At 44.0% G+C, this 115,343-nt stretch carries 100 protein-coding genes, 1 tRNA gene and 1 pseudogene (2 of these 102 cut by a window edge); 33 read left to right on the top strand and 69 right to left on the bottom strand.

Going from position 1 to position 115,343, the window contains the following annotated elements:
* The 4 genes from grxD to B143_RS0100775 form a co-directional block, all read right to left on the bottom strand.
* On the bottom strand, positions 1-221 hold the 5' portion of the coding sequence (grxD, locus tag B143_RS0100790) for a Grx4 family monothiol glutaredoxin (protein ID WP_018121782.1). It extends 112 nt beyond the left edge of the window; only the first 221 of its 333 coding nucleotides appear in the window; the start codon lies at positions 219-221; its stop codon lies off the left edge, out of view.
* Positions 222-300: 79 nt separating this feature from the next.
* On the bottom strand, positions 301-1,572 hold the full coding sequence (locus tag B143_RS0100785; RefSeq protein ID WP_018121781.1) for a glutamate-5-semialdehyde dehydrogenase: 1,272 nt from the start codon (positions 1,570-1,572) through the stop codon (positions 301-303).
* Between the two features lie 58 nt (positions 1,573-1,630).
* Positions 1,631-2,026 carry a hypothetical protein gene (locus tag B143_RS0100780; protein WP_018121780.1) on the bottom strand — a complete coding sequence of 132 codons (396 nt, stop codon included), beginning with the start codon at positions 2,024-2,026 and terminating at the stop codon, positions 1,631-1,633.
* A 60-nt stretch (positions 2,027-2,086) separates the two neighbouring features.
* Positions 2,087-2,497: a YtxH domain-containing protein gene (locus B143_RS0100775; protein ID WP_018121779.1), complete on the bottom strand. Its 411-nt coding sequence runs from the start codon at positions 2,495-2,497 to the stop codon at positions 2,087-2,089.
* Between the two features lie 190 nt (positions 2,498-2,687).
* Between B143_RS0100775 and greB the strand changes: the two genes are divergently transcribed.
* The 3 genes from greB to B143_RS0100760 all read left to right on the top strand — a co-directional run bounded on the left by greB (position 2,688) and on the right by B143_RS0100760 (position 5,370).
* A complete protein-coding gene (gene greB, locus B143_RS0100770) occupies positions 2,688-3,173 on the top strand; it encodes a transcription elongation factor GreB (protein ID WP_018121778.1) in 486 nt (161 codons plus the stop codon).
* Positions 3,170-4,060, top strand: coding sequence for a LysR family transcriptional regulator (locus B143_RS0100765; protein ID WP_018121777.1), 891 nt, complete (start codon positions 3,170-3,172; stop codon positions 4,058-4,060). The genes greB and B143_RS0100765 overlap by 4 nt, the downstream gene beginning before the upstream one ends.
* Positions 4,061-4,131: 71 nt before the next feature.
* A complete protein-coding gene (locus B143_RS0100760) occupies positions 4,132-5,370 on the top strand; it encodes a D-amino acid dehydrogenase (protein ID WP_018121776.1) in 1,239 nt (412 codons plus the stop codon).
* Here B143_RS0100760 and B143_RS0100755 read toward each other — a convergent pair.
* The gene (locus tag B143_RS0100755) at positions 5,359-5,853 is read right to left on the bottom strand and encodes a MarR family winged helix-turn-helix transcriptional regulator (RefSeq protein ID WP_018121775.1); all 495 of its coding nucleotides are present in this window, start codon (positions 5,851-5,853) and stop codon (positions 5,359-5,361) included. The two genes, B143_RS0100760 and B143_RS0100755, sit on opposite strands and share 12 nt — an antisense overlap.
* Before the next feature lie 105 nt (positions 5,854-5,958).
* On the opposite strand from B143_RS0100755, the gene guaD reads away from it, so the two are divergent.
* The 3 genes from guaD (at position 5,959) to B143_RS0100735 (ending at position 10,339) form a co-directional block, all read left to right on the top strand.
* Positions 5,959-7,263 carry a guanine deaminase gene (gene guaD / locus B143_RS0100750; RefSeq protein ID WP_018121774.1) on the top strand — a complete coding sequence of 435 codons (1,305 nt, stop codon included), beginning with the start codon at positions 5,959-5,961 and terminating at the stop codon, positions 7,261-7,263.
* A 177-nt stretch (positions 7,264-7,440) separates the two neighbouring features.
* Positions 7,441-8,817 (top strand): glutamate decarboxylase, encoded by a 1,377-nt coding sequence (gene gad / locus B143_RS0100740; protein WP_018121772.1) that lies wholly within the window; start codon positions 7,441-7,443, stop codon positions 8,815-8,817.
* An 82-nt stretch (positions 8,818-8,899) separates the two neighbouring features.
* Positions 8,900-10,339, top strand: a complete 1,440-nt coding sequence (locus B143_RS0100735) for an amino acid permease (protein ID WP_018121771.1) — start codon at positions 8,900-8,902, stop codon at positions 10,337-10,339.
* A gap of 57 nt (positions 10,340-10,396) precedes the next feature.
* Here the strand turns inward: B143_RS0100735 and B143_RS0100730 are convergent, their stop codons facing one another.
* Entirely contained in the window at positions 10,397-15,229 is a 4,833-nt protein-coding gene (locus B143_RS0100730) for a BapA/Bap/LapF family prefix-like domain-containing protein (RefSeq protein WP_018121770.1), read from the bottom strand.
* 115 nt (positions 15,230-15,344) lie between these two features.
* On the bottom strand, positions 15,345-15,710 hold the full coding sequence (locus B143_RS0100725) for a hypothetical protein (RefSeq protein ID WP_246534867.1): 366 nt from the start codon (positions 15,708-15,710) through the stop codon (positions 15,345-15,347).
* Positions 15,711-16,033: 323 nt separating this feature from the next.
* Here B143_RS0100725 and B143_RS0100720 point away from each other — a divergent pair, with 323 nt between their 5' ends.
* A complete protein-coding gene (locus B143_RS0100720) occupies positions 16,034-16,375 on the top strand; it encodes a RidA family protein (protein ID WP_018121769.1) in 342 nt (113 codons plus the stop codon).
* A 112-nt stretch (positions 16,376-16,487) separates the two neighbouring features.
* Complete coding sequence (locus B143_RS0100715; RefSeq protein ID WP_026165650.1) at positions 16,488-17,957, top strand: SulP family inorganic anion transporter; 1,470 nt, start codon at positions 16,488-16,490, stop codon at positions 17,955-17,957.
* A gap of 46 nt (positions 17,958-18,003) precedes the next feature.
* Here the strand turns inward: B143_RS0100715 and B143_RS0100710 are convergent, their stop codons facing one another.
* The 6 genes from B143_RS0100710 to B143_RS0100685 all read right to left on the bottom strand — a co-directional run bounded on the left by B143_RS0100710 (position 18,004) and on the right by B143_RS0100685 (position 28,650).
* Positions 18,004-22,998, bottom strand: a complete 4,995-nt coding sequence (locus tag B143_RS0100710; protein ID WP_018121767.1) for an autotransporter outer membrane beta-barrel domain-containing protein — start codon at positions 22,996-22,998, stop codon at positions 18,004-18,006.
* 327 nt (positions 22,999-23,325) lie between these two features.
* A complete protein-coding gene (gene ychF / locus B143_RS0100705; RefSeq protein ID WP_018121766.1) occupies positions 23,326-24,417 on the bottom strand; it encodes a redox-regulated ATPase YchF in 1,092 nt (363 codons plus the stop codon).
* A gap of 17 nt (positions 24,418-24,434) precedes the next feature.
* Positions 24,435-25,001, bottom strand: a complete 567-nt coding sequence (pth, locus tag B143_RS0100700; RefSeq protein WP_018121765.1) for an aminoacyl-tRNA hydrolase — start codon at positions 24,999-25,001, stop codon at positions 24,435-24,437.
* A 6-nt stretch (positions 25,002-25,007) separates the two neighbouring features.
* On the bottom strand, positions 25,008-25,622 hold the full coding sequence (locus B143_RS0100695) for a 50S ribosomal protein L25/general stress protein Ctc (RefSeq protein ID WP_008316579.1): 615 nt from the start codon (positions 25,620-25,622) through the stop codon (positions 25,008-25,010).
* A gap of 79 nt (positions 25,623-25,701) precedes the next feature.
* On the bottom strand, positions 25,702-27,945 hold the full coding sequence (parC, locus tag B143_RS0100690) for a DNA topoisomerase IV subunit A (RefSeq protein WP_018121764.1): 2,244 nt from the start codon (positions 27,943-27,945) through the stop codon (positions 25,702-25,704).
* Positions 27,946-28,008: 63 nt separating this feature from the next.
* On the bottom strand, positions 28,009-28,650 hold the full coding sequence (locus B143_RS0100685) for a protein-L-isoaspartate O-methyltransferase family protein (RefSeq protein ID WP_018121763.1): 642 nt from the start codon (positions 28,648-28,650) through the stop codon (positions 28,009-28,011).
* Between the two features lie 154 nt (positions 28,651-28,804).
* On the opposite strand from B143_RS0100685, the gene glyA reads away from it, so the two are divergent.
* Complete coding sequence (gene glyA / locus B143_RS0100675) at positions 28,805-30,055, top strand: serine hydroxymethyltransferase (RefSeq protein WP_018121761.1); 1,251 nt, start codon at positions 28,805-28,807, stop codon at positions 30,053-30,055.
* Positions 30,056-30,117: 62 nt separating this feature from the next.
* Here the strand turns inward: glyA and B143_RS0100670 are convergent, their stop codons facing one another.
* A complete protein-coding gene (locus B143_RS0100670) occupies positions 30,118-30,402 on the bottom strand; it encodes a DUF2798 domain-containing protein (protein WP_018121760.1) in 285 nt (94 codons plus the stop codon).
* 172 nt (positions 30,403-30,574) lie between these two features.
* Here B143_RS0100670 and B143_RS0100665 point away from each other — a divergent pair, with 172 nt between their 5' ends.
* Positions 30,575-31,522, top strand: a complete 948-nt coding sequence (locus tag B143_RS0100665; RefSeq protein WP_008316573.1) for an AEC family transporter — start codon at positions 30,575-30,577, stop codon at positions 31,520-31,522.
* A gap of 46 nt (positions 31,523-31,568) precedes the next feature.
* Here the strand turns inward: B143_RS0100665 and carB are convergent, their stop codons facing one another.
* The 4 genes from carB to fabG all read right to left on the bottom strand — a co-directional run bounded on the left by carB (position 31,569) and on the right by fabG (position 37,757).
* On the bottom strand, positions 31,569-34,787 hold the full coding sequence (gene carB, locus B143_RS0100660; RefSeq protein WP_018121758.1) for a carbamoyl-phosphate synthase large subunit: 3,219 nt from the start codon (positions 34,785-34,787) through the stop codon (positions 31,569-31,571).
* A 15-nt stretch (positions 34,788-34,802) separates the two neighbouring features.
* Positions 34,803-35,927 carry a glutamine-hydrolyzing carbamoyl-phosphate synthase small subunit gene (gene carA / locus B143_RS0100655; protein ID WP_008316571.1) on the bottom strand — a complete coding sequence of 375 codons (1,125 nt, stop codon included), beginning with the start codon at positions 35,925-35,927 and terminating at the stop codon, positions 34,803-34,805.
* A gap of 221 nt (positions 35,928-36,148) precedes the next feature.
* Complete coding sequence (ygiD, locus tag B143_RS0100650; RefSeq protein ID WP_018121757.1) at positions 36,149-36,919, bottom strand: 4,5-DOPA-extradiol-dioxygenase; 771 nt, start codon at positions 36,917-36,919, stop codon at positions 36,149-36,151.
* An 82-nt stretch (positions 36,920-37,001) separates the two neighbouring features.
* Complete coding sequence (fabG, locus tag B143_RS0100645) at positions 37,002-37,757, bottom strand: 3-oxoacyl-ACP reductase FabG (protein WP_018121756.1); 756 nt, start codon at positions 37,755-37,757, stop codon at positions 37,002-37,004.
* 248 nt (positions 37,758-38,005) lie between these two features.
* Between fabG and B143_RS0100640 the strand changes: the two genes are divergently transcribed.
* The gene (locus B143_RS0100640) at positions 38,006-39,325 is read left to right on the top strand and encodes a toxin-antitoxin system YwqK family antitoxin (protein WP_018121755.1); all 1,320 of its coding nucleotides are present in this window, start codon (positions 38,006-38,008) and stop codon (positions 39,323-39,325) included.
* Between the two features lie 13 nt (positions 39,326-39,338).
* On the opposite strand, the gene rluA is transcribed toward B143_RS0100640, so the two are convergent.
* The 7 genes from rluA to B143_RS09990 all read right to left on the bottom strand — a co-directional run bounded on the left by rluA (position 39,339) and on the right by B143_RS09990 (position 46,464).
* A complete protein-coding gene (gene rluA / locus B143_RS0100635) occupies positions 39,339-39,998 on the bottom strand; it encodes a bifunctional tRNA pseudouridine(32) synthase/23S rRNA pseudouridine(746) synthase RluA (protein ID WP_018121754.1) in 660 nt (219 codons plus the stop codon).
* 8 nt (positions 39,999-40,006) lie between these two features.
* Positions 40,007-40,912 carry an EamA family transporter RarD gene (gene rarD / locus B143_RS0100630; protein ID WP_026165648.1) on the bottom strand — a complete coding sequence of 302 codons (906 nt, stop codon included), beginning with the start codon at positions 40,910-40,912 and terminating at the stop codon, positions 40,007-40,009.
* Between the two features lie 32 nt (positions 40,913-40,944).
* Positions 40,945-42,615: a Na+/H+ antiporter gene (locus B143_RS0100625; protein WP_026165647.1), complete on the bottom strand. Its 1,671-nt coding sequence runs from the start codon at positions 42,613-42,615 to the stop codon at positions 40,945-40,947.
* 206 nt (positions 42,616-42,821) lie between these two features.
* Positions 42,822-43,712 (bottom strand): hypothetical protein, encoded by an 891-nt coding sequence (locus B143_RS0100620; protein WP_018121752.1) that lies wholly within the window; start codon positions 43,710-43,712, stop codon positions 42,822-42,824.
* Positions 43,713-43,757: 45 nt separating this feature from the next.
* Positions 43,758-44,999, bottom strand: coding sequence for an aromatic amino acid transporter (locus B143_RS0100615; RefSeq protein WP_026165646.1), 1,242 nt, complete (start codon positions 44,997-44,999; stop codon positions 43,758-43,760).
* A gap of 88 nt (positions 45,000-45,087) precedes the next feature.
* Positions 45,088-45,969 (bottom strand): transglycosylase SLT domain-containing protein, encoded by an 882-nt coding sequence (locus B143_RS0100610; RefSeq protein ID WP_246534869.1) that lies wholly within the window; start codon positions 45,967-45,969, stop codon positions 45,088-45,090.
* A gap of 186 nt (positions 45,970-46,155) precedes the next feature.
* A complete protein-coding gene (locus B143_RS09990; RefSeq protein ID WP_248647490.1) occupies positions 46,156-46,464 on the bottom strand; it encodes a hypothetical protein in 309 nt (102 codons plus the stop codon).
* Between the two features lie 384 nt (positions 46,465-46,848).
* Between B143_RS09990 and aroQ the strand changes: the two genes are divergently transcribed.
* The 3 genes from aroQ to accC are packed head-to-tail and all read left to right on the top strand — an operon-like array spanning position 46,849 to position 49,166.
* Positions 46,849-47,319 (top strand): type II 3-dehydroquinate dehydratase, encoded by a 471-nt coding sequence (gene aroQ / locus B143_RS0100600; RefSeq protein ID WP_018121748.1) that lies wholly within the window; start codon positions 46,849-46,851, stop codon positions 47,317-47,319.
* A 17-nt stretch (positions 47,320-47,336) separates the two neighbouring features.
* Positions 47,337-47,804 carry an acetyl-CoA carboxylase biotin carboxyl carrier protein gene (accB, locus tag B143_RS0100595; protein WP_008316553.1) on the top strand — a complete coding sequence of 156 codons (468 nt, stop codon included), beginning with the start codon at positions 47,337-47,339 and terminating at the stop codon, positions 47,802-47,804.
* A 15-nt stretch (positions 47,805-47,819) separates the two neighbouring features.
* Positions 47,820-49,166 carry an acetyl-CoA carboxylase biotin carboxylase subunit gene (accC, locus tag B143_RS0100590; RefSeq protein ID WP_008316552.1) on the top strand — a complete coding sequence of 449 codons (1,347 nt, stop codon included), beginning with the start codon at positions 47,820-47,822 and terminating at the stop codon, positions 49,164-49,166.
* Positions 49,167-49,221: 55 nt separating this feature from the next.
* On the opposite strand, the gene B143_RS0100585 is transcribed toward accC, so the two are convergent.
* From B143_RS0100585 to sufU, 3 genes are all read right to left on the bottom strand, one after another.
* Positions 49,222-51,519, bottom strand: a complete 2,298-nt coding sequence (locus B143_RS0100585; protein ID WP_018121747.1) for a TonB-dependent hemoglobin/transferrin/lactoferrin family receptor — start codon at positions 51,517-51,519, stop codon at positions 49,222-49,224.
* A 156-nt stretch (positions 51,520-51,675) separates the two neighbouring features.
* Positions 51,676-52,062 (bottom strand): DUF59 domain-containing protein, encoded by a 387-nt coding sequence (locus tag B143_RS0100580; protein ID WP_008316548.1) that lies wholly within the window; start codon positions 52,060-52,062, stop codon positions 51,676-51,678.
* Between the two features lie 12 nt (positions 52,063-52,074).
* Complete coding sequence (sufU, locus tag B143_RS0100575) at positions 52,075-52,527, bottom strand: Fe-S cluster assembly sulfur transfer protein SufU (protein ID WP_026165645.1); 453 nt, start codon at positions 52,525-52,527, stop codon at positions 52,075-52,077.
* Between the two features lie 162 nt (positions 52,528-52,689).
* On the opposite strand from sufU, the gene accD reads away from it, so the two are divergent.
* From accD to gltS, 12 genes and pseudogenes are all read left to right on the top strand, one after another.
* Positions 52,690-53,601, top strand: coding sequence for an acetyl-CoA carboxylase, carboxyltransferase subunit beta (accD, locus tag B143_RS0100570; protein ID WP_026165644.1), 912 nt, complete (start codon positions 52,690-52,692; stop codon positions 53,599-53,601).
* Positions 53,591-54,868 carry a bifunctional tetrahydrofolate synthase/dihydrofolate synthase gene (folC, locus tag B143_RS0100565; protein ID WP_018121744.1) on the top strand — a complete coding sequence of 426 codons (1,278 nt, stop codon included), beginning with the start codon at positions 53,591-53,593 and terminating at the stop codon, positions 54,866-54,868. Before accD ends, folC begins: the two co-directional genes overlap by 11 nt.
* A 5-nt stretch (positions 54,869-54,873) precedes the next feature.
* The gene (locus B143_RS0100560) at positions 54,874-55,608 is read left to right on the top strand and encodes an SPOR domain-containing protein (protein WP_018121743.1); all 735 of its coding nucleotides are present in this window, start codon (positions 54,874-54,876) and stop codon (positions 55,606-55,608) included.
* A gap of 19 nt (positions 55,609-55,627) precedes the next feature.
* Complete coding sequence (locus tag B143_RS0100555; RefSeq protein WP_008316540.1) at positions 55,628-56,239, top strand: CvpA family protein; 612 nt, start codon at positions 55,628-55,630, stop codon at positions 56,237-56,239.
* A 14-nt stretch (positions 56,240-56,253) separates the two neighbouring features.
* Complete coding sequence (gene ubiG / locus B143_RS0100550) at positions 56,254-56,970, top strand: bifunctional 2-polyprenyl-6-hydroxyphenol methylase/3-demethylubiquinol 3-O-methyltransferase UbiG (protein WP_008316538.1); 717 nt, start codon at positions 56,254-56,256, stop codon at positions 56,968-56,970.
* A complete protein-coding gene (locus tag B143_RS0100545; RefSeq protein WP_018121742.1) occupies positions 56,967-57,689 on the top strand; it encodes an SDR family NAD(P)-dependent oxidoreductase in 723 nt (240 codons plus the stop codon). Before ubiG ends, B143_RS0100545 begins: the two co-directional genes overlap by 4 nt.
* Before the next feature lie 27 nt (positions 57,690-57,716).
* Entirely contained in the window at positions 57,717-59,072 is a 1,356-nt protein-coding gene (locus B143_RS0100540) for a M16 family metallopeptidase (protein WP_008316534.1), read from the top strand.
* A gap of 2 nt (positions 59,073-59,074) precedes the next feature.
* A complete protein-coding gene (locus B143_RS0100535; protein WP_018121741.1) occupies positions 59,075-60,391 on the top strand; it encodes a M16 family metallopeptidase in 1,317 nt (438 codons plus the stop codon).
* Positions 60,392-60,523: 132 nt separating this feature from the next.
* Positions 60,524-60,664 (top strand): annotated as a pseudogene (locus B143_RS10135) (helix-turn-helix domain-containing protein); the annotation flags it as partial.
* Positions 60,665-60,733: 69 nt separating this feature from the next.
* Positions 60,734-61,252, top strand: a complete 519-nt coding sequence (locus tag B143_RS09620; RefSeq protein ID WP_008316531.1) for an IclR family transcriptional regulator — start codon at positions 60,734-60,736, stop codon at positions 61,250-61,252.
* Between the two features lie 22 nt (positions 61,253-61,274).
* On the top strand, positions 61,275-62,210 hold the full coding sequence (hutG, locus tag B143_RS0100525) for a formimidoylglutamase (RefSeq protein ID WP_018121740.1): 936 nt from the start codon (positions 61,275-61,277) through the stop codon (positions 62,208-62,210).
* The gene (gene gltS / locus B143_RS0100520) at positions 62,207-63,415 is read left to right on the top strand and encodes a sodium/glutamate symporter (protein ID WP_018121739.1); all 1,209 of its coding nucleotides are present in this window, start codon (positions 62,207-62,209) and stop codon (positions 63,413-63,415) included. The genes hutG and gltS overlap by 4 nt, the downstream gene beginning before the upstream one ends.
* Positions 63,416-63,460: 45 nt before the next feature.
* Here the strand turns inward: gltS and B143_RS0100515 are convergent, their stop codons facing one another.
* From B143_RS0100515 to hfq, 6 genes are all read right to left on the bottom strand, one after another.
* Positions 63,461-64,063 (bottom strand): Smr/MutS family protein, encoded by a 603-nt coding sequence (locus B143_RS0100515; protein ID WP_018121738.1) that lies wholly within the window; start codon positions 64,061-64,063, stop codon positions 63,461-63,463.
* Positions 64,064-64,181: 118 nt separating this feature from the next.
* The gene (locus B143_RS0100510) at positions 64,182-65,480 is read right to left on the bottom strand and encodes an adenylosuccinate synthase (protein WP_008316525.1); all 1,299 of its coding nucleotides are present in this window, start codon (positions 65,478-65,480) and stop codon (positions 64,182-64,184) included.
* A gap of 70 nt (positions 65,481-65,550) precedes the next feature.
* Entirely contained in the window at positions 65,551-66,435 is an 885-nt protein-coding gene (gene hflC, locus B143_RS0100505) for a protease modulator HflC (protein WP_018121737.1), read from the bottom strand.
* An 18-nt stretch (positions 66,436-66,453) separates the two neighbouring features.
* Positions 66,454-67,731, bottom strand: coding sequence for an FtsH protease activity modulator HflK (gene hflK / locus B143_RS0100500; RefSeq protein WP_008316522.1), 1,278 nt, complete (start codon positions 67,729-67,731; stop codon positions 66,454-66,456).
* Between the two features lie 79 nt (positions 67,732-67,810).
* Positions 67,811-69,100, bottom strand: coding sequence for a ribosome rescue GTPase HflX (hflX, locus tag B143_RS0100495; RefSeq protein WP_026165642.1), 1,290 nt, complete (start codon positions 69,098-69,100; stop codon positions 67,811-67,813).
* Between the two features lie 55 nt (positions 69,101-69,155).
* On the bottom strand, positions 69,156-69,422 hold the full coding sequence (gene hfq / locus B143_RS0100490) for an RNA chaperone Hfq (RefSeq protein WP_008316518.1): 267 nt from the start codon (positions 69,420-69,422) through the stop codon (positions 69,156-69,158).
* Positions 69,423-70,001: 579 nt separating this feature from the next.
* On the opposite strand from hfq, the gene radA reads away from it, so the two are divergent.
* On the top strand, positions 70,002-71,381 hold the full coding sequence (gene radA, locus B143_RS0100485) for a DNA repair protein RadA (RefSeq protein ID WP_018121735.1): 1,380 nt from the start codon (positions 70,002-70,004) through the stop codon (positions 71,379-71,381).
* A 27-nt stretch (positions 71,382-71,408) separates the two neighbouring features.
* On the opposite strand, the gene mnmE is transcribed toward radA, so the two are convergent.
* The 13 genes from mnmE to B143_RS0100425 all read right to left on the bottom strand — a co-directional run bounded on the left by mnmE (position 71,409) and on the right by B143_RS0100425 (position 85,331).
* Positions 71,409-72,734, bottom strand: a complete 1,326-nt coding sequence (gene mnmE / locus B143_RS0100480; RefSeq protein ID WP_018121734.1) for a tRNA uridine-5-carboxymethylaminomethyl(34) synthesis GTPase MnmE — start codon at positions 72,732-72,734, stop codon at positions 71,409-71,411.
* Positions 72,735-72,821: 87 nt separating this feature from the next.
* A complete protein-coding gene (gene yidC / locus B143_RS0100475; protein ID WP_018121733.1) occupies positions 72,822-74,516 on the bottom strand; it encodes a membrane protein insertase YidC in 1,695 nt (564 codons plus the stop codon).
* Between the two features lie 37 nt (positions 74,517-74,553).
* Positions 74,554-74,763 (bottom strand): membrane protein insertion efficiency factor YidD, encoded by a 210-nt coding sequence (gene yidD, locus B143_RS0100470; protein WP_008316510.1) that lies wholly within the window; start codon positions 74,761-74,763, stop codon positions 74,554-74,556.
* The gene (rnpA, locus tag B143_RS0100465) at positions 74,760-75,107 is read right to left on the bottom strand and encodes a ribonuclease P protein component (protein ID WP_018121732.1); all 348 of its coding nucleotides are present in this window, start codon (positions 75,105-75,107) and stop codon (positions 74,760-74,762) included. Before rnpA ends, yidD begins: the two co-directional genes overlap by 4 nt.
* Before the next feature lie 62 nt (positions 75,108-75,169).
* Positions 75,170-75,304 carry a 50S ribosomal protein L34 gene (gene rpmH / locus B143_RS09825; protein WP_081600433.1) on the bottom strand — a complete coding sequence of 45 codons (135 nt, stop codon included), beginning with the start codon at positions 75,302-75,304 and terminating at the stop codon, positions 75,170-75,172.
* Positions 75,305-75,374: 70 nt separating this feature from the next.
* Positions 75,375-76,577 (bottom strand): methionine adenosyltransferase, encoded by a 1,203-nt coding sequence (gene metK / locus B143_RS0100460; protein ID WP_008316506.1) that lies wholly within the window; start codon positions 76,575-76,577, stop codon positions 75,375-75,377.
* 172 nt (positions 76,578-76,749) lie between these two features.
* Positions 76,750-78,432 carry a 2-isopropylmalate synthase gene (gene leuA, locus B143_RS0100455; RefSeq protein ID WP_008316504.1) on the bottom strand — a complete coding sequence of 561 codons (1,683 nt, stop codon included), beginning with the start codon at positions 78,430-78,432 and terminating at the stop codon, positions 76,750-76,752.
* 472 nt (positions 78,433-78,904) lie between these two features.
* Positions 78,905-80,206 (bottom strand): trigger factor, encoded by a 1,302-nt coding sequence (gene tig, locus B143_RS0100450; protein WP_018121731.1) that lies wholly within the window; start codon positions 80,204-80,206, stop codon positions 78,905-78,907.
* A gap of 64 nt (positions 80,207-80,270) precedes the next feature.
* Positions 80,271-80,353: transfer RNA gene (locus B143_RS0100445), tRNA-Leu, on the bottom strand.
* Between the two features lie 80 nt (positions 80,354-80,433).
* On the bottom strand, positions 80,434-81,315 hold the full coding sequence (folD, locus tag B143_RS0100440) for a bifunctional methylenetetrahydrofolate dehydrogenase/methenyltetrahydrofolate cyclohydrolase FolD (RefSeq protein ID WP_018121730.1): 882 nt from the start codon (positions 81,313-81,315) through the stop codon (positions 80,434-80,436).
* Positions 81,312-82,199 (bottom strand): RNase adapter RapZ, encoded by an 888-nt coding sequence (gene rapZ, locus B143_RS0100435; protein WP_018121729.1) that lies wholly within the window; start codon positions 82,197-82,199, stop codon positions 81,312-81,314. Before rapZ ends, folD begins: the two co-directional genes overlap by 4 nt.
* Before the next feature lie 94 nt (positions 82,200-82,293).
* The gene (tilS, locus tag B143_RS0100430; protein ID WP_018121728.1) at positions 82,294-83,586 is read right to left on the bottom strand and encodes a tRNA lysidine(34) synthetase TilS; all 1,293 of its coding nucleotides are present in this window, start codon (positions 83,584-83,586) and stop codon (positions 82,294-82,296) included.
* Entirely contained in the window at positions 83,583-85,331 is a 1,749-nt protein-coding gene (locus tag B143_RS0100425) for an autotransporter assembly complex protein TamA (RefSeq protein WP_038195600.1), read from the bottom strand. The genes tilS and B143_RS0100425 overlap by 4 nt, the downstream gene beginning before the upstream one ends.
* Before the next feature lie 99 nt (positions 85,332-85,430).
* Between B143_RS0100425 and B143_RS0100420 the strand changes: the two genes are divergently transcribed.
* From B143_RS0100420 to dnaA, 3 genes are all read left to right on the top strand, one after another.
* On the top strand, positions 85,431-86,210 hold the full coding sequence (locus tag B143_RS0100420; protein WP_008316495.1) for an ABC transporter ATP-binding protein: 780 nt from the start codon (positions 85,431-85,433) through the stop codon (positions 86,208-86,210).
* A gap of 42 nt (positions 86,211-86,252) precedes the next feature.
* Entirely contained in the window at positions 86,253-86,651 is a 399-nt protein-coding gene (locus B143_RS0100415; protein WP_018121726.1) for a type IV pilin protein, read from the top strand.
* A gap of 82 nt (positions 86,652-86,733) precedes the next feature.
* Positions 86,734-88,098 carry a chromosomal replication initiator protein DnaA gene (gene dnaA, locus B143_RS0100410; RefSeq protein WP_026165640.1) on the top strand — a complete coding sequence of 455 codons (1,365 nt, stop codon included), beginning with the start codon at positions 86,734-86,736 and terminating at the stop codon, positions 88,096-88,098.
* On the opposite strand, the gene B143_RS0100405 is transcribed toward dnaA, so the two are convergent.
* Both B143_RS0100405 and B143_RS0100400 read right to left on the bottom strand, forming a co-directional pair.
* Complete coding sequence (locus B143_RS0100405; RefSeq protein ID WP_018121724.1) at positions 88,099-90,069, bottom strand: ATP-dependent helicase; 1,971 nt, start codon at positions 90,067-90,069, stop codon at positions 88,099-88,101.
* Positions 90,070-90,072: 3 nt separating this feature from the next.
* Positions 90,073-91,047, bottom strand: coding sequence for a KpsF/GutQ family sugar-phosphate isomerase (locus B143_RS0100400; RefSeq protein ID WP_008316489.1), 975 nt, complete (start codon positions 91,045-91,047; stop codon positions 90,073-90,075).
* Between the two features lie 164 nt (positions 91,048-91,211).
* On the opposite strand from B143_RS0100400, the gene B143_RS0100395 reads away from it, so the two are divergent.
* Positions 91,212-91,661, top strand: a complete 450-nt coding sequence (locus B143_RS0100395; RefSeq protein WP_081601008.1) for a PAS domain-containing protein — start codon at positions 91,212-91,214, stop codon at positions 91,659-91,661.
* Positions 91,662-91,727: 66 nt separating this feature from the next.
* Here the strand turns inward: B143_RS0100395 and scpC are convergent, their stop codons facing one another.
* The 17 genes from scpC to B143_RS0100310 all read right to left on the bottom strand — a co-directional run bounded on the left by scpC (position 91,728) and on the right by B143_RS0100310 (position 110,798).
* A complete protein-coding gene (gene scpC / locus B143_RS0100390; protein WP_018121722.1) occupies positions 91,728-93,257 on the bottom strand; it encodes a succinyl-CoA:acetate CoA-transferase ScpC in 1,530 nt (509 codons plus the stop codon).
* Between the two features lie 83 nt (positions 93,258-93,340).
* Complete coding sequence (locus B143_RS0100385; protein WP_018121721.1) at positions 93,341-95,266, bottom strand: ATP-binding cassette domain-containing protein; 1,926 nt, start codon at positions 95,264-95,266, stop codon at positions 93,341-93,343.
* Positions 95,267-95,268: 2 nt separating this feature from the next.
* Positions 95,269-95,883, bottom strand: coding sequence for a TetR/AcrR family transcriptional regulator (locus B143_RS0100380; RefSeq protein ID WP_018121720.1), 615 nt, complete (start codon positions 95,881-95,883; stop codon positions 95,269-95,271).
* Position 95,884: 1 nt separating this feature from the next.
* Positions 95,885-97,135, bottom strand: coding sequence for an SPOR domain-containing protein (locus tag B143_RS0100375; protein ID WP_248647489.1), 1,251 nt, complete (start codon positions 97,133-97,135; stop codon positions 95,885-95,887).
* A 34-nt stretch (positions 97,136-97,169) separates the two neighbouring features.
* Complete coding sequence (gene aroB / locus B143_RS09615; protein WP_018121718.1) at positions 97,170-98,255, bottom strand: 3-dehydroquinate synthase; 1,086 nt, start codon at positions 98,253-98,255, stop codon at positions 97,170-97,172.
* Between the two features lie 3 nt (positions 98,256-98,258).
* Positions 98,259-98,819 carry a shikimate kinase gene (locus tag B143_RS0100365; protein ID WP_248647488.1) on the bottom strand — a complete coding sequence of 187 codons (561 nt, stop codon included), beginning with the start codon at positions 98,817-98,819 and terminating at the stop codon, positions 98,259-98,261.
* A gap of 45 nt (positions 98,820-98,864) precedes the next feature.
* Positions 98,865-100,958, bottom strand: coding sequence for a type IV pilus secretin PilQ (locus B143_RS0100360; protein WP_018121716.1), 2,094 nt, complete (start codon positions 100,956-100,958; stop codon positions 98,865-98,867).
* Positions 100,959-100,971: 13 nt separating this feature from the next.
* On the bottom strand, positions 100,972-101,565 hold the full coding sequence (locus tag B143_RS0100355; RefSeq protein WP_008316479.1) for a pilus assembly protein PilP: 594 nt from the start codon (positions 101,563-101,565) through the stop codon (positions 100,972-100,974).
* Positions 101,566-101,575: 10 nt separating this feature from the next.
* Complete coding sequence (locus tag B143_RS0100350) at positions 101,576-102,244, bottom strand: type IV pilus inner membrane component PilO (RefSeq protein ID WP_018121715.1); 669 nt, start codon at positions 102,242-102,244, stop codon at positions 101,576-101,578.
* Positions 102,241-102,804, bottom strand: coding sequence for a PilN domain-containing protein (locus B143_RS0100345; RefSeq protein WP_008316477.1), 564 nt, complete (start codon positions 102,802-102,804; stop codon positions 102,241-102,243). Before B143_RS0100345 ends, B143_RS0100350 begins: the two co-directional genes overlap by 4 nt.
* Before the next feature lies 1 nt (position 102,805).
* Entirely contained in the window at positions 102,806-103,843 is a 1,038-nt protein-coding gene (gene pilM / locus B143_RS0100340) for a type IV pilus assembly protein PilM (protein ID WP_008316475.1), read from the bottom strand.
* Between the two features lie 81 nt (positions 103,844-103,924).
* On the bottom strand, positions 103,925-105,823 hold the full coding sequence (parE, locus tag B143_RS0100335; protein ID WP_018121713.1) for a DNA topoisomerase IV subunit B: 1,899 nt from the start codon (positions 105,821-105,823) through the stop codon (positions 103,925-103,927).
* A 49-nt stretch (positions 105,824-105,872) separates the two neighbouring features.
* Positions 105,873-106,763, bottom strand: a complete 891-nt coding sequence (locus tag B143_RS0100330; protein ID WP_018121712.1) for a recombination-associated protein RdgC — start codon at positions 106,761-106,763, stop codon at positions 105,873-105,875.
* Entirely contained in the window at positions 106,763-107,437 is a 675-nt protein-coding gene (locus B143_RS0100325) for a phosphoglycolate phosphatase (protein WP_008316471.1), read from the bottom strand. Before B143_RS0100325 ends, B143_RS0100330 begins: the two co-directional genes overlap by 1 nt.
* A 9-nt stretch (positions 107,438-107,446) precedes the next feature.
* Positions 107,447-108,787: a 23S rRNA (uracil(1939)-C(5))-methyltransferase RlmD gene (gene rlmD, locus B143_RS0100320; RefSeq protein ID WP_018121711.1), complete on the bottom strand. Its 1,341-nt coding sequence runs from the start codon at positions 108,785-108,787 to the stop codon at positions 107,447-107,449.
* A gap of 45 nt (positions 108,788-108,832) precedes the next feature.
* Positions 108,833-109,330 carry a Cys-tRNA(Pro) deacylase gene (gene ybaK / locus B143_RS0100315; protein ID WP_026165639.1) on the bottom strand — a complete coding sequence of 166 codons (498 nt, stop codon included), beginning with the start codon at positions 109,328-109,330 and terminating at the stop codon, positions 108,833-108,835.
* An 85-nt stretch (positions 109,331-109,415) separates the two neighbouring features.
* Positions 109,416-110,798 (bottom strand): Do family serine endopeptidase, encoded by a 1,383-nt coding sequence (locus B143_RS0100310; protein WP_018121709.1) that lies wholly within the window; start codon positions 110,796-110,798, stop codon positions 109,416-109,418.
* A gap of 249 nt (positions 110,799-111,047) precedes the next feature.
* On the opposite strand from B143_RS0100310, the gene rpsU reads away from it, so the two are divergent.
* Complete coding sequence (gene rpsU, locus B143_RS0100300; protein WP_008316464.1) at positions 111,048-111,263, top strand: 30S ribosomal protein S21; 216 nt, start codon at positions 111,048-111,050, stop codon at positions 111,261-111,263.
* 120 nt (positions 111,264-111,383) lie between these two features.
* On the opposite strand, the gene B143_RS0100295 is transcribed toward rpsU, so the two are convergent.
* Positions 111,384-111,701, bottom strand: a complete 318-nt coding sequence (locus B143_RS0100295; protein WP_008316463.1) for a monooxygenase — start codon at positions 111,699-111,701, stop codon at positions 111,384-111,386.
* 152 nt (positions 111,702-111,853) lie between these two features.
* Between B143_RS0100295 and typA the strand changes: the two genes are divergently transcribed.
* Positions 111,854-113,677: a translational GTPase TypA gene (gene typA, locus B143_RS0100290; protein WP_008316462.1), complete on the top strand. Its 1,824-nt coding sequence runs from the start codon at positions 111,854-111,856 to the stop codon at positions 113,675-113,677.
* Between the two features lie 64 nt (positions 113,678-113,741).
* Here typA and B143_RS0100285 read toward each other — a convergent pair whose 3' ends face one another.
* Complete coding sequence (locus B143_RS0100285) at positions 113,742-114,872, bottom strand: calcium:proton antiporter (protein ID WP_051063860.1); 1,131 nt, start codon at positions 114,870-114,872, stop codon at positions 113,742-113,744.
* 163 nt (positions 114,873-115,035) lie between these two features.
* Positions 115,036-115,343, bottom strand: partial view of a single-stranded DNA-binding protein gene (gene ssb, locus B143_RS0100280; RefSeq protein ID WP_026165637.1) — the 3' portion only. The gene runs 253 nt beyond the window's last position; the window shows 308 of its 561 coding nt (coding positions 254-561); its start codon lies off the right edge, out of view — the gene reads right to left on this strand; it ends in the stop codon at positions 115,036-115,038.

Here is a 115,343-nt window from a genome sequence, read left to right as displayed (position 1 = left end):
TGTGGGAAAGTTGGCCAATCTTCATAAAATGGCAAGTAGTTATAAATATTTTCATCATCAAAAATATTCACGGCCGCAAATGGTAAGCCTGTGCTTGCCAATGCTTGTGCTGCACGGCTAGAGAAACCGCACATAGGGAACTGTGGTGTGCCTTTCATATAGATCACAACAGGGTTTTCCGTCACTTGTTGACGGATCAATTCTAAAGTTTGCTCTTTCATTGATTCACTCCTTCATGAATAAAAAAATCAGGCCATTCTACCATTTTATGCCCATCGATTCACTTTAAATCGCACCGAACTATGATCGGATTTCGCCATGCCCTAACACAACATATTTTTGCGAGGTCAAACCTTCTAAACCCACAGGACCGCGCGCATGGATTTTATCAGTGGAAATGCCAATTTCCGCCCCTAAACCAAACTCAAAACCATCACAAAAACGCGAAGAAGCATTGACCATCACGCACGCTGAATCCACCAAGCGTAAGAATGTGGTGGTGTGCGTATAATGCTCACTGATGATCACATCTGTATGATGCGAACCATAATGATTAATGTGCGTGATCGCCTCATCTAAATCTTTCACCACTTTAATGGAGACAATCGGGGCTAAATATTCCGTGCGCCAATCAATCTCTGTGGCATGTGTAACGTTAAAATCAGCAGATAAAATCTCATAAGATTGATCACATGCGCGCATTTCCACCATTTTTGTGGTAAAAATCGCCGCAATTTTCGGTAAAAATTCAGCAGCCACTTTCTCATGCACAAGAAGCGTTTCTAATGCATTGCATGGCGCATAACGCTGCGTTTTTGCGTTATCCACCACTTTCACTGCCAAATCGATGTTCGCAAATTCATCCACAAAAGTGTGACAAATGCCATCTAAATGCTTAATGACAGGAACAGTTGCTTGATCATTAATGCGCGCCACCAAAGAATTGCCACCGCGCGGAATGATCACATCGATATAATCTTTTGCCGTCACCATCAAATCCACGATGTTGCGATCTTTTGTGGCCACGATCTGTACAGAATGTTCAGACAATGCCGTTTGCGCCAATGCTTGGCTCAATAAAGTTGCCAAATATTGATTGGTATAAAAAGCATCGCTGCCGCCACGCAAAATCGCCGCATTGCCGGATTTTAAACACAACGCCGCCGCATCAATCGTCACATTTGGGCGCGACTCATAAATGATGCCAATCACGCCAAGTGGCACACGCATTTTACCCACCATAATGCCAGAAGGACGAGGTTTTACATCCGTCACTTCACCCACAGGATCAGGCAATGCGATCATGTCTAACACGCCGCTCGCCATGCTGCGAATGCGGGCATCATCCAGCAATAAACGATCAATGAAGGCTTCGGCTAAACCATTGGCACGTGCGGCATCGCAATCTTTTTGATTTTCCACCATGATTTGATCAATGTGGGCCATGATTTCATCGTGAATCAATTGTAGAGCGCGATTTTTCTCAGCGGTTGATGCGCGCAATAAATCACGGCTCGCGGCTCTCGCTTGCTGCCCCACTTGATCCCAATAGTTTTGTAATGTCTCTGCCATAATTTTTCCTTAAACGCTCTTATATATCATCAATGATCATGATATTAGCGTCTTTAGATTAATCGTACAATGGCAATTCTTCCCAACGGGTTAAGATGGCTTCATCCGGCTCGATCACCTGCTCGCTTAAAGTTTGGGCATACCACTCTAAGGAATCTAAAATATCCTCCCCACCTGAGGTGAGATTCAAAATCATCACCTGCGGCGAGCTCGACTCAATGATCAACCCGCAGCCGCCCATGTAATAACCGCGCTCACCATCTTGCGTTGCATTGATCTGTGCTAACCATGCATCAATGCGCTTTGGCATGTCTTGCGCGCTCGGATGAATCAATGTGATGCGTAATGTGCCACATTTTTCTAACTTTCGATTGTGTTTTGACCACAACCATTGATGACGCACCTGATAATCGCGTTGATAAAAAGTGGTGGTTTTTTGCTCGATTTTCGCCATTTTCTGCTCCATTAAAAAAAGCCCACATCTGCGGGCTTTTGTGATCCATTCGTGAAAGAATTATAGATCTTTTTGGATTTTAGCGTTGATGTCTTTTGATAAGTCTTTCGTGGCATCTTTAGTATCATCCCACGCATCTTTTGCTTTATCTTTCAATTCATCGGCTTTCTCAGATGTTTTTTCCTTGATCTCTTCAGCTTTATCGGCCGCTTTCTCTTTTAAATCTTCAGCTTTGTCACCGGTTGAATTTTTGATTTCATCGGCTTTTTTATCTGCAGATTGCTTCAATTCTTCGGCTTTATCGGCCGCTTTATCTGTCAATTCACCTGTTTTGTCTGCCACTTTATCTGCAGTTTCTTTGATGGCATTTTCAACTTTTGCACCTGTTGATTCAGCGAATGCCACAGAACCGCCCACTGCAGTTACCGTACCTAATACTGCTGTTAAAAGAATTTTATTAATATTATTCATAACTTTTACCCTCATTTAAATTAAATCGGTTCATGTAATATATAAATATTTTAATTAAGATTCAAACCTTAATTAATCACAGCTTCATCTTTAAAGTAGCACGCTTTTCTCAAAAACTTCAACTTTTATCGCTCTATTTTCTCAAAACGATCCCGTATAATGGATAAAATTTTCTCCTGAAGGAAGCACGATGAAAACCAATTTAGTCACCCGCGGTGGCTTTGAGATTTTACAAAAAGAGTTGCGTTTTTTGTGGTCACAAGAGCGCCCTGAAATCACCCAGAAAGTGGCTTGGGCAGCGAGCCTAGGCGACCGGTCAGAGAACGCGGATTATCAATATAATAAACGTAAATTGCGCGAAATTGACCGCCGCATTCACTATTTAACCAAGCGTTTAGAAGAGCTTCGCCCTGTGGATTATTCCCCTGAACAAGAGGGCAAAATCTACTTTGGTGCATCGGTGACGTTGAGTGATGAAAACGATGAAAATGATATCCTCACTTTTCGCATTGTCGGACCTGATGAGATTTATCATCAAAAAAACTACATCTCCATCGATTCCCCAATGGCGCGCGCCTGCCTTGGCAAAGAAGAGGGCGATGAGGTTAAAGTCAAAACTGAGCTCAGCCACAAAACGTGGATCATTGAATCCATTGATTATGGCAATGCCTCATGACCCTTCGCCATCTTGAGATTTTTTACGCCATCATGCTGTGCGGCTCTTTAACTAAAGCGGCACAAATGCTCTGCATCTCGCAGCCTGCGGCAAGTAAAGCTTTAAAACATGCCGAAGCGCGTTTAGGCTTTCGCCTTTTTGAACGCAAACAAAGTAAACTCATTCCCACGCAAGAGGCGCACATTCTCTTTGATCAAGCCCAATCCATTTATGGCGAACTCAATCAACTCAAAGAGCTGGCGCATAATCTTGCCAATCATCCACAAGGCCGATTATCCATCGGCTGCATCCCAAGTTTAGGCTTGAGCGTGGTGCCGCGCGTGACCGCGCAATTTGCCGTCAATCATCCCGCCATTGACATTGCCATCCGCACCGATCATACCGAAACGTTGATTGATCGCTTGATGAAATGCGACATCGACTTTGCCATAACTTTTCATCATGTGCCGACGCATAATCTCACGGCCATTCCATTGGTGAAAGTGCCCCTCGTCTATTTAGATGCCAAACCACAAAGCGCACCCATTCACATGGCAGACATTGAAGTGGAACGTTGGATTCATCCCGGCACGGACTCTTTAGCCCAACTCATTGCCCGCCATCGACAATTTCAGAATTCCCACATCAATGTGGAAACGTATTACATGGCGGCAGAGTTTGTTAAATTGGGTATGGGCTGCACCATCAGTGATATTTTTTCAGCAGAGCAAACCTTGCCGATTGACATGCTTTATCCCATCAATCCCGCCATGCATTTAGATCTCTGTTTATTGCATCGCTCGAATCTTGCCCTCTCAAGCGCCGCGCGCCATTATGCCCAAACGCTTAAAGAGTATCTAACCGCACAAATCCACACCCTTAACCAAAAGTTATACCTTAAGCAATAATAATCAATTGTTGCTGCGCCCTGAATCCGCTTTAATAGAATCAGAGGGGATTATAAGATTCTGGGGAAGATATGGAAAAGAGCATCACCATCATCGGCGGCGGCGTGATTGGCTTGTCATTGGCTTATGCGCTCATCAAAGATGGACAAAAAGTCATACTGTTAGATCAAGCCGATGGCATCGGCACCGGCGCAAGTTATGCCAATGGCGCACAATTGAGTTATCGTTATGTTACGCCCTTAGCGGATCAAGGCGTGATTTTACAAGGTTTAAAATGGCTTGGGCAAAGCGATTCCCCTCTCAATCTACGCATCAAACCCTCATTGACGCAATGGCAATGGCTGTGGCAATTTGCCCGCGCCTGTTCACGCAAAACCAACCAAATCAACGGTGCTCATATCTTAAGGTTATCGCTGCTGAGTCAATCGGTGCTCACCGATTGGCGCGAACAGGATGCGCTCGATGATTTTTGTTGGCAGCGTTCTGGCAAAATGATCATTCATCGCACACAAAAAGATTTTGATCAAGCGGCAGCAGGCATTGATCCGAAGTTTCAATCCATCCTCACACCTGATGAGATTGTGCAAAAAGAGCCTTCCCTTGCTCACATTCGTGATCAATTGTCTGGTGCCATTTATGCGCCGAATGATGAAACGGCCGATGCGTATCTCTATTGCCAAGCGCTTTTGAATAAACTCAATGCTTCCCCTAAATTCACCTTACACACTCAAACGTGTGTGGAAGATATTTTTCAACAAAAAGGCATGGTGACGCACATTGTCACCAATCATGGTTCTATGTCGGTGGATGAAGTGGTGGTTGCCGCTGGCAATGGCGCCCGTGAACTCATGACGCCCCTTGGCATTGAATTGCCGATTTATCCCCTAAAAGGCTACAGTTTAACGCTGCCTTTCCCAAAAGAAAGCAATTGCGTGCCCACCACAAGCGTCACCGATTATGGTCATAAAACCGTTTATGCCAAATTAGGCGATCGCTTACGCATTGCGGCGATGGTGGACATTGGCTATGGCAGCGACGTGCGGGACAATCGCATTCGTGCCCTTAAAAACATCGTCCAACAGACGTTCCCGAACCTTTATGGTGTGGAGAGTGCGGATGTTTGGGCGGGCTTACGGCCTTCGACGCCAAAAGGCCCGCCCATCATCGGTCAAACCCATTACCATAACTTATGGCTCAATGTGGGACATGGCAGCCTCGGCTTTACACTTGCTGCTGGCAGCGCCGCTGTCTTATCACAACTGATTGGGCACAAATCCTCCCCCATTGATTTAACGGGCTTAACCCTCTAATTTTTTGAGCCAATCGTGCAATAAAGTGGCCATTTGCCCTTGGGATGCACCCGATAAATGTGCCACAAGGGCATTTTCTAATGCCAAATGGCTTTGAACCGCGCGCGTGATTAAATCTTTGCCCGATGCAGTCAATGATACAATCACGCCGCGTTTATCATTCGCATCTGGCAAGCGCTCAATCCATCCGCGTTTTTCTAGGCGATTGATGCGATTGGACAATCCACCCGATGAGATCAAAATCACTGCTTGCAATTGGCTCGGCGTCAATTGATGGCTAGGATTTCTCAATAAAGCCGCGAGCACATCAAACTCTCCCACTTGTAAATCATATTGAGCTAAATTTTCATCCACTTGCCGATTGATGAGAGAGGCAAGCCGAACCACGCGCCCCACCACTTCTGTGCCATGTGTATTGAGGGTCGCATCATACTGCTGCCAATCCTCGATGATTGCACCAATCAAATCTGTTTTCTCTGCCATGTTTTACTCCTAAATTGGTTGCCATAGCATAAAGTATCTTTATCTAAAGACAAAATTGCGTTAAAGTATCTTCACATAAAGATACTTTTTAGACTTAGGAAGATTATGACCGCAACACCCTCTGCCATTCGTGGCGCCATGCTCACATTTCACAAAGACCCATTTTTTCATCCATTAGATGAGTGCTACACCTATGAATCTGATGCCATCATTGTGATGGATCAAGGCATCATTACCGCCGTTGGCAAAGCGTCTGAGTTATTGCCAACTTTGGGCGATATGCCCGTGACTCGTTATGAAAACAGCATCATCACCGCAGGATTCATTGACAGCCATGTCCATTACCCACAAACAGAGATCATCGCCTCTTATGGTGAGCAACTCATCGATTGGCTCAATGAATACACCTTCATTGCAGAGCAAAACTTTGCAGATAAAGCCCATGCGAAAGAAGTTGCAGAGATCTTTTTAAAAGAACAGCATCGAAATGGCGTGACGGCTTCAACAGTATTTTGCACGATTTTCCCTGAATCTGTGGATGCCATTTTTGAAGAGGCTGAAAAATACAACATGCGCATCATGGCTGGTAAAGTGTGTATGGATCGCAATGCACCGGCTGCGCTGTTAGATACGCCAGAAAAAGCCTATGATGAATCTAAAGCCCTCATTGAAAAATGGCATGGCAAAGGGCGTGCTGAATATGTGATCACGCCGCGCTTTGTGCCCACATCCACTCATGAACAATTGGAAATGGTGGGCAGTTTAGCCAAAGAATATCCAAGCACACTGATTCAATCCCATGTGTCAGAAAATTTGGGGGAAATCGAATGGGTCAAATCCCTCTTTCCCGATGCCATTGATTACACAGATGTGTATGATCGCTACGGTTTATTGAGGGAACGCGCCATTTATGGCCATGGCATCCATTTAACAGAGCGCGAAATGCATGTGTTGAGCGAGCATGGCGCTGCCGTTGCCCATTGCCCAACTTCTAATTTCTTTTTAGGCTCGGGCTGCTTCAATGTTCAGAGCGCGAAAGCGGCGCATCGACCCATGAAAGTGGGATTAGGCACAGATTTAGGTGCTGGCACCAGCTTCTCCATTTTACAAACCATGAATGAAGCCTATAAAGCGGCACAAATGAACAGCGCGCCCTATTCTTCTTTGCATGCGTTTTATTTAGCCACACGCGGCACGGCAGAGGCTTTGAGTTTAGCGGATAAAATTGGCAGCATTGCCGTTGGCATGGAAGCAGATTTAGCCATCATCAATCTTCACTCAACGCCCATCATCGAGTATCGCATGCGTTACGCAGACAGTTTAGAAGAAGCCCTTTTCATTCAAATGACATTAGGGGATGATCGCGCGATTGCTGACACTTACATTGCAGGACAAAAAGTCACACCTTAATGATTTTTAGATAATATTAATTTTTATCATTTTTTGATTAAAACATAATCATGAAATGAATATAAATCTTTGATATAGTAAATATAGTTCAATGATTCAGCGCATGAATCATTGAACGGCAGCATGAGCATTTCCGTTACAAAAGTCATACGACAAATCAATAAAGGAGTGTAATCAATGAGCGAAAAATTAGATATTTATGGTTTAGCTGCAGCGCGCGAAGGGTTATCAAACAACATCATTCGCGAACATGGGATTGATGGTGATTTAACCTACAATCTCATCAAAGATGAGCTGTTACTTGATGGCAACTCACGCCAGAACCTCTCCACTTTCTGCCAAACATGGATGGAAGATAATATTCATAAAATCATGGAAGATTGTATTGATAAAAATATGATCGACAAAGATGAATATCCGATGACGGCAGAAATCGAAAAACGCTGTGTGGAGATGATTGCCGATTTATGGCATTCACCTGAACCTGCGAAAACAGCGGGCTGCTCCACCACAGGTTCGAGTGAAGCTGCGATGCTTGGCGGACTTGCCATGAAGTTCAACTGGCGCAACAAACGCAAAGCGGAAGGCAAACCCTATGATAAACCGAACATCGTCACCGGTCCTGTGCAAGTGTGCTGGCAAAAATTTGCCCGCTACTTTGATGTCGAAATTCGTGAAGTGCCCATTGAAGCCACTCGTTTAGGGTTAGATGCAGACATTTTATCGCAATATGTGGATGAAAATACGATCGGTGTTGTGCCAACGCTTGGCGTCACATTCACATGCCATTATGAGCCCGTTGCAGAAATCTGTGCAGCTTTAGATAAAATTCAAGCCGAAAAAGGTTGGGACATTCCTGTGCACGTTGATGGTGCGTCCGGCGGTTTCATCGCACCATTTATAGAACCTGATTTAGTTTGGGACTTCCGCTTAGCACGCGTTAAATCTGTCAACGCTTCTGGCCATAAATTTGGCTTAGCGCCTTTAGGTGTGGGTTGGGTTGTGTGGCGCGAATGGAAAGACATGCCAGAAGATATGATTTTCTGGGTGAACTACCTTGGCGGCAATATGCCAACCTTTGCTTTGAACTTCTCTCGCCCGGGCGGTCAAATTGTGGCGCAATATTATCTCTTTAACCGTTTAGGTAAAGAGGGTTATCGCACCATTATGCAAAATCTTTATGGCGCGGCGCAGTACATTGGTAAAGAGATTGTGAAACTCGGCGACTTTGAAATCTTCTTTGATGGTGATCCGAAAAAAGGCATCCCTGCCATTTCTTGGACACAAAAAGCTGATTCGAAAAATTATAGCCTCTATGATCTCTCGGATCGCTTACGCATGCGCGGCTGGCAAGTGGCAGCTTACTCAATGCTGCCAAACATGCAAGAGACCGTCATCATGCGCTTAGTGCTGCGTCATGGCTTTAGTATGAACATGGCGGATATGTTCATCAATGATGTCAAACGCTCGCTTGAGTACTTTGAAAAACATCCCGTTGCCGTGACACAAACGGCCGGTGAAGCGAACGCACACTTCGATCATAGCGGTCGCTAATCACGCAATACGCTGAATCATAAAAAGCCCAAGTCATGCTTGGGCTCTTCCTTCATCATATTAAAAATAGATAGGATTCATTATGAGCATGCAACCTAAAAAAATGTCCGTTTGGACCCTTGCCATCATGACTGTTGCAGCTGTCTGTAGCTTGCGCGGTCTGCCTATGATGGCCAAAGAAGGCACTGAGATGTTCTTCTTCTTAGGCTTTTCCATTTTACTTTTCTTATTGCCTGCATCCTTAGTGGCGGCAGAGCTTGGCAGCGCATTCAGTCAGCAAAAAGGCGGCGTTTACACATGGGTGGGCGCAGCATTTGGTAACAAATGGGGTTTTACCGCCATTTGGCTGCAATGGATCCAAAACGTTGTCTGGTATCCATCTGTTTTAGCATTTGCGGCCGCCGCCCTTGCCTATTTAATTGGGCAACCTGATTTGGCAAACAGCGGCATTTATACCGGCTCTGTCATCATTGTGTTTTATTGGATCGCCACCTTCATCTCATTAAAAGGCTCGAACTTTGCCAGCAAAGTCACCTCCATTGGTACCATTGTGGGCACCATCTTACCGGGCGTATTGATCATTGTATTGGGGATTTTCTGGTACCTTGGCGACAATCCTAACCACATGTTTGATGTTACGAAAACTGCAACCGGCTCCATGGTGCATGCGCGCTTTATGCCACATTTAACTGATTTATCTTCTCTTGCCTTCTTAGGCGGCATTATTTTGCTCTTCGCAGGCGTTGAAGTGCATGCCGTGCACGCGAGCGACTTAGAAAATCCACGCACACAATTCCCACGTGCAATTTTCTTAGCTGCCATCATCATCTTATTGTTATTTGTGTTAGGCTCAGCCTCCTTAGCCATCATGATTCCGAATGAAGAGATTGATTTGAACCAAGGCTTAATGCAAGCATTTTTAATCTCACTCGACCACTTTAATCTCCATTGGTTGGTGGCACCTTTAGGCTTATTCATCGCCTTTGGGGCATTTGCGGGTGTGATGTCTTGGATCACAGGGCCAAGCCGTGGTTTATTGGAAACAGCACAAGAAGGTGAAATCCCACCTTTATTAGCCAAAACCAATAAAAATGGCGTGCAGCAAAATATTTTGCTCATCCAAGGTGGCATCGTCACCATTCTCTCATCCCTCTATTTCTTTATGGACAATGTGAGCGTGGCATTCTTCTTATTATCCGCAATGACGATCACCCTTTACTTAGTGATGTACATGCTCATGTATGCAACCGGCATCAAGCTTCGTTATACGCAGCCTGATCTACCGCGCGCCTATAAAGTACCCGGCGGGAAAATGGGCATGAACACGATTGCGGGCGTTGGCTTATTTGGCGTTTTATTTGCCTTTACGGTCTCCTTTGTACCGCCTAGCCAGTTACCCATTGGCAATCCAACTTTATATGTGGCATTGGTGACGTCAGGCTTTGTGATCTTCTGTGGTTTACCGCTCTTGATCCAAGCATTTAAAAAACCCTCTTGGAAACAAAATAAGCAAACCTCATAAATTGAGTGCATATAAAAAAACCCAATCCTAGGATTGGGTTTTTTCTTTGATCTTACCTTAACCGATCACGATTTGATGGTTGTTGAGTAACTCTTCTAATGAAATCTCTGTGGGTTGATTGGTCAATAATAACAACTCTTCTTGCTGATAATGATCATCCACACCATCACGATCAACACTGAGAGTCACGGTTTGATCTTCTGCATTATGCTGCAAACTGAAGTATTGCGAAATGTTCGGAAGATTTTCAACCGTTAAATCATCCTGATGAATAAGACCATTAAAGAAGTCTTCGGAGAACTCAATTTTACTAGATTCTGAAGATTCCTCAGATTGATTAATGGCAAAGTTAATCACTTTTTCAAGTGAATGACCGCCCGTATTGTTATCTTCTAACAACTCAATCTTCGTCACATGTGCATCCGATGTATGATCTTCCTCTGACTCATCTATTGCCATCATGCGTGCTGCCACAGGCGGATTCACCGTCACAGTAAACTCATTGGTCACAGATTTTGCATCGCCATTGCCTTGTTCGGTGGCCGTCACTGTCATGGTAACGGGTAATTGACCGGTTGCAATGCCTTGTGGTAAATCAAGGGATAGATCTTTAAAATCTGTCACATTAGCCCCACCGTTCACTGTAATCGTACCATGTGAATCGGCAGTTGCTTCACTTGTCACAGCGCCACCATCTTTATCAACGCTGGTATAGATCAGTTTTGTCCCTTCAACCAATCCCGTCAATTTTAATGAGAGTGTTTCAGAACCATCACGGTCAGTAAGAGATGCCACAATGTCCGTCAATTCTACATCATCATTTTCAGAGCCTGTATAACCAAATGATACACCGTAGAAGCCTTTACCATCTTTACCCGTCATCTCTTCGGCTAAATGAACATCTTTACCCAACTCACCTTTAATGGCTTCAACGCTTGGGAAGTATTTAACATCTGTACCATCTGCTTCAGTGACTTTGAAGTTGTAGTTGCCTTTATCATCTTGGTTATAAATATACAAATTAAATGTATAAAAGCCAGATTCTTTCACTGTAAAAGTTTCTGTTGTCATACTTGGAAGGCCTTGCCAACTTACAAACTTACTAGATGTATTATCACCAATAATGATCAACCCATTATCATCTGCAGATCCGGTATATTTATAATCTTTACCCGCTTCTAAGTAAATATAGCCATTCATATATACAGCACTAGATGCTGGAAGCCCCCATCCATGTTCAGATTCTCTCCAACCCTCTGACTTCATCTCATTGGTTAATTCACCTTCAGGTCTTTGATGTTCAAACAGTGCATTGATGCCATTGACGAGTACCTTAGGATTAATCCCTGAACCCTTTGTCTGTGCATCATCAAAATCGTACAATTGACCACCAATTTCTTTATAACCTGCAATATTATTCCAGGTATATTTATTAAGGCTCAATTCACCCACATCAAAATTCATTTCTGTTTTTAAGACAGGGGCATCCGCCACAGGAGTCACAATAATCTTTTGTTCTGCAATGGTGCTATTACCATAGCTGTCCGTTACTTTGACTGAGAAGGTCACTTCGCCAGAGAAATTGTTTTCTGGTGTGAAGATAAAATGCCCATCATTATATTCATCCATCACGACAGAACCCTTTGAAGGATCTAGCGTATCCTCAAGAACCTCATATTTTAAGCTGTAGCCCTTGATACGGTCATCTTCTGGATCAGTTGCTTTCACTTGAAAAAATCTGCTAGCACCACTGTCTTCCTCAACAGTCTGTGTTTGAGTCGTCACTCTCGGTGCTGCATTGACGGTTGCATTACCCATTGCACCACTTGACTGATTACCTGCCTTATCCGTCACAGATGCTGTGATTGTATAAGTTTTTCCATCCGTCAAATCTTGTGTGGCTTCTTTTGGTAAATCAATAGACCACTTGCCATCTTTACCCACAGTTGTGGTGTAACTTTTACCTTCCACCAAAATAGTCACTGTGTTACCTTCTTCAGCCCCTTTTGTTGAACCCTTCACAGTAAAGCCATCTTTTTTCTCAAGCTGCGTAATGACCTGATCACCCGCAATGCTCTCAATCGTGATTTCAGGCGCGGTCACATCAATGTTCACTGTGAATTTAGGTGATGCCTCACTCATGACATCAGAATCTTTATCATAAGTGGCAGCTTGCAATGAAGCTTCACCTTCTGCAAAACGACCACTGGTCAAGATTTTCGCAAGATCTTTAGATTGCGTTGTCCAACGATATGTATCTTGTTCACCTTCCACCGGTACCAATTGATCTGCAGGAATTTTAATGAACTGACTTGGGTTATTGTGAACAAAAATACGCACCTCATCCACCATGGATTTTTGATACGCATTCAACACCACAGTACCACTGATTTGACCTTGTGGATCATCACTGTGCCCACCATTGGCGATCACTTGAACCTTGCCATCAGGATTGTTCTGATGATCTAAATATTGATCAATCACCGGAATTGGTAACGTCACTGTCGTTGGATCAATGTCAATGTCATTATTGACGCCAATGTTGCCGGCTTGATCTTTCACATAGACTTTAAATGGCTGATTTGGATCAAGATTTTCAACAGGCACACTGATGGATAAATACGGTTTACCATCCACAGCCGGCTCACCCACTTTTCCGGTTGCAATCTTCACATTGCCTTCTTGATCTGTATATTTGACCATCACTTCATCACCCGTCTTCGCACTGTGTTCTTCTTTCGGGTTGCTACTGATCAAAGCGGTGACTTTACCATCTTCATGTTTCACATAGGTTGCTTCTGGCGCAACAGTATCCACCACAAAGGTGTATTTTTCAGACACATCACCGACTTTACCCGTTGTCGGATCAACTGCACGCACTTGAAGATAGATGTCGTCATTACGGAGCTGATCTGCCCACCATGTTTTTTGTAAACCATCGGTGAGATCTTGCTCGCTCAATGACCATTTGCCATCTTTAACCGCCACTTCAAAGTACTGTGGATAACCTAATGAATCCATTTCCGCATCTGTGCCAGCTGCTTGTTTATTGACATACACACGAACTTTCTCAATACCTTGTGATGCAGTCCCTGTAATTTCACCGAGTGAATCATTGGTATAGATTGTATATGCGCCTTGATCACTCTCTACATTTGTTGGATCTTTCAAAGACGATGTGGTGGCAGATACCACAACATTTTCACCATCATCATTGATGGAAACTTTCACTTCATAAGGCTTACCTTCACTGTCTTTCACCGTAAAGATTTCTGTTAAAGGTCCTTTAGAATCGATCAGTGCTTTAGAAGTTTCTTCACCTGAGTTTAAGGTATACGTCCATTTGCCAGAAGTGTCTAAGGTAAACGCTCCATGATCGCCGGCGATTGTTTCACCGACCATTGTTTTAGAGGTGTTACTTGCTAAGTTTGGATCAATTTCGCTAGAAATCGTCACTGTTTTAGACACTTCACCTTCAGTTACAACTGTGTTAAGCACATTTTCAATATTATCGCCATAACCCGTGACAACAGCTGTTGGCGCATCAATGGTGTACTCTACCGCTTCGGCTGATTTTTCATTACCTGCAATGTCCTTAACCGCTGCAGAAACAGAACCTTCCAATAATTTAGCGGCTTGTTCTGGCGTCATTTGTGCAGTCCATGAACCATCTTCTTCAACCGTTGCTTCAACCGTTACAGGCTGACCATCGACTGTTTTATCAAAGGTAACTGCAACAATTTGACCTGCTTCTACGCCCGTCGTTGTACCTTTAACTTCAAAGCCCTCTTTGCCTTCTTCGCCCCAAGTCACTTTTTCATCTGTCGCCACTTGTGTGATTTCAATCGTAGGGATGACTAAATCAAGTCCGGGCGTCTCTTCACTTGAATGACCTGGTAATTCTGTATCGGCATGAATGGTATCACCTTGACGGTCAACAGTCTGAGCTTCCACCGTCACTTTAGAGCCATCGACAATGCCATCTTCCCGCGTCAAATGATAAGTGTATTGACCTTTTGACGAACCATCCGGACGATCTAACTCTACATCACGCTCAATGGTCACAGGATTACCATCTTTATCTGTCCCTGTGATCGTTAACTTCACAGGACCTTTTTCAACATTATCTGTTGTGCCCGTGATGGTGCCTTTTGGCGTAATCTCTGTGGTGATTTTACTAACATTTGAGACCTTGACCGTAATCGTCGCCGTCGATGATAATTTGTCACTACTACTATCCGTAGCCGTCACTTCTAATTTGTGCAGTGGCGCTTTACCATGATCAAGCATTTTGCCATCAGCTAATTTGATAATGCCGGTGCTAGGATCAATGACAAACAAGCCATCTTCATTGCCTTTAGTGATGGTATACGTAAGCTTATCTCCATCTACATCTACATCTACATCTTCATCTTTACCTGTTGATGCATCATGAACGATAGAATCTTTAACACCTTGTTTCACTGTTACTTCAGCATCTTCAATATTAGGCGCATCGTTCACAGGATTGACAGCCACAGGCACGTGATTTTTAGGCGCAGAAGCCGCCCCACCATTGTGATTATTATCACCACCGCCGCCACTTGCTAAAGCTAAACCGCCCGCAACGCCCGCGCCACCTAATAAAAGCGGCAACCATGGAATGCCATTGTCATCTTTAAACAGCACATCTGATGTTTCATCTTCATGCGCCACAAAGAAATTCACAATGACAATGGTTTTCCCATTTTTTAATTTTAAAATTAAGTCGTTGCCGTCTTGTACAAACTCAGCAACATCCGAACGATATAACTGTGTATGAACCTTCGACGCTGTCTCTAAAACGATTCGTGAACCGCTAACAGTCGATTGATCCAATGATTTTTTATCCACAACAATAACAGATGACATTGATTTAAAACCCCTAGTTTGCCCGCACGCTCATTCATGGATGAGGTGTCAGTCATAGTCATAATAATTAGATTAAAGCGCTTCGCGCGTGTCCTTTAAGTGATGATTCAGTTGTTTATTTTTTATTCACAATCATCGGGTGGCCGTGGCCATCGAGTGACAATAAGAAGACTCGATTTTTATCTGCCTGAATGTTCACATCGAATGTTGCTGTGCCTGTGCAATTGCTGGCCGTTAACGTGTAATGATCAGGTTTTAAATAGTAAGTGGCATGATCGTTCGCTGCAAAGCGGCCGACATTAGTATCATTGATTGAAAAAATGATCGGGCAATTTGGCTGTACCTTGTGATCTCGTGAGACTTCAACATGTTGAGCACTTTGATCAAGTGCATCCTGATAAGGATGGTTCTTTTTCACTGAATCCGTTGCAGCACAACCCGCTAAACCTGCAACCATCAAGGCAATCATTAAATTTTTCATGGGACGATTTAAGTTCACTAACTTTTAGTTTTGTTGAAAAGTGTAAAATATAATCAAATTATGTATTCTAGTCAATGATATTGTTATCTTTATTGCACATTAATCATTACTGTTATATGAAACGCTGAGCATTTCCTTACCGTTGTATAGTGTAGGACACATCTTTCTTTTTTGTTGCTATCACAAAATTACTTTTATTAAAATTTTTATTCTTCCTAAATTTCAATTGGTTAACCTATGTCAAAAAATCATATTTTTTCTCACAATGTGCTGATGACATTTCATGCAAAATCTGTGGCATACTGAACTTTTTGGAGGAAATCATGATCAAACGTTTTAACATCGGCCCAAGAATGTGTGACGCAGCAATTTATAATCAAACGCTTTATTACACCTCAGTGCCTTTAGTCGATGACAATTGCGCCCATGCTCAAATGACAAGCATTCTCAAAGACATTGATGATGTGTTAGCAAAAAATGGCAGTGAGAAAAGTAAAATTTTGGATGTCACCATTTTCCTTGTGAATCCTGATGACTTTGATGAGATGAATCGCGCATGGGATGAATGGGTTGATGCTCAAAATCCACCCGTACGTTGTACTGTTCAAGCAGGACTCATGCGCCCTGAATGGAAAATGGAAGTCAAAGTGATTGCAGCGGTATAGTTGTTAAAATCTGCTGAATTTTCAAGACATAAACCTAAAAACTTTTATGAAATCAATGATATTTCCCGTATCATACGCCCTTTCATATTCGCAGTTTTTAGGTTTTTTAATGATCACTTCTTCCATTTACCAACAATGGTTCTCCAATACACGTAAAGATTTACTCTCAGGATTGGTGGTGGCACTTGCCTTGATCCCTGAGGCCATCGCCTTTTCCATCATCGCGGGTGTTGATCCAAAAGTGGGCTTATACGCCTCGTTTTCCATGGCTGTTGTGATTGCATTTGCAGGTGGCCGCCCTGCGATGATCTCCGCTGCAACAGGTGCGATGGCACTGTTAATGATTACACTTGTTAAATCTCATGGCTTAGACTATCTATTAGCCGCAACACTACTCACAGGTGTTTTACAAATCTTAGCCGGTTACTTAAAACTCGGCGCGTTGATGCGCTTTGTGCCCACTTCTGTTGTGATCGGCTTTGTCAATGCCTTAGCCATCCTCATTTTTATGGCACAATTGCCAGAATTGACGAATGTCACTTGGCATGTTTATGCTTTAGTGGCTGCAGGACTTACCATCATTTATCTATTCCCTTATGTGCCGATGCTTGGCCAGTGGCTGCCATCCCCATTGGTGTGCATTGTGGGTTTGACGCTCTTTACATACCTCATACCGCTTGATCTGCGCACTGTGGGTGATATGGGCGAATTGCCGGACACTTTACCCATCTTTTTTCTGCCAGACATTCCATGGAATCTTGAAACCCTCCGCATCATCTTCCCTTATGCGTTGGCCATGATGATTGTAGGGCTCTTAGAATCGATGATGACGGCCGCGATTGTCGATGAACTTACCGACACCACTAGTGATAAAAACCGAGAATGTAAAGGCCAAGGCTTGGCCAATATTGTCACAGGCTGCATGGGTGGCATGGCTGGCTGTGCAATGATTGGTCAATCAATGATCAATGTACGTTCAGGCGGACGTACGCGCCTATCAACACTGTGTGCAGGGTTATTTTTAATCCTCATGGTGGTGTTTTTATCCGACTGGATCAAAAGCATACCCATGGCCGCTTTGGTCGCTGTGATGGTGATGGTATCAATCAGCACCTTTAGCTGGGACTCCATCCGTGACCTGCCTAAAACACCGCTGCTGAGTAATTTAGTGATGCTCACCACTGTTGGGGTTGTGATCTATACACATAATTTAGCGTTTGGCGTCATCTCGGGCGTGATTTTAGCGATGATCTTTTTTGCCTATCAAGTGGAAAAAAGCCTCACCATTACCCATGTCGTATCAGAAGATGGTCGCACGTGCCGCTATGCAGTAACAGGACAAATGTTTTTCAGTGCTGCTGAAAAAATGCAGCAATCCTTTGACTTTAAAGCACCGATTGACCATGTCATCATCGATGTGCACAATGCACACCTTTGGGATGTCAGTGCGCTACAAGCTTTGGATAAAATCATCCATAAATTCTTACGCGAACACGTGAGTGTACGCATTGAAGGACTCAATCCTGAGTCAGTGGTTTTGATGCAAAAATTCAGTGATCATGATCCAACCATTTTTGCCTAAACATTAAAAAAGCCCTTAGCTACCTAAGGGCTTTTTGCTTGATGACTTAAAACTCATAACGATAACCAATATTGAGCTGTTTCTGATTAAAGCGTTGACCTTTGTTATAGTTCACATTGAAATAAACGTTGTGCTGTTGACCAATTTTCGCATTGATCCCCACTTCATATTGCCACCAATGACCTTTCATCGAATATGACTCACGGCTGTGGTTGAGCATAAAGTCCCCATCGTTTGAGAACTCTTTTAAGTATGATGCTCGAGCATACACATTCACTGGGTTTTCAGATTTAAACTGATAACCAAGCTCAGCCCCCACGCGCCCTAACCAAGAATCACGGCTTTTCACTTTCACATTTAAGCCATTACTCGCTTTATATGTGCCGCTGCCAAAGTGCGTATAGGTCAATTGCGCTTGCGGTGTGACATAGAAGTTTTGATCACCCTCTAAATAAAAACGCTGACCCACTTCTGCTGATACACCATATAAATTCAAAGATGAATGACCACTGACATTCGCACCTGCACTGTCTTTCACCCCAAATTTACTGCGCATATGGCCATATTTTAAGACGGTGTCCACATAAAAGTTTTGATCCGTCATATACGTTGCATACAAATATGCATTGTAGTTTTTCAAGGTGCCGTCACCATCGCGATCCAGGGTTTGCACCTCGCCTTTTGCCAAGTAGTTTGCCACTTTATGGAAATCTTGATCACCATGCAAATAACTCACAGCGCCCCCAAAGTAAACGCGAGAATGCTCTAAATTCACCTGGTAATCCGCACCTAATTGCATTGAGTAATACTTCATGTTAAAACCTGACAATAAACCATTGCCGAAAGAATCTAACTTACCGCCATAAGCGCGCCCCCAAAGCCCAACGTGATGTTGTCCTTCTCGAAGCTCACCCATCCGATGTAACAATGTTTGCGTATCCACAAAGTTTGCTAAATAAGTGCTGACAATACTGTTAGCCGCAGCATCTGCCGTCGAAGATAATACCGGTCGATTCGGTCCCACAGGTTTACCCGGATCAACTGGCGGTGGCACATTTTGATCAAGTGCATACAGCTCCCAATCTTTACCTTCATTGATTTGGCGCAGCCCAAATTGATAACCGCCTTGTTCAACGGCATGAGACAAGATAAACTGTCCCGCTTGCCCACCGCTGTCAGTGGTGACCACAGTTAAGCGATCATTCACCGTCACATCAGAAGCCGCATTGTTTTGCACATCTAAAGATTGTTGTGCCGCTGCATCTAATTGACCAACAGATAAAAGATCACCTTTTTGCTGGCCAATGTCCGTATGCATTAAAATACTGCCTTGCCCAGCTAAAGTATCAGCGTGCACCACCACAAAATCTTCAAAAGGTCGCGTGGTGTCACTTTCACCATTGAGTGAATGAAAGCCATTAATAATGACCATGCCATCATTGACCATATCCCCAACGGTTAAAAAGCCTTCTTCGCCTGTTTGATTGATCACAACCATTTGACTGTTTGAATCAATGCTAACGCCATCCACTGTCCGATCTGTCACTGTTGTGGCATTGACCGCCAACAAACCGCCATTGTTGATCGTTAAGTTTCCTGTGGATTGTGCACCTTCATGCAAATAACTGAGGCCGCCCTCGACAACTGTATTGGTGATGATGCCTTCTGCCGCAACCTCTTGTTGCCCATAGATGGTGGAATCTATGGCATGCCCCGTATTGCCTATATTTTGTGTGCCGCCTGCTGCAATCGTATTGCCCGTGGCCGTACCGTCATTCACATTTTGAATGCCACCATTGTTGACGGTGGTTACAGTGGCTTGACCACCAGCAGCTATGGTTTGTGTGCCGCCTGCTGCAATCGTATTGCCCGTGGCCGTACCGTCATTCACATTTTGAATGCCACCATTGTTGACGGTGGTTACAGTGGCTTGACCACCAGCAGTGATGGTTTGTATACCACCTTGTTCAATGGTATTGCTGTTTGCCATGCCGCCATTGATGTTTTGGGCACCTGACACCAAATTACTGTCCACAATGCCTTTTTCATTGACATTCTGTACGCCACCTGCTGAAACAGTATTATAACTGGCATGCCCATCATCAATATTCTGTGTGGCACCTTCATGAACCGTAGTATTCAATGCAGTGCCATTATCAGTCACATTTTGCATACCATCTTGATAAATAAAATTACCATCTGCTGTGCCGCCTTTAATATTTTGTGTACCTGAAATGGTGTTTTGCATCGCATGACCATCTTTTTCCACATTTTGAATGGCATCAAAATTGATCTGATTTTGATCCGCAGTTCCATTCACCACATTTTGTGTACCACCATCATGCACTGTTGTGTTGCTCGCATGACCACCTTGTGCCACGTTTTGTATGCCATCTTTATAAATGTTATTGTCATTTGCAGTACCGCCCGCAACATTTTGCGTCCCTGAAATCACATTCTGATTGGCCACACCATCTTGACCCACATTCTGTGTGCCCTCAAAATTGATCTGATTTTGATCCGCAGTTCCATTGATGATGTTTTGCGTACCGCCATCATGTACAGCCGTATTGCTTGCATGACCTTGATCTGTAACAGTCTGCATACCATCTCGATAAATATCATTTTTATTTGCCGTACCGCCTGAAACATTTTGCGTGCCAGAGACCACATTATTGTTTGCAGTACCTTGTGCATTCATATTTTGAACGCCGCCCACATCAATTTTATTGTCCGTCGCGGTACCACCCGCATTGACATTTTGCATGCCACCATTGTTAATGACATTCGTATTCGCCTGCCCGCCCTGAGAAACATTTTGCACACCGCCATTATACAATGTGTTGTTATTCGCAGTGCCGCCGGCAACATTTTGCGTGCCAGATATATTATTATCTTGCGCAATGCCTTGATGTTCAATGTTTTGTAAACCACCTGTATTGATTGTATTGGTGGTTGCAATGCCATCAATCACATGTTGCTCGCCGCCTTTTTCAACCATTGTTTGATTCGCTTGACCACCTTCGGTGATGATCTGCTTGCCGCCATCTTCAATGGTATTGTTGTTTGCCGTGCCGCCATTGACATTTTGTTGTCCAGAAATCGTATTATCCGTTGCAATACCATCTCGTACATTTTGTACGCCATTCTCTAACACCGTGGTTTGATTCGCTTTGCCGCCAGCAATGATGGTTTGCTCACCACCGCCTTCGATCATATTTTGATTGGCAGTACCGCCTGAAATGCTCTGAATCGCCCCATCTTGAATGGTATTATTGGTCGCGGTGCCATCGGCAACATCTTGCAAGCCGCCGGTTTTAACAGTGGTGTCATTCGCTTTACCGCCCGCAATGATGCTTTGACGGCCACCTGTTTCAATCGTATTTTGTGTTGCCGTGCCGCCACTGATGTTTTGAAGACCAAAAATCGTATTGTCATGGGCTGTACCATCGGCCACTTCTTGTTCGCCCTGTTTGGCAACGGTTGTATTTTCTGCGTGCCCACCTGCAATGATCCACTGTTTTCCGCCATCATCAATCGTATTATTGATGGCTTGCCCGCCGATCACTTGTTGCACACTTTCATTGCCAATGAAATTGTCCTCAGCAATGCTGTCATGAATCTCCTGAATCGCGCCATTGTAAGCCTTCGTATCTTTTGCATAAGCATTATTGAGCATTTGATGGGCACCATCGAGCGTTGTGTCAGACACTGATCCGCCTTTATCCACCATCTGGCGCGCAGAATCGGTTAAATAGGTTTGCTCTGCATGACCACCCTCATTGACAAACTGAATGCCGGTACCGCTCACATTGGTATTGCTTGCTTTACCACCTGAATTGACAATTTGGGCACCATGCTCAAACTCACCTTTACCGGTGCCGGTGACATTCGTGCCCGTCGCTTGCCCGCCATTGCTGATGATTTGAAAACCACCTTGATTAATCTCATTTGTAGTGGCCACCGCGCCCTCACCATTGATGATTTGATGACCGCCTGAAATGGTATTTTGTTCCGCTTGACCACCGGCATTAACATTTTGAACGCCGCCCTTTTCTACAGAGGTATTTTGTGCGGTGCCACCATTATTCACATTCTGTATCGCACCACTTTTGATGGTATTATCCGTTGCTGTGCCACTATTAATATTTTGGGTTGCGCCATCGTTGATGACATTATCTTTAGCCATGCCACCATTGACATTTTGCGCGCCATCTACAGTATTGTGTTGTGCCAAACCACCTTCAAATACATTTTGCCAGCCACTTTTTTCAATTGTCGTGTTGTTTGCTGTGCCATCTGCACGCACATCTTGCCATGAGTTGTCACCAATTGTGGTGTCATTGGCAACACCACCACTCACATTTTGCCCCGCCACATTCGATAAATGCGTACCGTTGGCCGTTCCGCCTTTAGTAATGGTTTGCCAACCTAAACCGGTGACTTCAGAATCATTGGCCACGCCGCCATCTCCAATGAGCTGACGGCCATCATTTCTCACTGTCGTATGGTTAGCGATGCCATAAACATCCTGATGACTATTGTCCAACAAAGTTTGGTTGGCAACCCCATCTTTTTGAATTGTTTGGCGACTGAGGTCATACAGCTCTGCATTGTCCGCACGTCCGCCAGCCTCAATGAACTGTTGACCCACATTTTCAAGACGCGTATTGGTTGCAAGCCCATCTTGACCAATCGTTTGTGTGCCATGATAAATGGCTGATTGTCCATTGCCGAGCACGAGCATACCATTGGCCACAGCACCATCTGTAATGGTTTGCTTGCCGCCATTTTCAATCGTTCCATGCATTGAACTTGAGCCGGCTCCCGTCACTGTTTGCTGACCAAGACCCGTCACAATGCTGTGTTCAGCTTGCCCTCCTTGCTCGATGGTTTGAGGTCCATCAATGGTTTCACCACTTGAGATTTGCCCTGCGCCTACTGTTGGCATATATGCCAATGCCATGGGTTGTAAGCTCGATGCAATCAATATGGAAGATAAAGCAAAACAGAGTTTAGTTTGTCGAAAGTTGGTTTTCATAGGTCGTCATCCATGGTCAATGTTGATCAATTGTGTGCCTCGGCCCATTATATTAAACTTTATTTTCTTAAACTTACATTATTTTACTTAATAAAAAGCAAAATGATTATGATCAAATAAAATAGAAATGGCCTGCAGATTTACAACATAATTGATTGAATTTATAGATTAATCATGCATATATTGCTGTCTGATATTTTTAACAAATATTAACAGCTGTAGATATATCAGGATTTTCGCCCACGAATCATTAATAATTTCTATCAATTCACCCATTTCAGGCATAAAAAAACCGACCTTGTCGGTCGGCTTTTGATGTGAATTTGATTATACGTTGAATCTAAAGTGCATCACATCGCCATCTTGCACGATGTACTCTTTACCTTCTAAACGCATTTTACCTTTCTCTTTCGCGCCTGCCTCACCTTTGTACGTGACGTAATCATCATATGCGATCACTTCTGCACGAATGAAGCCTTTTTCAAAGTCCGTGTGAATCACGCCTGCGGCTTGTGGCGCTGTTGAACCTTTTTTGATGGTCCATGCACGCACTTCTTTCACGCCTGCTGTGAAGTAAGTTTCTAAATTCAGCAATGAGTAACCTGCGCGAATCACGCGGTTTAAACCAGGCTCTTCAAAGCCCATTTCCGCTAAGAAATCTGCCTTATCTTCATCTTCGAGTTCAGCAATGTCAGATTCGATTGCAGCACAAATTGGCACCACAAATGCACCTTCTGCGGCGGCATATGCTTCTACTTTGTCTAATAATGGATTGTTTTCAAAACCATCTTCATTGACGTTGGCAATGTACATAACAGGTTTGATGGTTAAAAATTGAAGATCGCGCACCAATAATTTTTCTTCATCATCTAACTGAATGGAACGAACGCTTTTGCCTTCATCTAACACAGGGATGATTTTTTTGAGCACCGCCACTTGCGCTTGTGCTTCTTTGTTACCACTTTTAGCCACTTTTTCAACACGATGTAAAAAGCGTTCAGCAGAGGCTAAATCGGCCAATGCCAATTCAGTGTTGATCACTTCGATGTCATCAATCGGGTCAATTTTACCGGACACATGGATGATGTCATCATTTTCAAAGCAACGCACCACATGTGCAATGGCATCGGTTTCACGGATGTTCGCTAAAAACTGATTGCCTAAACCTTCACCTTGCGATGCACCTTTCACTAAACCCGCGATGTCCACAAAATCCACAAATGTTTGTTGCACACGCTCAGGATTGACAATGTCCACAAGCGGTTGAATGCGCGTATCTGGCACCAACACACGACCCACATTTGGCTCAATTGTACAAAACGGGTAGTTTGCCGCATCAATGCCTGCATTTGTCAATGCGTTGAAAAGCGTTGATTTACCAACGTTCGGAAGCCCTACAATACCACACTGAATTGCCATAAATAATTCCTTTAAAGTTACTTCTTACGATGTAATTCGTTCATGACGGGTTCAAAATCACCTGCCACCATCGCAGATAAATGGCGTCTTGCCTCCCAAATGGCATCTTCCATCAATTTCTGATCCGCGCCCGATGCTTTTTTAAGCACATAATTTGCCACAAGCTTTGCATCCCCAGGATGCCCAACGCCAATGCGCAAACGGTTAAAATTATTCGAGCCTAGAAAAGAAATGATGCTTTTTAAGCCATTGTGGCCACCATGTCCACCCCCTTGTTTGAGCTTCACAGCCCCCGGCGGTAGATCTAATTCATCATGCACCACTAAAATCTCTTCTGGCAGAATTTTATAAAAATGGGCCAGCGCCAAAACGGACTCACCGCTTTTATTCATAAAAGTTTCTGGCTTCAAAAGATAGACTTTGCGGCCATCTTGCACCATCTCACCCACCAAGCCCTTAAATTTACTTTGATAGGACAATGGTGTCGATGCGATCTCATCAATAAACCAAAAACCCGCATTGTGGCGGGTTTCTGTATATTCGGGCCCAGGATTACCTAGGCCAACGATTAATTTCAATGTCATAGACAATTATGCTTCTTCTGTTGCCTCAGCAGCATCCGTTGCTTCTTCAGCGTCGTCAGCGATGCGTGGCGCTAAGATACCAGCAACTTGATCTTCAGCTGGCGTTAAGATTTCAACACCTGCTGGCGCTTTAACGTCAGCAACAGTGATGTGTGCACCCACAGCTAAATCAATGATGTCGATTTCGATTGCGTGTGGTAAATCTTTAGGTAAACATTCAACTTCAATCGCTGTTAATGCGTGAGTTAAAACGCCGCCGGCTTTAACGCCTGCTGCATCTTCTGCATTTAACAATACAACTGGAACCATTGATTTCAATTTTTCGCCCGCTTTAACGCGTAAGAAATCTAAGTGAGCCAATAAAGGTTTGTATGGGTGACGTTGAACATCACGTAAAATTGCGCTTTCTGGTTTGCCATCGATTTCTACAGTCACGATGCTTGAGTAAACGTCTTCGTTACGGAAAACTGTCAATGCTTCGTTGTGGTTTAATACAATGCTTACAGCTTCTTGGCCAGCACCGTAAACAACCGCAGGAATCAACCCTTCACGACGTAGGCGGCGGCTCGCTCCTTTCCCCATGTCTTGGCGAAGAGATGCTTTAAAAATGAAATCACTCATTGTGAACTCCGATAATAGTTTGAAATAAAAAGTTTTTGACCGCGACCAGTCAAAAACATAAGCGCCACATTATAGCAATTTAATCGATATGCGCAATCTCTAATCGCGTAATTTTGCTCCCTTTTTTCACCTCTTTGCCGCGTTTTCCGCGCTCATCGATGAATTGTGCCCAGTCTTCTGGCTTTAATGTCATCTTCGCACGGCCAAAATGTAAAGTTAAAGTGTCATTGCGCCCAAGCATTTGTAAATCAAGCATTTGATCTTCGCCATTTTTAAACGCCGCCCCAGGAATCCCGATGATCTGATTGCCTTTACCTTTGGCTAAAACAGGCAACGCTTCAATCTCTGTGATCAACAAACGCCCTTTGTCTGTATAGGCCACCATGTAAGGTTTTGTCGCTTTATCCACTTTCATCGGGGCAAACATGCTCGCATCGCCTAAATTCACAATGGCTTTACCTGCTTTTTGACGGCTCAATAGCTCTGTATAATCCACCACAAAGCCATAACCGCTGTTTGCTGCCAATAAATATTGGCTATCCTCTTGATCACAAATGATCTGATTGATCACCGTATCGGCAGACAATGTAAAGCGCCCACTCAAGGCTTCACCCATCGTACGCGCTGATGGCAACGTATGCGCCGCTAAACTGTAAGCGCGCCCCGTTTGATCAAAAAAGACCGCTTGCTGATTATTGCGCCCAAAGGCTGAACAGAGGTATTGATCACCGGTGCGATAATTCATCTGTTTTGGATCAATCTCTTGCCCTTTCGCTGAACGCACCCAGCCCATTTTTGACAAAATGATCGTAATCGGATCACTTGACACCAACTCAAGCTCATCAATCGCCGCTGCTTGTGCACGGGTCACAATCTTCGTTCTGCGCACATCGCCATACGCTTTTTGATCTTCTTTGATCTCTTGCTTAATGAGCGCCATCAATTTTTTAGGCTCATTGAGTAAGGTTTGTAACTCTTGTTGCTGCTTTAAGAGCTCATCTTCTTCTGCTTGTAGCTTCATCTCTTCAAGCTTGGCTAAATGACGCAATTTTGTCTCTAAAATCGCATTCGCTTGAATCTCTGACAATTTAAACTGCTCAATCAATACAGCTTTGGGCTCTTCTTCAAAGCGGATGATGCGAATCACTTCATCAAGGTTCAAATATGCAATCATCAACGCTTCTAAAATGTGCAAACGCGCTTCCACTTTATTGAGCTGATGCTGCAAACGGCGCGTCACAGTATCGGTTCTAAAGGCGATCCATTCTGTCAAAATTTTCGCTAAGCTTTTCACTTCAGGGCGATCATTTAGGCCAATCATATTGAGATTCACGCGGATGGATTTTTCTAAATCTGTCGTGGCAAATAAATGATCCATCACGCGATCACATTCCACACGATTTGAGCGTGGAATCAACACAATGCGCACAGGATGCTCATAATCAGACTCATCGCGAATGTCATCGATCATTGGCAATTTTTTCGCTTGAATTTGCTGCGCGATGTCCACTTGAATCTTTTCACCGGAAACTTGATACGGCAATTCTGTGATGACAATGTTGCCCTCTTCCATCACATATTTGGCACGCAAGCGAATGGAACCTGTGCCTTGTGTGTAAATCTTTAATAACTCAGCTTTGCTATTGACGATCTCGCCGCCCGTTGGAAAATCTGGCGCAGGTACATATTGCATCAACGCTTCTAATGATAAATCTGGCTGATCAATGAGCGCGCATACAGCATTGGCCACTTCAGTTAAGTTATGAGGTGGAATGTCTGTCGCCATCCCGACGGCAATCCCTGTCCCGCCATTTAATAAAATGTTGGGCAAACGCGCAGGTAAACGCACAGGTTCATTGAGTGAACCATCAAAGTTTGGCTGCCAATCCACTGTGGCTTCATTGGTCTCTTTGAGCAAAACATCCGCGTATTTAGAGAGTTTTGACTCAGTGTAACGCATCGCAGCAAACGATTTAGGATTGTCCAATGAACCAAAGTTCCCTTGCCCATCCACCAATGGATAACGGTATGAGAAAGGCTGTGCCATCAAGACCAAAGCTTCATAACAAGCGCTGTCGCCGTGCGGATGATATTTACCGATCACATCCCCCACGGTGCGCGCTGATTTCTTGTGCTTTGACACTGCACTCAATCCGAGCTCGCTCATGGCATAAATAATGCGGCGCTGCACCGGCTTTAATCCATCACCCACATGCGGAAGCGCTCGATCCTTGATCACATACATCGAATAGTTCAAATAAGCTTCTTCTGCAAACTCCGCCATGGAGCGCACTTCAAAATTTTGTTGCGTAAATTGAGTCATAATTTTTTTCAGAAAATAGAAATCCCATCCTGTCAGACAAGATGGGATAAAAGTGAAGTTTAATTAAAATACAAATTGTGGTTGATCTTCAAATCCATGAAGACGTTCTAATTCCACTTCAAACAATGAATCCTCGCGGATTTGATCCAATTGATTTTGGAACACAACGCCGCTCGTCACTGTTTGATCCTGCATGCCCACAAATGCGAGCAAGCGACCGCCCGCGGTTAAACCTTCGATCCATGCATTTGGCACATTTAACACTGAACCCGTTAAAATGATCACATCAAAGCTCGCCTTTTCAAGGGCAAAGGTTTTCACATCAGCGGTCACATATTCAACATTATGAATGTTTAAAGAAGCGGCGGCTTGTTGGGCTTTTTGTGTATAAGCATCGTTAATGTCAATGCTCGTCACATGTTCACCAAGTGTCGCGGCTAAGGCGGCTAAAAATCCGCTGCCTGTGCCAACGACGAGAACTTTATCTGTGGGTTCAATGTTCACTTCTTGAAGAATGCGCCCTTCTAACGCAGGAAACAGCATCAAATCATCGCCGCCTAATGGCAATCTTGCTTCTGAAAATGCAAGCGGCTTTAATGCCTCTGCCACGAACTCATCACGGTTAACTTCATCAAATGCATTGAGCACTCGTTGATTTAAGACATTCCATGGACGGATTTGCTGCTCTATCATATTCAAACGCATATGATCTCTATTTTCCATAGTCATAATTACGCATTCCTCATTAATGGATCAAATAATCTAATTGTTCTTAAAATGGCGTTAGCTGTTGAAGGAAAAGTTTTTACACTCTACAATAACTACGCCTTTGCTTGGGTTATTCTATAGGAAAATCATCATGTTTGAAAATCTCGCGTTACACTCTTTTGATCCTGAACTCTTTGAAGCTGTTGAAAAGGAAGGACAACGTCAGGAAGATCACGTTGAATTGATCGCTTCTGAGAACTATTGTTCCCCACTTGTGATGGAACTTCAAGGCTCTAAACTCACCAACAAATATGCCGAAGGCTATCCTAACAAGCGTTATTATGGCGGTTGTGAATATGTGGACATCGTTGAAAGCTTAGCCATTGAACGCGCAAAAACATTATTTGGCGCAGACTACGCAAACGTACAACCACATTCCGGCTCACAAGCAAACGGCGCAGTTTACCTTGCATTGGTTCAACCTGGTGACACAGTTCTTGGCATGAGCCTTGATCACGGTGGTCACTTAACCCATGGTGCAAAAGTTAACTTCTCTGGTCGTACGTACAACGCGGTACAATACGGCGTCGATGAAAATGGTCTCATCGATTATGATGAAGTGGAAAAATTAGCCATCGAACATCAACCAAAAATGATCGTGGCAGGTTTCTCTGCTTACTCTCAAATCTTAGATTTCAAACGTTTCCGCGAAATCGCTGACAAAGTGGGCGCGTACTTATTTGTGGACATGGCGCACGTTGCCGGTTTAGTGGCGGCAGGTTTATATCCAAATCCTATGGAATATGCAGACGTTGTCACCACCACCACACACAAAACATTGCGTGGTCCTCGTGGCGGCATCATCTTGGCAAAAGCAAATCCTGACATCGAGAAAAAATTGAACTCAGCGATTTTCCCAGGCATCCAAGGCGGCCCTTTAATGCATGTGATCGCAGCAAAAGCGGTGGCATTGTTAGAAGCGGCGCAACCTGAATTTGTAGAATATCAAAAGCAAGTGTTGAAAAATGCTAAAGCGATGGTGCGTGTGTTCCAATCTCGTGGCTTTGACATCGTGTCAAATGGCACAGAAGATCACTTATTCTTAGTGGATTTAGTCAAACACGGCATCACAGGAAAAGCAGCAGATGCTGCCCTTGGCAAAGCAAACATCACTGTGAATAAAAACACCGTGCCCAATGACCCACAATCACCTTTTGTGACCTCAGGCATTCGTGTCGGTGCGCCAGCGATCACAACCCGCGGCTTTAAAGAAGCAGAATCTGAATTGCTCGCAAACTGGATGTGTGATGTGTTAGAAAACATCGATGATGAAGCGCTTGCAGCGCGCGTTGCGGACAATGTGACAGCGCTTTGTCGTAAATTCCCTGTGTACGCAAAATAATCGCCAACACTTTAACATATGATTTAAAAAGCCCTGTTTAACAGGGTTTTTTCATGCTTTGATCATTTTACCTGTGGCGGTAATTTCACCAACTTCATCGCCAATTTACGTGCTAAAGGCAGCACCACTAAAATGGTGGGAAAAGCGATCATCCATGAAAACATCCACACACTCACCCACGGGCTAAAGACATGGAGGCCGAGTCCTAAACTTCTGACCATACTCACAAACGAGATGACGCCGCTCATGATGAAGGAGACCATAAACGGAATGACCACCACCAATGCTTTCATCGGGAGTTTTGGCACGCCAAAAATCAAAGTGTCTTTAGATGCGTTGTTCGCCATAATTTGAACCTACAGAGTGTAAAGATGATAATTTAACACAGCGTAACTTATTGCTCAATCGTCCTGCCTCGCCCTCTGAAAATATCCCTCGCAAAAAGCCCCATGCATCTAAAAACTAGTGCTATAGTATTCTCTCATAACCATAAATCATAATTTTTGCGCGAGTTGTCCAATGATTTTCTTCACCACCCTCACTTCCGTTTCCGTCATGGCTGCGATGATGATCGTCGGCGTATTGCTGCGCCGTGCCTACGGTTTAACCCTTGAATCCCAGCGCTTAGTTGTGGCACTGATTGTCAATGTTGGCTTACCTTCGATTGTACTGTCGAGCGTGTTTAACTTTGAGCTTGATGCCACGATGATGAAGCAGATCCTCACCATTTTTGTGCTCTCTGTCATCATCAATGCCGGCGGAATTATTTTGGCGCGCTTTTTAGCGAAAAAATATCTTAAAACTGCCGAAAAGCAAGCGAATGAACTGGCCATCGCCGCCACACTTGGCAACACGGCTTTTATTGGCATTCCACTTTGCTATGTATTGTTAGGGGCGCAAGGCGCCTTGCTTGCAGCGATCTTTGATGCAGGGTTAGATTTTGTGATCTGGACATTGTGCATCTATTTATTACAACGCGATAAAGGCTTTCGCTTACGCAATTTAGCGGCGATGATCAACATTCCATTGCTCGCCATTGTCATTGGCTTAACGCTTGGCGCATTACAATTTGAAGCCCACGATGGTTTAAAGCAATTGACCAAAGCGTTAGCAGGGTTAGCAAGCCCGATTGGCATGATCTACATTGGCATGTTGATCCCTGACTTATGGAAAATGATCCGTGACATTGATGTCAAGCGCGTCACTTATGGCGTCATCTTCAAAATCCTGCTGTTTCCACTCTTAGCCTTTGGCTTCATTCTACTCTTACCAATTGATGACATTGTCATTAAAGTGCTCCTCATTCAAGTGACGATGCCAACCTTTACCTTAGCCTCCGTACTCTTTCAGCGCTATGGCGCAGATGTGAATTTTGGCACTGCAATGACTTTGATCTCTGTGATGGCATCTTTAATCACCATTCCATGCATGCTCTATTTACTCCATTTGATTGGCTTAAATTTCTAGCATAAAAAAAGCTCCGCAATGCGGAGCTTTTTGTTAAGTCAATGACTTATTTTTTGCTTTTAGCAATGTGATCATGCAACTCTTGCACTGAGTACACATCCATCATGAACATACTTTTCACGCCTTCACTCACTGCTTCACCACCCGCTAATGTGGTGTATAAAGGAATGCGTTGATTCAATGCACTGCGGCGGATGGAGTGGCTGTCTTTCACTGCTTGCGCATCACTCACCACAGTATTGACAACCACAGCGATTTCACCATTTTTGATGTAATCGATGATATGCGGACGACCTTCTGCCACTTTATGAATGGTTTGTACAAAGAAACCTTTATCCGTTAAGTATTGCGCTGTGCCGCGCGTTGCGCACAAACCGTAACCCTGTTCTTGGAAATTGCGTGCCATGGTTTCTAAATAAGGTTTATCGGCATCACGCACAGAGATGAAGACTTTACCCACTTTCGGTACACGTTCACCCGCACCTAATTGCGCTTTTAAGTAAGCTTCAGAGAAGGTTTTACCCACGCCCATCACTTCACCCGTTGAACGCATTTCTGGCCCAAGGATGACGTCTACGCCTGGGAACTTCATGAATGGGAACACTGCTTCCTTCACAGAGTAATAATCAGGAATCACTTCTGTGGTGAAGTTTTGTTCTGCTAAAGAAATGCCCGCCATTGCGCGCGCTGCAATTTTCGCTAAAGGCACGCTCGTAGCTTTACTCACAAATGGCACCGTACGCGATGCGCGAGGATTGACCTCTAACACATACACCACATCATCTTGCACGGCAAATTGCACATTCATCAAGCCCACAACATTCAATGCTTTGGCCATCGCTTTGGTTTGACGGCGAATTTCATCTTGAATCTCTGCACTCAATGAATAAGGTGGCAATGAACAACCTGAGTCACCTGAGTGAACACCCGCTTGTTCCACGTGCTGCATGATGCCGCCAATCACAACTTCTTGGCCATCAGACACACAGTCCACATCCACTTCAATGGCATGATTTAAGAAGAAATCCAACAATACAGGGCTGTCTTCAGACACTTGTACCGCTTCATTCATATACGTGCGCAATTCATCATCTGAATGCACCACTTGCATTGCACGGCCACCTAAGACATAAGATGGGCGCACAACGAGCGGATAACCCACTTCGTTTGCCAACACAATGGCTTCTTCTTCATTGCGCGCAGTGCGGTTTTCTGGCTGACGCAAACCTAAATCATGCAATACTTTTTGGAAACGTTCACGATCTTCTGCCGCATCAATGCTGTCTGCAGATGTTCCGATGATGTTCACACCATTTTCCACCAAAGCATTGGCCAATTTCAATGGTGTTTGACCACCATAATGCACGATCACGCCATAAGGTTGTTCAACACGCACGATTTCTAACACATCTTCTAACGTCAATGGTTCGAAATATAAACGATCTGAGGTGTCAAAGTCTGTGGACACGGTTTCAGGGTTACAGTTCACCATGATGGTTTCAAAACCAGATTCACGCAACGCTAAAGAAGCATGCACACAGCAATAGTCAAATTCAATCCCTTGACCAATGCGGTTTGGGCCACCGCCAAGGATCATAATTTTTTTCTTATCCGTTGGGCGCGCTTCACACTCTTCTTCATACGTTGAGTATAAGTAGGCTGTGTCTGTGTCAAACTCAGCTGCGCACGTATCAACGCGCTTATACACAGGATGCAATTTAAGGGCAAAACGTGCATCACGCACTGCTTTTTCAGAAACATTCAACAATTGAGATAAACGTTTGTCTGAAAAGCCTTTACGCTTCAAGCGACGCATGGTGGCAAAATCTAAATCTGCCAATGTACCCGCTGCAACTTTAGCTTCTTCTTGCATTAAATCTTCAATTTGCATCAAGAACCAAGGATCGATGGCACACACGTCAAAGATCTCTTCTTTGCTCATGCCAATGCGGAATGCATCTGCCACATATAAAATACGTTCAGGACCTGGGTTCACCAACTCACGCAAAATCACAGATTTATCTGTCGTGCGTGGGTTAAAGCCACATAGACCTGTTTCTAAGCCGCGCAATGCTTTTTGCATGGATTCTTGTAATGTGCGACCCATCGCCATCACTTCACCCACAGATTTCATTTGCGTGGTTAAGCGATCATCCGCCGCTGGGAATTTTTCAAACGCAAAGCGTGGAATTTTGGTCACAACATAGTCAATGGAAGGCTCAAAAGATGCCGGTGTACGGCCACCTGTGATGTCATTGCTCAACTCATTTAATGTATAACCGACTGCCAATTTAGCAGCCACTTTCGCAATTGGGAAACCTGTGGCTTTTGATGCCAATGCAGATGAACGTGATACACGTGGGTTCATCTCAATAACGATCAATTCACCATTGGCAGGATTCACGGAGAACTGAACGTTCGAGCCGCCAGTATCCACACCAATTTCACGCAATACTGCTAAGCTTGCATTACGCATGATTTGATACTCTTTGTCCGTCAATGTTTGCGCAGGCGCAACGGTGATGGAGTCGCCTGTATGTACGCCCATTGGGTCAAAGTTTTCAATCGAGCAGATGATGATGGCGTTGTCCGCTTTATCGCGCACCACTTCCATTTCGTACTCTTTCCAGCCCAAAACTGATTGCTCAATCAATAATTCATGTGTCGGTGATGCATCAAAGCCGCGCTCACAAATCGCTATGAACTCTTCTTTATTATAAGCAATACCGCCGCCTGAACCACCCATTGTGAAAGATGGACGAATCAATGTTGGGAAGCCCACTTTCGCCTGTGCAGACAATGCTTCATTCATGCTGTGACAAACATAAGATTCAGGGCATTTTAAGCCAATTTTTTCCATCGCTTCTTTAAAACGGCCACGATCTTCTGCTTTATCGATGGCATCTTCAGAAGCCCCGATCAATTCCACATTGTATTTTGCCAATACGCCATTGCGGCTTAAGTCTAAGGCGCAGTTTAATGCCGTTTGACCGCCCATGGTGGGTAAAATGGCATCCGGGCGTTCTTTGGCAATGATTTTTTCAACGGTTTGCCATAAAATGGGTTCGATATATGTCACATCTGCCATTTCAGGATCCGTCATGATGGTCGCTGGGTTTGAATTCACTAAAATGACGCGGTACCCTTCTTCACGTAACGCTTTACACGCTTGTGCACCTGAGTAGTCGAATTCACAAGCTTGACCGATCACAATCGGGCCAGCACCAATAATTAAAATGGATTTTAAATCTGTACGTTTTGGCATTTCTCTCTCCTCGGATTACTTTGCGCTCATGGCATCGATGAACTGGTCAAATAGGTAGGCCACATCATTTGGGCCCGCGCTCGCTTCAGGGTGTCCTTGGAATGAATATGCCACTTGATCTTTCAGACTGATGCCTTGGATGGATTGATCAAATAAAGAACGGTGCGTCACTTCAACACCTTCAGGCAAGCTTGCTTCATTCAATTGGAAACCATGATTTTGACTCGTAATCATGACTTTTCCTGTGGATAATTCTTGGACAGGATGGTTGGCACCATGATGACCAAACAACATTTTTTCTGTTTGTGCGCCTAAAGCTAAACCCAATAATTGATGACCTAAACAGATGCCAAAAATTGGTTTTTTCGCCGCCAAAATCTCTTGAATCGCTTTGATGGCATAATCACAAGGTTCAGGATCGCCAGGGCCGTTGGATAAAAATACACCATCTGGATTCATTGCTAACACTTCACTTGCGGGCGTTGTGGCTGGCACCACCGTTAAACGGCAACCGCGCTCTGCAAGCATACGCAAAATATTGCGTTTGACACCAAAGTCATACGCCACCACATGATATGGCTGTTTGATGTCTGTGTGGAAAGATTCACCTAAGCGCCATTCGCCTTCGGTCCATTCATAGGCTGCATCACAAGTGACTTCTTTTGCCAAATCAAGGCCAGCCATTGAACCAAAATCTTGCGCTGCTTTTTGTGCCGCTGCAATGTCAGGATTGTGACCGGTGACAATGCAACCGGCTTGTGCACCCTTCTCACGCAATCGGCGTGTTAAGCGGCGCGTATCAATGTCAGCAATCGCCACAACATTGTGACGCTTTAAATAATCTTCTAAGCTTTCAGTATTGCGAAAGTTACTCGCTAAAAGTGGTAAATCGCGAATGATCAAACCAGCAGCATGCACTGAATCAGATTCCTCATCCTCACGATTCGTCCCTGTATTCCCGATGTGCGGATAAGTTAATGTGATCATCTGTTTTGTGTAAGATGGGTCGGTTAAAATTTCTTGGTAGCCTGTCATTGAAGTATTGAACACCACTTCGCCGACTGTTTGACCCTCTGAGCCAATGGCCGTGCCGTGAAACGTGCTGCCATCTGCTAAAACCAATAGTGCTGGTATCGTCATTGTTGAATTCCTATCTCATGTGTTACATCATTTTTTTTGGGCAAAAAAAAACACGCCACTCTCAAACGAGGAGAGATTTACGTGCTTTGTGACATAGCTTCTCATGCCATAGAAGCGACTTATGATAACGAGGGATGGCGCTTTATACAAACACTTTTTTAACAAAAATCAAATAAAGTGATAAAAGTCACCAAAAAACAAGCGGCTATGGCATAAAAAAATCATTTTGTACTGCGCCAGACAAAACTGGTCATCGTTAATGTCTCTAATGCTATGTCTTGATTGAAAATTTCTAAGTCATCGGTCGCATCGGTTGCGCCAAGGGCGGATAAAAATGGATAGAAATGATCCGGCGTTGGCGCGGCTAAATGAAAATCAGGATGCGTGGCTTCTAGGGCTAAAATGCCCTCAATGTCACGCTGTTTAGTCAATTCCACCACTTGATCATCAAAATCTTTCACCCACGGACGCGATTGCATCTGCCTAATTTTATAGAGATTATGCACAATGTTACCTGAGCCAATGATCAAAATCTTTTGTGATCTGAGCACCTTTAAACGTTCACCTAGCGCATAATGGGCAGCACTTTTTTGATGAGCATCAATACTCACTTGCAACACAGGAATGTCCGCCTGTGGCAACAAATGACACAACACACCATAATTACCATGATCATACCCCCATTGATCACTCAATTGTGCCATCGGCAATACATTCGCCGTTGCATCTCGAATATTAAGGTCATTCACAGCAGGATAAATGTAGTCATAAATCTCTTTTGGAAAGCCGCGCATGTCATAAATCATTTTTGGCTGAGGTTCCTTGGTGACTTTTGTGCCTTCTGTATACCAGTGGGCAGAGAGCATCACAACGCCTGCAATGTCCGTTAATGTCTCCCCAAGGGCACGCCAATTGCGTGTCCATGCGTTGTTTTCAATGATGTTCATCGGGCTACCGTGGCCGATGAATAAAACTGGGGTTAAATGACTCATAAACACTCCAAAGAAAAAAAGACCAATAATCATAAATCATTGGTCGAAGGAAGGATTCATCATTGTCAAAGTGTCTAAATATTTACAACAATGCCTCAGGTGATTCAGGCAGAATTTGACCGCCATCCACAATGATCGTTTGTCCTGTGATGAACTTTGCCTCTTTTGAGGCTAAAAACGCCGCAGCATATCCGATGTCTTTTGGTTCACCTAATGTGTGTGTCGGAATTGTCGCTTTCATTTGATTGAGGTAGGTTTCGCCTTGGGCGGCTAAACCTTCCGTTAAAATGTTGCCCGGCATCACGGCATTGACGGTAATGCCAAAGCGCGCATATTCAAGGGCTGCGCTTCGCATAAAGCCTAATTGTGCCGCTTTTGATGCGCCATAATGGCTCCAACCCGGAAAACCTGTGATTGCACCTGTAATTGATGAAGTGATCACCACACGCCCATATTGCTGTTTTTCCATCGCTTTTAATGCACGCTGCACCACAAAGAACATCCCTTTGACATTCACAGATTGCATCAAATCCCAATCTTGCTCTGTCATTTCATCTAAGGTTGCTTGTGGGAAAATTCCAGTATTTGAACAGACGATGTCAATGCGACCATGTTTCTTTAAAATCTCATCAAAACATTGATGCACCGCTTGTTGATCCGTCACATCCATTTTAATGAATTCGCCATGAATGATAGCAGCACTCTCAACTCCTGCGACTTCATCAATGTCCGCGATGATGACATGTGCACCCGCTTGCGATAATGCCTCGCTGATGCCTTTACCAATACCTTTTGCGCCGCCTGTGACCAGCGCGATTTGACCTGTTAATGCAAACATCATCGCCTCCTCATTATTTTATGATTAACCTTTGATATTAGAGGAAAAACAAAACATTCTCAAAGGGTGAGAGAAAATTTCTGCGAAAAATCAAATTGAACAAGGATATTCTATCATTTAAAGGCTAGTCCATTGTCTTTACTGAAAAAATGTGCACACATGGCCGAGAAATTTTGCCACTATGAAATCTTCGCCATTTTGCGGTAAACTGCATGAACAAACATTATGAATAACCGATAGGAATGATTATGACATATAAGAAAACGGCTTTATCCATTGCATCTCTGCTTATTTTAGGCACATTTTCCTACGCACAACAAACGCCCACAGAATTAGAACCGAATGGCATCATCGCCTATTTTGCTGAAGATGGCACATTATTACCAAGCCGCGAAGGCAGTGAATATTATCGTCACTTTAAAGATGTCGTCAGCGGCTGTTATTTGGTGCAAGATTTTTATAGCCAAAATGACCAAAAACAAACCGATCCCATCTGCTTTATGGACCCAGGCGAATTGCAATCTTGGTTCCCACAAAGCCTATATGGCCCCCTAACCTTCTGGCATAAAGATGGCACAAAAGCGCAATCCGGTTATAGCCAACAAGATGGCGGTGGCAATGGCACATGGACCACATGGGATCAAGATGGCAATGCTTCTGATTATGAATTACAAAATGGTGAGTTGATCGTCAGTTATTTTGATGAAAATGGCAACCGCCAACCAAATGCCGTGGATGGCGGCACATTCCGCACGATTCTCTCTTATGATGAATCCTCGGACAGCTTTTTAGTGGCAGATTATTTCACAGACACCCGCACCCGCCAAATGGATCCTGTGGTGATTGCGCGTGACGATTTATTGCGCTGGAACATCGAGAACCGTGAAGGCACGTATGTTTATTACAACGAAGCCCAAGAGATCACCGCACAAGAAGAGTATGCCAATGGCAAGCTCAATGGCACTGTGACTTTCTGGTATCAAGATACAGGATTGCCTGCGCAAAAAATGGAAGAGATCAACTTTAAAGAGGGTCAACAAGAAGGCTTATATGTGAGCTGGTATCCAAACGGTTATCCACAATATCGCATCAACTTTACCGACATGGGCATTGACAGTGTTGCATGCTGGGATGAAAACTTTGTGGCAGGCACAGAAGATGAATGTATGGCGCGCTTAACTGGCACCGCCGAAGCCGCTGAAGTGGAAGCGAATGCCAATGATGAGATCAATGATGATTTAGATGTTGAGATCATCATTCCATCTGATCAAGTGGTCACGCCAACTGTTGAAGATCAAAGCGATTTAGAAGATGCCATCACACCTGATGCCACTGTCCTTTTCCCACATGATGAGGATAATCGCGTTTTGATTGATGATGCGGATGAAGCTTTTGAACCTGCCGTAGAAGCAACAGAAGCTGCGCCTGCCATTTCAGATGAAGATGAAGCGGCGGCAATTGAAGCCGTAGAAGAAGCCGATGATGTCCAAATCCCCAATCAGCCAGAACCTGAAACAGAAGGCAAACGCATTTTGCGCTCCCTTAATAATATTTTAGAAGCGCTCTAACTCACCATTCTGATTAAGCAAAAGGCGGCGGCGCAACAAATCGCTGCCTTTTTTGTGTGATCGGATGGGTGAATGCCAATTCTGCGGCATGTAAATGCAGGCGATTTTGCCCTTTTAATGCAGATGGATGGGCATAAAAACGATCCCCTAAAATGGGATGCCCAAGGGATTGCATGTGCACGCGCAATTGATGGGATCGCCCCGTCACCGGAATGAGCTCCACTAAGCTATTGCCATCGATGTCTTCATTCAACACTCGATAATGGGTCAATGCATCTTTCCCGCGTTCAAAACAGACCATTTGCTTTGGTCGATTCGGCCAATCACAAATGAGCGGCAAATCAATGCTGCCCGTCTTCTCTTCAAAAATACCATACACTTTGGCAATGTAGGTTTTCTCTGTTTCTCGCTCGCGAAATTGGCGTTTTAATTCCCGCTCGCTCTCTTTATGCAGCGCCACCACCATTAAGCCACTTGTGGCCAAATCTAAGCGGTGCACAGTTTCAGCTTCCGGAAATTCCCATTGCACGCGCGTTAAAATACTGTCCCAAAGCTCTGCGGGCTTGCCTGGCACACTCAATAAATCATGCGGTTTATTGACCACCATAATGTCGCGATCTTGATATAACACCACAAGCCAAGGATCAATGGCAGGGTCATAATAATAATCCATAAAACTCTCTAAACAGCTTTGAGTAAGCGCTGCTGCGCTTGATAACGTTGATATTCTGACACAATGAAGATGCCAACGGCCACCCACACAATCATAAAACCGATTAAACGCATGATGCTCATCGATTCGCCAAAAAAGAGCAAACCATTGATGAGTTGTAGCGTTGGGGAGGCAAATTGCACAATGCCCACTAAAGACAACGGGATTTTTTTCGCGCCTTCTGCAAACAATAACAGTGGAATGGTGGTGACTGCCCCTGATAAAATCAGCAGCGTCATGGGCAGGGCTGACAATTCAAAAAAGACAATGTGATCATTGATCATCGAATAGATCAAATAACTCACGGCAAATGGCAACATGAAAAACGTTTCAAAGGCGATGCCTGTTAACGCCCTCACAGGATATTTCTTTTTCAGTAGCCCATAAAAGCCAAAGGAGCTCGCTAAGATCAGCGCCACAAATGGCACCGTGCGGCTTTCAATAGTGATCCAAACAATCCCCATGATGGCAATCACGATCGCAAAAAAATGGGCGCGCGATAAACGCTCTTTTAAGATGATGCGCCCAAGTAAAATGCTAAAAATTGGCGTAATGAAATAGCCTAAACTGGCATCAATCACGCGATCATGCGTGATCGCCCAAAGATAACTGAGCCAATTAAAAAAGAGCAGCTGAGATGTGATAAACAGCATCAACACAAGCTTACGCTCTGTTAATACCGTCAGCACGCCACGCCACTCTTTTAATAATGTCGTGATCAACACCACAAAGATCACCGACCACACAATGCGCTCACTCATCAATTGCGTTGAGCTCATCATCCTCAGTGAATACCAATATAACGGGAAATTGCCCCACATGATGTAACACAGCAATGTATAGACAATGCCCTTTTTGTATTCACTTTGATTCACAGCTTAACCTAATTGCAGTTACGAGCGAAATTCTATTGCTGTTCGCGACCAGCCAATATTGTCTCCAATAAGTCTAAATCATAACGCAATTTATTCGCTGTTTCTTCACTAATTTTACGCGTGGTTTTAAGGCGCGTTAATTCTGCCCGCTCTGCACGAATCGCCGCAAGACGAAAGCGCAACTCAACTGAATCATAATATTCTGTTTCTGCATCCGTAATGCCAAGGGATTGGCGAATGTCTCGCGCCACATGGTTGTGAATGTCAGAGATGTGCTGCGGATCCACTTTGATTTCATTGTTGCTGATCAAGCGAGTTTCCAGCGTTTGTAAACTCGACAAGGCCACTTGTTGCATGGAAGCTTTTGCGATCTTGATTTCATGGTCAAGCTCATCATCGTCTGCGGAAAAGCCTTTTAATAAAATCGGTAAAATCACAATCGCCACAATCAAGGAGATCAGGATCACACCAATGGCTATGAAGATCACTTGATAACGTGCTGGCACAGAAATGATGGTGGGCGATGTACTGATGTACAACGGAATCGACAATGCTGCCGCTAATGTCACCGCACCGCGCACGCCTGCAAACGTCATGATCACCAATTCACGCACGCTCAAATCTTCAAAGCCCCATTTCTTGTTCTTGCGCCAAAAAAAGACTTTCTTTAAATGCTTCATGGCCAATAACCATAAAAAACGCACCAACATCAACATGCCATACACGATGAAAATGTCAGACACTAAACTCACAAAGTTTGTATCGCTGTCTGTGGTGATGCGCTCGATGGAATATTCAACAATGCCAGGAATTTGCAAACCAAGCATCAAGAACACAATGCCGTTTAATAAGTACTCTAACACCGACCAAATGCTGTTCGCTTGAAAGCGCATCTCGATGGACACGTCACTCATGGTATTGCTATACGTCACCGTCATCCCGGCCACAACCGCAGCTAAAATGCCTGATGCACCGATGTGCTCAGCCACGGCATACACTAAAAATGGTAACAGCAATAAAAAGATCATTTGAATGGCGGTTTCATCGCCCTGTAAACGGCTCAATGCACGCACTAAACGCACATATACCCATGTCACCACAAGGCCAATCAACACACCGCCACCAGCCATTAATAGGAAGTTGACGCCCATTTCGGCATAATCTGTGGTGGTTTTAAACACCATCGTGCCCATAATGATGGCCACTGCATATTTTAAAGAAACCAGCGCAGAGGCATCATTAAGGAGCGCTTCCCCTTCTAAAATCTTATTCATTTTTTTAGGTAAACGCCCTTTACCCACAATGCCTGACAATGCCACCGCATCGGTTGGGGATAAAACGGCAGCAAGGGCAAAGGCCACAGCTAATGGCACCTCTGGCATCAATTTCGGGATGAATAAGCCTAAACCTAACACCGTCACAAACACTAAAAAGAGCGCCAAACTCATGATCTCCCAACGAGATTGCATGAACTCATAAAATGGCATCCGACGACCATCAGCAAAGATCAGCGGCGGAATGAACAGAAACAGAAACAGATCCGGATCAAATTCCACATGTAAACCAAAAGATGGAAAGGCAATCGCCGCCCCAATGATGATTTGCAACACAGGCAGTGGTAATTTGATGGGTAAGAGTCGTCGGATCACATCCGAGAGCGACACCATGGTGATCAGTATTAATATTGTGTAAAAAATTTTCATCTGTCGTCGGTTCTTTTCGCTTTACTTGATTGTCAGAATGTAAAGATTGCCAAGGCAATTTTACGACTTATCCTTTCAGTATAAGATATGCATACCCTTTATGATGAACTATCGTTGGTGAAAAATTAAGCATTTTTTAAAAAATTAATCTAAAAATGAAAAAAGCCACAACTTATGCGTGGCTTTTTTAACGAAAATAAACGGTTTTATTTCACTTTTTCTAACACGCTCTCTAACGTTTGTGTGGTGAGGAAAAACTGCGGTTCAGTCACAATGAATTCAGAGAATAAAATCCCATGATCCGTTAACAGTAATTTTAAACGCTTCATGGTTTGATCATAATGGACAAAGTCATCATGATTGCCTTTAAAAACTTCAAGGAACGTGGCTTCATCTGGCACCACAAATACAACTTCCTCGCCATCCCATAACAGCAAATGGCCGCTGCCTAACACTTGGAACGTTGGACCCATCTCAAAAATGATGTGCTTCATCACTTCCCATAAAGGTTCAAGGTTGATTTGAATGAGTTGCGTGGCATAAAAACTGCTGATGTCACTCAATGTCACCATGTGCATATGTGCAACTTCACAATGCAATGCTGTTTCCATCAAAGGTTTTAAAACTTCCGTTATGATCCCTTGTTGAGAAAGATTGGTTTCAATCTCGCTCACCAATGCTTGATTGGCCTCATTTTTTGGCAATACCAATAACGCAGGGAAAATGTATAAAGGATCAGGCGATTCTGTGTCTCGATTAAAAGCCCCCACAGAAAACTTGCCATCAACGGCTGTAATCGTCACAATTGAAGGTTTAAACTGCTTGGCACGAAATTGGATTTTCGACACTTCTGTCATTTCATGATAGATCGGAAAGCGCGGGCGCATGATTTGTGACACTTGATAACCTGCGCCCACTAACACCATGCCCACTTCCGACAACGCAGGATAAAGCTGCACTAAAGCGGCGCTCACCTTGCGACTCATCTCTTCAGCCTCGGCTTTCGTTAAATATGTCTTAAACTCTGGGCTTAAATCTGACAATTGCAACATCACGCCAAAGTCTAAATACATCAATTCCGGTTGTGGGGTGTTCATGATTCTATCCTTTCACAAAAATATCCAAAAATTTATTCGTCTGTCTTATTGAATGAAAAAGTTCAGCGCTTTAATTTGGAACACTTCCACCAATAAATGAGACACCGCAGCAATGATACCGTATCCGATCACAATATAGGGCATCCATTTTCCACCAAATGCTTTAAAGGCAGATTTCTCACCGCTTGCCGCTTGCTTTTTACGATGGGCAAGCACGGTCATACCCGGAATGATTACCGACCAAATCGCCGCAAATAAACCGGCAAAACCGATGGCAATGACAAAGCCATTGGGCAAACTCATGCCCAAAATGGTTGGGGGTACAAACGTAATCACGGCTGTTTTTGCGCGACCTAAATGGGAATCGTCAAAATTACATAAGTCAGCAATGTAATCAAACAAGCCTAAACCTGCCCCTAAAAATGATGTCACCACCGCAAAGAAGGCAAAGAAATCGAGCATGTTACGGAAAAATGCTGTGAGCTGAACTGAATCAAATAGCCACAATAATTTATCGCCTGTGATGTGTTGAAATGAGGCGCGATCCACATTGCCCATGATGCCAAGCATCCATACGGCGTAGAAAATCAATGTGAGCCACATACCAATCATTAATGCCGCACGGATTTTTTTACCGCCTTCACGGCCATAATATTTCACAAAGCTTGGAACGCTCGCATGGAAGCAAAAGGAGGTTAAGAAGAATGGTAAACTGGCAAAGGCATAGATGGCGTAATTGTGCTCGCCCGTGGGTTCAAAGAGTTTTGTGGCAGAAACAGAACTTAACAAACCACTTAAGGCTGCAAACAATGTGATGAACATGGCCAACATCAATACCGTGGAAATGCGATCCACTGCTTTTGCGCCCCACCATACGAGGACAGATAACACAGCAGCGAAGATTAAGCCAGCCAAAGGCTTTGGCAGATCCACATCTAAATTCACTGCCAATGCATTTTTAATGACAGAACCTGAACCATCGACATACGCATACAATAATATATAGAGGACAAACGCCACAGAAAAACCATTGATGACACTTGCAAAGTGCCCAAGGTTATTTTTCACCAAGGTATGAAAGCTTGAGCCTTCAGGATAGCTCAAATTGACTTCTAAAATCTCTTCTGCGGAGTTTTGCATAAAAAAGGTGGTGATCAGCATGATAAAAATGGTCCATGTGAACCACATGCCCGCAGAGACGATGGGCAAGGTGAGCATCCCTGCGCCAATCATCGTCCCTGCTGCGATCATCGCACCGCCTATTACCGATGGTTGTCCTGTTTTCATAATCAAATTCTCATCTTATATTTTGCACAAAATACTCATTGTACCCATCCATTAAGAGAAGACAATATAAGATTCAAAGATGCATGGATTATGATTGCTTACGGCTTCCGTAGACGATGTATTGATCACGCTCCTTTGAGGAGAGACCTTTTAAATGCTTCAATTCATTTTCCGGGATCATGATGGAGCGCACACTGTTTTTATGCTTCACATTTGGATTATAAAATTCAATGACTTCCATTGAGATGTCTGAATCGCGAATGATCTTTTTCATTTTCTCAGAGTTTTCCACGCGCACACGCACCAAGTTTGGAATTTCACTGTGGCTCACGGCAGCTAAACGCTCACGATCGGCAATCACTTCAGACAATGCGAGCACTTTAGGAATGTACGCGCGCGTCACCTCTGGCAGGTCAATGTGCCAATAATCGGCTTTTTTACCTTTTTGACGATTCGCTTGAATGCTGCGCTTCACGCGCCCTTCCCCGGCATTATAAGCGGCGATGGTCAACAACCAATCCCCATCAAACATCTTATTTAAGTACTGCAAATAATCGAGTGCCGCTTTTGTGGAGAGCTCCGGATTAAAACGCCCATCATAATTTTTATGGACATCAATGCCAAAGTGCTCAGCGGTCACTTTACCAAACTGCCACAGCCCAACATAACGGCCATTGTTTGACGCACCTGGCTGATAACCACTTTCCACCAATGGAATCATGGCCAATTCAGCAGGCATTTTGCGGCGCTTTAATTCTTCAAAGATATAGCGCATGATCACCAAGCGATCTTCATCTAAATGATTAAAAATGCGGGGATCTTTTTGAAAGCTTTTGACGTATTTTTGAACTTCTTTATGCGTGACTTCGTCACTCAATTGACGATGCTTGGCAAAATCGGCAATCAAATGTTGTTCTTTTTTCAAGTGGCTGACTGTTTTTGCCGCAGGGTTCGCACATGCGTTGACCATGACTGTACACCACATCAGCACGGCAACGCTGAGGATGTGTTTGAAACTTTTTCTATTAAATTCAAACATCTAACTGAATGCCTATTTATTTAAAGTGCGCAATTTTAGCACAGCAACAAAAAAAGTCGCTAAAAAAATGCGCAAATTTCGCAATTCCGTCAGAAATGAAGGCGCGATGTAGTGGACTCATTCAGGGCTTTTTAAAAGCATCGCCCAGCGCACAATCCCTAAAACACAGTAGCCGATCACAAAAGGATAATGACAAATGGAGAGAAGGGAGATCGTTGGCGTATGCACCATCGTCACATCATAGATCATCACCACACAATAAATATAATGGCTCAATAACAGCATGCCCGCTAAAGAGAGCCAAATCATATGATCCCCGGTCACTTTTAGCACAACGAATGCCATACAATAAAAGAGCATCATTAAAATCACTGTTGCGGCTAAAAATTTCACCAAACCGAGAGATGTAATGTGATGATGTGTCATGCCGTTACTTGCAAAAAAATAGCCGATGCCAAATGAGATCAAGAGGATCAATCCACCTGTGCTCAATAATATCCCCAGCTTTTGATGTATATTCAGTGCGCGTTCCATCACTTTTGATCTCAATTTTCGGACATTGTTTGCTAAGTTTTTAGTCAATTTATCGTAAAAAAGTTCAGCATCCCTTCGCACATAATATACAATTTCATGGAAGGTATGAGCTTTTTTGAAAAAAATAATCAAGATTGCGCGCAATTATTCAATATCCTTTAAAACCCCGTCAAAAAGGTCACATTTTGTCATTTAGCCAAATTTCACTTAATTTTTGAAAAGTTCACGCGATATACGTATAATTGCAATATTTTTACGTGACTAATATGAGGCACTATGTCCACAAACGAGCATTCTAAGGTACTGTTAATCAATGGCCCTAATCTCAATATGATTGGAACGAGAGAGCCTCAGATCTATGGTTACACAACCCTGCCTGAACTCGAAACACAATTGACACACAAGGCCGGTGAATTACAGCTTGCATTGTCATGCTTTCAGTCTAATATTGAAGGCGAAATCATCAACCAAATTCACAAAGCAAAGTCTGAGAACATTGATGTCATCTTAATCAACCCGGGCGCGTATACGCACACAAGCATTGCCATCCGTGATGCCTTTTTGAGCGTAGACATTCCATTCATCGAAATTCACATTTCGAATGTCTTTGCAAGGGAGCCATTTAGACACCATTCATATTTGTCAGACATTGCCTCAGGAATTCTGGTGGGACATGGACTTTTTGGCTATGAGCTTGCGCTCTATCGCGCTAAAAACATTGTTTCATCAAGATCATCGAAAACTTAGTAGGAGAATAAAAACTCATGGATATTCGTAAGATTAAAAACTTGATTGACCTTGTTGATGAATCAACGATTTCTGAAATCGAAATCATCGAAGGTGAAGGTTCAATCCGCATCAGCCGTAATTCTCAAGGTGCTGCGGTTGCTCAAGTTGCCCCAGTTGCTCAACCTGCATACAACCCAATGCAACAAATCGTTGCCACAACAGCGGCACCAGCTGCGCCTGTTGCTGCAGAAAAAGCAGAATTGCCAGAAGGTAAAGTGATCCGTTCTCCAATGGTCGGTACCTTCTACCGCGCTGCGTCTCCAACCTCTAGCGTATTTACAGACGTTGGCCAAACTGTGAATGTTGGCGATACCGTGTGCATCGTTGAAGCGATGAAAATGTTTAATCAGATCGAAGCAGAAATTTCTGGAAAAGTTGTATCGATCCTTGTTCAAAATGGTGAGCCAGTCGAATTCGATCAACCGCTCTTCATTCTTGAATAAGATAAGGACCACTCCATGATTAAAAAAGTTTTAATCGCAAACCGTGGTGAAATTGCACTGCGCATTTTGCGAGCATGTAAAGAGAAGAATATCAGCACTGTTGCTGTGTATTCAACCGCTGACAGAGACTTAAAACACGTACTTTTAGCCGATGATTCCATCTGTATCGGGCCACCTCAATCATTTTCAAGCTATTTGAACATGCCTCAGCTCATTGCAGCTGCGGAATTGACAGATGCAGATGCCATCCATCCTGGTTATGGCTTTTTGGCTGAAAATGCTGACTTTGCAGAGCGCGTTGAAGAGTCTGGCTTTATTTTCATCGGCCCACGCGCTGAAACCATCCGTTTAATGGGTGATAAAGTTTCTGCGAAAAAAGCGATGATCGAAGCGGGCGTTCCTTGTGTTCCAGGCTCTCCTGGCGCATTAACGGATGACGCGAATGCGAACCTAAAATTAGGGGAAGAGATCGGTTATCCTGTCATCATCAAAGCCTCAGGCGGCGGCGGTGGTCGTGGGATGCGTGTTGTGCATAAAGCAGAAGATTTATTGTCATCAATCGAGCTCACTAAAGCAGAAGCCAGCGCAGCATTTGGCAATCCTATGGTTTACATGGAAAAATTCCTTGAAAAACCACGTCATGTTGAAATTCAAGTCTTATCCGATGAACACGGCAATGCCGTATTCTTAGGTGAACGTGACTGTTCTATGCAACGTCGTCACCAAAAAGTGATCGAAGAAGCGTTAGCCCCTGGCATCACAGATGAAGAGCGTGCTCGCATCGGTGAATCATGCGTGAACGCATGTAAGCGCATCGGTTACCGTGGTGCAGGTACATTTGAATTCTTGTATGAGAATGGTGAATTCTACTTCATCGAAATGAATACACGCATCCAAGTGGAACATCCTGTGACTGAATTGATTACAGGCATTGATCTTGTGCGCGCACAAATCGACATCGCTGATGGCAAACCGCTTAAATTCACACAAGAAGACATCACCTATACAGGTCATGCCATTGAGTGTCGCATCAACGCAGAAGATCCTAAAACATTCTTGCCATCGCCTGGCACCATCACAACATTCGTGCCACCAGGTGGCCCTGGCATTCGTGTGGATACCCACATTTATGCAGGTTATAAGGTTCCGCCTTATTACGATTCAATGGTGGGTAAAATCATTGCACACGGCCCAACGCGTGAAATCGCGATTGCGCGCCTACGCAATGCTTTACAAGAAACTGTGATCGAAGGCATCAAGACGAACATTCCATTGCACCTTAAGATCTTAAATGATCCGAACTTCATCAAAGGTGGTACGGACATTCACTATCTTGAAAAAATGTTAAAAGCAGAAGATTAATTTTTGCAAATAAAAAGCCCTGATGTTTCAGGGCTTTTTTCATATATTCATATCATTAAAACTGATAACTAATGCTCAAGCGCACATCTAAGCCTGGCGCTTTGACACTATCATTCAAATAAGGCGCATAGCTTTTATTAAAAAGATTATCAACCGTTAGATTGATATTGGGCGCATAACGATCATCTGGCGTATAACTCATAAATAAACCATGTACAGAATAACCTGGCGTTAATTGATAACTGAGTACGCCAGCTTTTGCATCAATCGTTGATGGTGTTCTTGTCTGCTTACGCACAAATTGACTTTGCCATCCCATGCTAAAATGATACTGCGGTACATGGAAACCAATGGTTGCGGTTAATTCACGCGGCGGAATATCTCTTAGCCATGTTTTTTGTTCATACCATACATCGCGAGGCGAACCTCGACGCTGTCCTTTCATTAAACTTGCCGCTAAACCGCCAAAGACATATGTACTTTCATACTTTGCTTCCAGCTCTAAGCCTTTAATGGTATAACCGCGGCCATTATGAAATGCACTCATGGGTTTACCACAACCGCCACTATTGCCAGTTGCATGGTGACTTTCACAATAAATCGCCCCAATTTTACGAATCACTTCATGATTCACTCGATTATGAAATGCAGTGGCACGAATAAAAAGCTGATCATCTTCCGTCAAAAGATCTGAGAAATTACCCATCACACCAAAACGCAGTGCAATCAATTTTTCCTTATTCAAATCGCGGCTTGTACCATTGGGCCCTGAAATGCCTTTCCCTTGCACAGTGTATTGCTCATCAATATTAGGGGCTTGCCAACTGCGTGAATAATCCACAAAAGCTGCAAATTGATCAATCGGCTGCCAATACAAGGCAATGCGTGGAGAAAATCCTTGATACGTCACCGAACGATAATCATGACCATCCTTTGCATTGGTTGAGGTATAACCTGCGACATTACCGAAGCTTTGATTTTTCACATGATCATAGCGCAAAGAAGGCGTCAATGTGAATTGCCCCAACTGAATTTCATCCATCACATAAGCACTGATGACGGTTTGACGACCAGCTGGCAAAAAGGGCGGCGTGAAATATCCATGATTAAATTCAGGCTTACCATACGATCCTTGATCATAAAACATTGTGGCATTTTGTTGTTTACGCAAATATTGCAAACCCACTGTAATGGTTTGTGTCACAACACCGGTTTCTATGATGCTTTGATTTTTAATGTGCAAACTTGTATTGCGATATGCCGTCCAATTCTCTTTACCTAAAGTTGACAATGATGCTGAAGGCTTTTTTTGCCCAGGTTGCGGCTTAATTTTTTGATCATGCTGCTTTGTCTCTGAATGGGTGAGATCCACCGTTAAATTCACCCAAGGATTCTCCGAAGGTGCATATTCAAAATTCGCACTGTAACTGCGATCTTGCTGCTCACGATAGAAAATACGACGCTTCCACTCATAATCATCCATGGAATTCACATTGATTGTATTGCCGCCCATCGCAGCAAACGGCATCCACCCCTTATAACGTGTATTATTTAAACTCAAGGTCAATCGGCTTTCTTCACCAAGATAAAGATTACTTTTGACCAAATAACTGTATTGATCAATCGCCGATCCTCGATATCGCTCATGATCTGCTAACCGCACATCTTTTGACAATGTTTTAGAAAAATAGATCAAACCATCCATGGTATTGGCATGATTTTTACCATAAACTGCCGCCGCATAATTGCGTTGATTATTATTGGTGTGATAACCCGTTTTGAGCATCGCACCCACAGATTGCCCTTCTCGTAAGAAATCTGTGGCATCTTTTGTGGTCATGCGCACACTGCCACCAAAGCCGCCATTGCCAATGCTCGGATCAAATCCACCTTTTTGCACATCCACAGCTTTAATCAGATCAGGATCCACATACAAAGTGCCTTGACGATATTTATCAAACGTCTTTAACGCACCATCCACCATAATGGGCACAGACTTACTCTCATTCATCCCCCAAATATTGATGGTTTGTCCACCAGGGCGAGGACTGCCGGACATGCCAACCCCTGGGATTTTATCCAAAACCGTTGCCATATTCGTTGCTTGAATGATGTTCATCTGTGTTTGATTGATGGTGCCTTGCCCCACTTCACTTTGTGACAAGACAGGATTCATGCCTAAAATGCCTTGATTCTCCCCTACATAAACCACAACGCCACTGAGATCAATGGCATTGTCTGTAGAGTCATCGGATTTTAAATTTTCTTGAGTCTGTGCAAATGCACTGTGAATGAGGAGCGTAGACAATGCGAATGCAATACGCGTTGATGGAAACTGCTTAGGGTGTAACATGAATGCCTCTTAATTACATACAACGACTTAATCGAACAAGATGAGATAATATTGATAACAATTCTCATTTGCAAACTAATTTCAATATTTGTTCTTTTTTCATACAAAACAATAAAAAAAGCCCCAAAACAGGGGCTTTTGGTGTCACCATAAAATTTAGAGCATATTCAACTCTAACTTCGCACGCAATGACATGCGCTCAGGGGTCCAGAAGGGTTCCCACACTAAATCCACATGGCAATCATCAATCCCTGGGGTTGCCATCACAGCATTTTGCACCCATTCTGGCATTGAGCCAGCCACCGGGCAACCGGGTGCGGTTAATGTCATGTCAATTTTAATTTTAAAGTGATCTTCTGTCGTATCTAAAAACTCAATCACATAAATCAACCCAAGCTCGTAGATGTCCACAGGAATTTCTGGGTCATACACACGCTTTAAGTTATTGATGATCTCTTCAACCACCGCTTCACTCGCTTCGGTTTTTTCAACGCCTTCAGCATAATAGATGACTGCGTCGTTTGGGGATTTCTCTTCACTCATGCTCAATCCTTCTTACTCTGTTTTCACAGGTTCTTCATTTTCTGTGAGGGCTGCATGCAAGGCATGCCATGCCAATGTGGCACATTTAACGCGGGCAGGATATTTTTTCACACCTGTTAAAATTGCTAAACGTCCAAGCTCACTCGTATCTACGTCTTCATCTGTCGTGACCGCATCATGGAAAACGTTGTATAACTTTTCCGCTTCTTCGATCGTTTTGCCTTTAACCGCTTCGGTCATCAATGAGCTTGATGCCGTAGAAATCGCGCAACCTTCCCCTTTAAAAGAGACATCCTGAATCACGCCATTGTCATCAACGGTTAAAAATACTTTGATTTGATCCCCGCACAATGGATTGTGACCACGCGCTGCATGTGTAGCCGGATCAATCACGCGAAAGTTACGAGGTTTTTTGTTATGATCAAGAATCACTTCTTGATACAATGCCTGCAAATCTGAATCCATCATTGTCGTCTCGCTCACCATATAGGACTAAAAGAGTTCACAATTATACGCCCTTTTTCATTCGCTCGCATTAAAATGCCATTAAATTGTGTTCTATTGAGTATTTAACGAGAATAATTTATCATTGCCAATCCACTTTCAAACTTATTAAAGGTGTATCCAATGAGTTCATGGTTCGAACGTCTTAATCCAATGCGCATCAAGAGTACCCATTCTAACAAGAAGGTACCTGAGGGCATCTGGAAAAACTGTAAAAGTTGTGATTCGATTCTCTATCAACAAGAGCTAGAACAAAACTTAAACGTTTGTCCGAAATGTAATCATCACATGAAAATCTCGGCAAGAAGTCGTCTCATCAACTTCTTAGACACTGATTCTACCCACGAAATTGGCGCAGAGTTAGAGCCCATCGATTTCTTAGGCTTTAAAGATGTAAAATCCTATAAAGTGCGCATCAACGATGCTCAAAAAACAACCGGCGAAAGAGATGCAATGATCGCAATGGGCGGTACATTGAAAAACATCCCAGTTGTGGCATGTGCTTTTGAATTTGACTTCATGGGTGCATCCATGGGTTCTGTGGTGGGCGAACGCTTTAAGCGCGCAGCTGATTTAGCCTTTGCAGAACGTAGACCTTTGATCGTCTTTGCAGCCAGTGGCGGCGCACGTATGCAAGAAGGTTTAACCTCTTTGATGCAAATGGCAAAAACCTCTGCCATCATCGGTAAAATGAATGATGAACACATTCCATTCATCTCCGTATTAACGCACCCAACTTATGGCGGCGTATCTGCAAGCTTTGCCATGCTTGGCGATGTGATCATCGCTGAACCTAAAGCCTACATTGGTTTTGCAGGTCCACGCGTCATCGAACAAACTGTGCGTGAAAAATTACCTGAAGGCTTCCAACAAAGTGAATTCTTATTGGAAAAAGGCGCGATCGATATGATCATTGACCGCCGTGAAATGCGCAATCAAATCGCCTCTTTATTGTCAAAAATGGGTAATTTACCTGAGCCATTTACCGAAACCTCTTTTGAAAAAGTGGACGAAAAAGACGAGAATGCCAAATAAAACTCTAAATGAGTGGTTAATTGAACTTGAAAAAATCCATCCATTAGCGATGGATTTTAAATTAGAACGCATCAAAAAAGTTTATCAAACCCTCAATGTGACGCCCATTGCGCCCTTCATCATCACGGTTGCAGGCACGAATGGCAAAGGTTCGACCACCAATACCATAGCTGCCATTTGTGAAGCTGCGGGCACAAGCTATGGCTTGTATACATCCCCACACATGCATCTCTTCAATGAGCGCATTGTCATCAATGGGCATGAAGCCACAGATGATGAGATCATTGAAGCGTTTGAAGCCATTCAAACGGCGCGCGGTGACATCACCCTCACCTACTTTGAATTTGCCACCTTAGCCGCTTTTTATCTCTTTAAAAAGCACCATGTGGCGATTGCCATTTTAGAGGTGGGTTTAGGGGGGCGTCTTGATGCTACAAACATTGTGGATGCCAATGTTGCTGTCATCACGCCCATTGACTTAGACCACACAAACCTTCTTGGCAATACCATCACAGAAATTGCCCATGAAAAAGCAGGCATCATTAAGGATCATAGCATTGTGATCACTGCTGAATCCGCACCGAATGTCTCGATTTTAAATCAAGCCGCTAAACAGCATGCCACTTTGATTGAAGCCGGCTGCGATTTTCATTATGCTGCGATCCATGACCATGCATGGCAATATCGCTTTAAAACACATACATTCACCTTGCCAATGCCGCGTCTTCAAGGCATGCATCAATTGCAAAATGCCGCCGCTGCCATCAGCGCACTGCTCCATAGCCCAATGGCGGATCAATTGACAGAATCTGTGATTGCCAAAGGCTTACAAAACACGCGTTTACAAGGCCGCTTTCAAAAAGTTGTGCATCAACATCGTGAATTTTATTTTGATGTGACGCACAATCCGCAAGGCGCTACTATTTTACATGCATTGCTTGCGCCCTTTAAAGCCCACAATCGCCCTGTGATTGCTGTCCTTGGCATGCTCAAAGATAAAGATGCTGCAAACCTTGCCCATGCTCTTAAAGATGATATTGATACATGGGTGCTGGCAGGTTTAGAGGGTGATCGCGGACAAAGTTCAGAGGCATTAAAAGCAAGAATCGCCCCCATTTTGTCAGAGACAACACAAATACATACTGCCCATTCTGTGGCGGATGCTTGTCAAATGGCGACAGAAATTCAGCAAAATGATGCTATAATTTTGGTGTTTGGATCATTCCACACAGTCAGCGAAGGATTGAATTGGATTAACCCGAGATAAAAACCATGAATAAAAAACTTCAACAACGCATTGTCGGCTGCATCGCACTCATCGCTTTAGGTCTTTGGATCATTCCAAATTTATTATCATCCGATGATTATCATGTGCCGGAAAATACCGCCGTCGAACAAGAAGATGACTTCTATGCAAGTACATATGATGAACCTGCAACCATCACACCACCTGTCGATGCGCGTCCTGTGTCGCCCTCTGTCCATGAACCCATCACAGAAAATATGTGGGAAGCGGTGACGGACAATCAGCCCTCACTGCCGATTGACAACAATGTGTCCATTGCAGAGCAATTGTTAGCACAAGCCAATCAACAGGGCAAAGCCGTGCAAGCCCCACAAGCACAATTGCAAAATAAACCGAATAAACAGCCGACGCAAAATCAGTCTAAGCCCAACAATAACGCAGCGAAACCTGCCAACACTAAACCCGCGCCGTTGCCTAAAATTGAGCTCATCGGCTCTGCACAAAGCCAAAACACCCAAAGTGCAAACGCTGCTCAGCCTAAATTCACATGGTATGTGCAAGTCGGTTCATACAGCAGTCGCGAAAATGCCACGCGTGTGATGAATGAATACAAGCGCCGCGGTTATGCCTCTGAAGTGGCGTTAATCTCTAAGCAATACAAAGTGCGCATTGGGCCCCTTAAAACCCAAGACAATGCCAAAAATGTACAAGCGGAATTAAAACGCCAAGGCGTGAACAGTTACATCATTCAAATTCAATAATCGAGTAAATTAGGACCTTATGAACTACATCGACATCGCCATCATTGGCATCATTGGATTATCGACCGTCATTGCATTTTTCAGAGGGCTCATCACCGAAGCCCTCTCTTTGCTTGTATGGATCGTTGCCTTTTGGGGCGCTGCCTACTTCTCTCAAGATGTGGCGGCGATGCTGCCGGATCAATTGCATTCCATCACAAAAGGCAAAATTGACTTAAATCCCACAGAAGGCTCGACAGAAGAGTTACTCGTCTCTATTTTAAGTTATGCCATCACCTTTTTAGGCATTCTATTTTTGGCCGGTCTTGTGAATTTAGGGATTTCTCTGCTCATTCGCTTTTTGAAAATCTCCTTCATTGATCGCATCTTAGGCATGGGCTTTGGCGTATTGCGTGGCTGGTTAATCGTGGCATTTTTAGGCCTATTTGCCATGAATGTGGGCTTAAACAGCATTCCGATGTGGCAAAAATCACAATTGACGCCATTTGTGGAATCAAGCGCAAACTTCATTGCTAAATTCCTCCCACAAAAATTCTTACAACAGATCAACATCAGTGAACTCTCTAAACTGTTGCAATCAGATTTACAAAGCCCTAAATCCACCCCTGCGCAACAGCACAATCAATCATAGTTAGGAGAATCGATATGGACAATGTCTCTCAAGATGAGATCAGCAAATTCAACCAACACGATTGGTGGACGCCCAATGGCAGCTTTCAAACGCTCCATGACATTAATCCCACGCGTTTTGAATTCATTACCGAGCATGCCAATTTACATGGCATCAAAGCCCTAGATGTCGGCTGCGGTGGCGGCATCATCGCCGAAGGTTTAGCAAAGCGCGGCGCAACCACCACAGCCGTTGATTTAGCCATCGGCGCATTAGAAGTGGCGCGCGAACATGCAAAAATCTCTGGCCTTGACATTGACTATCAACTCTCCACCGTTGAGGCATTGGCCGATTTACAACCAAACACTTATGATGTGGTCACGTGCCTTGAAATGCTTGAGCACGTCCCCGATCCACAATCGATTTTAGATGCGTGCAGCAAACTGTTAAAACCCGGTGGCAAACTCTTTTTATCCACCATCAACCGCACATTTAAAGCCAAGCAATTGGTGATTTTTGCAGCGGAAACGGTGCTAAAAATCGTACCGAAAGGCACGCATGAATTTGATAAATTCATCACGCCATTTGAGTTGTACACCTATTGTGAAAATGCTGGTTTAGCCGTCAAAGACAGCCGCGGCATGAGCTTTAACCCCTTCAATCGTGTGGCTTATTTAACAAAAGATTTGTCCATGAACTATCTGTTATATGCACAAAAGCCAACACTCGCTGCAAAAGAGGAAGAGAAATGAGTCGTTTAGCCAATAAAGTCATTTTAATCACCGGTTCTACAGGCATGGTGGGCCGCAACAGCGCATTGGCCTTAGCAAAAGAAGGCGCCACCGTTGTTCTGCTTGCCCGCGAGAAAAAGCAAAAGATCGTGGAAGATTTATATGATCAAATCGTGGCCGCCGGTTGCCCTGAACCTGCCATTTTGTACATGGATTTTGCTAAATGCAGCAATGATGATTACTATGCGCTCTATGAAACATTGGCGGCTGAATTTGGGAAACTCGATGGCATCGTGCACACTGCGGCCAATCTTGGGAACTTAACGCCCCTTGCCCACACCAATCCTGAAAAATGGTTATTGAGCATCAACACCACATTAAATACGCCTTTCTATTTAACGCAAGCCATGTTACCGTTGTTAAATAAAGCTGAACGTGGTTCGGTGATCTTTTTTGACCACGCTGAAGTGGCCGATGGCTCACAAGCTTACTGGGGCAGTTATGCCGTCGCAAAAGCTGGCTTAAATACGTTAATGAAACTCTTTGCCGGCGAGTTTGAATCCCAAGAAAAAATTCAATTCAACAGCATCGATCCTGTGTGCTTAAACTCAGCAATGCGTTACAGCGTCTCACCTTCTGGCAACCGTGATGCAAAAAAAGTGGCAGATGTCATCACACACATCATTGATTTAAATGATGATGCCCGCCCGTTCACCACAGGACAAACCTTCACCCTATAATTCACCTGACTGAATAAGGAGCGTGACATGGCATTTTTTAAAAAATTGGCTGCCATCACCACATTATCTGTGATGGCCATCAGCTACGGAAATAACGACATTACAACACAACCGACCCATGAATACACCCTAGACAATGGCTTAAAACTCATTGTGCGCGAAGATCACAGAGCCCCCGTTGCCATCACCATGGTGTGGTATAAAGTCGGCTCAGTTGATGAGCCACGCGGCAAAGGTGGCATCTCACACATGCTTGAACACATGATGTTCAAAGGCACGCCAACCCTTGGCCCAAATGAACACTCCACCATCGTGGCGAACTTAGGTGGGAAAGACAACGCCTTTACCTCTTACGATTACACGGCTTATTTTGAGATTTTGCCCAGCTGGGAATTAGAGACCAGTTTACGCTTAGAATCTGATCGCATGCACAATCTTGTGCTCAAAGAAGCAGACTTTGCACCAGAGCGTCAAGTGGTGGCAGAAGAGCGCCGCATGCGCACAGACAGCAATCCGCAAGCCCTCTTTTATGAAGCGTTTAATGCCACTGTTTGGACAACGAACGCTTATCGCAATCCCATCATTGGTTGGATGCCAGAAATTGAAAGCTGGACGTTGTCAGATTTACAAAGCTGGTACAATGAATTTTATCGCCCAAACAATGCAACCGTCGTGATTGTCGGGGATGTGGATCCTGAAAAAACCCATCAAATGGTTCAGCAATACTTTGGGGAGATTCCACGCGGCGCTAAAATCGTTCGAGAAAATAACTTTGAAGTGCCACAAAACGCCACAAAATACATTGACATGGCAGCGCCTGCAAATCTACCGGTGCTTTTTATGGCGTACAAAGTCCCAAGCATCAACAGCACTGAGCATAAAGAAGAAGCGTATGCCCTATTGCTCGCCTCAGAGATTTTAAGTGGCAGTACAACCGCGCGTTTACCGAAAAAACTGGTCAAAGAGACGCAGCAATCCCTCGATGCTTCAAGCTACTACAATGAAGGCGCGCGTTATGACACCACTTTCTTTTTAAGTGCGGTGCCTGCTGAAGGTGTGGCGTTAGAAACATTGGAAACTGAGCTCAAAGCCGCCATCAATGAACTGCAAACCACATTGGTCAGTGAAGAAGAACTCAAAAAAATCCTCACTGCCTATCGCACCGAGCAGATTTATGCCAAAGACTCCATCTATTCGCAAGCGATGGCCATTGGCGCAGCTGAAACCACCGGTGAAGGCTGGCAAAACCGTGACAATTTGGTGAGCTATTTAGAAAAAGTGACCCCTGAGCAAATTCAACAGGTGGCACAAAAATATCTCAATGACAGCAACTTAACCATTGGTCGTTTGCGTGCACATGCACCCGACAGTCAGGAGGAATAACCATGTTTAAACGCATCATCATGACTCTCACCTGCCTAGCGATCAGTACCACAGCAATGGCATCTGACATGAAATCAAAAATCAAAGAGTGGCGCACCGATGAAGGTGCCCGCGTTCTCTTCATCAATGCACCAGAAATCCCAATGGTGGACATCATCGTCTCCATGGATGCTGGCAGTTTTCGTGAAGGTGATCAACATGGCTTAGCCGCTATGACAGCCACAATGATGACTCTTGGCACAAAAGAGATGGATGAAAATGCCTTCTCTGAAGCGTTAGAAAACATCGGCAGCAGCATTTCTGCGGGTTCTAGCATTGCAACCACCACCATCAATATTCGCTCATTGACAGATGAAGCTGTGCTCAATCGCACCCTTGAATTATGGTCAGAGATGATGGCATCACCTCGCATGGATGGGGCGATCTTTGATCGTGAACGCGCCCAAGCCATCGATGCACAAAAAGCACGTTTAGACAATCAAAGCGCGATTGCAGGCGAGCTGTATCAATCCCTGCTCTTTCCAGATCAGTTGCAAGGCGTTACAAGCGAAATGCTTGAAGCCTCTTTAAAAGCCATGAAGATTGAAGATGTCAAAGCCTTCCGCGAGGCTTATTACCACGCCACCGATGCCAATATCGTGATCGTGGGCGCTTTGTCGGAACAAGAGGCTAAAGCCATCAGTACAGCATTGAGCGCACAACTTGGCAAAACTGACAAAACATTGAGCCCCATTCGCAATGATGCCAAAGCCGTTAAAGCACAAACGGTGCGTCAACCTTTCAATGGCCCACAAAGCCAAATCATGATGGGTCAAGTGAGCATTGATCGCTTCAATCCTGACTTTTTACCCTTAACGCTCGGCAATCATGTGTTAGGTGGCAGCGGATTAACATCCCTTTTGATGATGGACATCCGTGAAAAGCAAGGCTTAACCTACGGCATTTATAGCTATTTTAGCCCAACCTTGCTCCATGGTCCTTTCACCATTGGTCTGGCCACTAAAAATGAGAGCGTTGAACATGCCATTGAAGCCACCCTCAAAGAGACCAAAGCATTCATCGCCAATGGCCCAATGGATGCAGATTTAGAACGTGCGAAAAATAATTTAATTGGCAGCAGCATTTTGGCATTAAGCAGTAACCGTGGATTAGCCTCAGCGTTACTCACCATTGCCCAATATGATCTACCGCTAGATTATTATGACACCTATCCTGATCGCATCCGTGCCATCACGAAAGAAGAGATTCAAAAAGCATTTGAGAAACACATTCACCCCGATGACTTCACCATTGTGATTGTTGGCGGTGCTGCTGAGTAAGCAAAACTGAGCTGTTCACACAATCCCGCACCCTGCGGGATTTTTTATACCTAAAATAAATATTCTCACAAAATAAGAAAATTTTTTGTTTTCAAAAAAGATCATTGCTATTGTAATCCTAGGAGTGAGATTATGAAAAGCACTGATAGATTATTGAACATCCTGTCTTATATTGCCTCTTGCGGTAAACCCGTCTTCCCAAAGCACATATCACAGGCATTAAACATCCCGTTATCCTCGGTTTATAGGATTTTAAATATTCTCATAGAATGGGAATTTGTTACACCATCCCGAAAATATGGGGCCTATACTTTAGGTGCCCAAAGCTTAAAGGGACAACATTTGCATCAAACCTATTCCATCTTTAATGATGATGTTGATGCGGTGTTGCAAAACCTTTGTGATGTAACAGGGGAATCTGCGGGCATTGTGGTGGCAGATTACACAGAAACCATCTGCATTAAAATGGTGGAGAGTGAACAAGCGCTGCGCTGCTCATTTTTGCCCGGTCGCGTCAATCAATTAACATTAGGGGCAAGCGGTAAAACCTTGCTCGCTTTTAAAGAAGCAGCGATTGGCAATGCCATCATCGAACATGCCTACCCAAAAGATTGCCCAGAGAAAGAAACCCTCATCACGGATTTAGCACGCATCCGCGCCCAAGGCTATGGCCGTACAATGGGCGAGATTGATCCTGGGGTACTTGGCATCTCTGCCCCCATTTTCCGTCATCAGTCCGCCATTGCAGTGGTGACATTGATGGCCCCCTATTTCCGTGGCAGCGCCCATGAAACACAGTGGATTGAAGCCATTTTAGAAGCGAGCGCCGCCATTACCGCCTTAATTGGCCACGACCAATAAAAATTTAACCAAAGGAGTTTTCATGTCTGATCCATTTGTCTGGTCCGGACGCTTTGATGGCGATGATGTTTGCCATCGCCGCCTATTTCAAGTGATCAATCAATCCACTGCCCCACAATTTGGCTTACTCGGCTTTGAAAGTGATGAAGGCGTGCGCCGCAATCAAGGCCGATTAGGTGCAGCAGCGGCTCCTGATTTGATCCGAAAGCAAATGGCGAGTTTCCCTGTACATCAAGCATTTAGCCTCAAAGATTTTGGCAATGTCAGCGTTGAGCATCAAGATTTAGAAGCTGCCCAAGTTCAACTTGGGGAAAAAGTGACGATGTTGATGAATCAAGGCATCACGCCCATTGTGTTAGGCGGTGGCCACGAAACAGCTTATGGCAGCTTTCAAGGCATTTTTCACCATGTGGCACAGCAGCATCCGAATGAATCCATTGGCATCATCAATTTTGATGCGCACTTTGATTTAAGAGCCGCCGATGAAAACACCTCTGGCACGCCATTTTTAAATGCCGCTCACCTATGCCAAGCGCATGATCAACCCTTTCATTATCTTGTGCTTGGCATTGCAGCCCACGCCAATACACGCGCATTGTTTAATACGGCCGATCAGCTCAATGCCACATATGTGATGGATACAGATCTTGCAGACCTCAAGCAAACACTCAACACCCTCACCACATTTGTGAATACTGTGGATCACATTTACATCACCATTGATTTAGATGTGTTTTCAAACTTCATTGCCCCTGGCGTCAGTGCGCCTGCGGTGCGCGGCATCAGCGTTGCCACATTTGAAGCCTTATTCACTCACCTCATTGACAGCGGCAAAGTGCGCTTATTGGACATTGTAGAGTGCAATCCTAACTTTGACATTGATCAGCGCACCACGAAATTGGCCGCTTTCATCGCTTACCAATTCATTCAATACCACATTCAGAAGGAGCCTTCATGAACTTGCACCTTGACTCACTCAGTACGCTCTTTTTAACAGTTTTATGCCTGCTATTGGGTTTATTTTTAAAAAATCGCCTCTCATGGCTCCAAAAATTTTGTATTCCAGCGCCCGTGATTGGCGGTTTCATCGTCAGCATCGTAATCTGGATGCTCAGAAGTTTTGAGCTCGCAACATTCTCCTTTGACACCAGCATCCAAAGCTTTTTGATGGTGGCATTTTTCACCACCGTTGGGATTGATGGCAGCTTTCGCATCCTCAAAAGTGGCGGCAAATTGCTTCTGATTTACTTATGCATCTGTTGGTTTTTGGCGCTCTTTCAAAATACGTTTGGCGTTGGCATTGCCTTATCATTGGGGGCTGATCCGATTTTAGGCGTGATGGCTGGCGCAGTCTCATTAACCGGTGGACATGGTGGCGCAGCTGCCTTTGGTGGCATGGCAGAAGGTTTAGGACACTCATCGGCGGCTGTTGCTGCCATTGCCGCGGCAACTTTTGGTTTGATTGCTGGCAGCATTTTAGGTGGACCTGTGGCACGCTTTTTAATCAAACGTCACAACGTCAAAATCGAAGCCATTGATGATGCGCAAAACCTCCCGAATGAGCCGAAAACTTTAGCAAATGCCATTAAAGAAATTGATGTGACTGCCTTTTTGAAGGTACTCGCCATCATCCTTGGCATTATGGTGGTTGGGCGCATTGCCTCTGAGCAATTCACAACATGGACAGGCTTTTCTCTGCCGAGTTATGTGGGCGCAATGATCATTGCCATCGTGGTCCGTAACCTCAATGATTCTGTGCGCATCGTGAATTTGCATCAAAAATCCATTGATTTAATCTCAGGCGTATCGCTCGGTTTATTCTTAACAATGGCGATGATGTCCCTTAAAATCTGGGAATTGAGCGACATTGCGTTACCATTACTCATCATTTTATTGCTACAAGTGACCTTTATTGTGCTCTTTGCTGTTTTCTTTGTCTTCCGAGTGCTTGGCAAAAACTATGATGCAGCTGTCATGTGTGCAGGTTTAATGGGTCATGGTTTAGGCGCAACGCCAAATGCTATGGCAAACATGACGAGCGTGTGTGACCATTACAAAGTGATCTCCACTCGCGCATTGATGATTGTGCCGTTAAGTGGTGCAGTATTAATCGACATTGTGTCGATCCCTTATCACACCTATCTCATCAACTATTTCTCATAAATGTGTGAAGTAACCAATTGATCAAACCGCCTTCGGGCGGTTTTTTTATTCTTTCACCCAAGCTTTACGCTTTAATAAAAAAATAACCGCGCCATCATTATTGCGCTCTTCTGTATAAGCGAGCACTTCAGGATATTCATACAACCAGCGGCGCACATGATTTTTCAAAATCGGCGTAAAATTCTTAGACCCTAAACCGCTGCCATGGATGATGCGCCCACACACGCCCTTAGACTGCACATAATGGCAAAATTCCGTCAATAGCTCATCTAGCCCATCCATTTTATGACCATGCAGATCTAAGCTCTCTACAATGCGATAAGTGCGCTGCTGAAGCTTTTGCACATCACGGTTGCCCTGCCCATTTTTTGAGTGCTGAATGGGCGCGGCCTCATAGGTTTCACCAATATAGAAATAATCATATTCGATCTCTTCATAATGAGGACGCACACGCACTTTGCGCTTTGGCCTCAAAGTCAATGGATCAACGCGATCACTGTAAATGCGCTTCACATCTTTCATCACGCTTGCAAACTCTGGCTCAGGTGCCATGGGCTTTTGCACAGCCGCCGCCATCTTTGCCTTCAATTCATCGCGACGAATGACGGCTTTGACCTGTTTTAATTGTTTTTGATAATCCTTTGCCATGGTGACTCTTTTGAATGAACGGAAGGTTTTACCCTATCATTGACACTGCTGCGTTTCAACGCCTGACATAAAAAAAGGGCCCTTGGCCCTTTTCATTTAATCTTTGATGCAATGAATCTTACAATTCAGCAAATGGGTCGTTCAACACGATGGTTTCAGAACGATCTGGGCCTGTAGAAATCACATCCACGGGCGCATCAATCAATTGCTCAATGCGTTTGATGTAGTTTTGCGCGTTGATTGGCAACTCTTCAAACGTTTTCACGCCCACTGTGCTTTCAGACCAACCTGGATGAGATTCATAGATCGGTTCACAACGTGCAAAGCGATCGGCACCGTATGGAGGATAATCCAACGTTTCACCATCTAAATGGTAACCTGTACAGATTTTCACTTCTTCCATGCCATCGAGTACGTCTAATTTCGTTAAGCATAAACCAGAAATACTGTTCACTTCTACAGAGCGGCGCAATACAGGTGCATCAAACCAACCACAACGACGCGCACGGCCCGTCACTGAACCAAATTCATGGCCACGTTCTGCCAAGCCATAACCCACATCATCATGCAACTCTGTTGGGAATGGACCTGAACCGACACGTGTGGTGTAAGCTTTCACAATGCCCATCACGTAATCAAAGTATAAAGGACCGACGCCCGTACCGACAGCAGCGCCACCGGCTGATGTGTTGCTTGATGTCACAAATGGATAAGTACCGTGATCGATGTCTAAGAATGTGCCTTGAGCACCTTCATACATCACACTCTTACCTTCTTTGCGTAAATCATTCAACTCTTCAGAAACATCCGTCACCATTGGCAAAATGCGTGGTGCCAATGCCATGATTTCATTGTACACAGCATCCACACTCAATGGTTCTTTGCCAAAGTAGTTTTGCAATACAAAGTTGTGGAATTCCATCACTTGAACCAATTTTTCTTTAAAACGTTCAGGATAGAAAAGATCCGCCACACGAATCGCGCGACGTGCCACTTTATCTTCATACGTCGGACCAATGCCGCGACCTGTTGTACCGATTTTGTTCACGCCCAATTTTTCTTCGCGCGCAAGGTCAATGGCAATGTGATAAGGCATCACTAAAGGACAAGCTTCTGAGATTTTCAAACGCTTATCAACATCCACACCTTTAGACAATAATTCATCCATTTCGCTTAATAAAGCAACTGGCGACAACACAACACCGTTACCGATGTAACATGTGATGTGTGGACGTAAAATACCAGATGGAATCAAGCGTAAGACTGTTTTTTCACCATTGATCACCAATGTATGACCGGCATTGTGACCGCCTTGGAAACGCGCAACTGCCGTTGCTTTTTCCGTGAGAAGATCAACAATCTTACCTTTACCTTCATCACCCCATTGAGTGCCAACGACAATGACATTCTTACCCATTTGTTTTATTCCCCGATTTCAAATTTTGAATAAAAAAAAAAGAAATGCAATTCAATGATGTTTTCGCACGCTATTTAGGCTGAAAATATTTAAAGAATTCAGAATCCGTATCGAGAATTAAGATGTCGCCATCTTGCTTAATACTCTTCTGGTACACTTCTAAACTACGATTAAATTCGTAAAACTCAGGATTGGCCGAGAACGATTTTGCATAGACTTCTGCGGCAGTGGCATCGCCTTCACCGCGTAAAATTTCCGCTTTCTTATACGCATCGGCTAAACGAATTTCGCGCTCTTTATCGGCTTTGGCAACCTTTTCAACATATGTTGCTTCACCGCGGGCACGGAACTCTTTTGCCGCACGTTCGCGTTCACTGTTCATACGATCATAAACGCTTTGCTTCACATCTTCAGGCAACTCAACGCCTTTGATGCGCATGTCAACAATCGCAATTCCGTATTGCTCACCGGTTAAACGCACATTTTTTAAGATGTCATTTTGAATGATCGAACGCGTTGTATTCCCGCTGACTTCATCAATCCCTGCCACCACATCTTGTAAATTACGATTGGCAAATTCCGCACGATAATTGTCTTGCACCACAGGGCGCAATAAATTATTCAAACGCGCAGGATTACCTTGTACACGCTCATAGAAAACTTTTGGGTCTTCAACGCGCCATTGCACAAACGTATCAACGATGAGATTTTTCTTCTCAAGGGTTAAAAAGGGTTCAGGATCGGTGTCTAAGGTTTGTAAACGACGATCAAATTTTTTGATGGTATTGATGAATGGCACTTTAAAATGCAAACCTGGCCCGATGTTATTTTGTTGCACAACACCAAACTGTAAGCGAATGGCCGTTTCCCACTGTTTGACAATGTAAATGGAGTTCGCTAATAAGAACACTGCAATAACAGCGCCAATCACGATTTGTGTAATTCTCTGATTCATGTCTTGCCCTACTCTAAATTAACGACCATCTTGGCGACTGCGAATGTTCACAGCACGCTCTGGGGTGGTATTCACGCTCGTTGCCGACTGTTTTGGCAACATGGCTTGCGGTGCAGTTTTGTTTTGAGATTCGCGAATCGTTGTGGAATCAATGTCTAATTTAATGGTTTGTTGCTGACCATTGCTCAACAACTGATCTAACGGCAACACCATCAAATTATTGCTTTGTGTATTCATCAACACTTTATTGGTGGTTTGGAAAATGTTTTCCATCGCATCTAAATACAAGCGCTGACGCATGATCACAGGGGATTTAGCATACGCGGTATTTAATAACGTAAAGCGTGCCGCCTCACCTTCTGCTTTAGCCACAACACTTTGTTTATAACCTTCCGCTTGAGCCAATTCACGTTCAACTTCACCATTGATGCGTGCTAACACATCTGTGACATAAGTGTTCGCTTGGTTGATCATGCGCTGTTCATCTTCACGTGCTTTGATGGCATCTGTAAAGGCTGCTTGCACGGATTTTGGTGCTTGCGCATCCACTAAGTTCACATTGGTGATTTTTAAGCCCACGCCATAAGAATCGAGCACTTGTTGTGCTAAGGATTTAACCTCTGCCACCAATTGTGCGCGCCCTGACGTTAAAATGGCATCTAAACTGGTTTGACCCACACGTTCACGCAAAGCACTTTCCACCACATCGCGAAGCGTGCCATCAGGATTGCTAGAGGCAAACCAATAGGCCGCAGGATCTTGACGATCAATTTCATATTGCACTTCAACGCGCACATCCACGATCGCTTCATCTTTTGTGAGCATCATGGTCTCTTTATTTGTGCCAATTGTCGCGGAGAAACGGTTCTCAACGTTGATGATGCGGTGCTCACCAATTGGGGATGGGAAGCGCCAATGCATACCAGGACCTGTGACCGATTGCTCTTTACCTAAAAAAAGCACCACGGCATTGTTACCCGTATCCACGATATAAATGCCCGTGAGCATCCATAAAATGAACACCACAAATGCACCAAAGCCCATCACTTTGCCGCTTAAATTATTGGGCATTTTGCTAGGTGATCGAGGTGCTTGATTTGGCTGATTGCCATTCCCACCATTGTTTGAAGATTTACCAAACATTTTATTTTTTAAATCTTTCAATAAAACGTCTAAATCTGGCATATCCTCTTGCTTTGGTTTTTGATCTTGACCACGTGGCGGCTCGTTAGACCCCCCCGAATTTTGACCATTTTTAGGCTCATTCCAAGCCATTTCTACAGTACTCTCTTTCATCTTTCCCTTAAATTAAAGAATTTTTAGACAAAACTTGCCATACGCTACCAATTTTTGCCATAAATTGCACCTAAAATCTCTAGTTGAGGTATTTTTGGGCATCAACATCATGCTTTAACAAGCGGTCCCACTCAGCTTTATGCATCAATAATGCCATTTCAAATTCACCTTGTTCATTCACAGACTCATTTTTAACGGCATTTAATGCAAATAGCTTAGCACGTAATCGCCCTTGTGATGGCGGGAGAACAACATTTTTCGTCACATGTTGATCTTTAAAATAATCACCAATGGCATCTTTAAGGGCTTGAATCCCTAAATCTTTTTCTGCCGAAATCCACACAGCAGACGGCTGCTGTTCATCGTTATAAATGACATGCGGCTCGACATTTTCTAATAAATCAATTTTATTGTTCACTTGAATGCGCGGCACAGCTTCTGCACCAATGTCCACCAAGACATTCGCCACCTGCTCGCTTTTAAATTCGCGCTCAGGATCACCAGCATCGATCACTTCTAATAAGAGATCAGCATCGGCTGCACTTTGTAAAGTAGAATGGAATGCGGTGACAAGCTCATGGGGCAATTTAGAGATAAAACCCACCGTATCGATCAACACCACATCGCCAATGTTTTCTAAAAAGAGTGTGCGATGCTTAGGATCAAGCGTGGCAAAGAGCTTATCTTCCACATAAGTGCCCGCATCTGTTAAACGGTTAAATAGACTCGATTTACCCGCATTCGTATAACCGACAAGCGCCACAACTGGCACGCCTAAACGATTGCGCAGTGCTTGTCCTTGCTCGCGGGTTTGTTGGACTTTTTCTAATTTCTTTTTGAGCTGCTTAATGCGTAGCCCAATCATGCGTTTATCCATCTCAAGCTGAGATTCACCGGGACCACGCAGACCCACGCTACCGCCACGCAAACTGTCTAAATGCGTCCACATGCGCACCAAACGCGAGGAAATGTGCGTCAATTGCGCAAGCTCCACCTGAAGTTTACCTTCAAAGCTTTCTGCACGCTGTGCAAATATGTCAAGGATGAGTGCCGTACGATCGACCACACGGACTTTTAAGAAACGTTCTAGGTTACGATTTTGTGAAGGAGAGAGTTCATGATTAACGATGACAACATTCGCCTCAAGCGCATTGACAGCTTCTAAAACCTCTTCAACCTTTCCTAAACCTAAGAAGTATTTTTGATTCGGCGTTGCGAGCTTGCCTTTAATCAAGGTAAGCTCGCTCACGTCCGCAGCTTTGACCAGCTCTTGGAATTCTACAATTTCTTCTGCATGGGCATCTTGTGTCTGTAGACTCACAAGAACGGCTTGATCTCCACTTCGTGTCTGACTTTCGTTTTCGAACATTTATGTCTGTATGCCGGCTAAAAAGTCAATTCTAACACGAAATTCGCTTTGGCGATTAAATTGTGATTTCTGTTTCAACTTCTTCAGAAACGGCTTCATCACCATCGAAGCTCACACGAATGCTACGTGCAGGTACGATTGTAGAAATCGCATGCTTGTAGATCATTTGGCTAACGTTCGAGCGCAATAACACCACGAATTGGTCAAAAGATTCTACTTGACCTTGGAGTTTAATACCGTTGATCAAATAAATAGAGACTGGGATTTTTTCCTTACGGAGCACATTTAAAAATGGATCCTGGAGAGATTGAGATTTTGCCATTGTTATATCCTTCACTAATATTAATTAATTTTGAGAAATTTGTTACATCTTTATTGTACTGATTCGACTATCTCCACCTAGTGACCATTATATACATAAATACTTCCCTTGCGTAATAGAAACTATAAATGTCAATCATAAAGTCACCAAATACTGCTGAACCTAGAAAGATGTTGACCAAGTGATGTGCTTTTTAATTTACATCAAAACAACTAAAAGCATAGAATCTCTTCACCCGATGGTGTCAGACGCTACACTCTCAATCATACAACTTTGTCAACAGCCTTTCATTGTCATAAAACACAATGTTATCTACTTTTACAATGAAATAGAACACAGATAGATCCATAAACAGCTCGTTTATCGATCATTGGGCCTGCACACATTGAAAAAGCGACTTTTTCAACAGCTCTCCTTTTTCGTCAAGCTGTATTGTATTTTTAGATGAATATATTGGAATCAGTCTGTATTATATCCTTTTACGAGCAGGATATAGACCTTTTTTTGTACACATTCGTATATATATATGAAACGCTACGTTCTAAAAAAGGAACAGACTAAGGAATAAGTGCGATATTTATGAGCAAAACGAAAAAACAGTACGTTTGTCATGCTTGTGGCAACGTCACCCAAAAATGGGCCGGTCAGTGTCTTGAGTGCCTAGAATGGAACACCATTGAAGAGGCGATTGTGGAAAAATCACCGCCCACTTCCGCGCGTTTATCAGGCTATGCAGGCACCGCAGGCAGTGCTGCGATTCAAACCCTCAACAATATTCAAAAAGAGGAACATCAGCGCTATGATACAGGATTAACCGAGCTAAATCGAGTCCTTGGCGGTGGCTTGGTCACAGGTTCTGTGGTGCTCATTGGCGGTGATCCTGGCATTGGTAAATCCACCATTTTATTGCAAACAATGGTGCATTTCAGTCAGCATTATGATGTGCTGTATGTGACGGGTGAAGAGTCCCCAAGCCAAATTGCCTTGCGGGCAGAGCGCTTATCCTTGGCACAAAGTGAGCTTAAGATTCTTTCTGAAACATCTGTAGAAAAGATCATCGCCACGGCAGAAGCCCTCAAGCCAAAAATCATGGTCATTGACTCCATTCAAACCATTTTTACAGAGTTTCTCACCTCTGCACCCGGCAATGTGGCACAAGTCAGAGAGAGTGCTGCCCTACTCACTCGATATGCCAAACGCACCAATACTGCCATCTTCTTAGTGGGTCATGTCACCAAAGAAGGTGCAATCGCAGGCCCTCGCGTGTTAGAGCACATGGTGGACTCTGTTTTGTACTTTGAAGGTGAAGTTGGTTCGCGTTTTCGCGTCATGCGTGCCTATAAAAACCGCTTTGGTCCTGTCAATGAGCTTGGCATCTTCGCCATGACGGATAAAGGCTTACGTGAAGTGAGCAATCCTTCTGCCATCTTTTTATCGCGCCACGATGAGCCCAGTGCCGGCAGCGTCATCATGGTGACCAAAGAGGGGACGCGCCCGCTTTTGGTTGAGATTCAAGCATTGGTGGATCAATCCTTTGGCAACTATCCGCGCCGCGTAACATTGGGGATTGAGCAAGCCCGCTTAACCATGTTGCTTGCGGTATTGCACCGCCATGCCGGCATTGCCATGAATGATCAAGATGTGTACGTCAATGCTGTAGGTGGCGTCAAAGTGACAGAAACTGCCTCAGATTTAGCCGTCATTGCCGCAACTTATTCAAGCTTTCGCAATAAAGTGATTCCGGCGGATTTAGTGATTTTTGGCGAAGTGGGTTTATCCGGTGAAATTCGCCCGATTCCGCATGGTGAAGAGCGCTTAAAAGAAGCTTTTAAACATGGATTCACCAAAGCCATTTTACCGAAAGGCAATGCCCCAAGGAAAATTCCGGAAGGCTTAAAAGTGGTCTCTGTGACGAAATTATCTGAAGTGATTGATGCACTCAATGATTTTAGCGAATAAAAAAATCCCCGCCTCAGCGGGGATGCTTTATTTACCGATACAGAAACTTGAGAAAATTTCCCCGAGCAACTCATCTGTACTGAAACGCCCTGTGATGAGCCCAATGTCATCTTGGGCAAGGCGAATCTCTTCAGCCACCAAATCAATGCTGTGACCTGCCGTCAATAAACTTTTCGCCACGGCTAAATGCGCCAAACTCTCTTTTAACGCAATCAAATGGCGTTCACGTGCACTGAATAACCCTTGCGTCGGCTGAAACTGCACGATATTGACAATCGCATCTCTTAACAGATCAACACCTTGATTCTCTTTAGCAGAGAGCGCAATCACATTGCCTGTTTGTCCGGTGGCTTTGCCCGTTAAATCCACTTTATTGCGCACATGTAAAATCGGCACATTCAATGAGGACAATAAAGGATCTTCCTCAAGGGTTTGATCACGATCATCATGAATCCATAAAATCAAATCGGCTTTTTTCATGGCTTCACGCGTGCGGCGAATACCTTCTTGCTCGATCACATCTGTGGTTTCACGAAGCCCTGCTGTATCAATGATGTGAAGTGGCAAACCATGAATCACCACATGCTCTTTTAATGTGTCACGCGTTGTGCCGGCAATGTCCGTCACAATCGCGCTCTCTTCACCCGACAATGCGTTGAGAATGCTTGATTTACCGGCATTGGGTTTACCGGCTAACACAACCGTCACGCCATCGGTGAGTAACTTACCTTGATTGGCACTCGCCAATAACGCTTGAATGTCTCCTTCTACGGCATCAAGACGCTTTAACACATTGCCATCGGTGATAAAATCAATGTCCTCTTCACTGAAATCAATGGTGGCTTCTACATAGACACGTAAGTGAATCAATGCATCATTGATGGTGCTCGTTTTGGCAGAAAATTGCCCAGAGAGCGAATTCATCGCCGCTTTTGCCTGTGCTTCACTTTGGCTCATGATTAAATCGTGGATTGCTTCGGCTTGCACCAAATCCAATTTACCATTTAAAAAGGCACGCTCTGTGAATTCACCTGCTTTCGCAGGCTCTGCCCCAAGGGCATACACACGCTTTAATAGACGATTGAGCACCACTAAGCCGCCATGACCTTGAAGCTCCACACACTCTTCACCTGTAAAAGAATTCGGCCCTTTAAAGTAGATGACCAAGCCTTCATCCATCACTTCATCATTGTCATCATAAAATTGTGTAAATGTGGCATGACGCGGCACCAATGCCTCTTTTTTGGCAATGCGTGCGCCAATGGCGTGGCTCTCTGGCCCTGAAATGCGCACAATGCCCACACCACCAATCGAGGTGCCAGATGCAATGGCTGCAATGGTTGTCTCTTTCATGATTTCCTCTTAAATTTAATCTCGCGAAATAAAAAATCTCCTACAATGTCGCCATTATAGGAGATGATCATTCAATGCATTGAAAAATTATGACATTTTCTTTTGAGCAGCTTCAATGCGACGATTGATGAGCCACTGTTGCAAGATGGTCAATAAGTTGTTCACGATCCAGTATAAAACGATCCCTGCGGCAAACCACATGAACATGAAACCAAACACCAATGGCATGAATTTCATGATTTTAGCTTGCATTGGGTCTGGTGGCGGTGGGTTAAACATTTGTTGAACAAACATCGTTGCACACATGATGATCGGTAAAATGAAGTATGGGTCCATGATCGCTAAGTCATGAATCCATAAGATCCATGGCGCTTGGCGAAGCTGAACGCTCTCTTGCAACATCCAGAACAATGAGATGAAAATTGGAATCTGAATGAGCATCGGCCAACAGCCACCCATTGGGTTCACTTTCTCTTTACGATAAAGGGCAATGGTTTCTTGGCCAATCTTTTGTTTATCTGAGCCATAAAGCTCTTTGATGCGCTGCATCTCAGGTGCTAAATGACGCATTTTTGCCATCGAGCGGTAACCTTTTTCAGACAATGGATACAAGATCAATTTTGCGGTTAAGGTTAATAAAACAATTGCCCAACCCCAGTTGCCCACAATGCCATGGAAAAATTCAAGCACCCAAAGCATCAATGCAGAAATCGGGCTGAACCAACCATAGTCAAGGGTCAATTCTAATTTAGCATTCGCTTTCTCTTCTTGACCTTTGTCATTCACATAAGTGTATTCACCAGCATCCACTAAATTCTTTTTGATTTTAGGGCCTGAGTATAAACTGTTTTTAAACTCATAAGATGCATGTGCAGGCACCACAACAGGATCTTTAGACATTAAGCGGATCATCGCCATGTCGCCCGGTAATTTTGCCACTTCCACCACATGTGCATGAGTGTTTAATGCAAGCCATGCAGAGGTGAAGTATTGTTGAATCATCGCGCCCCAACCGGCTGTACCTTCTTGCTTAATGGCAGGTGCTTTTTCAATCAATTTATCAAACGGAACTTTTTTATAGCTCTCTTCACCCATCGAGAACACAGGACCCGTATAGCTTGATGCACCCATTAAATGGCCGCTGGCTTTCGGATCTTTTTGTAACAACTGCATGTAGTTGATGCCTTGCCATACATTGTCAGTGTTGTTGTCAATTTTTTGGGTAAAGCCGATGTCATAGCTACCACGTTTAAACTCGTAAGTTTTTGTCACCACGATGCCATTGGCATCTGTGTACGTTAACGGTACGATTAAAGTGTCTTGACCTTCTTCTAAAGTATAACTGTCCGCTTGTGCGCTAAATTCTGTGCTGTGTGGGAAAGAAGCTTGACCCGATGTGCTGATTAAACCTGTTTGACTCACAAAGCGACGCTTAGGATCCGATGACAACAAAGCAAATGGCACATCTTTTTGCTCTAAGCTTTCAGAGTATTTTAATAACTTAACATCTTCGATGTCTGCACCGGTTAAAGCGATATTAATGGAAAAAACGTCTGTGGTGACAGAGATTTTTTTAGAATTCGTCATCATGCCATCTGGCACATTTGCTGAATTCAATTGTGGCACAGAGCCATCGGTGGCTTGGCCATCGAGCATTTGTGTCACGACTTGTGCACTTTGAGCCTCAGGCGGCTTCGGTGCATTGGCAAATTGCCACTTACTGAAGAGCATAAAGGCCAACAGACCAAAAATGCCCCAGAGGATTAATCGATTATTTTGCATAGTAATATCTTTAACTCAAAATTTAACAAAGAAGATGCTACGGAACAGGATCTTTACCGCCATCACAAAACGGATGACAACGGATCAATCGCTTGAATGTTAGCCAACAGCCTTTGATTGCACCATATTTTTGAATGGCTTCGATGGAATAATTTGAACACGACGGTGTGAATCGGCATTGCTGCCCCACCCATGGACTCAAAATCAGTTGATACAACTTAATTAAACCAATTAAAATCGTCTTCACAACTTTTCTATCCGCCCCCAATGCTGTTTCAAAGATTGATGCAATAGTTGTCGATTATCTAAGGAAACGTTCCCTTTGACAAGCACAACAATATCAAACCCCGTCAATTTTTCTTGCTGCAAGCGAAAAGACTCACGCACAATGCGTTTTACAAGATTTCGGTCATGCGCCTTTTTAAGCTGCTTTTTTGCAATCGCAAGCCCTAAGCGCCCTTGCCCTTTTTCGGCCTGTGCCTTTGCGAGCACAGTAAAGTAGCGATCAGAGGATCGAAATGGATGATCAAATGTGCGACTGTAATCCGCTGGCGTCAATAAACGCTGCGCTCTGGTAAAACGATAATTCATGAATTTCCCGCTAGAATGTAAAAAGGCGCTTTTAACAGCGCCTTTTTAGCAATAATCAGTGATTATGCAGATAAACTTGCACGACCGCGAGCACGACGACGGTTTAAAACTTTACGACCGTTTTTAGTTGCCATACGTGCACGAAAACCGTGGTCACGTTTTCTCTTAATTACGCTTGGTTGAAATGTACGTTTCATATTGAACCCTTAAATGTTTTGTAACGCAAAAATAAACAAAAATTTTAGCTTTTTATACCAAAAAGTCAAGTTATAGTTTAGCTTCGCTTCGTAAAAGCTCTGCTTTATCCGTTTTTTCCCAACTAAATGCCGTAGCTTTAGTCTCGATATTATCAGCATTTTGATATGTGATTTCATACGGATCACGGCCAAAATGGCCATAAGCAGCGGTTGGTTGATAGATCGGATGCAATAAATCGAGCATCTTTGTGATCGCATAAGGGCGAAGATCAAAATGTGTGCGCACTAAACGCTCAATCTCAGCTTCAGGAATTTTATTGGTTCCAAAAGTTGTGATGGAGATTGATGTTGGCTCAGCCACACCAATTGCGTAAGACACTTGAATTTCGCACTTATCTGCAAGGCCTGCTGCCACGATGTTCTTCGCAACATAACGTCCTGCATATGCTGCTGAACGGTCAACTTTGGAAGGGTCTTTTCCTGAGAAAGCGCCCCCGCCATGGCGTGCCATACCACCATATGTATCCACAATGATCTTACGGCCAGTTAAACCGCAGTCGCCCACAGGTCCGCCAATGACGAAAATGCCTGTAGGATTGATGTGGAATTTGGTTTTGTCTGTGATCCATTCATTCGGAATCACTTGCTTGATGATGAGTTCCATCACCGCTTCTTTTAAATCTTTTAAGCTGACATCCGGATTGTGTTGTGTCGATAATACAATCGCATCAATGCCTTTGATGTTGCCTTCATCATCATATTCAAATGTGATTTGGCTTTTAGCATCCGGGCGAAGCCATGGCAATAGGCCAGATTTGCGTACTTCTGATTGGCGTTGCACTAAACGGTGTGCATAAGTAATTGGCGCTGGCATCAATACATCAGTTTCATTTGATGCATAACCAAACATTAAGCCTTGGTCGCCCGCACCTTGATCTTCAGGTTTCACGCGGTCAACACCTTGAGCAATGTCTACGCTTTGCTTACCAATGATGTTTAAAATTGCGCACGTTGAACCATCAAAACCCACGCTTGAAGAGTTATAACCAATGTCATTGATGACATTGCGCACTAAATCTTCTAAGTCCACCCACGCACTTGTGGAGATCTCACCTGCGATGATCGCTGCCCCAGTTTTCACCAAGGTTTCGCATGCCACACGTGCATGAGGATCTTTTTGAATGATGGCGTCTAATACGGCATCGGAAATTTGGTCGGCAATTTTATCTGGATGTCCTTCAGACACAGATTCTGACGTAAATAAATAGCTCATATTGAATTCTCTCAAAGTAAATGGTGCGTCCGAGGATGAAACAACCTAAGACAATACATCTATTGTACTCTTGTATCCGAAACGTGTTAACCACCGAATACAACCCATATAACAAAGCCCACCCGCATGGTGGACTTCGCTATTTTATCAGCTATCGAATAAGAATCTAGGATTATTTTACTTCAACCCAGCCTTTTGCAATGGCGCGGTTCAATGCAGAGATCACCGCATCAATGGATGCACGCGCAGTATTTGCATGAATCGCCACCCCAAATAAGGTGCGTGATTCCACTTGCATTTCCACAAATGCCACCGCCTCTGCTTTTGAACCTTGGCTGCGGGCGTGTTCATGATAACTCACCACATCCACATCAATCTTAAGGGTTTCATTTAATGCATTGACTAAAGCGGCAATCGGTCCATTGCCATGACCTTTGGCATGATATTGCTGCGTGGCAGTTGTGATCACAGCACTGATCTCTGTATTACCATTTTCATCTTCCACAATGCTGATGGGCTGACCAATCACTACATTGCCTTTCGTTAAATATTCACGGTTAAATAAATCAAAGATCATCGGCGAGGTGACCTCGATGCCTTTCGCATCCGCTTCCGCTTGCACGGTTCGACTGAACTCAATTTGTAAACGACGCGGCATATTAATGCCATGATCTTCTTCCAATAAGTACGCAATGCCGCCCTTGCCCGACTGACTGTTCACACGGATCACCGCTTCATAGGAGCGACCTAAATCATGGGGATCAACGGGTAAATAAGGAATTTTCCACATTTGATCTGGCTGATTTTTCATATCCGATAAACCCTTACGAATCGCATCTTGGTGCGAGCCTGAAAACGCCGTAAACACCAATTCGCCCGCATACGGATGACGCGGATGCACTTTAATCGCCGTACAATGCTCAACCTCACGCACCACTTTATTGATTTGCGAGAAATTCAACTCAGGATCCACGCCTTGCGTATACATATTCAAGGCAACGGTGATGATGTCAACATTCCCTGTGCGCTCACCATGGCCAAATAAACAGCCTTCCACGCGATCGCCGCCTGCCATCAATGCCAATTCAGTGGCTGCAACCGCGCAACCTCTATCATTGTGCGTATGAATGCTCACAATCACGCTGTCACGGCGGCTGATGTTGCGGCAAAAATACTCGATTTGATCGGCGTACACATTCGGCGTTGCCACTTCTACTGTTGCAGGCAAGTTAAAAATGATGGGTTTTTCAGGGGTTGGATTGGCAATTTTCATCACGGCTTCACACACTTCTACCGCAAAATCCACTTCTGTGTCTGAGAAAATTTCAGGGGAATATTCAAATGTCCAATCAGTTTCTGGGTATTTTGCCGCCTCTTTAACCAATAATGAGACGCCATATTCCGCTAACGCAATGACCTCTTCTTTCGTTTTATTAAAGACAACGCGGCGAAACGTTGGGGAGGTTGCATTATAAACATGCACAATCGCTTGCTTACAGCCCTTTAATGCCTCAAATGTGCGCACAATCAAATCCTCACGCGATTGCGTCAATACTTGAATGGTGACATCTTCAGGGATGCGATTTTCTTCAATCAAACGGCGCACAAAGGTAAATTCTGTGTCAGACGCTGATGGGAATGCCACTTCAATCTCTTTAAAGCCACATTCGATCAACAAATCAAACATGCGTAATTTTTGTTCGATGTTCATTGGCTCAATCAAAGCTTGGTTGCCATCGCGTAAATCCGATGATAACCAGCGGGGGGCTTTGTCGATCACTTTGTCAGGCCAGGTGCGATCTTTCAAACGAATGGGGGCAAAAGCGGGGTATTTAGCAGAAGGTTGCGCAATCATAATGTATCCTTTTTCCTACGGTGTAATGATGAATGAATGAATGAATGAATGGTTTTGAATTGTTATGTTTTTTCTAAGTCGCACAGCATAACGCCACGCAAACCAACGGTGGTTTTTTGCATGGGTACTGTCATTTTGGATTTTAAAACTCGCTATGAACATCAATCATCTCTTCTCGTTACTGATTCAAACTCTGGCCATATACGTGGCCAACGTCAAAGGCTGCAATCGTTGCGATTACAGCAGAATAAGTCGTAGGAGAGATAAATTCACAGGATTCGTTTTCATAGAAATTAACATAAAAGGATTTGAGCCATTCGTCAAGCAATTCATCCATTTTTCTGCCAATCTTTATAGAAAAATATATATTTCAATGAGATAAACTAGAATCATTCACCCATTTATCGCCCTTACCCATCATCAGGCAATAAAAAAGCCTGACAATGTCAGGCTTTTTCGAGCTAATTAAGCATTATGCTTTCTTAGGGTTCATCACTTCTTGGAAAGTTGTGGCAGTTTCAACCACTTTTGCTTTTGCCAATACAGTTTCGATCACTTGATCTTCTAATGCGATGTTACGCACTTGTTGCATGGTTTTGTCATCTTTCTTGAAGTGTGCTTTCACTTCTTCAGGATCTTCATAAGTTGCCGCTAAGTTGTCTAAACGCGCTTCAACATATTTTTCATCTAATTTCAAATCTTGCGCTTTCACTAATTCCGCTAAGATCAAGCCTAAACGTGCACGTTTTTCAGCTTCTGTGCCAAATGCTTGTTGTGCAATTTTCATGAACTGTTCAGCTTGCTCTTGATCTTTTGGCTCTGGGAAATTAGATTGTTTTGCCATCGCTTGAATCTCAGCCATCACCAATGCTTCAGGGATGTCAAAAGGATTCGCTTCAGACAATGCAGTCATCACGTTTGTTTTCAATTGGTTGTGAAGCACGTTATTGAGTTCACGCACCATGTTTTTAGATAACTCTTCACGCAATTTAGCGATGCCGCCTTCTTCGATGCCGAAAGTTTTTGCAAACTCATCGTTCAATTCAGGCAATTGTGGGGATTGTACTTTATGTACAGTCACATCAAATTCAGCCGCTTGACCTTTTAAGTTTTCAGCAGGATAGTTTTCTGGGAATGTTACGTTGATTGTGCGAGTTTCGCCCGCTTTTACGCCCATCAATTCATCTTCAAAGCCAGGGATCATAGAGTTTGAACCCAACACTAAAGGCACATCTGTGCCTTTACCGCCTTCAAATTCTACGCCATTTGCACGGCCAACGAAGTCGATCATAATTTTGTCGCCATTGGCAGCAGCGCGATCTTCATCATTCCAAGTCGCTTGTTGCTTACGCAATGTTGTGATCATTTCTTCTAAATCAGCGTCTGTTACTTCAGCAGTTGGCTTAGCGATTTCTAATTGTGCTAAATCGTTCAATGTGATTTCTGGCATCACTTCAAATTCAACTGCAAATTTCAATTCACCTTCAACTTCAGAAGGGACAATCACAGGGTAACCTGCAGGCTTAAACTCTGCATCTTTGATGGCATCTCTGAATGTTTCGTTGATTTTTTCGTTGATGATTTCATTTTCAATTTCAGCGCCGTGCATGTTATCAACAACTTTAACTGGCACTTTACCAGGACGGAAACCATCTAAGCGGATGCGCTTAGACAATGCTTTTAAACGCTTATCTTTTTCTAAGGAAACTTCAGCTGCATCTAATGCGATTTGTACGCGACGTTTTAAACCTTCTAATACTTCAACTGCTGACATAATTTAAGCACCTAATTTTAATGTAGAAATAAAAAAAGGTGCGTATATACGCACCTTTGTCACCTGGTGCGAGAGGAGAGACTCGAACTCTCACGGTTGCCCGCTGGAACCTAAATCCAGTGCGTCTACCAATTTCGCCACTCTCGCAATGAGAAGAGAATTATACGCGCTTCTCATTTCTTGTCAATACACGCCGTTTACGTGATCAAAAATTGGTCAATATTTGATCATTTCATCAAACGGTTCGGATCTTCGATCTCATTTTGCATGCAAGCTGCGGATAACGTATTGCGAAGCAAACAGGCAATCGTCATTGGACCGACGCCACCTGGCACAGGTGTGATGAACTCAGCTTTTGGTGCGGCGGAATCAAAATCCACATCGCCCACCAATTTATTTTTGCCATCCACTTCAATGCGGTTAATGCCCACATCAATCACAGTTGCACCCTCTTTAACCCATTCACCTTTGATCAATAAAGGCTGACCGACCGCCGCAACAATGATGTCCGCCTCTTTGCACACTTCTGGTAAATTTTTCGTTCTAGAGTGCGCCACCGTAACAGTACAGTTTTCTCTCAATAACAACTGAAACATCGGTTTACCCACAATGTTTGAGCGCCCAACAATCACCGCTTTTTTACCGGTTAAATCACCCAATTTATCTTTCAGCAATAACAATGATCCTAATGGCGTGCATGGCACCAAAGAAGGCTCGCCAATCGATAAACGCCCCACATTGACAGGATGGAAGCCATCCACATCTTTTGCGGGTAAAATCGCTTGTAACACCGTTTGCTCATGAATGTGTTTTGGCAAGGGCAATTGCACCAAAATACCATGCACAGCAGGATCGGCATTGAGCGTCGCGATCAAATCCAATAATTCTGCTTGCGTTGTGCTCGCATCTTTTTTCAACGTCACAGAGTTCATGCCGCACTCTTCGGCAAATTTCTGTTTATTGCGCACATACACTTGGCTTGCAGGATCTTCACCCACTAAAATCACCGTTAATCCTGGGACTAAGCCATGCGTTGCTTTGAGTTCTGCAATTTGCTCAGTCAATTTTGCACGCAAGCCTTGAGCAAATAATTTACCATCAATAATCATTGTTCCTCCAACTGTGTCTGACAAGAATGTGTAATGTGTAATTCACGGTGTTTCACGATTAACGGATAGCGCTTGGCCACATTACGTGCCAATTGCTCCACCAAGTAAACGGATCGATGCTGACCACCGGTGCAACCAATGGCGATTGTTAAATAAGCACGCGTGCCCTGCTCAAATTTTGGCAGCCATGCATCAAAAAATTGCTCGAGATCTTTTAAGTAGGCCTGCACATCATCTCGGTCATTGAGATAATCAATCACCGCTGAATCGCGCCCGGTTTGTGGGCGAAGCGAAGGCTCCCAATGAGGATTCGTTAAGCATCTGGCATCAAACACAAAATCAGAATTCAGTGGTACGCCATTTTTAAAGCCAAAAGACTCGATTTGTATGAAGAGTTGACGGCGCTCATGCTCAGCTAACAGATGTTTTTTCAACACTGCACGCAGATCATGCACACTCAGGCTTGATGTGTCGATGTGTAAATCTGTATATTCTAACAACGGCTGAAGGAGGGAGCGCTCATATTCAATGGTATCTAACAATGAGCGATGGGTTTTATAAAAGGGATGGCGGCGGCGCGTGTCACGATAACGCTGTAAAATCGCCTCATTTGTGGCATCTAAAAAAACAAAGTCTGTCTTTTGTGGTAAATGGCGCAGCGCACGAAAGACTTCATCGGTGCGTTCTAAATCTTCTGGAAAGCCGCGGGCATCGACCACAATGGCTAAGTTTCTCTGATCGTCCTCTTCGGCAAATTTTTCCACAAAGGAGAGCACAAAACTCAGCGGTAAATTATCCACACAGAAAAAGCCTTCATCCTCAAACGTTTCAAGGGCAATGGATTTTCCTGCGCCCGACAAACCACTGATGATTACGATTTGCATATAGCCTCACTCAAAAATGAACAATGAATTTTGCGACGCGCGCATTGAACTCCGAATTTTCCACACTGTTTGCTCATTTGAATGATCATGGATATCAGTGCTCTCGGATGATGGTTGGCAATATGCCTGAGGGCTCGCACAGCGCTTGATAACGCTGACTTAGCCCTAAATGCTCGATCCAAATCACCTCGCCGGTTGCGCGGTCTTTTAGGAGCTGTATGTCATGGCGAAGCCATGGCTCTAACGCGATTTCTTGCAGAAGTTTTTTCACAGTTTGGGATCGATCTCGCCACATAGGATGAAATGAACCGCCATTTTCGCGGTTTACGAGCATTAAATCAAGCCCACGCCAAAAAGATAATGGGGGCGCATGATCACTTTTCACCCATGCCACGCGATGGTTCACCACAGGTTTAGGTTTTAAAAAGTATAACGTGTGCTCAAAAGCACGGATGCACCAATCATGCATGGCAAAGCAGCTTTCGGAAGTGGGCTTTTTCGCCACAAACATTGCAAAGCACTCATCAAATTGACGCTTTTCTAAAATCACATGGTGCAAATTGAGCCAATGGCGCAGCAAATTCTTTTGACGCAGCCGCGACAATGTTCGCATTTCTGTTAAGTCTAATTGCCCATTGGCAATGGCACGCTTACCATCCATCTCGGCAATTTCTAACAATAATGCGTCGCTCTCTTGAATGAGCTCAGCACTTCTTGCAAAGGTCTGTTCATAATGGGGGAAAAACTCCGCCACTTTTGGAAAAATACCATTACGGATTTGGTTGCGCGCCTCTTCCACACCATGATTGGTGTAATCTTCCATCCATGCGATGCCAAGGCGTTTACCGGTTTGATAGAGCGTAGATTTTGAGATGCTTAACAAAGGACGCAACACTTCTAATGCATGATCACCAAAGTGCAAAGTGGTCATCGCACGCATGCCGCCTAAACCTAAAGTGCCTGAACCCCGAAGCAAGCGATACATCACTGTTTCGGCTTGATCCGAGCGATGATGCGCCACCAACAACAAAGCCTTACCGCCCTGCGCTGCCATTGTTTTGGCAAATTGGATGTAACGGGCTTCACGTCCACAGGCTTCTGCACCCTTTTGATCAATGTCGATCACCACATCATAATTGATGAAATCTATGCCATAATGTTTGGCTTTATCACGGGCAAAGTTCGCCCAAATGATGGAGTCTTCCCCATGCCATTGATGATTGACATGAATCGCCGTAATTGGTGGCAAATTCGCACGGTAAGTGTGGAGCCAATGGAGCAGCATGTTTGAATCAATCCCCGCACTTAAACCGATGTAGAGGTGATCATACTCATTAAGCGTGGCATGATATTTTTGAAAAATTTCCTCGTACCAATCAGGGATCATAGCTCCGCCCCAATGTTTAAGTGAAAACGCACAGTATCACCAAATTCACGGTTAAAGCCGTGGGCAATGTCAAACTTCACCACGCCAATTTGTGAATACCAACGGGCACCGACACCTGCGCCCACTTTCCAATTCGGTTTAGGGCCATTAAACGCATCCCCAGCATCCACAAAAGTGACGCCTGCCCACTCTTTCGTGAAGCGATGTTCGTATTCAAAACTTGCCACCACCAATTTTTTACCGCCATAAATCTCATTGTTGCGGTAACCTTTTTCACCGATGCCATTGTAACGATAACCGCGCACGGAGTTATCACCACCGGTTTGGAACAGTAGCGCTGGCGGCATGTTGTATAAGTCTTCACTCGGTACAAAGGTATGCCCGATTTGTCCACGTAAAATGATACGATCATTCTGGAAGCCCGGAATCGGGATCACCGCCGTGCCTTCGGCCTTCACTTGAATAAAGTTCACATCAGAAGCAATCTGTTTTGCGGCCCCACGCACCATCACAGAACCTTTCAATACCCACGCAGTGAACCAAGGGTTTTCAATGTTTTGCCATGTAAAGGTGGCGCTTGGCACGATCATTTTAGTGTGGCGACGCACACCATCGGGCGTTCTAAAGCGGTCATTGCGGTAATCTAATGCATAAACTTGTTTTAAATTATCTTTTTGGTGTGTGCTCGATGCACCAATGACAAAAGCGGTGTAATCACGGTATTTGGTGTCTTCATAATCATAACGCACATAAAAATCATAAAAGCTGGTGGCCGGTCGTTTACCCGGTACAGTATACACCCAGACAGCGCGGCGTTGCTTTTGGGCTAAGAGTAAATCCACTGTCATTTTGTGACCCATCGGATTTAAATAACGCCAAGTGCCCAACCCTGAAATTCTCGCACCAATGTCCGTGCTGTAACCTAAACCCACGCTAAATACGCGGCGCTTTTTCGGTGTCACTTTAATGTCTAACGGCACACTGCGGTTGGCATGGTCAATCGTTGGGGTGATCACCACCTCTTCAAAATAGTCAGAGGCATCTAGATCTTGTTGTAACTCTAAAGTACGCGTATCTGAAAATTCCGTCTCTTCATTCATCATCACATAACGGCGCAAGAGGTCTTCAGAAAAATAATCGCTCTGAAACGTCACTTCCCCAAAGTGATAACGGCGTCCTGTATCCATCGCTAAATGCACAAGACTTTTATAAGTGTCTAAATTGACAATGATTTGATGCACCGGAAAATCCACCTCAAAATAACCCATCGACAAAGCGCGGTTATAAAGGGTGCTTTTCATCTTCTCGTAGCTCACCTGATTTAAAGGTGCACCTAAACGCAAGTCGCTCTCTTGAATGATGGTTTTAAAGATTTTTTTGCGGCGCCCCTCACCTTCAAGCTCAAAGATCAGATCATTAATCTTAATGGGATCTTCAGGGTTAATTTGATAAGTTGCAACCCATGTATCGCCCTCTTTCGTGAGGTTTGTTTTAATCTTTGGGCGATAAAAACCATAAGGTTCAAGAGCCTGTTGAATCTCCGCGGGGGCTTGCTCGTTCAGCCACTCGACGCGTAAAGCAGGCGGCGCTTCTCGGTTCTGATATTCATAAATGCTCAGAGCATTTTGCACGTTTGTTAAGGCGGTTTTGTGCCCGTCTAAGCCTTCGATGCGAACAGTCAATTTGTCCGCATGCGCTAAACCTAACGTCAACAAAATGGCGATGCACGGGAAGTATACTCTCATCCTAATTCGTTCATTGTATGATTAAGAGCGGTAATTATAACAAAGTCACAGATTTTATTTGTTATAATCACCCATTATTTTAATTTACAGATTTTAGGTATGATGAGTCAACAGAACATTGCGCCCGTGCTCGAGGTACAGAACTTACATAAGTCCTTTGGTGAACTTGAAATTCTCAAGGGCATCTCTCTATCCTTGTATAAGGGAGAAGTCATCTCTCTTTTAGGTTCTTCGGGCTCTGGCAAAAGTACTTTTTTGCGCTGTTTGAACTTATTAGAAAACCCAAATGCTGGCACCATTGCCCTCAATCAAGAAGTGCTTGAATTAAAAGCAAGCCCTAAAGGATTGGTGGCAAAAAACCAAAAACAACTCCAAAAATATCGCAGCAAAGTGGGCATGGTGTTCCAAAGCTTTAACTTATGGGCGCACATGACGGTGCTTGAAAATGTGATTGAAGCGCCCGTCCATGTTCTTGGCATCCCGAAAAAAGAGGCGATTGCCACCGCAGAAAAACTCTTAGACAAAGTGGGCTTATTAGATAAAAAAGATGTCTACCCAAGCAGTTTATCAGGCGGTCAGCAGCAGCGCGTTGCCATTGCACGCACCCTTGCCATGAATCCTGAAGTGATCTTATTTGATGAACCGACCTCTGCCCTTGATCCTGAATTGGTGCAAGAAGTCTTAAAAGTGATTCAAGAGCTCGCAGCTGACGGCATGACCATGATCATTGTGACGCATGAAATGGACTTTGCACGCAATGTATCAGATCAAATCCTCTTTTTCCATCAAGGCATCATCGAAGAGAGTGGCGAGCCTGAAGTCATGTTCACCAATCCCACCTCCGAACGCTTTAAGCAATTCATTAATCATGTAAAATAGCTGAGTCTCCTCACTCAACACTCATAATTAAAAGGTGATCAAATGCATAAGAAAGGTTTTACCCTGATTGAACTGATGATTGTTGTGGCCATCATTGGCATCATTGCCATGTTTGCTGTGCCAAGTTATCAAAATGCCCAACGCAAAACAAAAATTGCCGAAGGCATTGCAGCATTGACAGCGGCGCAATCCCAGATTGAAAAAACACGTCTTGAAAAACGCAAAACTTATAATGAGATCACCTTAGCTGATGCAAATATTGCCAATACAGTCAAGCATGGCAGCACAACCATCTATCAACTTGCCTACAATCATGATGCCGGCAAACAATACACCTTAACGGCAACGGCGCAAGGCAATTGGTTAAAAGCGACGGATCCATGCAAAACGATTGAGCTTAAAAGCAGCGGTGAAATTACGCCCTCAGAGTGCCAAAAATAATCGCATAATTTACCTCTCCCCATTTTCTGAAAATGGATTTCTTTGCTACAATATCGCCCCGTCATTGGTCTAGAAAATTAAAATGGATGTAATAATTGAAGAATGTCTCTCGGAATTGTCTGGCAATATCCCTGAAGACGACTTTGCTATGTGGGTTGCCCCGCTCAAATTTCTGATTAAAGAAGATAAGGTCATTATTTTGGCAGCATCTGACATGATCATTCGTTGGGTGAAAAAAAATTATGAAGAGATCATCACGAAGATCTTTGCAAGCAAATTAGACCGTGACATTACGATTCAATATGGTGTGGGCACTGAAGATGAATATTCAGCGCCTGCCGTTGTGGAAAAGAAAAGCCGTAAAAGCGGTGGACGCGGCGGGCGTTCACGCGATGTGATCAAAGATTTCATCAAAGAATCGGCCATTGAAACAAGCAATCTTAATCATGACTTCACTTTCAATAACTTTGTTGAGGGTAAATCCAACCAATTTGCTTTAGCTGCTTGTGCCCAAGTGGCGCAGCATCCAGGCACATCCCATAATCCATTGTTCATTTACGGCAGTACGGGGCTTGGCAAAACGCATTTGATGCATGCCGTTGGTAACTCCATCCGTGAAAAATATCCGGATGCCCGCTTAATTTATCAGCACTGCGATAGCTTCATTGAAGACATTGTGCGCAGCTTTCGCAACAATACCCATTCTGACTTACGCCACTTTTATAAAACCTTAGATGCGCTATTGATCGATGACATTCAGCTTTTAGCGGGCAAAGACACATCTCAAGAGGTTTTTTTCCACACCTTTAATACGCTCCTTGATGGTGGCCATCAGGTGATATTAACCTGTGACCGTTACCCTAAAGAGCTTGAAATGATGGAAGATCGTTTAAAGTCGCGTTTTGCATCCGGGCTCATTGTGAACATTGAGCCGCCTGAATTAGAGCATCGGATTGCAATCTTGCTGCAAAAAGCAGAAAACTGGGGGCTCAATTTGCCGCAAGAGACGGCATTTTTTATTGCGCAAACCGTCAAAGCCAGCGTGCGAGAATTAGAAGGCGCATTAAAACAAGTCAATGCTCTGGCAAACTTTAAAGGCTCACCGCTCTCCGTCAGCATTGCCCAGGATGCTTTAGGCAGCCTGATGGAAATTCAAAGCCGCCAAATCACTTTAACGAACATCCAAAAAGTGGTCACCACTTATTATGGCTTAAAAACAGCGGATTTAATGGGTAAATCTAGAGCGGCAAACATCGCCAAGCCAAGGCAATTGGCCATGTATGTGGCGCGCTTATTGACGCAACACAGCTTGCCTGAAATTGGCCGCGCCTTTGAACGCGACCATTCCACGGTCATGCATGCTTGCCGTAAGGTCGAAACAGAACTCAAAAAAGATTATGCATTGCAACGCGACTTTGAAACCATCAGAGCCACATTGACACATTAATCATCCTCGCAGTAACGCTTGTAAATCCCCCAATACCGCCGACAATTGCTCCTTTTTCACCTGAAGTGACTCATCACCTGGGCGACGCCAAATGATGTTTTTTTCTGGCAATTCGTCTAAAAATCGGCTTGGGGTGCACGGCTCCCATTCACCATAACGCTTACGCTGACGGCAATACGTTAATGATAAACGCTGACGCGCCCGCGTAATGCCCACATAAAACAATCGCCGCTCCTCTTCCACCGTATCATTATCGATGCTGTTTTTATGGGGCAAAATGTCCTCTTCCATGCTCACAAGATACACATAAGGAAATTCAAGCCCTTTGGCACTGTGAAGGGTCATAAGCGTCACTGCATTGTGTTCTTTTTGCTCGCTGTCATTGTCTAAAATGGAGACCAATGTCAGGTGCGATAAAATCTCCTCAAAGGGCATGTCATATTGGTCGAGCCAATTGATCAAATACTGAATGTTGCTCTGTTTGCGCTCAAAAGATTTAGGCGACGTGGATTGATCCCGAAGATAATCATCATATTCAATGGCATCGAGCATGCGTTCAAGTGCTTCACGCGTTTGCCCTTGATCAAGCATTTTCTTAGTGCGCTCTAAAACCTGATAAAAATCGCCGCAGCGCAAGCCTAAGCCCTTGCCCATCACTTTGCCAAGTTGTGAGTGGTTGAGCACTTCATAGAGCGACAATTGATTGACTTTAGAAAACTCCAAAAGCTTTTTCAAAGAGACCGCACCAATTTCACGCTTAGGAATGTTTAAAATGCGCACCAAAGATGCCGTATCGTTCGGATTGACCATCACTTTTAAGTATGAAATCAAATCCTTAATTTCTGGCTGCTGAAAAAAGCTCGTACCACCCACAACGCGCACCGGAATATTGCGCATATTGAGCGCCATTTCATATGCTTTTGCCTGATGATTGCCGCGATATAAAATGGCAAACTGACTGTAATCATTGCCCGTCAGCGCCGCCTGTTCTTCAATGGAGAGCACCACATAATCAATCTCATCTTGGGCGCTCTTAAATTCATCAATGGTGATCTCATCGCCCATCCCTAAACTTGACCATAAGGACTTTTCATATAAATGGGGATTAAAACGGATCACATGGTTCGCCGCATTGAGAATGTGCCCCGTTGAGCGGTAATTTTGCTCAAGCTTAATCATCTTGAGATTTGGGAAATCATGGTGCAGCTGATTGAGATTTTCAGGTCGCGCGCCCCGCCAAGCATAAATGGATTGATCATCATCCCCCACCACCGTCAAACCACTTTTACTGCCCACCAACAGCTTCACCAATTCATACTGGCATAAGTTCGTGTCTTGATATTCATCCACCAACAAATAACGAATCTCCCGTTGCCAATAACGGCGCACCTCTTCATGGGTTTGCAAAAGATTGAGCGGCAGGAAAATCAAATCATCAAAATCCACCGCATTATAAGTGGTGAGCTGATCACGATACTCACGATACACATCCACCGCATGCACCATGGCCTCATCATCCACCTGCGATTGCACAGATTCCACCGATTGATGATCATTTTTCCAGTTAGAAATCTGCATTTGCATCATTTTTGCCTCATCGCTGTCGTTGAGGTAATCGGTCAATAATCCTAAACTGTCGCGCTGATCATAAATGGAAAAACCTGCTTTTAAACCACATAAATGCCCATGTTTTTTTAAAATCTGCAAACCCAAGCGATGAAAGGTCGTGACGCGAAGCCCTTTTGACTCCTCACGCTTGAGCGTGCCTTTAATGCGCTCTGCCATCTCTTTGGCCGCTTTATTGGTAAATGTGACGGCATAAATGCTGCGGGCAGGATAATGACACTCGCGCACAAGATATTTGATCTTTTCAGTGATGACGCGCGTTTTACCAGAGCCTGCACCTGCTAACACCAAAAGCGGTCGATCAATGGAATGGACCGCTTCTAACTGCTGTTGATTCAACTGCATGACTTACATGACTCTCGCTTTTAATAAATGGTGCATCGTCACAACGCCCACCACGTGCCCCGCATCATCTAACACAGGCAACGCGCTGATGCGTTTTGCTTCCATTAAATTTGCAGCATCCACCGCTAAAGCGTCAGGTCCAATGCTGATGGGTGTTTCTGTCATGCAGGCTTTCATGGTCAATTGACGAATGTCCGCATGCTTTGTCCACGTGCGGCGCAAATCCCCTTCACTGAACACACCTTTTAAATGGGCAGATTCATCCGTCACCACGATGATGCCAAGGGGATATTTAGTCATTTCAAGCAAACCATCGGTTAAATGCTGATCTTCAGAGACATTCGCGAGCTCATCAAATGGTGCCATCACATCTGAGACACGCAGTAATAAACGGCGGCCTAATTTACCCCCCGGATGAGAGCGCGCAAAATCATCTGCCGTAAAGCCACGCATTTCCATCAATGTCACTGCAATGGCATCGCCTAAGGCAAGCACAGCGGTAGTTGATGAAGTGGGCGCTAAATTCAATGGGCAGGCCTCTTCTGTCACTTTCGCCAACAAATGATACTGCGCATTTTTTGCCAATGTTGATTGATCATTGCCTGTAATGGCGATCACTTGTGTGCCTTGGCGAATCATGATGGGCATGATGGCAACAATCTCATCGGATTCTCCTGAGTTTGATAAAGCAATCACCACATCGGATGCCGTGATCATGCCTAAATCACCGTGGCTTGCCTCTGCCGGATGCATAAAAAATGCAGGGGTGCCGGTGCTTGCTAAGGTTGCGGCAATCTTATGGCCAATGTGTCCAGACTTGCCCATGCCGGTGACCACAACGCGCCCTGTGCACGCTTTGAGGACTTGGCAAATGGCATAAAAATTTTCATCAATGATTGATTGCAAAGCACTCACGGCTTTAGCTTCAATCTCCAACACTCGTTTTGCATGAGCAATTGCGCGATCTTGTGGGTTCATTCAATCTCTTCCAACCATGAATAGAGCCGTAATTATAGCGAATATTTTCCTGATTCTCAGTTTATCTTTGGCCGCTTTATCGTATAATGGTCAATTGTCGCGGCAATATAACACAATGAAAATTGCCTATTTTAAATTTCTACACAAGCTTAGGAGAGAAGGAAATGTCGAATTCTCGCGAAGTAGAATTACATTATTATGATGGTTCAACTCGTACAGTCTCAGTCAATGATACACGCATCCCTTACCCGATTGGCCGACTCATTGTTTCATATACGGATACGAACGGAATAATCATGCAAGCGAATCAAGCTTTTATTGACATCTCCGGCTATACAAGAGATGAATTGATCGGTCAGCCTCAAAACATTTTGCGCCACCCTGACATGCCAAAGGCGGCATTTAAGGACATGTGGAGCACCATTGAATCGGGCAAAAGTTGGAATGGTTATGTGAAAAATCTTTGTAAAGATGGTGAATATTATTGGGTGTACGCCACCGTTGTGCCTTCATTTGATAAAGATGGCAACATCACTGCATTCACATCCATTCGCAGAATGCCAAGTGAAGAGAAATTAAAAGATGCCATCGCGCTTTATGCCACACTCGATTAATCGGCACTAAACATTGAGACAAAAAAAATCCCTGATCGTCATCAGGGATTTTTTTAATGACCCAATTTATTTTTTGCTTTCGCCTAAAACCATGGTGCCATGTTTCGCATAATGATCATGCCATGAGAATGCTTCAGACAAGATGTGTGGTGTTTGACCACCTTTTGCACAAGCGCGATCAAAGTAATCACGTGCTTGGGCTTTAAATTTAGGATGCATACAGTTTTCAATCACCAAGGCTGCGATCTCTTTAGGTGATTTACCACGAAGATCCGCATAACCCTGTTCTGTCACAATCACGTCCACATCATGGTTTGCGTGATCCACATGCGTTACAAATGGCACAATGGCAGAGATGTCACCATTTTTCGCGGTCGATTGCGTCACAAAGATCGTGATGCGCGCATTGCGTGCAAAGTCGCCTGAGCCGCCAATGCCGTTCATCATGTGCGTGCCATTGACATGGGTAGAGTTGATGTTGCCGTAAATGTCCGCTTCTAACGCTGTGTTAAAAGAAATCACGCCTAAACGACGAATCACTTCAGGATGGTTGGTGATCTCTTGTGGGCGGAAAATCACTTTGCCTTTATAGCGCTCTAAATCTTCCGCAAGGGTTGCCACGCGTTTAGCGGATAAAGAGAATGCCGTCGCGGCTGCAAATTTCACAACGCCCGCATCGATCAAGTCAAAGATGCCATCTTGCAACACTTCTGATGCCACGGTGATGTCTTTAAATTTAGAGTGCTTCATGCCGCTCAATACAGCATTTGCCACAGAACCTACGCCTGATTGTAACGGCGCTAAACTTTCTGTCAAACGACCTTCTTCCACTTCTTTTTCTAAGAATGCTAATAAATTGTCCGCAATTTTTTGCGTCTCTTCATTTGGTTCAAATAAAGGTGATGGAATGTCTGGGCGATCTGACAATACAATGCCGCGTACTTTTGCAGGATCAACTTTGATGCCAACGCTGCCGATGCGTTTACTCACATCATACACAGGAATCGCTTCACGGCTGTTTTCGCCTTGATCTTTTGGCACATACACATCATGAATGCCTTCGTAAGCTGCGGGTGCAGATACGTTCAGTTCAATGATCACGTGTTTTGCTTTGTCCACAAAAATCGGTGAGTTACCCACAGAACCTGTTGGAATGATTTGACCATCTTCAGTGATGGCTGCCGCTTCAATCACAGCATAATCAATCTCACCTAACACGCCTTGGCGCAATTGTTCTGCGGTGTGTGATAAATGTTGGTCGATGTATTTCACTTCGCCGCCATTGATCTCTTTACGTAAAATGGGATTGCCTTGGTAAGGTAAGCGCAAATTGATCGCTTTGTTTTCAGCCAATACGCCATCGGCATCCGGTCCCATTGACGCACCGGTAAAGATGTTCACTTTAATGCCATCTTTATGTGCGCGAGCCGCTAATGCACCCGGGAACACTTTAGGTTCGCCAAACAAAGTAAAGCCACTCATGCCGATGGTCATGCCATCTTCCATCCATGATGCGGCTTCTTCTGCCGAGACAATTTTATTTTCAAAATTTGGATTACGAATTTTACCGGCCGCTTGCGCTTTTAACTGTTCCATAAACATCCTCCTAATTAATCTTTCTAGTTGTAACTTATTTGTAGCTCAAGATACTATACAGTAATTTGCTGAAAAGCAATATGTCACATCTGCGAACGCTTCTGTTCCAATAGCTCCCAACGCATGAAGGCTTCGTCAAGTTCTTCATTCTTACGTGCTAAAGCATCTAAAACTGCCGCCTGCTTCACATGATCTTGTTGATAAAAATCATTGTGTTGCGTTTGTTCAGAGAGCGCTTGAATCTCTTGATCTAATTGCTCGAGCAATGCGGGCAATGTCTCTAATTCACGCGTCTCTTTATATGATAATTTCACCTTTTGTGGTTTAGGTGCTTCTGTTTCCGGCTTCTTTTCCACAACATTTTTCTTTTCAGACTTGTGATTCTCTGCCTGTGCTGCGGTGTGATTAAAGTACTTTTGACTCTCCACACTCTCCAGCCAATCGCTGTAACCGCCCACATATTGACTCACCGAGCCATTGCCTTCAAATACCAACGTTGAAGTCACTGTTTTATCAATGAATGCACGGTCATGGGAAACGATCAAAAGCGTGCCTTCAAATTTCAGCAATAACTCTTCAAGCACCTCTAGCGTTTCGATGTCTAAGTCATTCGTCGGTTCATCGAGCACGATGACATTCGCTGGCTTTGCAAAGAGTTTAGCGAGCAATAAGCGGTTGCGCTCACCGCCTGATAATGCTTTCACAGGGCTTCTCGCTTTTTCTGGCGTGAACATAAAGTCCTGAAGCCAGCCAATCAAATGTTGTTTTTTACCGTTGATCTCAATGAAGTCGCTGCCTTCTGCCACATTGTCCATCACGCTTTTTTCTAAATCTAGCGCAGAACGCAATTGATCAAAATAGGCAATCTCAAGCTTCGTGCCCACTTCCACTTTACCGCTCTCTGGCGTTAATTGTTCAAAGAGCAACTTTAACAATGTGGATTTACCCGCACCATTTGCACCAATTAAACCCACGCGATCGCCGCGCATCAGCGTCATGCTGAAATCTTTGATAATGGACTTGCCATCAATGGAATATGAGATGTTTTCCGCACTGATGACGCGCTTACCAGACGTTGAACCTTCCTCAAAATTGAGTTTAGCAATCCCTTGACGCGAAATGCGCTCTTTAAATTGCTCACGCATCGCTTTTAAAGCGCGCACACGCCCTTCATTACGGGTTCTGCGTGCTTCGATGCCTTTACGAATCCACACTTCTTCTTCAGCCAAGCGCTTATCAAACAGCGCGCGTTCTTGATTCTCTGCATGGAGCATCTCCGCTTTACGGCGCTGATAATTGTCATAACTGCCCGGAAATTCTGAGAGAATACCGCGATCAAGCTCAATGATCTTATTGGCGATCTTGCCCAAAAATTGACGGTCATGGGTGATGAACAACAGCGCGCCATGATAATTTTTAAGCAGCATCTCTTCGAGCCACAAAATGGCATCAATGTCTAAATGGTTCGTCGGCTCATCAAGCAATAATAAATCAGGCTCAGAGACCAACGCTTTACCAAGGAGCACACGACGAATCCAACCGCCCGATAAATTGGCGATGATCTCATCCTTTGGCAAAGACAATTGCGAAATGATGGTCATCACTTTTTGATCAAGCGACCAACCATCAAGGGCTTCAATCTCATGCTGTAAACGGCTGAGCTCTGCCAAATCCATCTGATCTTCTGGCTGCAATAAAATTTGATGATACGCCACCAATTTTTGCCCAACTTCAGGAATGCCTTCAGCCACCACGTCATAAACTGTTTGTGTTAAATCACGTGGAATCTCTTGAGAAAGCGCCGCAATGCGATAGCCGCGATCAATGATCACTTCGCCATCATCTGGCACAGCATCGCCTGTGATCACTTTTAATAAAGAGCTTTTGCCCTCGCCATTGCGGCCAATTAAAGCCACGCGGTCGCCCTTTTCTAACGCAAAATCTAAATTTTGCAATAAAGGACGATCCCCATAAGCCAATGAAATATTGTGTAATGTTAAAATTGCCATAATTAAGCTCTATTTTGAATCCCGTATAATGCGCTGCCCACCACGCTTTTCACCACGCGCTGCGTGTCATATTCAACAGGCGCACCAATGCTAAATTTGTGATCAAGGCTCAACATGGTCACGCCATGCACTGCGCCCCATAAACCGCGTGTCAATAAGCCGAGTTCATCTTCAGAAAGATGTGGCGCCAATTGCGACAACTGCTGACCGATCACATAAAAGAGGTTTTTAATGTGCACAAAGTAATCTTCTGTGAGCAAGGCCTCATCAGTCACTCGGTGCATGAAGATCGCCTGCCATTTCTCTTTATGCTCAAAGGCAAAGTCCACATAACTGATGGCAATTTGCATCAAAGCAGCTTCTGGTTCTTTTGAGCCCTTAGCTAAATCAAGTTCAATTTTTTCCAACAACTGTTGTAAAGTACGGGCATTGAGTAGGAGCATCAAATCATCTACATTTTTGATCACCATGTACAAAGAGCCCACCGTATAACCAATCTCTTTGGCAATGCGGCGCGTCGTGAGTTTATTGTAACCCTCATCGACTAAAATTTTTTCGGCAGCCAAAATCACCATTTCTTTTAATTCGTCGCGCGAATGATCATTACGTCTACCCACTTTAGGATTCCTTTCTAACTTTCAATGGTAAGCGCTGCACACTCGCTGGCAGCTTCTTTTTGCCCTCAATGGCCTGTGACTCTGTGTCATACGGCCCAATGAAGGCAATCCATACGGTTTTACCCCGCTCATGGATTTTAGCATATTGTACTTGCCCAGGGATCGATCGTCCTTTTAACTGCTTTTCAAGTGCCGCGCGTTCTGTGTCACGACTAAGCTCAATAATGTAAGGCACTGCCACTTTTTTGGTTTTCGTGGATGCTTTTTCTTTCTGTGGCGGCGGGACTTTGGCTTTCGAAATTGCTTCAGGTGAATGCGCTGCCTCAACAATCGGTTCGCCCTTGACCATCAAGGCTGGGGCAACCGCTACCATTTCAATGGGTTTGACCACTTTCACAGGTGCTGTGGGTTCTGGTGTCACGGTGATCACTTTTGGCACCGGCTCCACCACTTTGACAGTCGGCATCACTTCATCCACCACAATCGTTAAATCGGGGACATCTGTGACCGCAGGCTCTGTTGGCGCTTTTTGCCACCATTGCCAAGCCACAAAGCCCACAACCCCAATGATTGGAATCAATAACCACCATAACCATTGAAAAGAGCGCTGTACGCTTTTCATGGGCGTTGGGCGCTCTTCTTCCAATAACTTTAACAATCTTCCAATGTAACCATACGAAAGATTATGGAGCTGATTGATCTCTGCAATAGAGATCTCTTTATTTTGATTCAGATGCTCAAACACGCTGTCAACAAACTGCTTAGATTCCATCATGTTCATGGAGGTGAGCGTGATGACTTCAGCGCCTTTTAACAACTCACGCATTTCGATGTGCGCAGGCGCAATGCCCATGAAAGCGACCAGCGTCACTTTTGAAAAAAGCTCAGGATGATGACTAAACAGCGTCATCACTGCACGCATTTCTGCATGTGGCAGCGCTTCGACATCATCAATCAATAGATACGCATGCGTTTTATGTTGCAATAATTGCGTCAGCCACGCTTCTAATTGTACTTCAAAATCAGGGGCATCAAATTTCGGCCACGTACAGACAGTGCTTGGGACAACGCTGTGATCATGCCCATTTAAGCTGGCCACCGCGTGCGATGGATCCTCAGACAATGCCCGAAACAATTCAGACAACAATCGACTCTTACCTGAACCATTCGGCCCTTGTATGCACAGTAAATGGGTTTGACGCGCCTGACAAACATCGGTTAAGTGCGTCAAAATTTGATCATAAGGTGGCACCTTGATCCAGGGGAGTCGATCTAACCTCAATGTCTTACGCGTCCTTTGTCATGGTCATATGGAAAGCTTCTTCAATGTACGCTTTCGGTACATTGCCCATCACAACCCCTTCACCAATGTCAGATAAAAGGATGTAACGGATGTCTGTTGCCGTGTTTTTCTTATCAAGCAACATCACTTCCCACATGGCATCAAATGAAAATTGCTCTTTCATAGACGTTGGCAACAAGAATGATGTCAAGGTCTCTTCAATTTCTGCCACTTTCTCTGGGCTCATTAAGCCCATTTTCTCAGAAACAATCGCCGCCATGCGCATGCCAACCGCCACAGCTTCACCATGCAAAATGCCTTTATAACCCATATTTTTTTCAATCGCATGGCCAAACGTGTGCCCTAAGTTTAATAAAGCGCGGCTGCCTTGCTCAAACTCATCTTCCATCACGATCTCTTTTTTATTCTGACAAGAGCGCGCCACCAACTCTTTAATCGCCGTTTTATCGCGCATCAAAATGGCATCTTTATGGTCACGCAACCAATAGAAAAAATCACGATCACGAATCAAACCATACTTGATCACTTCAGATAAACCACTGATGAACTCACGACGCGGCAATGTATCTAACACATCCACATTAATGAACACCGCTTTTGGCTGATAAAACGTGCCCACCATGTTTTTACCGAGGGGATGATTGATGGCCGTTTTACCGCCCACAGAACTGTCCACTTGTGCCAATAAACTTGTGGGAAATTGAATAAAATCAATGCCGCGCTGATAAATACTTGCCGCAAAGCCCACCAAATCCCCAATCACGCCGCCACCTAATGCAATCAATGTGGCTGAGCGGTTATATTTTAAAGTCAATAATTTTGTGATGATTTTTTGTAAGGATTCATTGTTTTTAAAGATTTCACCATCTTCGAGCACCAATGTTTCAACGCGTTTATTGGGCAATAATCCCACCACATAATCCATATACAACGGTGCAATTGTGGTATTTGAAACCACCAAGACTGTTTCGCCACGAACTTTTTCTTCTAAGCGGTCAGTGAACATATTTGTAGAGGCGATACAAATGGGATAAGAACGGTCACCAAGTTCGATATCTATAATTTTCATAACTTAATTCTTTAAATCCTTTAACGGAATACACCAATCGGCTGAAACATTCATAGGGTCATTATACAAAGAAAACAGAAGATCAGAAATCTCTTGCGGGGTTCGACCTTCCACTAAGATGCGATAATGGGCAGCATCTAAATAAATCGGATGACGTTCATCATAAATATTTTGTAGGGTGCCAAGGGGAGATGTAGTTTTTAACAGCGGACGCGTTTGATCGCCTTTGATGCGCTCAAAAATGGCGCTAGGTGCCAAATCTAGAAAGATCACGGTGCCACGGGATTTTAAATAATCACGATTAACCTGACGTAAAATCGCGCCACCACCGGTGGAGAGCACAATGTTTGGCAATAAAGACAATGCATCGATGGCTTTGGTCTCTAAGTCACGAAAGGCCGCTTCACCTTGCGTTGCAAAGAGCTCTGCAATCGATTGCCCTGCCATCTTTTCAATATAGGCATCGCTGTCAATAAAGGAAAAGCCGAGTTGTTCGGCTAAGGCTTGACCCACTGTGGTTTTACCCACACCCATCGGGCCCACTAAAAAAAAACTATTGATCATTTTCATGACCAATAGTTTCTATCGTTTTACTGCAAGAATCAATAGTTATTTCACAATATTCGGCGTCAAGAAAATGACCAATTCAGCTTTATTATTGGTTGTAATATTATTTTTAAATAAATTACCCACAAATGGAATGTCACCTAAAAATGGAACTTTTTGTACATCCTCAGCAGAGGTCACAGTATAGATACCACCTAACACAACAGTTTCACCATCACGAACAATGGCTTGTGTTTTAATCTCACGCTTACGGATTTTGATATCACCTTTAGGCGTGGCACCATCCGGATCATCCTTCTTAATCTGAATGTCCATAATAATATGATCATCTGGCGTAATGCTTGGCGTCACTTTAAGCTCCATCACCACATCTTTAAACTCAGTGTTTGTACCATTATCACTCACTGTTGAATAGGCAATTTGTGAACCCTCATTGATGTAGGCTTCTTGACGATCCGTTGTCATTAATGTTGGACTGGCCAATACTTCACCTCGACCTTGTGTTTGCATTGCTTGTAATTCTAATGCTGCTGCAAAGTTACGACGCAACACATTTAAAGCAAAAAGACCTGTATTACCTGCAACGCTTGCATCCACAATACCGCCACCCCAAACATTGCTACCGCCTGGTTGGTAACTACCTTGAACATTTGGATTCCATGGATTAAAGCTTGAACCACCACCTTCAGGTGCTGTTGTCCCATCCCCTGTCCAACTGCCTCTATTGGCTCTTTGAATGCCCCATTTTACACCCAATTCTCTTGCAAATGTATCTGTTGTTGCCACAATTTGTGCTTTAATGACCACTTGTCTTAATGGACGATCTAAACGACTGATGAGCTCACGCACAATGCGCATTTGCTCAGGTGTATCACGCACAATCAATAAGTTTTGGTTCGGATCCACCGTTAAAGAACCATGCTCAGAAATACCGGTGGATTGCACGCGTGTACCATCTGCATTGGTGCCTTGTTGAGAGGATAATACTTGTGCCAACTCTGCCGCTTTTGCGTTGTTGATTTGGATGATCTCTGTGATCAAATCAGGCGCTAATGTACGCGCTTCATTTGCAGGCATGATGTACACAACATTACCGCTTTGTTGTTTCACTAAACCTTTTGAGCGTAATACAACATCTAAGGCTTGATCCCATGGCACATTTTGTAAACGGATGGTGATGCGGCTATTGACGCTGTCACTCACGACAATGTTTAAGCCCGTAAAGTCTGCAATGATCTGTAAAATGGCACGCACATCAATATCTTGGAAGTTGATGCTGATTAAATCACCAGTGAACACATCTTTGTCACCTAAAGCACTTTTCTTTTGCTCAACCATTTGGCGCTTTGGCTTCACAATCAACTGAAACTTAGAGCCAATTTGTTGGGTGCTGTATTCATAATTCGATTGTGTGCGAATGCGCACCGCAGCCGTTCCGTTATTATTGACCACTTCTAAAGCAGACACAGGCGTTGCAAAGTCCGTCACTTCAATGCGGCGCACTTGCGCAGGATTCCACGCAACACCGGGCACAGAAACCGTTAAACCACGGGTTTGTTCATCCACCAATTGCACTTGTGTTTGGGCATTGGGTAAAAAGACCTCGATCACACCCGCGCCTTGTGAGTTACGGAAAAAGCCCACATCTTTTGCAACAGGTTGATTGACCATCAAATCCTGACTGGGCACATTTGACTGCACAGAATTTTGCCAACCGGCTTGAGTGGTTTCATATAAATTTTTAGGCGCTAACGTCACCACCACTTCATTGCCACGGCTATTGACCGAGTAAGTGCTGTTGTCTTTTAATTTAACTGTAGAGCGCACTTTATTGTTCGCGTACATGTTTTGTACATCAGACACAATGTTGTTATTAATCGTGCGATTTTTCAACACTTGATTGACGCCTGTGGATGCAAAATCGAGCACCAATAAATTTTTATTGTCTAAATAAAAGGTTTTTGGGGCTTGTACATCACGGTCAAAGTGATAACGCAATTCAACATTGCCATCGGCTAACGCCACAGATTCCACCGCAGTCAAGCGCTGCGCACTGGCCGTGGAGAACAACAAAGCAGACAATGCAACTGAAACTGCGCCTAAGTGATAGCCATTAACGGGCTGAGTTAATCTCATAAATACTCTCCAATTATTTTATTTTTAACGATATTTTATTTGGTGCAGAGACCCATGCATTCGGATCTTCTTTATTGCCGGGGGCGAATTTTTCATCAATGAAAATGTCGCGCTCTGTAATTTTGTTAATGCGTCCAAAATCGCGGCCAATGTAATCACCGACGCGTGCCATGATGATTTTGCCTTTGCCATCATCGATCAACGCAGCCGTTTCGCCATTTTGCAATGACATCACACCAATCATTTTTAGGTTGTCTAACTCATACTTTTCAAGTGGGCCAGGTTTATAACCTTCAGGTCTTTCAGGATCGTGTTTTAAACGCACTTTACTCTGTACAGCGACGTCAAAGTCACCATAATCAAACACCCCTTTAAATGAGCCTGACGCCACAAATGGATCGCGGCCTTGGGCAATATAAAATAAGGTGGTATCGCCCATGTCTAAGCTATTGGCGATGCTGTCAAATTTACGAGATTTTACTTTGAGTGCCACAGATTGCTTTGTATCCATGATGCGCTCTTCTACCGGTTCCCCACGCTCAAATTGCTCAAAGCAACCTTGTAAAATGAACGCCGATACCAATACTGTCATAATTTTTGGATTCATCATTCTTTCCTTATGAGTTATATCGATAGGTTGCAATCAATGCTGAAAACGCCTGACGACCAGACACACCACAGTCAAAGTTAGGCACCACAACGTTTGGCACGTTTTTTAACATCTCAATGCCTTGTGGCAATTGAGCCGTTGGCACAAAACTGTTGATGCCAAAGTTATCAAGCGTAATGATGCGTTCAATTTCTGATAAGTTTGCCACAAATTGCCCGATCTGATCATACGTTGCACACCCTTCAATTCTCACAGGAATCTTGGTGTAAAAGCCTGCCGATTGCTCAGCTAATGGCATCGATTGTCTCACATCAATCCCAGCGCGCATCGCGTTCATATTGAGCTGTTCGATAAAGTTGGCCGCATTCAATTCACGCGGTAATTTCTTACGCACTTCTAATAAGAGTTGATTCACTTGCTCAATTTCAGCCAAATAGAGATCGGCTAAGGCCTTAAACTCAAGTTTTTTTGCCAACTCACCCAACTTTTGGTTTTCACGATCTTTTTGTGCTTGGAATTGATCCACAAATTCAAAATATTTAAAGGCGCCAAAGGTCACCACTGCAAATGTTAAAATGGCACTGCCCACACACACTAAGGCACGCGTCCATTTAGGTTGCTTTGCTAAATTCTCAATGGAAAAGAGTTCATTAAAATCAATGCTGTTTAAATTCATTTTGCATCCTCTTCAATCGCCGATTTTTTTTCAGGGTCCACAACCACGCTGTAAGAGACCACGTTATTGCCATCAATCACCACTTCACGATGCGGTGGAATCGGCGCAGGGCCAATGTTTTTATCGAGTTGATCTAAGTGACCAGCTAAAACATCACGATCTTTTGCCAAGGCATTAAAGCTCAATTGATTCAATGTAAAGGCCAATGAGATTAAGAAGGCATCCTCTGGCATTACAGAAGAGAATTGCTCCATCATGCCCACCACTTCAGAGCGTTGGGCAGCCAATTCACGCAATACATTGAGCTGTTGTTTTAACGCTTCTGTTTGAGCTTTACGCTCATTCATCTGCTTTTCAACTTGGCTGAGTTTAGCAAGTTCCATATCAATGATGCTGGTGCGCACTTCACGCGACTCAAGCTCTTCATTGACAAAAAAGATCACAGCGGCAGCTAAAATCGCCCCAATGAAGCAGCTTGTCACCAACCAGCTTTTAACTTTTTTCTCACGCTGAAGCTTAAGCTCTTCGCGCCACGGTAATAGATTGATTTTAACGATCATATTAGAGTAATCCTCGCGTTGCTAAGCCGGCTGCGGTTGAAAGTGCTTCAATGCTTGAGCCGTTTAATTTAGTATAGACTTTGTCATCCACATCAAAAATCATGTCAGGTGACAACACTTCCACCTCAACATTCGTCAATTGTGTGCTCAACGCATCGAGGATTTGTGGATAACAAGCGGTTGCCCCTGAGATGTACAAGCGATGACATGTCACTTGTGGGTTATTGGCCACATAGACGTCAATCGATGATTGTAATTGCACCATCATTTCAGAGATGAATTGCTGAATGCTCTCTTGAATGTCTGCAGCGCCACTTAATTTATATTTTTCCGCATCTTGCAAAGAGAGGGATTTTTGTTCTGTGATCAACTGTGTTAAGCGCTCGCCGCCAATCGGTACATCGCGCACATAAACAGATTGATCACCGGTGACCACATTTAAACTTGAATGCATCAAACCGATGTCAAAAATCATCACGGCATCATAATCAGACATATTGTCTATGTCACCTTTTAAGTGCAATAGATCTAATAAGCCATAAATATTGATGTCGATGGCATTGACTTTAAGCCCTGCGATGTCCGCACAGATTTCGCGCTGATTGACAAACTCTTTTTGCGCCGCAACGATCAACACATCCGTGTGCCCTTCTGCACTTAAAGAGGGTTTAATCGGTACAAAGTCAATGAACACTTCCTCAGAGGAGAATGGGAAATATTGCGACACGTTTGCCTCAATGGTTTTCCACAATTCATCGGTTTTTAACTTTGTTTCCATCGGCACAGAACGCACCATCGCCACCGATGTCGGGATCGCCAATGTTGCCTCTTTACAGCTACCAAACGCTGACATCGCTTTATTTAAGCTGATGCCGGCCACATCAATTTCAACGGGCATGCCATCTTTCCAGTCGCCTTCGCAGTTAAACACAAGGGCGCGGGTTAAACGAAAATCTTTGCCTTTTCGTTGCACTTCTGCGATCTTGATTGAATATGATCCTATGTCTATTCCGATACACACACTCGGCTTTTTAGCCATACTTATTATCCTCGATTCATTCTTATTTAAAATTAGCTGCCTGATTCTACTAGTAGCATTATGTAAAATCAATTTTTTTAATTATGCCTCAACCTTGCTAAATTCCTGATTTTCAATCCATTCTTTACGCTTAGCGCTCAATTTTTTATTCAACAAACGATCAAATACTTGATTTATATCAGTGTCATCCATCGTTAATTGTACTAAGCGGCGTGTATCCTGAGCCATTGTCGTCTCTCTGAGCTGAATCGGATTCATTTCACCGAGTCCTTTAAAGCGTGTCACAGAGATTTGTTTACGGCTTTTATTGTATTTTTTTATGATCTCGCTTTTTTCATACTCATCTAATGCGTAATGCACTTCCTTGCCAATGTCGATGCGATACAACGGTGGCACTGCCACAAATACATGCCCTTCTTCCACCAATTTTCGAAAGTGGCGCAAGAATAATGCACACAATAAGGTTGCAATGTGTAAACCATCGGAATCCGCATCCGCAAGAATACAGATTTTGCCATAACGCAAGCCTTCGAGGGTTTCACATTCAGGATCAATCCCCATTGCCACAGAGATGTCATGAATCTCTTGTGAGGATAAGATTTGACTTGAATCCACTTCCCAAGTGTTGAGAATCTTACCGCGCAGCGCCATGATCGCTTGCACCTCTTTATCTCGCGCTTGCTTGGCTGAACCGCCTGCTGAATCCCCTTCCACTAAAAAGAGCTCCGTCAGCGCCACATCATTGCTGATGCAATCGGCCAATTTACCCGGCAATTTAGGGCCTTGGGAGATTTTTTTACGCACCACAGCTTTTGAGGATTTAATGCGCGCATGAGCATTTTCAATGATGAGGGTGACAATCTCTAAGCCCTCTTCGACATGTTTATTGAGCCAAAGGGTGAAGAAATCTTTCACAGCGGCTGACACAATGTTGGCGATGTGGCGAGAACTCAAACGCTCTTTGGTTTGGCTCGCAAATTGTGGCTCCACCATTTTGAGTGATAATAAGAAATTGAGATTGTGCATCACATCTTCTGGGGCAATTTTTAGATTGCGCGGCAATAGATTGCGCTGCTCACAAAATTCACGGATCGCATCGGTTAAACCATTTTTCAAACCATTGACATGTGTACCGCCAGCAATGGTGGGAATTAAGTTCGCATAACTTTCCATCATCAATGGCGTGCCCTCTTTCATCCAGGCAATGCCCCAAGTGAACTCTTCCGTTTCACCGGTAAATTCACCAATGATGGGCGCAACTGGCACAATCTCTTCACCGCTTAATTGATCTTCAATGTATTCAGTGATGCCACCTTCAAAGAACCATTCTAGGCGCGCACCTTCAGTATCTTCTGCCACAGTTTCATCAATCAAGGTGATTTTTAAACCCGCAGCCAACAATGCTTTGGCTTTTAATAATGGAATCAAACGGGCTTTAGCGACTTTGTCATAATCAAAGTAGCTGCCATTCGGCCAAAAGCGCACTTCTGTCCCACTCAATTTTTTATTGGCAAACGGCGCTTGCGTCAATGCTTCGACACATTCGCCATTGGCTAAAGCGATTTTATACTCAACGCCTGCTTGCCAAACCGTAACTTCTAAACGCTCAGACAAGGCATTGACCACAGAAACCCCAACGCCATGCAAACCACCAGAATAGTGATACACATCTTGATTGAATTTACCACCAGCGTGCAACTTAGTTAAAATCAGCTCAACACCGCTGACGCCGTGCTCAGGATGAATGTCCACTGGCATGCCGCGTCCATTGTCTTTGACCCCATATGAGCCATCTTTATACAACGTGATGGTGACATGATCCGCAAACCCCGCGAGCGCTTCATCCACTGAGTTATCAATCACCTCTTGCAATAAGTGATTCGGACGCGTGGTGTCGGTGTACATGCCTGGGCGTTTTTTGACAGGATCAAGCCCCGTTAATACTTCAATCGAGCTTGCGGTATATTTCTTTTCAGCCATGGTCAACCTATAAATTCTTTAATCTAAAAACAAATGAAACGAGCATCAATTATGCGTTTGATGCGTGATTGCTTAATGCATACACATGATCGATGAGCTTACGGTATAAATCCACTGCCAAATACCATTCTGCTTGCATTGCAGCCGAAGGGTCATCGTCATGATCTAAATTTTCTTGGAAACGTTCTAAAAATTTTAGGCGCTTAAACACAAAGTCGCCCGCCATTGAAAACGTCACTTGTTCATCAAACCCTAAAGAGAGTTTGGTCACTTGCCAACCCTCTTTCAGTGGCTCTTGAATCTCTTTTGCGTCAAGGGGCACGCCTTTAAACTTCGCATTGCCACCTTCATCTTTCATCTCTTTGAGCTCAACATCGTACAAAAGATCAAGCGCGTCAGACTCAACGCCATATTGAACCCAATGGGTCATTGCGGCGGTGACTGAACTTTCTGGCACTAAAGGAATGATGGGCAAGCTGCCCAATGTTTTACGCAAATGGCTCGTCAACAGTGAAGCCTTTTTAGCAGAACTTGCATCCACCACCAACCAATTTTTCTCAAGGTCAATGTACGCAAGCATAGAAGAGCGATTGACCAACGCATTGGGCAACAATTCATTGGTCACCATTTCTGTCAGTTCTTTAAGCTCAGAACGGCTGACATTTTTTAATTTTTTCTCTTCAATTTTCTTCTCAACGGCTGTTTTTACCGCAGAATTTGGCAAAATTTTATGCTCAATCCCAAAACGCACAAACAGCGCTTGATTGACTTTTTCCACATACTGCTGCCCATCTTTATAAATCGGCAACCAACCTAAACTTTCCAACTCTTCCGTTAAACAGTTGGTTAAAGGTTTTGCGGAAAGCTTCGCTTCCATCTCTTCTAAAGAGCCGTTCAACGGCTCCTCAAAGCGGTAAATCAATAAATTTTTAAAGCTCATCAGTCATTTTTCCATGTTTCAATCACAGGTAAGATCGCCGCAAAATCATCCACCACAGCATCTGGGGATGCATGGGCGATCGATTCCCCATAGTTATAACCGTACGTCAAGGCAATCGAGCGCACGCCAGCATTTTTCGCTGCCAAAATGTCATTACGCGAATCGCCCACAAACACAAACTCACGTTGCGTTAAGCCAAGCTGCCCCAAAATCTTAAAAATGGGCGCAGGATGCGGCTTGATTTTTGCCACATCATTCGCACCAAGCATTTCGGTAAATAGATGATCAATGCCCAAATAATGCATCAATTCTGGCACAAACTTTGAAGGCTTATTGGTGATGAGTACCAAATCATACCCTTGTGCTTTTAAGGCTTCTAAAGTCACTTTCACCTCAGGGAACAGTGGACTGCCGCTCAATAACTCATCCTGATAGCAATCGGACAATATGGCCATGGCACGCGCGCGGTATTCATCATCACTCGGTGCACCTGCCCAAGCTAAGGCGCGCGTCAATAACATTTCAATGCCATTGCCAATCCACGTAGTCACGAGCGCTTTGCCGGGTTGCGGCAAGCCTAAACGCTCACACATGCCATCGACTGTATTTCCTAAGCCTTGTGCACTGTCCACCAACGTACCATCTAAATCAAAACCAATTGCCTCAATTGCCATTGTGACTCCTTATTTTTTAACGAGCAGCGCCATCGATTCCACATGGGCTGTGTGCGGGAACATGTCCATCACACCTGCATCGGTCACTTCATAGCCATATTGCACCAACTCAGCTAAGTCGCGTGCCAATGTTGCAGGATGACAAGACACATATAAAATGCGTTTTGGGGCCAATTTGCCTAAATACGGCATCATTTCTAATGCGCCTGAACGCGGCGGATCCACCAAGATCGCGTCATATTTGAGCTGCATCCAATCGGCATCATCTTGATTTTGTGTCAAATCTGTACAGTAAAAATCAACATTCTCTAAACCATTGCGCGCCGCATTTTTCGCAGCCCACTCAGTTAAGCTTTGATCCCCTTCCACGCCAATGACCTTGCCAGCTTCTAACGCTAAAGGCAAAGTGAAGTTACCTAAACCACAAAAGAGATCAAGCACTGTTTCATCTTTTTGCAGCTTTAATAAGTCTAGCGCTTGTTTGACCATTTGTTGGTTGATCATTGGGTTCACTTGCGTAAAGTGATACGGCTTAAATGCCATCGTTAAGCGATCAAGCAATTGATAATTCAACAAATCATCACGATCTTCCACATCACTTAATAAATAGGTCGAGGCTTCATTTTTAGGCTGTAAATAGATGAGAATGTTGTGCTCAATGCCAAATGCTTTGAGTTTTGCTTCATCTTCTTCAGTGGGCGTTTCTAATACGCGAAAACTCAATGCCACTTGCTCTGAACCAATGGCCACTTCAATTTGTGGGATTTTATCTAACAGCGTTAAATCACCAATTAAGGCAGACAATGCAGGCAACAAGTTCGCCACTTTGTCTTCAAGCACAGGGCAGCTGTCCATATCCACGATGAATGGAGCAAATTTCTCACGAAAACCCACCAACACTTTCTCTTTTTTCGCCACATATTTCACGCCTAAACGCGCTTTATAGCGATAATGTTCACTGGGTGATCTCAATGGCGGCATTTGTTCTGCCACATCAAAGTCGAGTTTTGCCTGTTTTTTCAAGTTCGATGCCAATTGTTTGGCTTTAAAATAGATCTGTTTTTCAGGATCTAAATGCTGCAATGAACAACCGCCGCAGGTGCCAAACACATCACAAATGGGCGCCACACGATCTGGCGATGCTTTTAATACTTCAATGGTTTTCGCTTCATCGTAATCTTTGCGGCTTTTGACGTATTGCGCCATCACCACTTCATCTGGCAATGCGCCATTGACAAACACCACCTTACCCTCCACATGGGCAACGCCGCGGCCATCGTGTGTAATGTCCGTGATGGCCACTTCAAATGGTTCTTGGGAAAATTTTTGTCTGTGTCTACGCTTTGCCATTTTTGCTCAAAACCCTAAAATAAAAAGAAGCGATCATATCACAAATCACTCCGCTTCAAGGTCGGAAATGTCTGCAAATTGACATCGCACGGCTTTTAATAAATCTTGCGGGGCAATTTTAATTTGCGTGCCGCGCTTCCCCGCTGAAATGATGATGTAAGGCAAAGTCTCTGCGGCACTTGCAATGAAGGTTGGAAATGTTTTCTTCATCTTAATCGGTGAACAACCACCACGCACATAACCCGTTAATGGCTCTAATTTTGCCACAGGAATCATCTCTAATTTTTTGTGTCCACTCGCTTTAGCTAAGCGTTTTAATGAAAGATGCTCCGCGCTTGGAATCACCGCCACCACATAATCATGATCACTGTGGGTGACGAGTGTTTTATACACCACATTCGGCGACTCACCGAGCAATTGTGCCACTTCTAATCCGCCTTTGACCTCATCACCCTCACACGGATAACTTAACGCTTCATAATTGATTTTCAATTGATCTAATGCGCGCATTGCATTGGTTTTATCCACTTTTGACTTCGCCATGATGTCACCTTTTGATTGAAAGCCATTAGTATACCCAAGAAAAAAGCCCCTTTGCGGGGCTTTGTTGTTCAATGTTTCATCCACATTAGGATTTTTCTTTAATGGGCACTGCCACAAAGTAAGCATTTGAGCCTCTGTGCACCAATAAACGCACCACATCACCTTTTTTCACAGATGCAAGGGCTTGATTAAAATCTGCCACCGTCAAGATGTTCTGTCCATTGATCTGGCTGATGATGTCGCCATCACGAATGCCCACATCAGCTGCTGCGCCTTCTGTCACGCCACTGATCACCACGCCTTGCTGCACACTGTTTTGTGGCAATGCTTCCACGGTGATGCCCAAGAGATTGTGCGCACCATTTTGTGCCGTCACCGCCAATTGATCACCATCTACCGCCTTAATGTCCACGGTTAAGTTCTGTTTTTTGCCATGGCGTAAAATCTCTAATGTTGCCGGTTGATCCACTTTCGCACGGCTCACCAACACCGGTAATTCACTCGATGTATGAATCGTTTGACCATTGAAAGATAAAATCACATCGCCCACTTGAAGATCAGATTTTGCCGCAGGACCATTGGGCACAATGCTCGACACAATCGCCCCTTGGGGTTTATCCAAGTTAAAGGTTTTCGCTAAATCAGCATTCACATCTTGAATCTGTACGCCAAGCCAACCGCGCACCACTTTACCGTTTGATTGCAATTGCTGCACCACATCCATCGCTAAATCAATCGGAATGGCAAAGCTCACGCCCGCATAGCTGCCTGTACTGGTGTAAATTTGTGAATTAATGCCAATCACCTCGCCTTTTGTATTAAAGAGCGGACCGCCTGAGTTGCCTGGGTTAATCGCAGCATCGGTTTGAATGAATGGCGTGTAACTGTCACTTGGTAAATTGCGGCCAAGAGAACTGATGATGCCTTGCGTTGCTGTATAATCAAGCCCAAATGGCGAACCCACTGCCATTACCCATTGCCCCACTTTTAGATCTTTGACATCGGCAATTTTCACGGCCGGCAAGTTTTTCGCTTCAATTTGTAGCACCGCCACATCTGAGCGATCATCTTTGCCCACAAGTTTTGCTGGCAATTCACGGCGATCAGACAACTGCACCAAAATCTCATCAGCTTTACCCACCACATGGGCATTGGTGACAATTAAGCCATTTTGATCCACGATGAATCCTGAGCCACCGGCTTGCACAATGCGTTCACGCGGCTTTTGTGATCGTTGTCTTGGCTCACCAAAAAAGAATGAAAACGGATCGCGTTCATCAAAGAAAAAGGGAAAGCCTGGCATCGTTGGCACCTCTTCTTTACCTTTAACAGTGATGCTCACAATCGAGGATTTATTATTTTCAAACAATGTACTCCAATCGGGCAGCGTTTGTGAAACCGCAACACTCATCAGTAACAATGAGCCCATCACGCCCACATACACGCGCGCCATCCAAGGTTTTTTCATTAATGTGTCTCCTTATGGAAATTTTTATACAATCGTGATGAGTGCAGTATAGGTTCGTTTTTGCAAACATTCGTCATGAAAAGTAAATTTCTCGTAAATCAAAATGCTGGCAATGGTTCATTGACACAAAAGAAAATGCGCTTTTTCTTTTACATTAAAATCAATTTCCTATATAATTTTGAGCTTGGTGTTTTTTGATCTTTCAAAAAACGTTTTTATTTAATTAATTACTAATTGGGGTGATGTTTAATGCCTTCCGTCAAGATTCGTGACAATGAACCTTTTGACGTAGCTCTGCGTCGTTTTAAACGTGCTTGTGAAAAAGCTGGCGTTATCGCGGACGTACGTGCACGTGAATTCTTTGAAAAACCAACCGCAGAGCGTAAGCGCAAGGCTGCCGCTGCTCAGAAACGCCATTATAAGCGTATCATGCGTGATTCAATTCATCGTAAACGCTTATACTAATACAATTTTATTGCATTAGAACGTTTCAAAAAAAGCCTCAGATTTCTGAGGCTTTTTCCATTTTATGGATTCAATTCATTTCAACTGATTTACGTTACTCTTCATCCATGATCATGCTCCTTATGAAATTAACGCCGCAGGAAAATGGTCAATCACAGACAAATCAACATTTGGGGTAAAGATTTTTGTCTCAATGTCCGTAATGCCAAAACTCGTTAAACGCGCACAATGCATCTCTTTATAGGCTTCTAATGATTCATAATCACTAAACGCATACCAACCGCCTGCGCGCGAAGTTGCTGCATTCTCTGTCCAAATTTTCCAAATGAGTCCGTTTGTGCCGGCAATGTCTTGCGCCAATGGCTTGTACGCTTCGCTCATTTCTGCACCAAATGGCCCTTCTGTATGGAAATCAATTTGCATTAAATAGACTGTCATCGTGATCTCTCCTTTTCTCTAATATACGCTTTAATTTCATTAAAAGCTGCCAACTACCATAAAATTCATAAAATTGACAGCGTGAGCATTTAGTATGCTAAAATGCTTGATCTCATTTTTTCACAACCATTCACTGATAAGGGCTTACTCAAGTGATCGAAAAATTACGCAATATTGCGATTATTGCCCATGTTGACCATGGCAAAACCACTCTCGTTAACCAACTCCTTAAACAATCCGGCACATTCGACCCACGCATGCAAGTGGCCGATCGTGTGATGGACTCAGGACAAATCGAGAAAGAACGCGGCATCACTATTTTGGCAAAAAACACAGCGATCAATTGGAATGATTATCGCATCAACATCGTAGATACTCCAGGACATGCTGACTTCGGCGGCGAAGTTGAACGTGTATTGTCCATGGTTGACTCTGTTTTATTATTAGTGGATGCGGTTGAAGGCCCGATGCCTCAAACACGCTTTGTGACACAAAAAGCATTCGCAATGGGCTTTAAGCCAATCGTTGTGATCAACAAAATTGACCGCCCTGGCGCTCGTCCTGATTGGGTATTAGATCAAACGTTTGACTTGTTTGATAAATTAGGTGCAACTGAAGAACAATTAGACTTCCCTGTGATCTATGCATCAGGCTTAAGCGGCTTTGCTGGCAATACACCCGATGTGCGTGATGGCGACATGACAGCTTTATTTGAAGCGATCGTTAAACACGTTGATGCACCTAAAGTTGAAGTGGATGCACCATTCCAATTACAAGTTTCTTCATTAGATTACAACTCTTATGTGGGCTTAATTGGTGTGGGCCGTATTCAACGTGGTCAAATCAAAACAAACTCACAAGTGACAATCATTGACCGTGAAGGCAAAAAACGTAACGGTAAAATTCAAAAAATCTTGGGCTTCCATGGCTTAGATCGTGTTGAGTTTGAATCTGCACAAGCGGGCGACATCATCTGTTTCACAGGGATCGATCCTTTATTCATCTCTGATACATTGTGTGATCCTGCGCATCCTGAAGCGTTGCCACCATTGACAGTGGATGAACCAACTGTTTCGATGTCTGTACAAGTGAATACGTCTCCATTTGCGGGTAAAGAAGGTAAGTTTGTCACATCTCGCCAAATCAAAGAGCGTTTAGAAAAAGAATTGTTACACAACGTTGCATTGCGCGTTGAAGACACTGAAGATCCTGATCGCTTCAAGATCTCTGGCCGTGGTGAGCTTCATTTATCTATCTTAATCGAAACCATGCGTCGTGAAGGCTTTGAAATGGCTGTGGGTCGCCCTGAAGTTATCTTTAGAGAAGAAAATGGCGTTAAAGTTGAACCTTATGAAACTTTGACCTTTGACATCGAAGAAGATCACCAAGGTAAAATCATGGAACAAATGGGCATTCGCTTCGGTGAATTGACCAACATGGTTCCAGATGGTAAAGGCCGCATTCGTTTAGAATACATGATCCCATCTCGTGGTTTGATCGGTTTCCAAACTGAATTCATGACATTAACAAGTGGTACAGGCTTAATGTTCCATAACTTTGATCATTACGGTCCTTACAAAAAAGGTGAAGTGGGTCAACGTTTGAACGGTGTATTGATCTCCATCGGTACAGGTAAAGCCTCTGCGTACTCATTGTTCAACTTACAAGATCGTGGTCGCTTATTCATTGGCCATGCTGAAGAAGTGTATGAAGGTCAGTTGATCGGTATCCATTCACGCGACAATGACTTAACTGTGAACCCATTGAAGGCAAAACAGTTAACAAACATGCGCGCCTCAGGTACGGATGAAGCATTGACATTAACGCCACCGATCCGCATGACGTTAGAACAAGCCATCGAATTCATTGATGACGATGAGTTGGTTGAAGTGACACCTAAATCCATCCGTTTACGTAAAAAATACTTAACGGAAAATGATCGTAAACGTTTTGCTCGTGCTTCTAAAGATGCATAATGCTTAACGCAAGATGATAAAAAAGCGATCCATTGGATCGCTTTTTTGTTGCCTCAATCTTTATTTAACTCAAAATCATCATCAAATAGGCACCAAAAATCACAAGGTGCGCAACGCCATCGACCTGATTGGTGCGCCCACTGGCAAACGTTGCCTGACAGAGAATAAAAATCCCGATCAACAGCATCGCATCCACCAAATCAAGGCCTAACACAATGTTGTTGCCTGTTAATAATGAGATGATCACCACGGCAGGCACTGTCAAGGAAATGGTCGCCAACACGGAACCAAAATACATATTAATGGCGCGCTGTAAATCATTGGCCAAAACCGCACGAATCGCACCTAAGCCTTCCGGTGCGAAAATCAAGATCGCCACAATTAAACCGGTTAATGCTTTCGGTGCCTCTAAATTACCAAGCAATGTTTCAAGCGGTGTTGAATCCACCTTTGTGATGGCCACCACAGAGATCAAATGCACCACCAACCATACGCCATGCCAAATGTTTGAATGGGGCGAGGGTACGCCTTNATGATCCTCATCCTGATCTTCATGCTCATAAATGAACAAGTTTTGATGGGTTTTGGTTTGAATGATCAAAAACACTGCATACAAAACGGCAGATAAAAATGCCACCACCAACAATTGACCATTGCTATAAGTGCCCGATGGCAATACGCTTGGCAAAATGAGCACCACAAACACCAATGGAATGATGCCCGTTAAATATTGCGTGACGCCTGCTAAGTTCACATGTTGCGTTCTAAATTTGCGTCCACCTAACAATAAGGAAACCCCAACAAAGCCGCTCGTAACCAACATAATGAGTGAATAAAGCGTATCCCGCATCAATGTGGCATATGGGCTGACGCCACCATTTTCCGCAGCTGAGCTGCCAGAGGTCATCACCGCGGTGATTAAACTCACCTCTAAAATCACCACCGACAAGCTTAAAATCAATGAACCATAAGGCTCACCTAAACGGTGTGCAAAGATGTCCGCATGGCGCACCACACTGAATGCACTGTATAAAATGGCACCTAAAGAAATTAGGTTAATCACCACCAAAAATGGCGTGGATGTGGTGTTTTTAAAAATAACATCAAAAATAATCACCGCGACGGCTAAAAGTACAGCGTACTCTTTGTGACGCGTGCCTTGATTTTCAATGACTTGTTCTTCTTTTTTGATCATGTCATGTTCCCCTTGTACGTATTTTGCGCGATTATATACCACGCAATTCATTGTACAAAAGTTTTTTTGCAAAATTTGAATGATTTGATGAATTTTTTTTATTTTCATAAAAAAACCCAGTATTTTAACTGGGTTTTTCTGCATGTTCGTAATTTAAGACCACTTAGAATGGAATGTCATCCTCAAATGTATCATTATCAAATGCTGGCTGTACGGACGGCTTTGGTGCCGCAGGTTGCTGCTGTGGTGCTGCATTTTGATAATTTTGCTGTTGCATTGGCTGTTGTGCTTGACCACCATAACCGCCACCTTGATGATTTTGCTGACCATAATCATTTTGTGCGCCATAATCGCCTTGAGCACCATCCATTGCGCCCTTACGATCTAGCATCTGCATGGTGCCTGACATGTTTACAACGATTTCTGTGGTGTAACGATCTTGACCAGACTGATCGGTCCATTTACGGGTTT

Origin of the sequence: Wohlfahrtiimonas chitiniclastica DSM 18708 (assembly GCF_000375345.1) — a bacterium.
Classification (GTDB): Bacteria; Pseudomonadota; Gammaproteobacteria; order Cardiobacteriales; family Wohlfahrtiimonadaceae; genus Wohlfahrtiimonas; species Wohlfahrtiimonas chitiniclastica.
This window is presented reverse-complemented; position numbering and strand designations above follow the sequence as displayed.

Coding starts and splice junctions, on each gene's coding strand:
- B143_RS0100785 (WP_018121781.1), bottom strand. CDS start 1,572: ATGGCAGAGACATTACAAAACTATTGGGATCAAGTGGGGCAGCAAGCG.
- B143_RS0100780 (WP_018121780.1), bottom strand. CDS start 2,026: ATGGCGAAAATCGAGCAAAAAACCACCACTTTTTATCAACGCGATTAT.
- B143_RS0100775 (WP_018121779.1), bottom strand. CDS start 2,497: ATGAATAATATTAATAAAATTCTTTTAACAGCAGTATTAGGTACGGTA.
- greB (WP_018121778.1), top strand. CDS start 2,688: ATGAAAACCAATTTAGTCACCCGCGGTGGCTTTGAGATTTTACAAAAA.
- B143_RS0100765 (WP_018121777.1), top strand. CDS start 3,170: ATGACCCTTCGCCATCTTGAGATTTTTTACGCCATCATGCTGTGCGGC.
- B143_RS0100760 (WP_018121776.1), top strand. CDS start 4,132: ATGGAAAAGAGCATCACCATCATCGGCGGCGGCGTGATTGGCTTGTCA.
- B143_RS0100755 (WP_018121775.1), bottom strand. CDS start 5,853: ATGGCAGAGAAAACAGATTTGATTGGTGCAATCATCGAGGATTGGCAG.
- guaD (WP_018121774.1), top strand. CDS start 5,959: ATGACCGCAACACCCTCTGCCATTCGTGGCGCCATGCTCACATTTCAC.
- gad (WP_018121772.1), top strand. CDS start 7,441: ATGAGCGAAAAATTAGATATTTATGGTTTAGCTGCAGCGCGCGAAGGG.
- B143_RS0100735 (WP_018121771.1), top strand. CDS start 8,900: ATGAGCATGCAACCTAAAAAAATGTCCGTTTGGACCCTTGCCATCATG.
- B143_RS0100730 (WP_018121770.1), bottom strand. CDS start 15,229: ATGTCATCTGTTATTGTTGTGGATAAAAAATCATTGGATCAATCGACT.
- B143_RS0100725 (WP_246534867.1), bottom strand. CDS start 15,710: ATGAAAAATTTAATGATTGCCTTGATGGTTGCAGGTTTAGCGGGTTGT.
- B143_RS0100720 (WP_018121769.1), top strand. CDS start 16,034: ATGATCAAACGTTTTAACATCGGCCCAAGAATGTGTGACGCAGCAATT.
- B143_RS0100710 (WP_018121767.1), bottom strand. CDS start 22,998: ATGAAAACCAACTTTCGACAAACTAAACTCTGTTTTGCTTTATCTTCC.
- ychF (WP_018121766.1), bottom strand. CDS start 24,417: ATGGCAATTCAGTGTGGTATTGTAGGGCTTCCGAACGTTGGTAAATCA.
- pth (WP_018121765.1), bottom strand. CDS start 25,001: ATGACATTGAAATTAATCGTTGGCCTAGGTAATCCTGGGCCCGAATAT.
- B143_RS0100695 (WP_008316579.1), bottom strand. CDS start 25,622: ATGAGTGATTTCATTTTTAAAGCATCTCTTCGCCAAGACATGGGGAAA.
- parC (WP_018121764.1), bottom strand. CDS start 27,945: ATGACTCAATTTACGCAACAAAATTTTGAAGTGCGCTCCATGGCGGAG.
- B143_RS0100685 (WP_018121763.1), bottom strand. CDS start 28,650: ATGCGTTTGAATATGATAGAGCAGCAAATCCGTCCATGGAATGTCTTA.
- glyA (WP_018121761.1), top strand. CDS start 28,805: ATGTTTGAAAATCTCGCGTTACACTCTTTTGATCCTGAACTCTTTGAA.
- B143_RS0100670 (WP_018121760.1), bottom strand. CDS start 30,402: ATGGCGAACAACGCATCTAAAGACACTTTGATTTTTGGCGTGCCAAAA.
- B143_RS0100665 (WP_008316573.1), top strand. CDS start 30,575: ATGATTTTCTTCACCACCCTCACTTCCGTTTCCGTCATGGCTGCGATG.
- carB (WP_018121758.1), bottom strand. CDS start 34,787: ATGCCAAAACGTACAGATTTAAAATCCATTTTAATTATTGGTGCTGGC.
- carA (WP_008316571.1), bottom strand. CDS start 35,927: ATGACGATACCAGCACTATTGGTTTTAGCAGATGGCAGCACGTTTCAC.
- ygiD (WP_018121757.1), bottom strand. CDS start 36,919: ATGAGTCATTTAACCCCAGTTTTATTCATCGGCCACGGTAGCCCGATG.
- fabG (WP_018121756.1), bottom strand. CDS start 37,757: ATGTTTGCATTAACAGGTCAAATCGCGCTGGTCACAGGCGGCGCAAAA.
- B143_RS0100640 (WP_018121755.1), top strand. CDS start 38,006: ATGACATATAAGAAAACGGCTTTATCCATTGCATCTCTGCTTATTTTA.
- rluA (WP_018121754.1), bottom strand. CDS start 39,998: ATGGATTATTATTATGACCCTGCCATTGATCCTTGGCTTGTGGTGTTA.
- B143_RS0100625 (WP_026165647.1), bottom strand. CDS start 42,615: ATGAAAATTTTTTACACAATATTAATACTGATCACCATGGTGTCGCTC.
- B143_RS0100620 (WP_018121752.1), bottom strand. CDS start 43,712: ATGAACACCCCACAACCGGAATTGATGTATTTAGACTTTGGCGTGATG.
- B143_RS0100615 (WP_026165646.1), bottom strand. CDS start 44,999: ATGAAAACAGGACAACCATCGGTAATAGGCGGTGCGATGATCGCAGCA.
- B143_RS0100610 (WP_246534869.1), bottom strand. CDS start 45,969: ATGGTCAACGCATGTGCGAACCCTGCGGCAAAAACAGTCAGCCACTTG.
- B143_RS09990 (WP_248647490.1), bottom strand. CDS start 46,464: ATGACACATCATCACATTACATCTCTCGGTTTGGTGAAATTTTTAGCC.
- aroQ (WP_018121748.1), top strand. CDS start 46,849: ATGTCCACAAACGAGCATTCTAAGGTACTGTTAATCAATGGCCCTAAT.
- accB (WP_008316553.1), top strand. CDS start 47,337: ATGGATATTCGTAAGATTAAAAACTTGATTGACCTTGTTGATGAATCA.
- accC (WP_008316552.1), top strand. CDS start 47,820: ATGATTAAAAAAGTTTTAATCGCAAACCGTGGTGAAATTGCACTGCGC.
- B143_RS0100585 (WP_018121747.1), bottom strand. CDS start 51,519: ATGTTACACCCTAAGCAGTTTCCATCAACGCGTATTGCATTCGCATTG.
- B143_RS0100580 (WP_008316548.1), bottom strand. CDS start 52,062: ATGAGTGAAGAGAAATCCCCAAACGACGCAGTCATCTATTATGCTGAA.
- sufU (WP_026165645.1), bottom strand. CDS start 52,527: ATGGATTCAGATTTGCAGGCATTGTATCAAGAAGTGATTCTTGATCAT.
- accD (WP_026165644.1), top strand. CDS start 52,690: ATGAGTTCATGGTTCGAACGTCTTAATCCAATGCGCATCAAGAGTACC.
- folC (WP_018121744.1), top strand. CDS start 53,591: ATGCCAAATAAAACTCTAAATGAGTGGTTAATTGAACTTGAAAAAATC.
- B143_RS0100560 (WP_018121743.1), top strand. CDS start 54,874: ATGAATAAAAAACTTCAACAACGCATTGTCGGCTGCATCGCACTCATC.
- B143_RS0100555 (WP_008316540.1), top strand. CDS start 55,628: ATGAACTACATCGACATCGCCATCATTGGCATCATTGGATTATCGACC.
- ubiG (WP_008316538.1), top strand. CDS start 56,254: ATGGACAATGTCTCTCAAGATGAGATCAGCAAATTCAACCAACACGAT.
- B143_RS0100545 (WP_018121742.1), top strand. CDS start 56,967: ATGAGTCGTTTAGCCAATAAAGTCATTTTAATCACCGGTTCTACAGGC.
- B143_RS0100540 (WP_008316534.1), top strand. CDS start 57,717: ATGGCATTTTTTAAAAAATTGGCTGCCATCACCACATTATCTGTGATG.
- B143_RS0100535 (WP_018121741.1), top strand. CDS start 59,075: ATGTTTAAACGCATCATCATGACTCTCACCTGCCTAGCGATCAGTACC.
- hutG (WP_018121740.1), top strand. CDS start 61,275: ATGTCTGATCCATTTGTCTGGTCCGGACGCTTTGATGGCGATGATGTT.
- gltS (WP_018121739.1), top strand. CDS start 62,207: ATGAACTTGCACCTTGACTCACTCAGTACGCTCTTTTTAACAGTTTTA.
- B143_RS0100515 (WP_018121738.1), bottom strand. CDS start 64,063: ATGGCAAAGGATTATCAAAAACAATTAAAACAGGTCAAAGCCGTCATT.
- B143_RS0100510 (WP_008316525.1), bottom strand. CDS start 65,480: ATGGGTAAGAATGTCATTGTCGTTGGCACTCAATGGGGTGATGAAGGT.
- hflC (WP_018121737.1), bottom strand. CDS start 66,435: ATGAATCAGAGAATTACACAAATCGTGATTGGCGCTGTTATTGCAGTG.
- hflK (WP_008316522.1), bottom strand. CDS start 67,731: ATGAAAGAGAGTACTGTAGAAATGGCTTGGAATGAGCCTAAAAATGGT.
- hflX (WP_026165642.1), bottom strand. CDS start 69,100: ATGTTCGAAAACGAAAGTCAGACACGAAGTGGAGATCAAGCCGTTCTT.
- hfq (WP_008316518.1), bottom strand. CDS start 69,422: ATGGCAAAATCTCAATCTCTCCAGGATCCATTTTTAAATGTGCTCCGT.
- radA (WP_018121735.1), top strand. CDS start 70,002: ATGAGCAAAACGAAAAAACAGTACGTTTGTCATGCTTGTGGCAACGTC.
- mnmE (WP_018121734.1), bottom strand. CDS start 72,734: ATGAAAGAGACAACCATTGCAGCCATTGCATCTGGCACCTCGATTGGT.
- yidC (WP_018121733.1), bottom strand. CDS start 74,516: ATGCAAAATAATCGATTAATCCTCTGGGGCATTTTTGGTCTGTTGGCC.
- rnpA (WP_018121732.1), bottom strand. CDS start 75,107: ATGAATTATCGTTTTACCAGAGCGCAGCGTTTATTGACGCCAGCGGAT.
- rpmH (WP_081600433.1), bottom strand. CDS start 75,304: ATGAAACGTACATTTCAACCAAGCGTAATTAAGAGAAAACGTGACCAC.
- metK (WP_008316506.1), bottom strand. CDS start 76,577: ATGAGCTATTTATTTACGTCAGAATCTGTGTCTGAAGGACATCCAGAT.
- leuA (WP_008316504.1), bottom strand. CDS start 78,432: ATGATTGCGCAACCTTCTGCTAAATACCCCGCTTTTGCCCCCATTCGT.
- tig (WP_018121731.1), bottom strand. CDS start 80,206: ATGTCAGCAGTTGAAGTATTAGAAGGTTTAAAACGTCGCGTACAAATC.
- folD (WP_018121730.1), bottom strand. CDS start 81,315: ATGATTATTGATGGTAAATTATTTGCTCAAGGCTTGCGTGCAAAATTG.
- rapZ (WP_018121729.1), bottom strand. CDS start 82,199: ATGCAAATCGTAATCATCAGTGGTTTGTCGGGCGCAGGAAAATCCATT.
- tilS (WP_018121728.1), bottom strand. CDS start 83,586: ATGATCCCTGATTGGTACGAGGAAATTTTTCAAAAATATCATGCCACG.
- B143_RS0100425 (WP_038195600.1), bottom strand. CDS start 85,331: ATGAGAGTATACTTCCCGTGCATCGCCATTTTGTTGACGTTAGGTTTA.
- B143_RS0100420 (WP_008316495.1), top strand. CDS start 85,431: ATGATGAGTCAACAGAACATTGCGCCCGTGCTCGAGGTACAGAACTTA.
- B143_RS0100415 (WP_018121726.1), top strand. CDS start 86,253: ATGCATAAGAAAGGTTTTACCCTGATTGAACTGATGATTGTTGTGGCC.
- dnaA (WP_026165640.1), top strand. CDS start 86,734: ATGGATGTAATAATTGAAGAATGTCTCTCGGAATTGTCTGGCAATATC.
- B143_RS0100405 (WP_018121724.1), bottom strand. CDS start 90,069: ATGCAGTTGAATCAACAGCAGTTAGAAGCGGTCCATTCCATTGATCGA.
- B143_RS0100400 (WP_008316489.1), bottom strand. CDS start 91,047: ATGAACCCACAAGATCGCGCAATTGCTCATGCAAAACGAGTGTTGGAG.
- B143_RS0100395 (WP_081601008.1), top strand. CDS start 91,212: ATGTCGAATTCTCGCGAAGTAGAATTACATTATTATGATGGTTCAACT.
- scpC (WP_018121722.1), bottom strand. CDS start 93,257: ATGGAACAGTTAAAAGCGCAAGCGGCCGGTAAAATTCGTAATCCAAAT.
- B143_RS0100385 (WP_018121721.1), bottom strand. CDS start 95,266: ATGGCAATTTTAACATTACACAATATTTCATTGGCTTATGGGGATCGT.
- aroB (WP_018121718.1), bottom strand. CDS start 98,255: ATGAAAATTATAGATATCGAACTTGGTGACCGTTCTTATCCCATTTGT.
- B143_RS0100365 (WP_248647488.1), bottom strand. CDS start 98,819: ATGATCAATAGTTTTTTTTTAGTGGGCCCGATGGGTGTGGGTAAAACC.
- B143_RS0100360 (WP_018121716.1), bottom strand. CDS start 100,958: ATGAGATTAACTCAGCCCGTTAATGGCTATCACTTAGGCGCAGTTTCA.
- B143_RS0100355 (WP_008316479.1), bottom strand. CDS start 101,565: ATGAATCCAAAAATTATGACAGTATTGGTATCGGCGTTCATTTTACAA.
- B143_RS0100350 (WP_018121715.1), bottom strand. CDS start 102,244: ATGAATTTAAACAGCATTGATTTTAATGAACTCTTTTCCATTGAGAAT.
- B143_RS0100345 (WP_008316477.1), bottom strand. CDS start 102,804: ATGATCGTTAAAATCAATCTATTACCGTGGCGCGAAGAGCTTAAGCTT.
- pilM (WP_008316475.1), bottom strand. CDS start 103,843: ATGGCTAAAAAGCCGAGTGTGTGTATCGGAATAGACATAGGATCATAT.
- parE (WP_018121713.1), bottom strand. CDS start 105,823: ATGGCTGAAAAGAAATATACCGCAAGCTCGATTGAAGTATTAACGGGG.
- B143_RS0100330 (WP_018121712.1), bottom strand. CDS start 106,763: ATGAGCTTTAAAAATTTATTGATTTACCGCTTTGAGGAGCCGTTGAAC.
- B143_RS0100325 (WP_008316471.1), bottom strand. CDS start 107,437: ATGGCAATTGAGGCAATTGGTTTTGATTTAGATGGTACGTTGGTGGAC.
- rlmD (WP_018121711.1), bottom strand. CDS start 108,787: ATGGCAAAGCGTAGACACAGACAAAAATTTTCCCAAGAACCATTTGAA.
- ybaK (WP_026165639.1), bottom strand. CDS start 109,330: ATGGCGAAGTCAAAAGTGGATAAAACCAATGCAATGCGCGCATTAGAT.
- B143_RS0100310 (WP_018121709.1), bottom strand. CDS start 110,798: ATGAAAAAACCTTGGATGGCGCGCGTGTATGTGGGCGTGATGGGCTCA.
- rpsU (WP_008316464.1), top strand. CDS start 111,048: ATGCCTTCCGTCAAGATTCGTGACAATGAACCTTTTGACGTAGCTCTG.
- B143_RS0100295 (WP_008316463.1), bottom strand. CDS start 111,701: ATGACAGTCTATTTAATGCAAATTGATTTCCATACAGAAGGGCCATTT.